Source organism: Bradyrhizobium sp. dw_411, from assembly GCF_018449695.1.
Classification (GTDB): domain Bacteria; phylum Pseudomonadota; class Alphaproteobacteria; order Rhizobiales; family Xanthobacteraceae; genus Bradyrhizobium.
Genome location: NZ_JAAVUY010000009.1, coordinates 112,632 through 227,974, shown reverse-complemented (window position 1 = coordinate 227,974; position 115,343 = coordinate 112,632). Strand labels below are relative to the sequence as shown.

Here is a 115,343-nt window from a genome sequence, read left to right as displayed (position 1 = left end):
AAGATGCGAAAAAATGCTGCGGAGTGGAGTCAGCAATACGTCAATAACGAGCCATTTCCGCACATCGGGATTGATAACTTTTTTGACGAACGCATTATTCGCGACATCGTGGCCCAATATCCCGGCGAATATGATGCGGTCTGGAACCGAACGCTCCTCGATGCTGGTTCGTATGAGGAGCAGAAGCTTTCACTTGACAGGCATGAAGACTTTCCTGCGGTCATTCAGAATTTTATCAGTGCTCTGAATTCCCGGGCATTCGTGACTTTTCTTGAGCAAATGACGGGCATCGATGGGCTGATACCTGACCCTTATCTGACGGGTGGTGGTTTGCATATGATTCCACGCGGCGGTCGTCTCGCGATGCACGTCGATTTCAACATGCACCGCAAGCTCAGGCTCGACCGACGGCTAAATTTATTGGTTTACCTCAACTTTGACTGGAAGGAGGAATGGGGAGGCGCGCTCGAATTGTGGGACAAGGAAGTCAAGGTCAAGCACAAATCTTACCTGCCACTGGCGAACAGGATCGTGGTGTTTTCAACGACCGACACGTCCTTCCATGGTCATCCCGATCCGCTGACGAGTCCGAAAGGAAAATACCGTCGATCAATTGCATTGTACTATTATACAAATGGCCGTCCGGAAGAGGAGCGATCCGCAGATCACACGACTGTCTGGAAGATGCGTCCCAACGAGGTTAGACGCCTTTCGATCAAGGACAGGATGAAGCCATTTACCCCGCCGATTGTCTGGCAGATTCCACGGTTGTTTAAAGGTCGCTGATTGCGGGCTGTTTCCATCCCCGCAAGGTGATCACCACCGTCCGCGTCGCGGACGCTCTCAGGAATGAGTTGTATCGATGAACCCGGCCCCGCGCGTTAGTGCCGTCCGTCCGGAGGGCATTTTCACTCAATATTCACAAGCGAGCGACGCCAGTTCGAGTTGGTTGGGCTATGGGAGGTCGGCGGATGGCGAAGGTTGACATCGTAGTTCCCTGCTACAATTACGGACGCTTCCTGGAAGGGTGCGTCCGTAGCGTACTCGACCAATCTCTCGGGGACGTGCGGGTGCTGATTATCGATGACGCCTCCCCGGATGGTTCAGTTTCGGTGGCGCAGAAGTTGGCGAATACAGACCGGCGAGTCAGTGTCATCGCGCATCCAAAGAACTGGGGTCATATCAGTACATACAATCAGGGGATCGAATGGGCATCGAGCGATTACTTCCTGCTTCTCTCGGCCGATGACTTGTTGGTTCCGGGTGCGCTCGAGCGCGCCGCAGGGATCATGGACGCAAATCCTGACATCGTACTCACATACGGGAAAGGTCTTTCCTGGCAGGATGATTTGCCGTTTCCGGAAATTGACCCTCGGCAGGATAACAAGTGGACACGACAGGATGTGGTCCACGAAATGTGCGCCATCGGCGCCAACGTAGTTAACACGCCGACGGCTATTGCGAGAACGCGCATCCAAAAGGCGGTCGGTGGCTATCGTCCGTCCTTGCCGCACAGCGGGGACATGGAGATGTGGCTGCGCTTCGGAGCGCACGGCGCGGCTGCCAAAATTGACGCGGTGCAGGCCATTTACAGGAAGCATTCATCCAACATGTCCAACTCGTACTGGAACGAGGATTGGTCCGACTATCCCTACAGAAGGGCGGCATTTGATAGTTTCTTCGAAGAATACGTGGATCGTCTCGATGGGGGCCGGAGCTTGCGCGCATCGGCCTATCGCACATTGGCAGAAACGGCATTTTGGCGCGCCATCGGTCGCATGCGCCGAGGCCATATCAAAAGCGGCCTTGAGCTGCTCCGCTTCTCAATTGATCTCAATCCAAGGCTGCGTTTTGGACCGCCAGCCGGTTCCATTCTTAGGCAGGCATCTATCAAGATTCTCGGCCGGACGTGACAGTACAAAGGGGCGATAGGGATGCTGAAAGCCTCGCAAGGGGGCGGTCCGATCGCGACCGTTAATCTTAGCGGGTTAAGTTTTCGCCATGCCTGATTTTTTGATAGTTTAAATGGGCTTTATAATACTAGATTAAATAAGTCTTATAATACTCGATGTGTCTTTTGGCGGACTGCATTGCCAGGAAAAAGATGCCTATCGGAAGGCAAGGCGATCGAGGATGGGCTCTGAAAGTAAGGACGATTTCGACAATGAATGTCTCCGATGAGCTTTCGACGATGACTGCGCTTCATGACAATGGGCGGAAATCACCGCTCAGCATTCTCGTGGCGTTGGCGAGTTATGGTACTTCCAATGACCGCTATCTGGAGCAGGTGATCCGTGAATACCGCTCCATGCCGTTCGACATCGACATCGTCATCGTCTCGAACATCGACAGGAAGCTCGCTCCGGGCGTTGAATGTCGGGTGGGTCTTCCGAACAAGAATCCGTGGTCCTTGCCTTTCGCGCACAAGAAGCTGTTCGCCGAGCGCGCCGATAAATACGACCTGTTCATCTATTCCGAAGACGACATCCTGATAACCGAAAGACAATTGCGAGGGTTCCTGGAAGTAACCGCTGTCTTGCGGGATGACGAAGTTGCTGGGTTTATCCGCATGGAGAAGAGCTCGAATGGCAGCGTCAGCTATCCAGACTTGCACGAAGAATATCATTGGGATCCAGCGTCTCTCAGGTCCAGGACAAAATATACTCTTGCGAATTGCACCAACGAGCATGCGGCCTGTTATGTCCTCACGCAAAGCCAGCTAGGGAAGGCTATCAAGTCAGGCGGCTTCTTGGTTGATCCGCACGAGTGGAAGCACGATCTGCTCTGTTCTGCCGCGACCGACCCATACATCCAGTGCGGTTTCACAAAGCTGATTCCGATATCGCATCTCGACGACTTTACGGTCCACCATTTGTCCAACAAATACGCGGGCAAGGTTGGAGTAGATGAGGAGGAAATGCACGCACAGGTCGGCACCATGTTGCGGCTTGCCAAGGATGCATGCGCACCCGTGCCGCTGCTCAATACGGAAACCAAGCTTTGGCGTCGCATGTATTCCAAGGACTATTATGAACCTCTCAATGAGGAAGTCCTTTCCATGATCCCTCCGGACGCGCGCACTGTGCTTTCGGTCGGATGCAGTTCGGGCGCGACAGAGTGTTGGCTGGCCGAGAGAGGCTTGCGGGTCGTTGCAGTGCCACTGGATCCGGTGGTGAGCGGTGGCGTGGCGGAAAGAGGTGTCGAGATGGTGTTCGGCGATTTCCACCTCGCCAAGGAGAAACTCCGCAACCAGCGATTCGACTGCCTCCTGTTCTCGAATGTGCTCCACCTGGCCCGGGACCCGGTCGAAGTACTTTCCTTATTTCGTGACAACATGTCGATGAACTCGGTGATGATTATCCAGGCGCCAAACATGCTGTGCGTTCAGGAAGTTTGGAGGAGAATCCGTAATCCTCATCGGTATCGTGGCCTGGGAAGCTACAACCTTTCAGGTGCCCATTTCAGCAGCATTGGGAAAGTCGGCGATTGGTGCCGCAGGTCCGGGCTGAGGGTAGATCGGACTGTAGGAATGCTTCATCGCAGCGCCGAATTCCTCCGTGGCCTCCCGGCAGGATTTGTTAAATTATTCGCGTCTCCCAGTTTCGTCAGCATAGTCAGGAGGAGAGAGGTTTCCGATGCGCGCAGCGCGAACAGTCCGCTCCCGTTAGTTGACGAGGGAAAATGATCGCGATCGTTTTTTGGAAGTGCGTCCTGCGTTTTTCAATAAGCCGCCGGTTGCGCCGTCTGTAAGGGAACAAAATGAATCAGTGCGACATCTCCAATAGCCAAGCAGTGCGGCGGATTGGTTTCGCGACGATCGGCGACGGGAGCAACGTCAGGTTCTGGTCCGGCACTCCGTTCAACATGTCGAACTCGCTTGCAAACGAAGGTCACGAGGTTGTCCATATCGGTCCCCTGAGCGCGCCGCTCTTGCCGCTGTACAAGACTTATTCAAATCTCTGCCGCACCTTTCGCAGACCGGGCCTCTCCCCATTTCAGGCGGGCCCGGTCGTTGCGCAGTACTCAGCAGACGCGGTACGCAAGATCCGCGCCGCGTCGCCTGATATTGTCTTCGCACCTGCCGGATCCATCTTCGCTTGGAGTGTGCCCGCCGGAGTTCCCCTCGTTTATGCGTCCGATGCGACCTTTCGGCTTATTGAGGACTATCACCCCAATTATCGAAACCTGTCACGCACCGCCCGCAAGGCCTCGGAACGACTGGAACGCGATACAATCGCGCGCGCGGATTTAATCCTCTATCCGTCGCAATGGGCGGCTGATTCTGCCGTCCGGGATTACGGTGCCGATCCTGCACGGGTGCATGTCGTTCCTTGGGGCGCCAACCTCAAAGAAGCGCCTGCTCGTGAATCTGTGCTTGGAGACCGGAAGCCCGGTCCGTGTCGGATGCTGCTGATCGGCGTCAATTGGAAGGAGAAAGGCGCGGACATCGCGGTCGAGATTCTTGCTGAACTCAACAACAGGGGTGTAAAGGCGGAGCTCGTGATCTGCGGATGCACTCCGCCGGAGCCTGTGAGCCAGGACGGCCTAACGATCATCCCTTACCTCGACAAGAATGATCCCGCACAGCGCAGCCGGCTTGATCAGCTCTATCGCGATGCGGATTTTTTTCTGTTGCCAACCCAGGCGGACTGCTTTCCCATCGTGTTGTGCGAAGCGGCGGCTTACGGTGTGCCGAGCGTTGCGCGCGCCACCGGAGGCGTCACCTATGCTGTCCGTGAGGAAAAGACCGGCGTGCTGGTGCCATCGAACGCGACGAAGGCGGACTACGCTGGCGTCATTGCGGAAATTTTTGCGAACCCGGCACGTTTGGCGCGCTTGAGGCAATCGAGCCGCGAGGCCTATGAGACGCAACTGAATTGGCCGGCCTGGGGCAGGCGTGTCTCGGAACTGATGCAATCTCTATGATCGTCCTGAATTATCACGAATTGGTAAGGGCTTCGCCACCGAATGCGTGGTGCCTGACGCATGGGACATTCGACGCGCATCTCGCGCTTTACCGGGACAAGCTTGTCTCGCCTCAGACTTTTCTGGAGAATTGCGACCATCCGAAAGCCGGCCGCAGCGGCTCGGTCCTGCTCACCTTCGACGATGGATTTCTTTCGGACTACACGCATGTCTACGCTCGTTACGCGACGACCGGTGCGATTCCAGGATTCATGTCCTTTATTCCGGTTGATTTTATTGGCTCGCCGGGACGCATGACCTGGGAGATGATCGAGGAAATTGGCAGGAGCGGCGTCGCGATTGGCTCACATGGTATGGCCCACGCCGATTTGACGACAGTCTCGGATGACGAACTCGATCGTGAGCTTACGGTTTCGAAGTCGATGCTGGAGGATCGCCTCGGTCGGCCGGTTACTCTTTTCGCCTTCCCATACGGGCGCTTTTCCCGACGGGTTTGGGACGCGGCTCTGAAGGCCGGCTACACGCATCTCTTTACAATCCAGCTTGGGTATCATCGGGGATTCGAACCCTTTCTCTATTCCCGTCTTTGCCTGACGAACAACATGGATGAAGGCTACATGCGCCAGCACTTACGTGACCCTGATGGCATGCGTGGCCCCGCCTGGAAAATTAGCACAAGGCTTGGACTCTATCGCCAGCTGATGCATCTGCGGTATCGATAGGACTGTGCGGCCAGTGAAAAGTATTGCACCAAGAGCCTCTTATCAGATTGGAAGGCCGTTTCCTGCCGTGCGAGCCGCGGCGGCGCAGCCGACGCGAAGCCGGAAGAGTTCCGCACTCATTCCGATCTTCATTTTCTCGTTGGCGTTGCCGTTTTTTATCTACATCGGCCCGATACGGATGTCTCCTTATCGGCTGGTGCTGGTATTAACCTTCGTTCCATGCATGATCGTGTGGTTGTCAGGGACCCTCGGTCGAATAAGACTGCCAGACATATTGATGCTGTCGGCGGCGGCATGGGGTGCGGTTGTATTGGTGGACATACACGGCGCTGAGGGTCTGCAATCCGCAGGCATATTCGTCATAGAGACATTCGGGCCATTCCTGTTCGGTAGGAGATACATTCGAGATTTCTTCGCGTTCCAGCGCATGGTGAAGTCCCTCGCGCTTGTGGTCATTCTTCTCCTGCCATTCGCCGTTTACGAGAATGTCGCTGGCTCACCGATCCTGATTGAATTATTCGGCAAGATATTCCCCGTCTATCCTATCATTGGCAGTGAACTAAGACTCGGGCTCAGACGAGCTCAGGCCACCTTCGAATATTCCATTTTGTTTGGTGTCGTTTGTTCGAGCGCGTTCGCCTTGAGCTTTTATGTAAATGATGCTCCCAGGCGCCGGAGCGGACTACTAAGCTCAGGCCTGGTAGGAATGGCTGTCGCTTCCTCCCTTTCCTCGGGTCCCCTCCTGTCGCTTGTTGTCCAGGTCTTGTTGATCATTTGGGACAAGGTGACGGCGCACGTGACGCGGCGTTGGGGGATATTGGCCGCAATTGTGATCACCGCCTATGTTGCGGTGGATTTGACCTCCAATCGCACTCCCTTCGATGTCTTTATTTCGTATCTGACGTTCAACGCCGACACTTCCTACATGCGCGTGCACATCTGGAACTACGGTGTGGCATCAGTGATGCAGCACCCGATCTTTGGAACTGGCTTGAATGAATGGGAACATCCTTCGTGGATGGGAGGCAGCATCGACAATTTTTGGTTGGACATTGCCGTTCAATACGGCATCCCCGGCGTTTTGTTTATGGCCGGCGGTTTTCTTTCGGTTTGCTTTGGTTTGGGACGGCTGAAAAATCTCTCGTTCGAGGCGGCCCAATGCCGAAAGGGTCTTATCATCACGATTTGCGGATTGGCGTTCTCCATCTGCACGGTCCACGTGTGGGATGCTCCTTACGTCTTGATCATCTTCCTGCTCGGCAGCGGCATGTGGATGTTTGAGCCCCGCAATGACGTCGCTTTTGCCCCGTCCGCCGCGCGAACACTGCATCCCGCGCGGCCGGACTAGTTACAGCTAAGGTCTGTGCGTCTAAAGGATCCTTCCCTTGCGGACCATTGGTATTGCTGGTCGTGGCGTTTCTTTCCTCTGCATGCACCAGGTGTTTGCGCCGTTATTGTAGATATGCGGGAAGTGGTCTTTGATCTGCAGGACCGAGGCCATGGCTCCGGGCTTCAGGTCGTCGTGTATCTCAATCACCAGGGTTCCAACGCGATCGACCCACGAGGCGTTCTCGAACACTTCTTTTTCCGCCCCTTCGATATCTATTTTCAGCAGATCGACGCTGTCTAGCTGGTAGGTCTGCATCACCTCATCCAGCGTCATCCCGCGCGTCTTACCGTCGGCGGATACTTCCGTTTGGAACGCCCATTCGCCTTTGCCTGGATTGAACAGGTTAAGCATTATCGACTCCTTCCACAGGGCTGCAAGCACGGGCGTGATCTGCGGATAGGGTTGCGCGTTCTTTAGAAGCAGGGCGTAGTTCGATGGCTCAGGCTCAATGGCAATGATGCGGGCCTTGGGCCAGCGGTTAGCGAAGTATACCGAGGTCAGGCCTATGTTCGCGCCGGCGTCTATAATCGTCTTGGGCTCATTGGGCGGGGCTAGCAGGTATTCGTGGCGCTGGAATATATCCCGGTACACCCGGTGGTCGGACGTGCCGATTCTCAAGGTGACCGGATACTTTATCCCCGGTGTGTCGACTTGAACCGTTTTCTGTTTTCCAGTCAGGCGCGCCGTTGTGATAGCGACCACTCCGCCAATACCGAACTCGTCATGATAGAAACGCAGACCGTCTAAAATGCTCATTGTTCATCCCCAAAAAAGGGTTGATCTGTTCTCGCCTCGAGGGCAAAGCGCAGCAAGGCAAAACGCCCCGTGCGTGTCGTATGGCGTACAGTAACGAGCAATCGCCTCACGCGACAGTATTTTCGTGCCAGATTTGATTCTTGCTCGCCACCGATCGCCAGGCAATTCAAGACCCGGTAGAGCCCAACCTGCGCGTCCAGATTGGTGCTGGCCGCCCTGTACGCCTACAAGGTGGCGGACTGCGTCTGGAGCCGCTTCGGCAGGGCCGGGCACTGCGGGGGACGCCGCTTGCATGTCGGCCGGCCAGCGGCCTCCGGAGGCTTGGATAAGGAATTTACGCCGGCCGAGATCAGACGCAGTTGCGCAGTTTTGGAATCAGCCCTAGCCATTGACCCGCGTCCCATGGCATGATTACGCGAACGCGATCGGCTTCGCGTGCGGCCAATTGCATCACTCAGTAGATACGGAATTTGGCAATCTGAGTCCGCTTTTGGCGTGGTCGTTGGAGGGTGGCACGCATGCGACGGCGTGAATTCATTGGATCCATCGGTGCGGCGTCCATGTTGCCGCCTGCCGCATGGTCACAACAAGTATCGCATGACGCTTCAGGTTCCGCCCCCGCTGATACTATTCCGCTGAACTACAACGACGCTCGGTTCAGCGGCAATGCTGCCTCGAGCGCAGTAACGATTGCGACCGGCGGAGCGCTAAGTAACAAGAGCATCACCGAGACGGGCAATATCGCATCGATTGTGCTGCGTGACGGTGGGACAATCCGGACCTGTCGGGTCAATTCCCGAGAGTGCGTCCGTATTGGCGGTAGCGGCTCATTCCTGATCGACAACTGCTACCTGGAGGCACTTGGTGTTGGGGACGACCATGCCGACGGCATCCAGGCTTATTCGCCGGGAAGCCGGGGAACGCTTAGGGTGTCCAATACTGCGATTGTCACGCACAGCGTGGCGGCAAATGTCGGTCTGTTCATTGCGGATAACTGGACCGGGACGATCGACCTGGAAAACGTCGCCTTTATCGGAGGCGGCGTCAACTATGGTCTCCGCGTTCACCCCGATACTGGTGGCGACAATATCATCAAGTTGAAGAACGTGTTCTTCGTTCCTCCATTCCAATACGGGCCATATCTTTTTGGAGATTATGGCCACCACAGGAATTCCATCCAACTCTGGGACAATGTGCGCAAGGCAACGATCGTGGATGGCGTACTGATCCCGGGCGTGGCCTTTCCCAAACCATTTTGAGGCGCAGTGACAATGGCGTCTGTTACATCTGGAAAAGACACCTTGCTTCGGCCATCTCCAACCCGGTGTTCGGTACGGCGGCCAGATCTTGCGGTCGCAGACGCTTCTGATTCCGCAAGCCAAGCATGGCGCCGTGGGCGTTCCGACGGTATAAAAACTTTTCGCGTTCAAGCACGGTGCTCGGTATGACGATATTGGTGACGGGTGGCGCAGGCTACATCGGTAGTCATATTGTGCATGAACTCTCCGACCGCGGAGAATCCGTGGTCGTGCTCGACAATCTATCATCCGGATTTCGAGAATCGGTCCCTGCAACGGCACAGCTCGTGGTCGGGGATATCGGCGACGGCGTGCTGGTCGCAAAACTCTTGTCCGAGTACCGGGTACAGGCAATTGTGCATCTCGCAGCCTCCTCAGTCGTGCCGGATTCTGTTGCCAACCCCTTGGGCTATTACACCAACAACACGGCCGGCTCTCTGGTGTTGTTGAAGGCGGCGGTTCAGGCCCGCGTCAACTATTTCGTGTTCTCCTCGACGGCTGCCGTCTACGGCAATCCGCAAGGGCCACTGGTGAGCGAGGGCATGATCCCCCAACCGATGTCGCCGTACGGTGCCTCGAAGCTCATGACGGAGAGGATGCTGCAGGATGCGGGGTCCGCAAGCAGTCTGAAATATGTCGTGCTGCGTTATTTCAACGTTGCTGGCGCCGACCCGAAACTCCGTACCGGCCAATCAACCCGTGCGGCGACCCATCTGATCAAGGTCGCAGTACAGACCGCGCTCGGCGCTCGCGATCACATGGCGATCTTCGGCACGGACTATCCGACGCCTGACGGCACGTGCATTCGCGACTACATCCACGTCAGCGATCTGGTTGGCGCTCATGTTGGGGCATTGGGTTACTTGCGGGAGGGCGGCCCGAGCACGCTGATGAATTGCGGGTACGGCCACGGTTATTCCGTTCGGGAGGTCGTCGAAGCCGTGAAGCGCGTCTCCGGCCTCGATTTCGCGGTCACAATGCAGCCGCGGCGAGCGGGCGACCCGGCCGCAATCGTTGCGGATGTGCGGACTATCCAGAGTATACTGTCATGGACACCTGCCTATGACGATCTCGAGACCATTGTTCATCATGCACTGTCGTGGGAGCAGAATCTGATGTCCCGTCAGTCGAACGTTTTAAATAAATAAGGGAACTGTTCGGCCTTTCACCATGCGCGAGCAAATGGTTTCTTTAAGAAATCGAGTTTGAGGCCTAAGGGGCATACAACAGTCGATAGAGGTTTCGCGGACGCCAATGCGCCTCCAGCGGTGGCGTGGGCCGATTTACCATTATTATTTATTGCTATTATTTATTACTATTATTTTATCGCTTTCGACCGTTGATAACGGTATATTGGCGTCGCAAAATTAAAAGCAAGCCATTGGTTTTAGGATCTATATTTAATGTACGGATCGACCTTCGCTCGCGTCGAAAATATGCAAGGTCACATTGGCAAGTTGCCGAAATTGGCGCCTGCTCTTAGCGTCGTCATTCCCGCGCATAACGAGGAGAAGGTGCTGGCGCGGTGCCTCGACACGTTGCTGGCGGACTCCGAAGCTGGCGAGCTGGAGATCATTGTCGCCGCCAACGGCTGCACTGATCGCACCGTTGAAATTGCGCGAGGCTATGGCAATCGGGTCGGCGTCATTGAAATTTCCGAGGCCTCCAAGCACGCTGCTCTCAATGCGGGCGATAAAGCTGCAACGGTGTTCCCCCGCGCGTATTTGGACGCAGACATCGCAGTAAGCACTGGAGCCATCCGATCCGTGGTGGAAGAAATGGATCGCACAGGTGCGCTGGTTGGCGCGCCGCGAGCGACGATCGATTTCGACGGATGTCCGGCTATCGTTCGATCCTTCTATCGTGTGTGGTGTGAAACGCCTTGGTTCACCGATAATCTCGTGGGTTCCGGTATCTACGTGATTTCCGCCGCCGGGCATGCGCGCATTGGTGTATTTCCCGCGATAACCAATGACGATCAGTATGTGCACGACCTGTTCGAAACTGGTGAACGCGTAACTTCGAACTCGTACCAGTTTCTCGTGCGACCGCCGCGCACGGTCCAAGGACTTGTCAGACGGCGTACGCGCACAATAGTCGGCCAGCGCGAACTCGATAAGCGATTCGGTCGGCTTCCCGGCCGCGCCCGCCGAATATCACTCATGGACCTGGTACGTCGACGGCGCGCAAGGGTTTGGGATTTGATAGTATATGCCGTCGTCACGAAAATGGCCGCGTTCGCTGCGACTCGCAAGGAGCAGCGGGGTGATCGTGGCTGGGAGCGAGACGAAACCAGCCGTACTTCTCTTTCGGCCACGCCACGGACAACGGGAGAGCAGCCGATGCCAAGCATGCTCGGCAAAATTTCCAACGGTGTCAGGTCAATGCTGGACCCGATGACGTGGCTACATTCGTTGCGCATCCTCCATTTCTATAGCTACAAGCATGTACGCGAGAAGCGTAAGATCAAGATGGGGAGCGGTCAGGTCTTTGCGCCGAATGTGTCGATAGCAAACGGAGAGAGAATCACGTTGGGAAGCCGCTGCCACGTCGGAGAGCACGTTTGCCTCTGGGCCGGCAACGAGACTGGTCGCATAACGCTGGGCGATGATGTGATGATAGGCCCCGGAACAGTTGTCACGGCGTCGGATTATGGTTTGGTGGAGGGCACGCCCCCTGCTTTCCAGCCCAAGAACGAACGCGATATCGTGATTCGCGACGGGGTCTGGATTGGCGCCAACGCGGTTGTTACCGCAGGGGTTACAATAGACGAGGGCTGCATCGTTGGTGCTGGATCGGTAGTTACGCGCGACCTGCCGGCAAACATGATCTGCGCTGGTGCACCTGCCCGACCAATAAGGCCGCGCCCGAAGCGCGCTGGATAGCCCCTTGATTACTCCGCCCGCCGACGTCGCCGTTCTCATTGTCTCGTACAATACCGAGCAGTTGCTCGACGAATGCCTGCAGTCTTTGTACGAACAGTGCGGTAGCCTCAGACAGCAAGTGATCGTGGTTGACAATGGCTCAGTTGACCGCTCGGTCGATATGATCCGCTCCGGCTTCGCCGAAGTCGAGTTGATCGAAGCGAAACAAAATCTCGGGTTCGCACGAGGCGTGAACCTGGCCGCGACCCGTGCGAACGCAGAATTCCTGCTCTTGCTAAATCCCGATACGGTCGTGCTCGATCATGCAATCGAGCGCCTGGTGCAATTTGCCCGGTTGCGTCCGGGCCACGGGCTATATGGCGGACGAGCGGTCAAGCGCGATGGTATGCTTGAGCTGTCATCTTGCTGGGCGCTCCCGACTGTCTGGAGTATGACCTGCTTCGCTCTTGGTTTAAGCACGATCTTTCGTCACTCGCGATGGTTCGATCCCGAATCTATGGCCGACTGGCGTCGCGATACTGTTCGCGAGGTCGGCATCATTACCGGTTGCCTTCTCCTGGCACCCCGCGATGCGTGGCTGGAGCTCGGCGGGTTCGACGAACGTTACTTTATGTATGGCGAAGATGCCGACCTTGCCTTCCGCGCCCGGCAGGCTGGATTTAGTCCAATCATCTGCCCGGAGGCCTGTATCGTCCACGATGTCGGCAAGGCGTCTGCGACGCGAGCGGACAAGCTGCTTCTCCTTTTCAAGGGCAAGGCCACACTGGTGCGCGACCATTTCGATGGATGGCGCAAGCAGCTCGTTCTTCTTGAACTTCTTGCTGGCGTTGGTCTGCGTGCACTGCTTGCCAGAGTCAGGCTCAGGTCGGATCGATCGGAAGCTGAGGGTTGGGGTAAGGTTTGGAGCGAGCGCCACGACTGGATCAAGGGATATCCCGACCGGCAACCTTCCGCGAGCGCAGCACCTTGAAAGTCGAGATCAGGTCATGACTTCGCCGCTGACTCATGCGGGCAACAGATAGCGTCGCTTTGGTGTCTGTCTCTGCTTTGCTGACGGTCTCGACCATGAGCTCATCGAGATTGGTGAAGTTAGCAACACTATGCTCGATTATCCCGTCGCCGTTCGGGAGCGAGTTGATCTCGGAGCCGAACGCGGCGATCCGGTCGCCGAGCCCGGTTCTGATTCAATCAGAACCGATAAGGCTCTGGTCGGTTAGTTCGCCGATGAGACTTTGAACATCAGCGTGATGCGCAACACCGGGCACAGGCGCGAGATGCCACGCGCCACATGCGGGATTGAACCGGGAAATCTCACAAGTCGGTTCGGCTTGGGGTACACTGCGCACAGCAGATCATCGCCGCTTTCGTTGAAGAACAACGTCTCGCCCGCCCAGTCTGGATGCCAATTTAGATGCGGATAATACAGCACCGTATAGTGCTCGGCCGCCAACGAGTCTTTGTGAACGCCGCCCTCGGCGCCAAACGGATAACCGTTGGCGTAACAGCGCAGCAGCCGCGACCGGCCGCGCACTTTCTGCCACATTGCTTCGACCAGTGGATACTGCTTCAGCTCCTGCTCGGCTTGCACATGGTGATCAAGTCCTGCGGTCGGCACCTCCCAGAACCCGGCGTAATGCTTGTACCAATAACGGCTGGCGTCGTCGCCCATGTGTGAACGCGCGCCGTAGCCCCAACCGGGGCCGCGCAAGAACTCATATATCCGCTCTTGCTCGACCTTGTTCAGATAGTCGTCGATCACTTCCACACCTGCGGCGCTATACTGACTGGCCGAGGGTTGGGGTTGGATGGCCATTGCTGACATTGTTATATCTGATGACATTAATCGTACCTCCAATGGGCCCATGGGCGGGGTGCAGAAGGATGCCGTCGATTTAAAGCTGCGCACGCCCACCAGAACAGGAATTCGTCCGAAGGGTGAACCCGTGTCCTAGGATTGGGGTTGTCGATGGGCCGAAGCAAGAAGAATATATGGCCAATTGCCCGGTATATTTTGGCGTTGCTGTCTGGAAACTTGGGCGGGGGCTGTCGGGGGTCGCATGCGAAGGTGCCCAGGCCTCGACCTGACGGTCGTTCGCATCTCTCTATGCCTGGCGCTTTGCGGGGTCGCGCTGCATCTGCCATTTTAGGAGCCGGACTACTGATCGCAACGCGCTACGTGCTCACAGGCTCCTGGTCGGCTGGCAGAGTCCGCTTGGTGGATTTGCGGACGGTGCAAAGGAAAAGAGAGGGGCCGCCGGATGCGGCGCGCGGGCCGCGACAGTTCGGTTGATCGTGCGCCGATCCCCATCGAGATCTAAACCTGCGTCCGAGATTTGAACTTGCCCCGGTGGCGGAGGGTTTCGCCGGCATGTCGACGTCCCCTCTAATATCGCCCAACGGCAACCAAATCGAGAAGAAGTCCGACAGGTGGTTTTTGATCCTGCGAAGTAAATTGATCGCCTCATCATGTATTATATATTAAATCCTCGCGTGTTATTTATTAAATCATCGACATCGGTTATCCTGATTTTTTCTCCGCGAATAGCGTCTGGCACTCTTGGCGAGCCGTTATACCTGTGGCGTCGGAGGGGCTGAATCGGATGGGGGAAGGTGGCCGGCCGCATATATCCTTGCGTGTATGTTGATTTTTTCTCTGTGTGGCTTTTCGGGTACACCGAGCGGAATTCTTGAGTGGATTTAAAGGTTTACTGTGCATTTAATTTTGCGCAGTGAGACTTTGGCCGAAGCGACGAAGAATTCCTTTGGTCAGCCGTCATGTCGTCCCAAAAAAGCCTCTGCCAATCGACCAAGACGAAACCATCGGCGCCGCGTCGGCTGAGTCGTGCTTAGGGTATCGTCGAGGGTATCGTTGATCGGAAGTTTACGGAGTGGTCCTAATCTCTTCGGGTTCAGGAACAGCTTCTTGAACCCTTCCGCTGTAGCCTCCATGCGTGACCTGGGGAATCATTCAGACGTCGCTTTTTAAGTTCAACCGCAACGTGGTCAGGGGACAAACTGAACCGCGGGCACCTGGAGAAAACTAGATGGCAACTATTCCTCTTAGTTGGAATGATCCGTTGTTCAGCGGTCTTACTAATTCGAATGCGGTCGAGATCAAAAATGGCGGGACGCTTTCGAATTACAGCACTACTGACGAGGGCGGCATTGCGTCCGTACTGCTCGACGGTTCGGCTACCCTTAATGACGTCCGTATTAATTCGAATGAAGGTCTGCGCATTGGGGGCAACGGAAACATCACCATCAATAATTCGTTCATTGAAACGACGGGACTGCCCGGCGATCACGCCGATGGTGTTCAGGCCTATTCCCCCGGCGGCGTCGGGAATGTGACCGTCACAAATACAACAATCATGACCAACAGTAGCAATGATAACGCCGGGTTTTTCGTTGCGGATAGTTACAGTGGAACATTCACGTTCGACAACGTTGTGTTCGATGGTGGTCTGTACGGTCTGCGCATTAACGCGGACGCAGGAGCCGGTCATACATACAACGTCGCCCTCAAAGATGTGTATTTTATACAGGGCTCATTTACGTATGACCCGTTCCTAATTTACGTTCCGGCCGGTTATGGTGGCGCCCAATTAAACATCACCGAGTGGGACAATGTCCGCTGGGCAACAATCGAGAATGGTGTACTCGTTCCGGGCGCACTTATCGCCCCCCCGCAGGCGGTGGTAGGCGGCGGCAGCACCACGACGCCGCCTCCGACCCAATCGATTCCCAATGCGCCGGCTATCACCTCGGGCGATCACGTCACCAACGACAACACCGTGACCGTGAGCGGTACCGCCGTAGCCGGCAGCACCGTCGCGGTTTTCGACGGCACCACCAAGCTCGGCACGACAACGGTCGGCAGCAACGGTGCGTGGACTTACACCACCGCGGCGCTGACGGACGGAAAGCACAGCTTGACCGCGACCGACACGGTCTCGGGGCAAACCAGCGCGGCGTCCTCCGCGGCGACGATCACTGTTGATACGCATGCTCCAGCCGCTCCGGTTCTCGTCAGCGATTCCGTGGTCAATACGAACCACGTCCTGTTGTCCGGAACAGCCGAGGCAAACAGCACGGTAACGATCTATGACGGAACCACTGTGGTCGGTACCGCGACAGCGGGCACCAACGGAGCCTGGAGCGTCACAACCAGCGCTCTGGCGAGCGGAGCTCAAGCTCTGACAGCCAAGGCCCAGGACGCTGCGGGGAATACGAGCGTCCTTTCGCAGGCACTCGATCCCGTGATCGGCTCGGCGACGCCGCCGGCCGCGCCCAAGATCGTCTCCTACTCGCAGGACAGCGGCGTCGTCGGTGACGGCATCACCAACGACAACATCCTGACGCTGACCGGCACCGCCGCGGCAAACAGTACAGTAAAAGTTTTTGACGGTTCCACCTTGGTTGGTACGACGACGGCCGATGCGAGCGGATCTTGGACCGACATTCTGGCGATCCTGAGCGACGCGAAACACACGCTGACAGCGACTGCGGTTAATTCCTCTGGCCAGAGCAGCGCCGCTTCGTCAGCACTTACCGTCACGATCGACACGCATGCTCCCGCCGCACCGGTTCTGGTCAGTGATTCCGTAGTCAACACCAACCACGTGTTGTTGTCTGGCACAGCCGAGGCAAATAGTACGATAACGGTTTACGACGGGACGACAGCCGTCGGCACCACGACAGCGGATAGCAAGGGAGCCTGGAGCGTCACCACAGCCGCCCTGGCGAGCGGAGCTCAAGCTCTGACGGCCAAGGCCCAGGACGCTGCGGGGAATACGAGCGCTCTTTCGCAGGCACTCGATCCCGTGATCGGCTCGGTGACGCCGCCGGCCGCGCCCAAGATCGCCTCGTTCTCCACCGACAGCGGAGTTGCGGGCGACCACATCACCAATGACAGCACGCTGACGCTTACCGGGACCGCTGTCGCAAGCAGCACGGTCAAGGTGTTCGACGGCCAGACGCAAGTCGGTACCGCGACCGCCAACAGCAGCGGGCAGTGGTCACTCACCACCTCCGCATTGAGCGACGGCGCTCACAGCCTGACGGCGACCGACACGGATTCGTCCGGCCACACCAGTGCTGCATCATCCGTCCTTGGCGTGACCGTCGATACCCATGCGCCGGCCGCTCCCACGATGGCTCTGTACACGCAGGGTGGCTCGGCCGTCGGCAGCACGACGACGGTTGACGACCTCTTTATCAAGGGGACAGCGGAGGCGAACAGCACGGTCAACATCTTCGACGGCGGAAAGCAGATCGGTACGGCGACCGCCAACAGCGCCGGCGCGTGGAACTTCGATACCGGCGAAATCGCCGACGGCAATCACAGCTTTACATCCAAGGCCGTCGATGTCGCCGGAAACACCAGCGCCGCCTCCGCGGCAAAGGCAGTGGCCGTCACCGCGCCGGTTTCGGAAGTCGACTTCACGAACCTGTACGAGAACTCGAACCATACGGCGACAATCAAGGGTACGGCCGATGCGTACAGCCAGATCAAGCTGTTCGACGGTACGACATCGCTGGGCTCAGTAACTGCGGCGGCCGATGGCACCTGGAGTTTCACCACGGCCTCTGCGGTGTCCAACACTGTGCATACGTTCAAGGCGCAGGAGGTCGACAGTACTGGCCACGTCGTTGCGACTTCGGGCAGCGCGATCCTGGGCTCGTCACACAGCAATACCCTGACGAGCAATGGGGGCGATAATTTCATCGTTGGCAATGGACATCCCGACACCTTCGTCTTTGCGTCGAACTTCGGGAATGACGTCATCAAGGACTTCATCGCGGGTGGACGAGGCCACGATGTGGTCCAGTTCAGCAAGAGTGTTTTCGACAGCTTCGCTGACGTTCTCGCTCATGCAACGCAGGTCGGCCAGGATGTTGTTATTTCGGCGGGCGCGAACGATTCACTTACGTTGAAAAACATCAAGCTGGGCGCTCTCAACAATCACGACTTTCACTTCGCATAATTGAGGGCTTCGCAATATTCGTATCCACGATCACATTTCCATGGGGGGCAACCCCCATGGAGAGTCTGGTTCAAGGGGGCGTGTGCCATGACTGACTTTGGAAGGCGGGGGGATATACCCCTGCCTGGAAATATTCAGAACATCGAAGTATCCCGCCTGGCAGTCTTTGTTGCTGCCGTGCGCATTCTTGCTGGCCGTGTGCGGCCATTGTCGTGGGTGATGCAACTTCCCGAACGGCCGAGACAGTTGCTCGAAACAGTCCGGCGGGTGTTGTTCGCCGATCGGACAAGGTCGCGAGCAGACTATGACGATCCGGAATCCGAGATCTCGGGGTTTCTCCGATCCTGCCGCCGAATATTTTGGGGAATGGCCGCGTTCAGCGGGCTGAGCAATATCCTGATGCTCACCGGTTCCTTCTTCATGCTGCAGGTCTATGACCGTGTCCTGCCGGGCCGTAGCGTCCCGACGCTGATCGCGCTCATGACGCTGGCAACGGTGCTCTACGTGTTTCAGGGAGCGCTCGATCTGGTCCGAAGCCGCATCAGCGCCCGCGTCGGCCGCTATCTCGATGAAAAGCTGGGGCTCAGGGTGTTCGACGCGCTGGTCCGTCTGCCGTTGAGGACGCGCGGCGATGGTGACGGGTTGCAGCCGCTGCGCGATCTCGACCAGGTCCGCAGCTTTTTGTCCAGCGGCGGCCCGGCCGCGCTTTTCGATCTTCCCTGGATGCCGATTTATCTTGGCATCTGCTTTGTCTTTCACTTCTGGATCGGCGTCACCGCTCTCATTGGGGCGTTGGTGCTGGTTGCAATCACTGTTCTGACCGAAATACGAACGCGGGGGCCGGCCAAGGCATTTTCCCGTCTCGCGGTATCGCGGGGTTCGCTGGCTTCGGAGGGACGCAGGAATGCCGAGGTGCTGCAAGCCATGGGAATGCGGAGGCAAGCCGCCCTCCGCTGGCAGGAAGCCAATCAAAAGTACCTTGCTGCCCACGAAGCCGCCAGCGACGTCGCCAGTGGTCTCGGCGGAACGTCGAAGGTATTCCGCTCAATTCTGCAATCGCTGGTGCTTGCTGTGGGGGCCTACCTCGTCATCAACCAGGAATCGACGGCGGGCATTATCATCGCGGGTTCGATCCTGACGGCGCGTGCGCTCGCTCCGGTGGAACTTGCTATCGCGAACTGGAAAGGCTTCGTAGCTGCCCGGCAATCGGGTCATCGGTTGGACCAGCTATTGAAACTGTTGCCCAGAGAAGAACAACCTTTGGCGCTTCCCCCGCCTACCGAGACGCTTGTGGTCGATCAGATATACGTCACGGCACCGGGTACGGAGAAGCAGATCCTCCATGATATATCCTTCCAGCTAAAAAGCGGGGACGGCCTTGGGATCATCGGTCCGAGCGGTTCCGGAAAATCCTCGCTGGCACGGGCGCTGGTGGGTGTCTGGCCGCAACTGCGCGGCAAGATCAAAATAGACAATGCGTCGCTTGAGCAGTGGTCTTCAGAGGAGCTCGGCCGCCACATCGGATATCTTCCACAGGACGTCGAGCTGTTCGATGGCAGCATTGCCGTCAACATCGCACGGTTTGACCTGCAGGCGACCCCGGCCAAGGTACTCGAGGCCACGCGCGCGGCCGGCGCGCACGATCTCATTCTGTCATTTCCGGACGGCTATGGGACCCGTATCGGTGAAGCCGGAATGGCGCTATCGGCCGGACAGCGTCAGCGTATCGGGCTTGCGCGTGCGTTCTATGGCAATCCATTTCTGGTGGTGCTCGATGAGCCGACGTCGAATCTCGATTCCGAGGGCGAAGACGCATTGACGGAGGCCATAATGAGCGTCCGTCGCCGCGGTGGAATTGTCGTCGTTATCGCTCATCGTCCCAAGGCACTCGATGCGCTCGATCATGTTCTGGTCGTTGGCGACGGCAGGGTTCAGTCGTTTGGCCCGAAGGATGACGTTCTCAAGAAAGTCTTGCGGACACCCGCGCCTCTCAAGGTCGTCGCTGAAAATCAGGGAAGAGTGCGATGGACCGCGAGCTGACACCGGCGCTGCATTCGATCCAGCGTTACATGATCGTCGGCATAGTCATCGTCGCATTCGTGACATTTGGCATCGGCGGTTGGGCCGCAACGACTCAGCTAACCGGCGCCGTGATTGGCCAAGGCGTGGTTGTCGTGGATTCGAGTGTCAAGAAGGTACAGCACGCCACCGGCGGCATCGTCGGAGAATTACGCGTGCGGGAGGGCGATCGGGTAAAGGCCGGGGATGTTCTCGTTCGTCTCGATGAGACACAGACCCTTGCGAATGCCAGCATCGTCACCAAAAGCTACGACGAATTGCTCGCTCGTCAGGCGCGCCTTGAGACCGAGCGTGATAATTCGGATCAGATCGTCTTCCCCAAGGTGCTGCTTGATCGAACCCGCGACAGCCCTGAAGCAGCTCGTGCGATCGCTGCCGAGCAATCGCTTTTCGATCTGCGCCGGCAGGCCCGGAGCGGACAGAAATCGCAGCTCAAGGAGCGCCGCGCGCAGTTGCAGGAGGAAATTAAAGGATTTCTCGGACAGGCCGAGGCCAAGCAAAAGGAAGTCGATTTCATCCATCAGGAACTCGAGGGTGTTCGCACGCTCTGGCAAAAGAATCTTGTGCCGATTTCCCGCTTGACCGCCCTTGAGCGCGACGGCGCTCGCATCGATGGTGAGCGAAGCCAACTCTCTGGCGCGACCGCACAAGCCAGGGGCAAGATTGCCGAGATTGAGCTTCAAATTATTCAGGTGGATCAGGATCTTCGCTCCGAGGTCGGCAAGGATCTGATCGAGGCGCGTTCGAAACTGTCTGAATTGGCCGAGCGCAAGATCGCCGCGGTGGATCAGCTCAACCGGATTGATATTCGTGCACCTCAGAACGGGCGCGTCCACCAGCTTGCGGTGCACACCATAGGTGGCGTCATATCGCCCGGCGAGCAGATCATGCTGATCGTGCCGGATGCGGACGCTTTGGCTGTCGAGGTCAAGATCGCCCCGCGCGATATCGATCAGGTCTATGTTGGCCAGACCGCTGCCATGAGGTTCGCAGCCTTCAACCAGAAAACGACGCCGGAAGTCGAGGGAGAAGTGGGCATGGTTTCGGCCGATCTCACGCAGGATCAGCGAACCGGAACGAGCTTCTATACGGTGCGCGTCTTGCTTAAGCCCGAAGAACTCGCCCGTCTGGGGGAAGCCAAGCTCGTGCCCGGCATGCCGGTCGATGTCTTTATTCAGACGCCAGGCCGAACCGCGCTCTCCTATCTGACCAAGCCGCTGCGTGATCAGGCTGAGCGAGCAATGAAGGAAAGATAGCAGGCTGCGGCTTGTCCAATGGCCGTCGTGAGTTCGGTTGCTTCAGGCTGGAAGCGGAGTAATCACCGAGCCTTCAATCACGATACAGGTCAACAGACCCGTCGCGAAGGCGCCGGTGTCGATGTTGATCCGGTTCGACCGGAAATCAGGTGCGTGGACCGGCGTGTGCCCGTGAACGACGAAGCACTCGAACGGTTGCTCGCACGAGAGAAATTCCTCACGTATCCAGAGCAGGTCTTCCTCTTTCTGCTTTTGGACGGGAATGCCCGGTCGAATACCAGCGTGGACAAAGAGGAAATCTCCGCAGGCGAACGAGAGATCGAGAGACTCGAGAAACTCGAGATGTGCCGCAGGCATGCACGCCCTCAATTGTTCGGCGAGATCCAGGCGCTCGGAGACATCCGGATTGATCGAAGGCTTCAGCCCGTAAGATAAGAGAGTTTGAAGGCCGCCGCATAGCCGCCACTCGTCGAGCACTGCGGGGTCGTTCAGAAAACGAGGAACGAACGTTTCATGATTGCCCCTAAGGAACACGGCCCCCGTGCTTCCTTTGCGCTCCAGCAGAAGATTCAACACCTCTTTTGAGGACGGTCCGCGGTCGATATAGTCGCCAAGAAATACAGTGAATGCGCGAGCGCAGGGACGCGATGTGTAGTCCGCGTTTATTCTGGAAAGCAGGATTTCCAGAAGGTCGGCGCGGCCGTGAATATCTCCTATGGCGTAGACCCTGCTACCGCCAGGTAACGCCGCGGATGCCTGATTGCGTGATGCGGGCGAATTCCACACAAATTTAAACCTGTGACTATTGAATTTTCTGGCGTGCCGGCCGAAGGAGCTGAGGATAACATCGGTGGTGTTCTCGAATAACGGGAGGTTTACACCGATCGGCCGCCCCGGATAGCATTTCCAGCTATTGTCGTGGTGTTGTCGGTTGTTTTCGTTAAATCTGGATTAATTAATTATAGGCACAGTTTAATACCGGAAATGAAGAATAACCTGGTCGGCCGGGACAGAATCTGGTGGCGATACCAACCCTCCCTCTGATGCCCGATCACGGCCCGATCGAGGCTGTGATCAAGGAAACGGCGCGGGGGCGTGCGTTTCTAACTGAATATGCCAAAAGAGTGCGCCAATCCGATACGTTGACGTTGCTCGCGTTGGTTGGACGTCTCGAGCGGGTGTGCCAGGAACTTGCGGCGAACCCTGATGGGCTCGCATTGCCCGAAGACCCCGGCAGCCAGGAGCAATCCGTGACTTCGACAGAAGCGCTGTCGAGCGATCGCAACCGTGAGGCACTCGATCGGATTGCACATCTGGTAGACGCCCTCCGTAATCTTGATCGAAAGGTCGCCGATTCCAGCCATCCCCCACCGGCCGACTCCCTTTTGGACGATCTCATCGTCACCGAAACCGAAGACGCGATTCCTGCCGATCCGTTGCCGAAAAACGAGTCAGGTCAGCGGAGTCGGCCGAATGCGCGGGGGGGAAAGCAACTCCCGGAAGAAATGATTCTGGGTGATATCGCCAAGGCTCTGGAAGAATAAGGGCAGCGTGCGATAGCGCCTGGAACGTTGCGGGGGAGCCGAGTTTGGTGTGTCCGAAAGGTTCACCGGGAGTTGGTTCTACCGCGTTTGATCGTCTTTCTTGCGATGCCCGAGAGCGTCTTCGGTGCGCGGGCGCTTTGGTGGGAAGCCATCGCCAGATTTTACCCGATGAACCGGCCGTGAAGATTTGCCGGATCAAGGCGATCGTTGATCGCGCGTAGAACTGACTGGAGCCAGGCCGGATTGCTTGCTCGGCCTGAGACATGTCCGGAAAATCTACTGTCTCTGATACATCTGCCTTCTGCGACGTCGGTGCGTGTCGGCTTCGGCTGGTCCGTTTCAACCGAAGCCGTCGCCACCTGTTCGACGTTGCCGAGCTGATCGTGTTTCCTCGCGAGCCGGTATCGCCGCCGGTTTCGGAAACCGCGGGCTGGCTGTCTCTCGAGATGTAAGGCCCAATCAGGACGTCGGTGCGCCATCGGTAGATATTCATAATTACGACGGACAAAAGCAGCGCCACCAGGGAGCCCAATATAACCAGTAGCTCGACCATAATATTTAATTTTATTTTACTTGTGTGGTTTTGGCAAATTGATTCATCTGAGATTGATAATACATATTGTTCAATATATTCAAATAGTTATAGATTCAGCCGCGATTTTAGTTTGTTCTCATGTATTTAAATTTATTTATTTCAATTTTGGTGTACGGTGTATTGATGGCTTGAATTTGGGAGGCGCGTAAAATGCGGGCAGAGTTTTCCAACCAAATCGAGTGGGATGGTCGCACCCTTTCTTTCGAGGCCGCCATCGATGCTGGTCGCGTGATCTGCAGGGTGCCGCGCGAAACCGTTCACGTGCTTCGACTCTACGGCGATGCGATTGCGCGTGAGATCTACCAGGAGAGGCACCTGATTGTTGAGAAGCTCTCTCCCTTCCTGTTGGCCAAGCTGTCGCTTGCGGAGGCCGGGCAGACGATTGAATTGCTTCCGTCGGAGGTTAGGGACTAACTTCTGAACCGATGTACGCGTGCCCGCCGCGCGCTCGGCGGCTCCACGGTTTTGGCGCAGCTTTTTGTCCGGGTGCAAGGTCGTGCCGTCGGGGACTTCAATCATTCCGGCGTCGGGCTGTGGGGGGCTGACGCACAAGCAGTGCTGCAGGCAGTTTGCGTGTTCGTCATTGAACCTGGGCGGGCGAACCGTAGGCTTTTGAATTCGCGGGAATGTCCCGGTTTACGAGCGAGTTTGCGCCGATGATGACCTTGTCGCCGATCGTCACGCCCATTTGAATGACGGCATTCGGGCCTATATAGACGCCGTCACCGATTTTTGTGGGCGCATACTCAATAGGCTCTACGCCAAGAGAGAGCGAACGCTTCACTGTGTGGTGCGTATAGATTTGTACGCCGGCGGAGATTGAGCACCAGTTGCCAATCTCGAGCCCGCGACCTGTCCCGTCCAGAATGCAGCCGGGTCCGATCCAGGTGTTGCGTCCTACCCTGACGTCGCCTAGCACCAGCACGTTGTCATACATCGTCGTGCCCTCGCCGAAACCGTATTCCGCGGCGTTGGCATCCCGATCCGTAAGCAGATCGCCAACGGATACCCTTCGATTAAACTGCTTTTTTTTTCGTGCCGACAGGACTCCCAGAAATTCACGGACGATTTTCAACCAGGCGTCGGCCTGTTCAATCGCAGGTAATTTTGGATCGAGTGGTTCGGGCACAGAAATACCTCTGGTTTGCGCTTCGGAAAATCGTTCGTGCTGTCATGAACGACCTCTACACTTTCCCCAAACGATGGTTCGCCGACAAGGTCAGCAGGAAGCGCAGCGTATTTTTTTTCGGCAAACTCCATTGCCGACCGGCGGCTTCGCGGCGCGCTTCTGCACCAGGACCATTCCGATGGTTCCTGTAGTCGAGCGCTGCCATGGGCAAAAGTGCCCAACGCAACAGCGGGAAACGCGCTTGAGCCCGCCGCCGCATATATTGCAACCGCGGGATGACCCTCGTGCGCATGCGAATGGGGACGTCACCTCCGAGCATGGCAAACATCGTGACCAACTGGCTTTCCAATGCGTTTCTCGCCAGCTTGCTCGGGGCGAACGACGCGAGCTGGTTCCAATCAATACCATCCTGCGAATTGGTCAGGTCCCGGAGGTCGAGCAGGTGCCGCAGATCGATGTTGCCGATCCAATAATCGTGATCCTGAAACTGGTCGTGAACTATCAACATCAACGCCTGATAGGTCGTTGACGGAACGTAGGCGAATCCTCGTCCAATCGGCGTCAGTTTGCAATGCTGCACTGTCGGTCCCGCCACGCGATAATAGAAATCAGGTCCAGGAGCGCACTGATGCAGATCGACCATGCCGACATCGCATGGTCGTGCCAGGTCCGCGTACCACTTTCCGGCGCCTGAGGGCGTCTGATAGTGGACATTGTAACCTATCGCATGAAGCCCATTCAAAGCGGCCCCGAGTTCATTCTCGGCAACCATAATATCCAGATCGGCCATCAGCCGCGAGCCCCAACGCGAACGCGGGGTTGTTGCAAGCACCGCGGCTCCCTTTAGGAGAATCGGCGTAACCCCCTGGGCGTTGATTGCCGACACGGTTTCACTCAGTTGGGTGGCTAGGCGATCGTTGCGCGCGCAGGTGCGCTGGTAGATCTCCCGGACGTAGAGACGGACGTCTTCGGGGATTTGTCGTTCGAAGCGGCTGACGAATTCCATCAGCATAGGTGTCGTCAGCGTCTGGTTGGCCAGGGCAAGAAGGGACATCCAGTCGACATGCTTCGGGAATCGTCCTCGAAAGCACTCGCACAGGTCGACAAGGGCGCGGCTATGATTGGTCATTGCAAAGGTCGAAAAGGATATCGCGTGCCTGGCCTGCGTCCGAATAAGTCAGTTCGAACGATCTGGCGTGAATCAGCGTTTGTTTGATCGCGTTGAATCCCTGACGAGTGAGTTTTTCACCCGCGGTATAGGAACCGTCGATCAAGCGTCTCATTGTCTCCAACTGCCCGAGGGGGGTGAGGTTCGGCGGATGTTGCGGAATCCGTTTGATGAAGACGATCCATCCGACGGGAACGTTGCCGCCACGCGCGCGAGGGGAGATATCCAAATAGCGCACGCGTTGGCCGTCCAGTCGCTTATGCACGGGAGTGCTGCTGAGATCCTCACGAAATTCCGAGATCATCGCCCAAGCGCCTGGTTTGAGTGCCGGCGGAAACGGCACTCCTTCCACCTGGCCGTCGGGTGCGATCAGGACGATATCGTCCCCGCCATATTCGAATCCTTTATGGACCAGGTGAAGCGCGAGGGTTGTTTTTCCTGCGCCGGGGCATCCGCTTACCAACAACGCTTTCCCACCTTTCAGCAGGCTGGCGGCATGTAGCGCGATGTTGGGGAAACTTTGGGCGACAATTTGCTCGGTGAGAAGAGCTTTGATTGTGGGGACCAGTTCGTCGATAGCGCACCGAAATGCGCTGTTCCCGTTGTGTTTGACGTGGACCTGTCCGCCGATTTCGAGGATTTCGAATTTATCGCTGGCTTGCTCGGTTTTGACATCCCCGTCGCTGAACAACGGGAGAAGAAGCTCCTTCAGACCTTCACTGGAGGTCCGAATATCCACCCCCAATTTGCCGAGGTTTGCTGTCAAATCGTGCCGGTCGGACGACCCCCATTTGGCCTCAAGTAGCCCTGATTCGAACCAGTTTCGAAAAGCTTGACGAACGAATTGGCGGGCTGTCGGCAAATCCAGCTCGAATTTTACCAGGTCTTGGCAGATTCCGCCTGCCGTCTTGTGATCGAGCAGGCTGCACCAGATGAATGCAGCCACTGGGTTGAGTTCATAAATTGTCTGGTTGGACTCACTGAATAGCACTGGCCGGTCGTCGATGAGCGAAAATGACGCATCGGCCGCGGGACGCAGAATGCTGGAAAGTTCCAAAGGGCTATCTTGGGTGGTCATGCTCGATTTGCCGTCAAAATGTAGTTCACTCCACCCCCGTTTACGTTTACCCGGTGCATCATCCGCTGTTTTCGCGGATTACAATTGACATTATGCTGTAACTAGAATTAAATAAAGAAATTAAATGGGGCGATGATTAAATCTAGTTAAAATGAAGGTCAGACCAAATGACACATCCAGACCAAAATGCCCCCGCCGGGCCTGAAACGCCCGTCGATGACGATCGAAGGAAGTTCCTGGCTGCTTGCAGCAAGTTTGCGGTGATCACGCCGCCGGCGCTGACTGTGATGCTTTCGACATCGCTGAGCTCAAAAGCGATTGCCAGTTCTGCCGGAGGCAGCAAACCGTATCCCGGGCGTGGCGGAAGCGATAACGACTTCCTGCTTTGGCTTGAAAAGCTGCTCGAAAAGCTATTCTGATCGCCAGAGTTACTCGCGGGTGATAGAGCCCGGCGCTCCGCAACGGCTCACTGAGGCGTTGCGTGCGCCGTCCGGCGAACGAAAACGCACGTATCTGGTGCGGTGACCCCGCCATGGTGGCGAAACAACCCTGATACGTCATAGATTTTCTTGGTGGGCCCGGCAGGACTCGAACCTGCAACCAGACCGTTATGAGCGGCCGGCTCTAACCATTGAGCTACAGGCCCCGCTGGCCTGCGGCAGAGGGGCGGCGGGCAACGGTGCAGACACCCCTTATAATGCGGCTCAGAACGCTGGGCCGCGTATCGAGGCAGGGTGGCCCGGAAGTTTCATGGTCCCGGTTTCCACCAACCCTTTCGATCCCGCTCGCAGGATGTGCAGAACTTTATCGGTGAAGTCCCCAACGTAAACGTACTTGCTGTCCCGGCTATAAGCGACACCCTCCGGAACGCCACCGAGTTTTACTTCACCCGGCAGAATCCGTGCTTTGCCATTTTCAATAGCGATGATCGCGGCACCGCCATTGGCGTGATACGGCCATTCGCTCGGTCCGGATGTCGAACCATGCAGCAGGATGACGACCGCGCTTTTCCCATCCGGCGCCATCGCGAACCCCTCCGGCCCATCGCCGATCGCCAACGTATCAATCACCCGTGGATGCGGGCCTCGCGCTTCGAAAACAGTAACGCTGCCGTTATGGCCACGAACGCCGTTATTGACGACGAAACCCAAAGAACCATCCGGGGTCAAAGCGAGATTGTATGGATTGGCGCCCGTCGGAATGTCCATGGTGCTGTCGTAGCCGACCTTGTCGTCATCCAGGCTCAGAACCGCTACCCGTCCAAGTCCATTCTTCACGACAAAGGCACGCTTGCCGTCGGGGGTGACCGCCGCAGCTACCGCCGCATCGCCCAGCGCCACCGTGGCGATCGGCTTCAGACTTTTGCCGTCGATCGACAGTACGTTGACATCCTTGCTCGTCCGGTTGGCAATCACGACCCGTTTGCCGTCCCGGCTGATGGCGACACCGTGCGGCTGATCGCCAACCTTTACGTCATCGAGTTTCTGCATAGTGGTCAGGTCGATTAAATGAAGCGTGTTGTCCGGGCCGTTCACCCATTTGCCGTCCTTCTGCACGGGCAAAACGGAGCTGGCCACTAGCCCCAATGAGCCGTCCGGCGTGATCTGCAGATTGACCGGCGGTCCATAAACCGAATTGCTCATGGGGACAGGGGCCCCCAAGGTGGGATGCGCGGGGTTTGACGTGTCCATCACCACCAGCGTGTCATTTCCCGGCGCACTGAAGGTCTGGCCGGCGTCACCGAAAGTCGACGTCTCGTCCATACCGATGAGGATATGTTGCGGACCACCCAGAGCGGGCAGCGTCGTCAGAATAATAAACAGCAGACCATGGCCGATCGCTCGCATCGCTTTCCCCCTTGTTGTTCAGGTAGTGATAACTGTTCGCAAGGAAGCTGCAAGCCGATGATCAAAATCGACCGACCATGCCTGGTCTTCGAAAATACGGACCGCTCATTGATCGCAGTAATGCAGGCCGGCTTCATAGAATTGACGAAGCCGGCGTTGAAGTCGCGATGAAACTGCACTCCAATCCTCAAAGTCATGCGCGCCCCTCCGCGCCTGACGATTGAGCTCCGAGTGGACCTCGCCGAGGTCGAGCGACATCAAGCGTCCGTCGCGAGACACTTCGCGCCCGGCGACCAGCAAATGTTTGACATGGGCGGCCGTTGCACGACGGGCGACAAGATGCGCGGGGTCTAAATCGACGATCACATCTTTCGATAGTTTGGCGTAATCGAGTACGAGAAGGTCAGCTTCGGCGCCTGCAGAAATGCCGGCACCAGCCTCGATTCCGCTCACACTGAGGCGGCCGCCATAGCTGCCCATGTGCAAAAGATCCGAGAGCGGAAGGCCTTCATCGAACCCTTTGCCACGATGCAAGAGATAATTAAGCCGAAGCTCGCGGAATGCATCGTCATCATCGTCGAACGAGAAGCCATCCAGCCCCATGGCCAACGGAACACCAAGACGCTTTAAGGCTGCGACCGGGGCAATGCCGGATCTTAGAGAGAGGTTTGAGCAAGCATTGATCGCAACTGTCACGCCACGCTCCGACAATAGCTCCATTTCATCCTCTCGTAGCCAGATGGCATGGGCGACGGAAAGCCGAGGCGACAACAAGCCTAGCGAGTCGAGAAATTGCAGCGGGCCCTCGGGATAGACATGGTCAAGGTATTCTCTTTGCGTCCTGGATTCGAGGAGATGCATGTGTACGCGTCGGCCGGTTTCCAACGACCGTTCAGAGATCGCCCGCAGCAATTCCGGTGAGCACCACTCCATTCCGTAGGGACCGAATTGGACTTTGACGAGGGGGCCTTCGATCTCTTCAGCGAGATTGTCGACAAAACGTACCTGCTCAACCGGCGAAGCGGGAGCTTTCAAGAGCTTGCTTCGGACAAGTTCTCGATCAGATGCATCCAGCCCGTCAAGGATGCGGTCATCAGGACCGTATCCGAGTGGATTGATGTCGCGCATCGCCACGGCGACGGCGATTCGGATACCTATCGTATTCGCGGCACGCGCCACGGTCGCGAGTTCTTCGCCGAGCTTCGCTGAATTTCGAGGGCGCGTGTAGTGGACCATGATCGACCCGACGCCGCTCAGGGCCTGTCTTCCAAGAGCCGCGCAGGCGACCAAATAGGGGTCGACCGGCGGAATATTCGTCATGTGAGCGAGCCATAGCTCGAGCGGTAGATCGAAGCCGCCGAGTGCGGAAGGACGCACGCCGCGTACGTGGTCGTGACCGTTCGCAAGCGGCGGCATCAGCAGCAGATCAGATCGGGCGTCGGAAACCGGCGTTGCCTGTAGAAATCCAGCCGGGGTCGATGTCACTCGAGCACAGCCGCAAGTGTGCCGACCGGGCGAGGGCATGTCCAGAAGAAGACCCTCAAAGTGCAGATGATTCATTCGTGACTTTCGATGTTCTGTCTCTGAGGTCTATCGACGCCAGCTGATGAAATGGCGTTCCGCCGCCGATGCGCCGCGGAATATGCAGAGCGCGATGAATATCGAGGTGAGCACGGCCGCCCATAGCAAAGCTGTTTCCCGCAGTTCGCCCGCATCGAGGATCAGATTACCGAGGCCGGGCAATCCCGTGATCCATTCGGAGAGCATGGCGCCGAGAATTGCGCTCGCGCCCGCCACGCGCAAGCCGGCAAACAGGTACGGCAGCGAGTAGCGAAACTGGACGTACCTTAGGCGTTGCCACCGCGTGGCCATGTACACGTCGAGCAGTTCCTCAGCATTGCGGTCTGGACTGGTCAGGCCTCTCCGCAGATTCACGAGCAACGGAAAGAAGGTAACGATCGCGACAACAACTACGCTCGTCGCCATGCCCCGCCCCAAGGCCAGCGTTATGATTGGTGCGATTGCCGTAACCGGCATGGAACGGAAGGCGATGACAATTGGTGACGCTGCATCGGCTAAATTTCTGCTGGCCGTGAACGCGATCGCAAGACCGATAGCGAGCGTCAAACTGAAGCAAATGCCAAGTGCAGCGCTTGAAAGCGTGTATCCCGTATGGAGTGCAATGACGTCCCATTTCGTCGCGAATGCCTCAAAGACCTTCACGGGCGATGGCACAAGATATGGGGGAATCTTGAGGCTAAGGATCGCCAGATGCCAGGCAAATGTCATGATACTTATGACCAGTAACGGCAACGCGATCGAGCGGAGCGCGCCGGACGGTTGGTGCGGTCTTGTTACGGCCATTTCTCTAATTCGCAATCTCGGTTTCGTCGATCGTGCGATCGGTCAGTTTTTCGACCAGTGCCCAAAAGCCGAAACCGGCGGCCGACAGCAGGCAGGTAGCGATGACGGAAAGCCAAACGGTAGCTGTGTCGTACGCGAAGAGGGCATAGAGCATCATCGCGCCGATGCCTCGCTCGGAGCCTGCCCATTCGGCCGTGACTGTACCCAGAACTGCCGAGGGGGCGGCCACCTTCAAGCCGGCGAAGATATAGGGAAGCGCACTCGGAACGAGGAGATGCCTCAGCGTCTGCGCGCGGCTGGCCGAAAGAACGATGAGAAGTTCTCTCTGCTGAGCGTCCGCCGAGCCCAGGCCTTGGATTGTGCCGACGAGGATAGGAAATTGGCAGGCCATTGCCGCCAGAGTTACTTGAAGCTGGGCGCCTGTTCCGATCCAAAGTGCAAGCAGAGGAGCGGTCGCTATGATGGGCAGACTATGAAGTGCCGCGCCCGTATTGTAGATCACGCCATAAAGGGGGCGGAAGACAGCCGCCAGAGAAGCGGCTGTGAACGTTGCGACCGCCGCGATCAAAAAGCCAAGCCCCGCTCGTCCGGCTGTCGGACCCAAATTTTCCAGCAGAATGGCTCGGCTGGAGATCGCTTTCTCCAGCACGGACGAAGGTGCCGGAATGTAGACGGGTCCGATGCCGGTTCGCTGCAAAATTTCGGTCGCCGCGAGCACGGTTATGATGACTGCTGCGGGACGCCAGACTCTTGTGAAGGTCATGGAGAGCTGCATGGCTAAAGCGTCTCGACCTGACTATCACTGTCCGGGCGAGGCATCTCGCGCATGAACAACGCGTCCCGAACCTGGTTGACGCAGTTGAAGAATTCCCGGCCGCGCATCATCTCCAGGTTGCGCGGCCGCGGAAGGTCGATTTGTATCGTGCTTATTATACGTCCGGGCCGTGGGCTCATCACCGATACGGTATCGGACATGAATACGGCTTCGGCGATCGAGTGGGTAACGAGTAGCGCCGTCGTGTGAGATTCTGCCCATATTCTCAGCATTTCGATGTTCATGCGCTGGCGCGTGATCTCGTCGAGAGCGCCGAAGGGTTCATCCAGCATCAGCACATCTGGCTTCAGCACCAACGCACGGGCGATTGCAGCACGTTGCTGCATCCCGCCCGAAAGTTCGTGCGCGAGCGCATTTTCGAAACCCTTCAGCCCGACGAGTTCGATGAGTTCGGTGCAGAAAGCTTCTTCTTGTGACCGATGGCCGCGGCCTGCGATATCCAGCGGAAACTGAATATTCTGCCTTACGTTTCGCCAAGGCAGCAACGTTGCGCTTTGAAACACGAAGCCGAGGCGCCTTTCTCGACGGATCGCATCCGGCGGCTCGCCACCAATCGTGACACTGCCTGCGAACGGAGGAATGATGCCTGCGATCAGACGCAGCAACGTCGACTTGCCACAGCCGCTCGGCCCGATGATCGAGCCGAAGCTGCCCGCCTTGACGATCAGGTCGACGCTTTCGAGCGCGATCGTACGTCCTTTGCGCCCGTCGAAAACAGCGGTCACTCGCCCAACGTTGATGTCGCTCGACATTATTGGGACTTCAACGCAGCATCCACGAATTTGGGATCGCAAAGATCATCCAGCTTCATTTTCGAGCCGATGATGCCGGCCTGGTGATAAATGTCGATAATTCGCTCATAGACACTCATATCGAGTTCGAGAATCCCGGCCTCTCCGTGCGGACCCGCTTCAATGAATGGCTTGCTGGCTTTCACCTCGGCCAACTGTGCCGTGTAGTCGAGGCCCGATGCCCCATATTTGTCGACCATAAGTTTGGCGGTGTCCTCGGGATGGTCTAGCGCAAACCTCCACGCCTGCGACGCCGCCCGAAGGAAGCGGATCACCTTGTCCGGGTTCTTGGCTAGATAGTCCTCACGCGCATAGATCGTTCCTGTCGTTTCGGGAACGCCGAGGTCCTGAACATTCAGCATGAAGAGTTCGACGCCACGGGTTTGGAGCATCACTCCTTGATTGGTCGAATAGCCGGGTAGGGCGTCGATCTGTCCGCTGGCGAGCGCTGCTGGATCGGGAGACCCCGGCAAGAATTTAACCGAAGCGGGATCCACGCCGGCGCTCTTTAGCAAGTACAAGACGACCGGTCTGGTCGACGTCGGAACGGCGATCGTCTTGCCTTCGAGATCTTTGATGCTGCGGATTGGTTTGGCAGCAAGACTCATGATGCAGAACGGGCTCTTGGCGAAGACAGTCCCGATGATCTTCACCGGAATGCCTTTATCTCGGGCAATTAGAATTGAACCGACGGGCCTGTCGCCCAGGTCATATTGGCCGCTTGCGACGTTTGCGATTGGATCAATGTTCGGGCCGCCTGAATTAAAGGTCGGTGAGATGTCATTCTGCTTGAAGATGCCATGTTCGATTCCGGAGAAATAGCCGCCATATTGTGCGCTCTTGATCCAGGATAGCTGGAATGAAACGTCAGCAGGGGCCGCGCTGGCTGAATCGATGATGGCCGGAGCGAGTATTGCAACGGAGGCTGAGCGAATGAAATTGCGGCGGTTCATCGCGAACTTTGTGCCCATGAGTAATCTCCACCATGGATGAGCTGAAGGGAAACCTTGTAGATGCCACGGCGAGCCGAACGGCCCGGATGTGGCGAACTTTCCTGGAATTAGACGGATACTTCAAACAGCAAGCGCCGAATGGCGGCACTCGTTCGGCTGATGTGATCGTTTAAGATTCGCGCGGCCTCGTCAGCGTCGCGCCGAAGGGCTGCGACGACCATCGCGTCTTCGTCATCGGAAACGAGATCCTGATGCGGCAGGTGTGCGAGGCGTCGGTATCGATCGAAGTGGTCGTAAAGACTTTCGCAGAAACGCAGAAGCCACGGCGACCCACAGCCGCTGATGAGGCAGAGATGAAGCTCACGATGACGAGCTTCCCACTCGTCGCCCAGTCCTTCATCACCGGCCTGCAATCTGCGAGAGATCAGTGAGAAGCGGTGATGCCGTTTCACCAACTCTCCTTCCCACTCTTCATCAAGACGATCAATCGAAAGTCGGATAGCCTGCACTTCTAGATCCGTACGTCGACAGGTCAGATCTGCCAGTTCTTCGCGGCTTACTGGCGCGGCCCGAAAACCCCGTTGGCTCGACAAAACGAGAAAACCTTCCGCGGAAAGGCGGAACATCGCTTCGCGCAAGGGGCTGCTGCTCGCTCCATATCGTTCGCGCAGATCTTCGATCCGAAGTGGCGCGCCAGGGAGGCATGCGCCACTGACTACGTCGCTGCGCAATTGCGCGTAGATGGAATCAGAGAGGGTCTCGATTTTCATTTGGCTGCCTCAAACTCTTCATGCGTAATCACAAGCAATTTGCATACCAATTATTATTTTGCATATTTTTATGAATTTGCATTTTTAATGCAGTCGAAAATATCGATGTAAATCAACAGCATGATGCAGGCCGGCGAGCCCAGAACTCCCATACCTGCTTGAGGGGCGTCGCTGCCCACTATTTCGGCGCTACGGTCCAGGTCGAGGGCGGAACTGGTCGGTTTGTCAGCCGGCCGCGGAATTGAATCGCCCCGCAGCGTCGGCGAAAAACGGTCCGAGCGGCGAACGGCGTGCCGACGAGCGAATTGCCGCCGACCGCTGGTCAATTGGTGCAACGGGGCGAAGTATTTCTGATGCGGTGACCAACAGGCCACGAAATGAAAAGCAGCCAAGCTATCGATGCATTGGTGGGCCCGGCAGGACTCGAACCTGCAACCAGACCGTTATGAGCGGCCGGCTCTAACCATTGAGCTACAGGCCCCGCCGGCCTGCCGCAGGGGCGTCGGGCAACGGTGCGGACACCCCTTACAATGCGGCCGGTGATCCGGCAATGCCGTGATTTCGTTGTGACATTTCAACTGGTCATTCCGGGGTGGTCCGAAGGACCAGACCCGGAATCTCGAGATTCCGGGTTCGATGCTTCGCATCGCCCCGGAATGACAGGAGTTGTCGCTGGAACCGTCAACGAGGCGCGTGCGCCCTCATTCCACCGAGACGCCCGCGAAGGCGACGACCTTGCGCCATTTCTCGGTTTCGTCGGCGATCAGCTTGCCGAACTCGGCCGGCGTCATTGGCTTGGGGATACCGCCGACATCCGTCAGTCGCTCGACCACTTTGGGGTCTTTCAGGGCCTCGGCGACCGCCTTGTTGAGAATCTCCACGACTTCCGGCGGCGTGCCCTTGGGCGCGGAGATGCCGTAGAAGCCGACCGACTCGAACCCCGGCACGGTCTCGGCGATGGCCGGCACATCGGGCAGGCCGGGCCAGCGCTGCGGCGACGTGACGCCGAGCGCGCGTACGGTGCCGGCGCGCGACTGTTCCAGTGCCGAGGGCAGATTGTCGAAGATCAGTTGCACCTTGTTCGACATAATATCGGGAAAGGCGATCGCCGATCCGCGATAGGGCACATGGACCATTTCAATTGCGGCCATCGCCCTGAACAATTCCGCCGACATGTGGACTGAAGTGCCGTAGCCCGATGACGCGTAGGAGACCTTGCCCGGATTGGCTTTGCAGTAGTCGATGAACTCCTGAACGGTTTTCACCGGCAACGCATTCGATACCACCAGCATGTTGGTGAGCTGGATGATGCTGGCGACCGGCACCGTGTCGCGGATGAAATCGTAGGACAGTTTCTTATACAGCGACGTGCTGATCGCGTTGTTGGGGGCGACGAACAACAGCGTATAGCCGTCCGGCGCCGAATTGATCGCGGCGGCGGCGGCGATGTTGCCGCCGGAGCCGCCGCGGTTTTCGACCACGAATTGCTGACCGAAATGTTCCGACAGCCACTGCGCCATGATACGCGCCACGATATCGACCGGGCCGCCGGCGGCGAAGCCGATCAGCCAGCGCACCGGACGGTTCGGATAATCCGCGGCGGATGCCGGCGCGCTGCCGATGGCAACGCTCAAAAGGCAGGCCAGGCCGATGACCAGGCCCGTAACAGATGCGCGCAGGATTTTCATGAAAGCCACTCCAAAGCCGCTCCGCACAAACGCCTATCCGTCATGCTTTCACACAAACCGGGAATTGCCTACATTGCCTTTTGCCCGATGTTCTTGCATGGGTCTACGATAGCGCCAGGAAAGCCGAGTAACATGACGTCACGCGGATACCAGGGGGGATCGCCGATGAAACTCGCTCACATGATTTGCGCGGGCGTGCTGTTGCTGGCCGGAAATGCTGCGGCGCAAGAGGCAAGCAAGACCATGCAGGACAAGACCATGCAGAAGATCACGATCAGTCTGGGAACGGCGACGCAGGGTGGCGGTTTTCCGCTCTACGGCAACGCGTTTGCCGAAGTAATGGCGCAAACCGATCCGTTGCTGTCGATCCAGACGCGCAACACCATGGGCAGCAGCGAGAATATGCCGATGCTCGAAGCCGGGCAGCTCGATCTCGGACTGGTCGCCGGTGAGTCCTTTTATCAGGCGCTGGAAGGCATCGGGCGGCCGAAAATCAATTTGAGGATTTTGACAGCAATCTATTCCAGCGCCGGCATGTTCGCGGTGCGCGGTGACAGTCCGTATCGCACCATTCAGGATCTGATCGGCAAGACGGTCGCCTTTGGCGCCAAGGGGTCCGGCATTCCGATCCTGGCGCGTTACATGCTGGACGGTATCGGCCTGAAGCAGGACGGCGATTTCAACGCCGTCTTGCTGGATCATGCCCGCGAGGCGCCGGAAATGGTGCTTGACGGACGGGCCGCCGCGCTGTGGGGCGCCGGTATCGGCTATCCCGGATTCAACGAATTGGCGAAAAGCCCCTCCGGTGCCCACTTCATCGCGCCGACGGCCGACGAGATCGTGCGCATGCAGGCCAAGCACGCCTTCCTCAAGCCGATGACCATTCCGGCCGGAAGTTACCCCGGCCAAACCGGGCCGATCAATTCGATGGGCTCATGGAGTTTCATTCTGGCCCGCGTCAATCTCGATGACGAGGTAGCCTATCGGCTGGCGAAGACGCTGCACCAATCCGAAGCGGCATTCTGCAAGAGATTGACACAGGCCTGCGAGACCACGGCCGCTAATTCGATCGCGGCCGTGCCGAGCCTCGAACTGCTGCATCCCGGCGTGCTGAAATATTATCGCGAGATCGGGCTGGTGAAGTAGTTTCGCGAGGTAGTGAAATAATTCGGGGTGGTGAGTAACTCTCGGTGTCGTCCCGGCGAACGACCCATACGCCGCGGCCCTTCGTTTAAGCACGGCAGCAGTCACCTTCCTTCATCATCAACATTTGTGGTTATGGGTCCCGGCTCAAGGCCGGGACGACGACTGAGTTTATATTCGTCGCTGGCGAGTAGACCGCAACGACGCGGATTATTTCTTCACCAGCGAACAGGCCGGATCGGGCGGACCAAACGCGTCCTCGCCCGATATCGTCGTCAGCACCTTGTAATAATCCCAGGGATATTTGGACTCTTCGGGTGACTTGACCTGCACCAAAATGAGGTCGTGCACCATCAGATTGTCCTCGCGCAGTTTGCCGTTGCGGGAAAAGAAATCCTCGACCGGCTTCTCGCGCATCTTCGCGGCTACCTTGAGCGGTTCGTCGGTGCCGGTCTCCTTGACGGCGTTGAGATAGGTCATCACGGAGGAGTAGACGCCGGCCTGCCACATCGTCGGCATCTGCTTCATCTTGGCGAAATAGCGCTTTGACCATTCGCGGGTCTTCTCGTCCATGTCCCAGTAGAACGACGTCGTCAGCAACAATCCCTGCGCTGCCGGAAGCCCGAGCGAATGGATGTCGGTGATCAGCACCAGCAGGCCGGCCATCTGCTGGCCGCCTTTCAGCACGCCGAATTCGCCGGCGGTCTTGATCTCGTTCATGTTGTTGGGCGGCCCGCCGGCGATGCCGATGATCTTGGCCTTGGAGGCCTGGGCCTGCAGAATGAACGACGACAGATCGGGCGTCGCAAAAGGCGGCTTCACCGAGCCGACCACCTTGCCGCCATTCTTGACGATCATCGCCGAAGCGTCACGTTCGAGCGCGTGACCGAAAGCATAATCGTCGGTGATGAAGAACCAGCTATCGCCGCCGCGCTTTACCACGGCCTGCGCGGTGCCTACTGCGAGCGCACGGGTGTCGAACACCCATTGCATCGCGTAGGGCGAGCAGAACTTGCCGTGAAAATCCGCCGAGCCGGTCGAATGTGCGATGAACATCTTTTTCTTTTCGTTGGCGACGTTCTGCACCGCAAGACCCACCGCCGACACCGGCACGTCCACGATCAGGTCAACCTGCTCGGTGTCATACCAGCGCCGCGCAATGCTGGCGCCAATGTCCGACTTGTCCTGATGGTCGCCGATGATGACGGTTACCGGCTTGCCCAGCACCTTGCCGCCGAAATCCTCGACCGCCATTTGCGCGGCGGTCACGGATCCCGCACCGGTGGCCGAGGACGCCGGCCCGTTCATGTCGGTGAGTACGCCGATCTTGACGGTGTCGTCCGATAATTGGGCCCATGCCGCCGGCGACGCCGCTGTCGCGGCCGCGAGCGCCATTCCAAGCATGGCTGTGCTTCTGGTGAACATCCCCACTCCTCCCGTTGCGGCACGTTGGCCCCTGTTATTGGCCGGGAGCTTAAGCTCAGCCGACCCGCCTTTTTGCAATCATTCGATGGGCGGCGTCAACGTGACCAAAGGGCCCGGAAGGGAGGCGTGGTCTAATCACCATCCAGTTCGGCCAGCCTCTCCGCGGCGGCGATGTCATCCGGCGTGTTGGCATTGAAGAAGGGATCGAACGGCTCGGCCGGCCAGGTCACGGTCGCGAGCCGGTAGCGTCCGGTCCAGCGGCCGACCCCCCTGATATCCTCCACGACCAGCGCGTGGCGAAGCTCCTCACGCAAGGCCACGCTCCATAATCCGATCACCGGATGCGACTGCTCGCCGGAGGCGGCGACCGCCAACTGCGCATCCTGTTCGACGCGGGCGCGATGCAGGCGTGCAACGAGATCGCGCGGCAGGAACGGGCAGTCACCCGCCGCGCTCAGAATCCAGCCGGCGTCAGGACGATGGGCGGCCGCCCAGTCGAGGGCTGCCAGAATGCCCGCGAGCGGTCCGGGAAAATTCTCGACCGTGTCTGGAATAACGGGCAGGCCGAAACTTGCGAAACGCGCGGGATCGCCATTGGCGTTGAGAATGAGCCCATCGCATTGTGGCGCAAGCCGCGCGATCACGCGTGCCAGGATCGGGCGGCCGCCGATCTGGCGCATCGGCTTGTCGCCGCCGCCCATCCGCCGCGCCAGCCCGCCGGCGAGCAAGACGCCGGGGATGGCGGGCACCGGAACCTCGTCGATCTTCGTCATCATCCATGGGCCCGCATGACATTCCCCGTTGGCCGATATAAAGCACCCTTTAGCAAAACATACCCGGTTCCACCGGGCGTTCGGAGAAATAGATGAGAGTGATTGGCCTTGCGGGATGGAGCGGCGCCGGCAAGACGACGCTGCTGACGCGTCTTATCCCGCATTTTCGCGAGCAGGGCCTGCGCGTCTCCGTCATCAAGCACGCCCATCACGATTTCGATATCGATGTACCAGGCAAGGATTCCTGGCGCCACCGGCAGGCGGGTGCCGAAGAGGTGCTGGTGGCGTCCGGCAATCGATGGGCCTTGATGCATGAATTGCGCGAAGCCCCCGAGCCGCGGCTGACGGAGTTGCTGTCGAAAATGTCGCAGGTCGATCTTGTCGTGGTCGAGGGCTTCAAGTCCGAACCGTATCGCAAGATCGAGGTGTATCGTGTTGCCAACGGTAAAGCGTATCTGTTTCCCGAAGATCCCGGTATTGTCGGCATCGCCGCCGATGCAGCGGTGCAAACCGCGTTGCCCGTTGCGCATCTCGATGACATCCCGGCGATCGCCGCGATGATGCAGCGCGCCGCGCTCCCGGTCGAAGAAGTGCTGGCGCGAAGCTCCGGCACAGGCATGGATAGCGCATGACCTCCACCAAACTCGATCTCACCGGGCTGAAATGTCCATTGCCGGCGTTGATGACGCGAAAGGCGTTGAAAGGGCTGCCGCCGGGCGATCGGCTGGAAGTTCACTGCAGCGATCCGCTGTCGGTGATCGACATCCCCGCTCTGATCCAGGAAACCGGCGACAAGGTCGAGATCACCGAGCGCGTGGAACAGCGCATCGTATTCCTGATCGAAAAAGCTGGCAGTGCGAGATCCGATGCGGCTGCGTCCGCGGCTCCGGAACGAGACCGGTAAACGCGTTTTCTGCACTGCAACGGACGCAAACCATCGCTACCATTTGCCTATCGACATACGCTTGCGCTTCTGTCCCAATTGATTTCTCCGCAGGGGTGCGGGGGCTAAGTTGTGTTGCTGGCGCGCCTGGTCCGGGACGGGACCGTCGAGGCCGGCACCGGCTGCGGGAATAACATCGCGCGCCAGGTGTCAGAATTCACGAATGCGCTTCTGTAATTCCAGCGCATTCTAGAATTGTGCGAAGCAGCATTTTTAGTTGGGAGCGCGTTCAAGAAACGAAATTGGCAGACATGTCCGGCACGGACGGCTGCAGGGGAGGGAGGAATTCATGACGACAATCAGCAGCAGAGCTGGGTCCATGTCCGGGGGCGGCACGGGGATTCTTGATCGCGAGCATACGATTGCCAAAGCCGGCTTCAATCGTTGGATGGTGCCGCCGGCGGCACTCTGCATTCATCTGTGCATCGGCATGGCCTACGGCTTCAGCGTGTTCTGGCTGCCGCTGTCGCGCGCGATCGGTCTGACGGCGCCGAAGGCCTGCCCGGACATATCGCTGATGCAGGAATTGTTCACGACCACCTGCGACTGGAAGGTCGCCAGCCTCGGCTGGATGTACACGCTGTTCTTTGTCGTGCTCGGCGTTTCAGCCGCGATCTGGGGCGGCTGGCTTGAACGCGCCGGTCCGCGCAAGGCCGGTGTCGTCGCCGCGCTGTGCTGGGGCGGTGGTCTGTTGCTCGGCGCGCTCGGCATTTACGTTCACCAGCTTTGGCTGATGTGGCTCGGCTGCGGCATCATCGGCGGCGTTGGCCTCGGCCTTGGTTACATCTCGCCGGTATCGACACTCGTAAAGTGGTTTCCGGACCGCCGCGGCATGGCGACCGGCATGGCCATCATGGGCTTCGGCGGCGGGGCCATGATCGGCGCGCCGCTGGCGAATTTGCTGATCAATTACTTCAAGACTTCTACCGATGTCGGTGTCTGGCAGACGTTCCTTGTCATGGGTATCGTCTATTTCGTGTTCATGATGATCGGAGCCTTCTCTTATCGCGTAACGCCCGCCAACTGGGTGCCTGAGGGATGGACCGCGCCGGTCAAGGCCAACGCCATGGTCTCGAAAAACAACGTGCATCTGGACAATGCGCACAAGACGCCGCAGTTCTGGCTGATCTGGTGGGTGCTCTGCCTGAACGTGTCGGCCGGTATCGGCGTGATCGGGATGGCCTCGCCGATGTTGCAGGAAATTTTCGCGGGCAAGCTGATCGGGATGCCGGACCTGAGCTTCAGCCAGCTCTCGGCCGATCAGAAAACCGCGATCGCGGCGATCGCCGCCGGTTTTGCCGGCTTGCTGTCGCTGTTCAACATCGGGGGACGTTTTTTCTGGGCATCGCTGTCGGATTATATCGGCCGCAAGAAGACCTATTACTGCTTCTTCCTGCTTGGTATCGCGCTGTACGCGCTGGCGCCGACCTTCGCGGCGATGGGTTCGAAGCTGCTGTTCGTTCTCGGCTTCGGCATCATCCTGTCGATGTATGGCGGCGGCTTCGCCACCGTGCCGGCCTATCTCGCCGATATGTTCGGAACGCAATTCGTCGGCGCCATTCATGGACGCTTGCTGACGGCATGGTCGACGGCGGGCATCATCGGCCCGGTTGTCGTGAACTACATACGCGAGTTTCAGCTCGCGGCCGGCGTACCGCGCGACCAGCTTTACAACACGACGATGTATATTCTGTGCGCGATGCTGATCGCGGGCTTGATCTGCAACTATATGATCAAGCCGGTCGATCCGAAGTGGCATATGAGCAACGACGAGGTCGCCAAGCTGCAGGCGGCAAGTGCTGCAAGCTCGACTGGAACGCAATCCGGATCGTTCGGTATCGGCAAAGGCGGCTTCGACGCAAAGGCGGCGCTGTTCTGGGCCTTTGTCGGCGTGCCGCTCGCATGGGGCGTCTGGAAGACGCTGGAAAGCGCGGTCAAGATCTTCTGATCAACCACTCGTTGCCGCGGGACGTGATTGTCGCCTCCCGCGGCCTTTTATTATTCAATCAAGAAACAGGATCAGGGGAATCCCAATGCTTCGCATCAGTGTTTGTCTTGCCGCCGTGCTGCTTGTCGCCGGCAGCATCGATACGGTTTCGGCCCAGACGGCGGCGCCCGCCGCAAAACCGTCCAGAATGAAATTGACCATCGAACATCTTAAAGAGATGCGCGCGAAATGGGTCCAGAACCGGCCCAAGCTGAAAGCCTGCCGCGCCGAGGTCAAGTCGAAGGGACTGACCGGCGACGACCGCTGGTTTTACATCTCGGACTGTATGGACAGGAGCTGAAGCCCGGATCGCGACCGGGAAAATTGTTTAATCGAATTTGGCGCGTTGCGGGCAACCCGTAACGCGCCACTCTTTTTTAAACAAAAGATTCGGCCAGCGCCAGATAAAGCGCGAATAGAAAACCCGCGACGGTCGGGAGCACCACGAGCGAGCCGCCTTCTTCCAGCGCGACCGGAATCATCGCGTGCGCAACCAGCGCTAGCACCGCGCCGCCTGCCAGCGCCTGGGCAAAGATCGCGGTCAAGGCTTCGCTGCTGCCGATGAAAGCCTTGCCGGCCGCGGCGGCGATCACGCCGGCGAGCAATACCGTTGACCACAGACCGAAGATTCCCGCCGGACGATAGCCGGCCTTGGTCAGCATCGATGCGCTGGCCGCCGCTTCCGGGATTCCGCCCAGAAACATCCCCAGCATCAACGTCAGCGATAGATTGCCGAACGCGGTGAACTTGGCGCCGATCACCAGGCAGCCCGGAATAGTGTCGAGAATATTGCCGAAAACGATCGCCATTCCCGCGCCATTGGCGGCCTCTACCAGCATTTTACCGGTCTCGTGCCGATTGAGATGATCGAGGCTTCCGTTCGCGACCTTGGCCCATTTGGCGGCGTCAGTTCCTCCAGCGCTGAGGTTGCTGATCGCGCGCTGGTGGCTGATGCGTTGCACGGCTTCGGCCAATTGGGGATCGGCCGCAACGAGCTGTTCGAAATCCTGCTTTGCGATTCTCAATAGATTTGTATCTTCGGCGGCGCGGATCGTCGCGGTGCGCGGCTCGCCGCTGAGCAGAGACATTTCTCCAAACGCATGGCCCACGCCGAGCACTGCGATCGCGCTGCAGGCGGCATTACTTTGAGGTCCGGCGTCGGTCAAAACCTCGATTTTTCCGCGTGCGACGATGTAAAGCGCGTCGCCGGCATCGCCGGCCCGAAATAGAATCTCACCGGCTTTGAGTTGCCGATCCTGAATACAGGGCAGGATTTGCTCGATCTGTTCGGCCGGCAGATGGCGCATCAGATCGGATTTTGCCAGGAGCTTGATCCGCTCCGCCGTGTCGGCCTGCTTGCGCGCCAGCGCATATTCGCGAAACTGCGTGCCGTAGCGTACAGCAGCTCCCTTTTTCTCCAGAGCCCGCGATGCCGTGTAATAAAGGGTGGCGCCCACCGCAAATCCCGCGCTGACAAAGAGCCACGCCGCACGGGCATCGAAACCCTGTTGATGGAGCGACAACGCGCCTTCATAGGCGAGTTCGATCGCGAGCGCTGATATCAGCGAGCCGGCGGCGAAAGCCAGCAGACAGGCGAGCAGACGCTTTGAAATCGGAAGATAGAGACCGATCGCGGCTCCCAGCATGGAAGAGGAGGTGGTCCCGAGCCCGAGCAGGGACGCCATGGCAAGCTCGTACAGGGCGCTCATCTATGGAGCAATCGCTTTGGGGTTTTGGCGGGGCTTTCTCGAATTCATGCGATCTCGCATTCAACTCATGCCGATGGGTAAGGCTGCGAAACGGAATATGTTTTTAGGCCGATGACGATGACCCGGAGATGACGGTTCGTAAGCGCGAAAATAATCCGGCGGCTGAAATTGCCCCCTCGTTGTGTTCAAACTGCTCCGAAACCCCGCTTGATGTTGGAGATAACGGCCGCTATCCGCTGCCGGGTGTGGGCTGCAAGGCGCATCAATCGGCGCAGAGGCGCGACCAGCACACTGCCCTGGTTTTCCAGATCAAGTTCGAATCTCTCGGACGGAAATATGGTCGCGCATCCCCCTTGGGCCCGGGAATGCCGCCGCGCGAACGACAGTGCAGAGCGCTCAAACAGGAAAATTCCGCCGGTCTTGCCCCTGGCCTCGCGTGCCAGCCAGAAACCGTCGCTGTTGCGGCCGATGAAAAATGCCGGGATCGCCTCGTTGATGATGCCGGGATCGAGCGGCTGAAATGGCGCGGTGGCGGTTGAGACTCCGCCGCCGGGCAGGATACCGGTGGGCCGGCTATCCTGCGCGGTCGTAGCGGGTGAGTGCCGCGACGTCTGCTCTCTCGAAATGTCGGGGCATGTCAGCGGCATGGCGATCATGGTGCTGATATCGGCGGGCTCTGCGTGGCACCAAGTTCTGCGCTGAAATTTCCCGCGCTGAAATTTCTTCCGGCGATTTTTGCGCTCATGTCGAGTTCGATTTCGCGCGATAATTCGATGATGGTTTCGGGATGATGGCCGTTCTCGAACAGCGCATATTTGACGGCTTGCGCGCGATTGACGAACAGGCCGCCATAGAGGCCGTTCTGTTCCTGTGCGACCCAGTTGCCGCGGCGGTTCTTTCCAATAAAGACGATGGTCGATGCAGAGCTACACGATGGAGGTTCGACGAGCTTCACGTTGGTCATTCCTTCTGATGATGAGCCAGACCCACCCGGATCGCGTCATCCTTCCGTTGCGTTCATCGATCGATGCGCCGCTGTCAGGATGGTTACCGTGCCGGGAGGCCGTCTTGCTCATGCCTGCAATATCCACCTCGCCGGATATGAATTCGAGGGCGGCAAGGCGGCGATCTCATAAGCGCCGTATAAGATCGGAAACCGAGTGAAATTCAGCTCTACACCGGAGGAGCGGAACCGAAGCCGCTGAACAGGCAGCACAGGGCTGCATAGGCCAGCGCCTCATCCCAATGGTTAAGGACGCTATCGAGCGGGGTTTCATGCTCCAGCGCCGCCAGGACGGAGCTCAGGATCGCAGACATCCACAATAGCGCGGTCAGGCTTCGATCGAAGCCGATGCCGCCAAACGCGGCGAACACGACCAGAATGAGCATGCGCAGGCAGAAGCGGACGATCACACGAATCGATCGCAACTCCGCCGTGAGATTCGGAAGCTGTGCCAAATCTTGATACTCTTACGCGAAATTGTCCGTGCAGACCGGCTCGTACAGTGAGTCTGCGCCGCGCGGCGTGGTGGGAACGCTTGTTCCGATCGTCCTCGCGTTGAAGCGTTGGGCTTCGACCAGTGCGATCAACATCGCGAGTGGCAGATCCGGGTGGCGGGTTTCGATCGGCTGATCGAGCCATTCGGGCAATTCACGCTGGCGCGACAGCGCGCAATGCCATTCACCCTCGTCATAGGCGATACGGCGAACTTGCCATTGCGGTAGTTCCAGTTCGATCAGCGCCAGCGCAACGTCCATCCAGGCGCCCGACTGAATCAATCGTTCGATCCGCTGGCTCTTCGTGGTCCGCATGATCGGCGGATAGCGCCGGCAGGTCTCGGCGATGATGTCCGACATCAGTTCCACGGTCACGGCATGTGCATCGCGAAGCCGGTCGTCGATCTCGCCGGGATCGCGATTTGCTGAAAGCAGCATGGTTTTGTCCCGTACAAAGCACGGTCGCCGCTTGCGACCGAACCTGTAAATTGGTCAAAACGGCATTTGAAAGCGAGGCGGGGCTGGGCCCCGAAATATAAGGATTTCATAAAGCCCGAATGCACCCAGTTAGGCGCGTCCGAAAGCCAATGCTCAAAACACCAGTCGTGCCGCGGCCTGGGACATCAGGTGTAAATTGCCGGGATTGGCAGGGTCGCAGCGCAGCCTGAAGGTCTGGCCTTGCCGGGGAGGGGCCACCTGCCAGGGCATTGAATCCTGCAGCGTCGTTACGAATGCGCCGCCGTTCGGTGGCGTTATCTCTAGCGTCACTTTGACGAGCCAGGTGTTGATCGGCGCAAACGGCAGTTCTTCGGAATAAAGAACGCGGGCGGTACACGGCCGCCGCTGGTCGCTGCCGGCCAAGGCCTGCGTCGTGCCTTGCGCCAGGAACGTCGCCGTTGCCAGCACGATCGCCGCGGCAATGGAGAATTTCATATCGTGCGTCCCTTGTCGTGATTCCCTTGCGTCGTGCTGTCGATGCCAACGATCTCGCGCGAGACTGCTCGGAGCGCGAACCAAAATCAAGATGCACAGGGATCGGTTCTGCGGGGATTATCAATCGCAGCTCTGCAAAAGAAAAAAGTATTTCAGCAAGCGGCTGACGGATGGCTTTCAGATCTGCTTGCGAGTCCGCCAGACGAAAAAAATAAAGGCCGCGACCAATCCCGCGACGATCAGCATCCAGTATTGGCCTTCAAAACCGAGAAATACAAAGCGCTTGATGAGAAACTGCACCGTTCCCGTCCCCAATTTTGGGCAGAATAAGCGGTTTGTTTGTGCAAGATAAGCGCTTTGACGACGCAAATATATTATTTTTATATTGTCGCCGGACCGATCCGGGATTCCGTTTCTGCATGTTTCGCAGAGGTGCCTTGGGCGCGTTAGGCTCCCATACGCGACAAAAGCCTGTCGAAATCGGGAGGGCCGTAACGGATACCGTCCGGGCCGGTGATGAAGACCTGCCAGCCCTCATCAACAAGAGCCCGTGCCTTGGCAATAGCGACGGCGACGCTCAGGCGAACCGTTGTTGCGGAGTCCTCGCCTCGTGAGGCGTGTACGATGAAGGTCACGGCAAACCCTTTTTGCGCGATGCATTCATCGACGTCACGCTGCGGCGTTTTTTCAAGACGTCCGCGTTCTAGCAATTTCCATTCCAGCCGGACGTGCAATCCCCGACGACATCAGGCCATCAGGAAAAGGAGCGTGAGCCGGCTTCGATTAACATTCCGTTGAGGAAATCTTCCAGCGCCTGTTTCCCCGCCAGATGCGCCGCGCGATGCGAACGGAAACCGCCCTCCCACAATTTGACGCCCATCGGTCTGCGCTTGCGGCGAATTTCCCAATACCAGCCATCTCCGTTGTTCCCGGTTCGGGAAATGGCGATGTAGAATGATCTGCGTGGCGAGGGTCGAAGCATGATCAGTCCAGACTTGTCGATCACCGGGTTTTGTTCGGCGCGCTATTCCGCTGAAATATCTTCGAGACGGGCCTGCAGGCGATAGCCGACGCCCGACTCGGTCACCAGAAGGCGCGGCTGATTGGGATCGGTCTCGATTTTCTGCCGCAATTTGCGCACGAGAATACGCAAATACTGGATATTGTCCCGCTGGTTGCCGCTCCAGATATCCTTGAGCAGTTGGTCGTGCGTTACCACCAGGCCGACATGCGTGGCGAGGATATGGAGCAGGCGATATTCTTTTCGCGTCAGCCTGACCTGGCTCTTGTTGAGAGATACGGTGCGGCCGACGAGGTCGATCGACAGAGGACCGGCCGTGACGACGGGGTTTTCAGTCGCACTCTTGAAATATCTTCGCAGCGCGGCTTCGCTGCGCGCCAGCAGTTCGGCCATGCCGAACGGCTTGACCACATAATCGTCCGCGCCCGCCTGCAGCAGCCGAACCTTCTCATCCTCGCCCGAGACGACCGAGAGGATGATCACAGGCACATTCGACCAGGACCGCAGCCGTTCGAGGACTTCCGTTCCGTGCAGGTCGGGCAAGGCGAGATCAAGAATGATGAGGTCCGGCGGGGTGAACGTGGCGGCCTTCAATCCATCCGCGGCGTTCTCGGCCTCGATGACCGAGAATCCCTGAAGCTCGAAACCGGCGCGCAGAAATCGCCTTATCTTGGGCTCGTCCTCGATCAGCAGTACGATGTTGGTTGGTTTACTCATTGGTCATGGCCGTTATTTCGGAAAGGTTCATTTCGGAAGCGGGCAGCGTGATGGAGGCCGTTGTTCCCAGTCCCTGCCCGGGGCTCGATATCGCGATGGTTCCGCCATTTGCGGTAACAAAGGTGGATGCGATCCAGAAGCCGAGCCCGGATCCGGGAATAGTGGCTTGATGGCGTTGGCTGCGGAAAGATCTGCGGCCGAGGAATTGCTGCTCGTCGGGCGTGATGCCGACGCCTTGATCTGAAATCGACAAAATGACGTGTCCTTGTTCGGTTTTTGCGTTGACCGAGATCGTCGACCCCGACGGCGAGTATTTGGCGGCGTTTTCGAGCAACTGCCCGCAGGACTCCTCGATCAGGCCGGAATCGACATTCACCAGCGGCAGGTCGTCGGTGAATTCGGTCTCGATCTTGTGCGCCATCAATCGCCGGGCCCTTTGCCGGATCGCCGCGTTGACGATGTCCCGCGGGTCGGCCCATTCGAGCTTCGGGCTGACGCCGCCTGCGGTCACGCGCGTTGCATTGAGCAGGTTTTGAATAAAGCCGTTAAGTCCGGCGACCTCGTCGGCAATCCCCTCGACCAGTGACTGGGCGCGAAGATCGTTCTGGATCTGGGGCATCGTCCCCAGCACGCTCGCCGATCCCTGAATGGCCGCTAGCGGCGAGCACAATTCATGCGACAGCGTGCCGTGAAATGCGTCTCGCAACAATTGCGCCTGCAGCCGCAGCCTCGCATCCTCCATCGCTTTTTCAATATCGATCCGCTGCAGCGTCAAGGAGACCTCTTCGAGGATGGTCTCGACGCGGCGTGTCTTGATATCGATGGCCGTGCCGGAGCCGTCGCCGATATTGATCGCGACGAGGCCGTGCACGGCAGTTTCGGATCCGACCGCCCTCAACAACCAGACGTTCCGGGTCGGCTCGTCGATGATGGTATGGGCCGGGACTTCGACGGTCGTGACCAAAGCGGCGACGCTGTCTTGCACCGCCCTGGGCACTGAATCGGGCGTTGAACCGGACACGGAACTGGATTTGGGCAGCTCAAATTGGCCATCCGTTCTGGCGACAAAGAAAACGGCCGGCTGTCCAAGGGTGCGGGAGAGATAGGTCTGAATGGCGGCGATCAGGTCCGATACCGTGAAACAGGCCGCCAGGCGACGCGAGAACTCGTAGAGATTTTGAATTTCCTTTTCGCGCTGGCGCAGCGTGTTGGTCTCGAGCCGCAGGCGTGAAGCGAGATTGCTGCTGACCAGCGCCACCACCAAAAACAGCAAGAGGTCGACGACCTCCTGCGGGTCCTCGACCTGGAAACTGAAGATCGGCGGAAAAAAGAAAAAATCCGCCGCGGCCATGCTCGCGATCGAAGCCAGGGTGGCCGGCCAGATGCCCCATCGGGTCGCCGCGATGATGACGGGTATCAGATACGCAATCGGCACCAGGTTGACCGCGACGGTATGGTCGAGCAACACCAGCGCCGCGGTGACGAGACCGACGCATGTCAGCGACAGCAGCAGAGGCAGGACTTCCGTCTGCAGGAATCGCGGCGATGCCGGCTCTTCATCCAGCGGCTCACCGGTGTTCGTGTTGTCAACCGGGGTTGCGGTCGCTTTCCCGAACTTCCGAACGATAGGCAGGTGAGAATTCAAAGGAGTGTGCTTTCGTAGTGAAAGACACCGAGAAATCTTCACCATGGCTCGCCAAGAGCCGCAGAAAGATCGTGCCCCATCAACATTCAATGTGACGTTGCAATCCCGGCTCGCAGGATTGGCGATCGGCTGACCGCCGTTGTTGCGAATAACCGTTGATGCCAGTCAAACCAAAAATTGCCTCGATGTCGCTAACTACCCAGCGCTGTCAGCATTCTCCAAATCGACGTAGAAAATCTATGCCGTTCATGGGTCAAAGAAATATAAAAGTAATAGGATTTGGCGGGCTGCGATCCTGACATCGGCCAATATGCGCCAAGTATCGCCAAGCATGCGTCAGGTGATCTCGTGGCTGACGGGCTCCACCTCGTGCGTATCCGGCCGATAATCGCCTATCCAACCGATCATATTGCATGACTATTCGCTTGGCGTTTCGCTCCGCGCGTCGGGGATCGCAGTCAAAACTGCTGCATGTTTCGCCCGGCCTTTCAGCAGCGCGACGAAGCAACTGACAATTGCATGTGCAATCGGCGCCAGGGGCGTCATCCAAACTATTTTATTCCAATGAAACGGTACAGCAAACCGCATCGAATTTCTGTGTTGCTTCAGCGCAAGATAACGTCGACGGCGCGCAAAATCGCAGGAGCGCTTTCAGCGATCCTCGCGGCGCCGGTTTGATCCTGACTTGGAGAAACTGATTTGACCCATGTCATCACCAGAAGTAAGCGGATCGGGTTTTTGGTTCTGATTGCGACCGTGCAGATCGCCTTTATCGGTGGCGACGCCGTCGCGGAGACCGCCAAAGTGCGCGATCGTAACCTCGCAGCGAATGCTCGCGCAGGCGAACCCGCGAAAAGCGCGGGACTTGCGCCGATGCGTTATTACGGCGGGCCGAAATCTTCGATGTGGCGCGGTCCGGTACAAAATTAGGTCCGCACAGCGTTGCCTTGTGAGTACGTGGGGCCGCATGAGCGCGCGGGCTTGGGCAGGCGGGGGCGGGCATCGTCATTCCCGCCCGGCGTGTGACGCTTATTTGACAGCGGCTGGATCAGGTTTCCGTGCGGCCGTCCTTTGAAGTCGAGGGGAATGATTCGGGCTGTTGTTTGTCATGACTTTTGCTGCCGAGGCCGGGGCGACCGAAGGATATCCGGGCCAATCTGCGGGTATCACCCTCGCGGATTTGGGTATTTTATTTTGTGGGGGAGAAGCCCGTAAGGTTGGTGTAAGGCTGTGGCTGTTGCGCAACAAAAGCGGCTGTGTTGCTTGCGGTGCGGCAATCGGCATGGCTTGGTCCGATGCGATACTATAGCGTGCAAAAACCGCTGATTTTGGGGGCGGTCGGGTCGAGAATCAGGGAGTTTGACACCGGCATGTCTCGTTGCGACGAGGCAAACGAGGTTGTTTAGGGCCGAGGTCTTTTAGGGTAATGGGCGCAAATTCAATATGACAGCCGCGACGAACCTGATATCGCGACGGCTGCTCGCTCTGCTCGCGATTATTGCAGTGGTGGGCCTGGGGGTGTTCGGCGTTTCGCGGATGTTGATTCCGCACGCGAAATCCACGGAAACCGCTGCGACCAAATCCGAGCTTCCGCGCTACGTGCCGAGTGCTGCGGAATGGGCAAGCCTGACCGTTGAGCCGGTGACGGAACGGGTGTTTCGCGGTGAGCACGCCACCGAGGGAAAAATAGCGGTCAACGAAGACAGCTCGACACCGATATTCTCACCTTACGCGGGGCGGGTGAGCAAGCTCTTGGTCAAACCCAGCGACAAGGTGGTGCGCGGTCAGCCACTGTTCGTCGTCGAGGCCACCGATACGGTGCAGGGACTGAACGACTTTATCGCCGCGCTGAGCGCCATGAACAGCGCACGCTCCAAGCTCAATCTGGCGCAGATCGTCGAGAAGCGGGCCAATGATCTTTACCTCGGCAAGGCGGTGCCGCTGAAGGATTGGCAGCAATCCCAGAGTGATTTGACGACAGCGCAGAATGACATGCGCACGGCCGAGACGGCGCTGGAAGCCGCCCATAACCGGCTGCGCATCCTCGGCCGCTCGGAAGAGCAGATCTCGTCCTTTCAGGAAACCAGGCAAATCAGCGCCGACACCCCGATCAATTCTCCGATCGAAGGGACGGTGGTCCAACGCAAGGTCGGCCCGGGCCAGTTCATCAGCAGCGGCGCCAGCGATCCGGTATTCGTGATCGGCGATCTCTCGACGGTCTGGCTGCTGGCCTTTGTGCGGGAGACCGAAGCGTCCGATGTGGCCGTCGGCGAGGAGGTCACATTCTCGCTGCTGGCGATGCCCGGCACCCAGTTCAAGGCGCGCATCGACTACGTCGCTGCCGCGATCGATCCGGCGACCCGCCGGCTGCTGGTTCGCGCGACCATCGATAACAAGGACGGCGTGTTCAAGCCCGAGATGTTCGCCAATGTGACGATCTATTCGGGCGGCGATCATCCTTCGGTTGGCGTGCCGAAAAAGGCGCTGATCTATGAAGGCGAGCGGGTGCGCCTGTGGGTCGCTCATGACGACAAATCGATCGAGCTTCGCAACGTCGAGACCGGCCTGATCAATGGCGATCTCGTCGAAGTCAAAACCAACCTGAAGGCCGGAGAAAAGATCGTCACCAAAGGCAGTCTGTTCATCGATCGGGCCGCTTCCGGCACCTAACCGTCTTAACGCAGCGTTCAACCAAACCCGGATCGAATGGATCGTCTCGTCGCCTTTGCTGTCAGTCGCCGGTTCCTGATGTTGGGGCTGTTAGCAGCCGTGATCGTCGGCGGCCTGATCGCGTTTCAGCAATTGAATATCGAGGCCTATCCCGATCCGACGCCTCCGATGGTCGATATCGTCACCCAGAGCCCGGGACTTTCGGCCGAGGAGATCGAGCGCTACATCACCATACCGCTGGAGACGCAGATCGCCGGCATCAAGAATCTCAAGGTTATCAGGACGATCTCGCTCTACGGCCTTTCCGACGTCAAACTGCAATTCTCGTTCGACTACACCTACGATCAGGCGCTGCAGCAGGTGTTGAACCGGCTGTCCCAGTTGGCGCCGTTGTTGAACAACGCCCAGCCGCAGATTTCCCCGCTCAGTCCGATCGGCGAAATCTATCGTTATCGCCTGGTCGGCCCGCCCAATTATTCGGTGCTCGATCTCAAGACCCTACAGGACTGGGTGTTGCAGCGCCGGTTCAAGGTGGTGCCCGGCGTGATCGACGTCACGGGCTGGGGCGGCAAGACAAAGACCTACGAGCTTCAGGTCGATTTCAACAAGCTGGTGGCCAACGGGCTGACGCTGCCGCAATTGCTGCAGGCCGTAAGCAATTCGAACATCAATGTCGGCGGCAACACCGTCAATCTGGGGGCGCAGTCTGCGGTGGTGCGTGGCGTTGGCCTGATCCGTTCCATCGACAGTCTCGCCAACACCATGGTGGCGTCGAATAACGGCACCGCGGTGCTCGTCAAGGATGTTGCCAACGTTACCGTCGGTGAACAGCCGCGGCTCGGCATCGCCGGCCAGGACCAGGCCGACGATATCGTGCAGGGCATCGTGCTGATGCGGCGCGGCGAGCAGAGCGCGCCCACCATAACCCGGGTCGAGGAACTGGTTGCGACCATCAACAATTCCACCATTCTGCCGCCCGGTGTCCACATCGAACGCATCTACGATCGAAAGGACCTGATCGACACCACGACCAGGACCGTGCTGGAGAATATGGTGCTCGGCATTGTGCTGATTGTCGTGCTGCAGTGGCTGTTCCTGGGCGATCTGCGCAGCGCCATCATTGTCGGCGCGACGATACCGTTCGCGCTGTTCTTCGCGGTCAGTATCCTGGTGCTGCGCGGCGAGTCGGCCAATCTGCTGTCGGTCGGCGCGATCGATTTCGGTCTGATCGTCGATGCCACGGTGATCATGGTCGAGGCGATCTTCCGGCGGTTGTCGCACACCACGCGTCTGTCGGAGAGCGAGCAGGCCGCGAGTTCCGCCAAGATCATCATGGGCATGAAGCAGCACGCCATCCTCACGGCGGCGGCCGACGTGTCGCGGTCGATCTTCTTTGCCGCCGCCATCATCATCGCGGCGTTTCTGCCGCTGTTCACGCTGAGCGGGGTCGAGGGAAACATTTTCAGCCCGATGGCGCGTACCTATGCCTACGCGCTGGCGGGCGGTTTGCTGGCCACCTTCACGATCACGCCAGCGCTGTGCGCCATCATCCTGCCGGCCAACGTCAAGGAGACCGAGACTTTCATTATGCGGCTCCTGCATCGCATCTATATGCCGGTGCTGGCGCGTTCGCTCGCCAATCGCCGTCTGGTGCTGTTGGGCGGCGCGGCGCTGGTGATAATGACTGTTGTCGCCGTGCGTCTGCTTGGTCTGGAGTTTTTGCCGAAGCTTGAGGAAGGCAATCTCTGGATCCGCGCGACGCTGCCGCCGACGATCTCGCTGCAGGAAGGCAATTCCTACGTCAACGAGATGCGCAAGCTGATCGCCGCCCGGCCGGAGGTTGTCTCGGTGGTGTCGCAGCACGGCCGGCCCGACGACGGCACCGACGCGGCGGGCTTCTTCAACGCGGAGTTCTTCGCACCGCTCAAGCCCGCGAAAGAATGGCCCAAGGACGAAGACAAGGATGCGTTGACCGCCAAGCTGCTCGCCGATCTGCAGGAAAAATTCCCCGGCGTCGAATTCAACTTCTCGCAATATCTGCAGGACAACGTCTCCGAAGCGGTATCCGGCGTGAAGGGTGAGAACTCCATCAAATTGTACGGCAACGACCTGCAGGCGCTGACCGACACCGCCAACAAGATCAAATCGGTATTGGCGACGGTGCAGGGCATTACCGATCTGGCGGTGTTCACCTCGCTTGGCCAGCCCACGATCCAGATCGATATCGATCGCGCGCGTGCCGCGCGTTACGGCCTGTCGCCCGGCGATATCAACACCACCATCCGCACCGCGATCGGCGGTGATAGCGCCGGTGATCTCTATGAGCCGGGCAGCGACCGCCATTTCCCGATCATCGTCCGTCTGGCGCCGGAATACCGCAGGAGCGCCGAGGCAATCCAGAATTTGCGGATCGGCGCGCAGGGACCGAACGGCATCACGCAGGTGCCGCTCAGCGAAGTCGCGACGATCAAACTGGTGTCGGGTGCGGCCTATATCTACCGCGAGCAGCAGGAACGCTATCTGCCGATCAAGTTCTCGGTGCGTGAACGCGACCTCGGCAGCGCGATCGAGGAAGCGCAGCAAAAGGTCGCAGCCCAGGTGGAACTGCCGCCGGGCTCCCGGGTCGAGTGGGTCGGCGAATTCGGCAATCTGCAGGATGCTATCAAGCGGCTGTCGATCGTGGTGCCGATCAGCCTGGCGCTGATCGCGATGCTGATCTGGTTCAATTTCGGATCTGTCGTTGACACGGTCCTGACCATGAGCGTGATTCCGATGGCGGTGTTCGGCGGCATTCTCGGTCTGCTGTTGACCGGCATTCCGTTCAGCGTCTCGGCCGCGATCGGGTTCATCGCCTTGTTCGGCATCTCCGTGATGGACGGGATCATCATCCTGTCGCAATACAACCAGCTCATCGACGAGGGCATGGAGCGCGGCAAGGCGATCCTGCGTACCGGGGAACTTCAGCTCCGGCCCGTTTTGATGACCTGCGTGGTCGCCGGCATCGGGTTGCTTCCGGCCGCATTGTCGTCCGGAATCGGATCCCAGGTGCAAAAGCCGTTGGCGATCGTGGTGGTGGCGGGCATGATGCTAGCGCCTGTCGTGATCCTGATCACGTTGCCGGCCCTGATTGCGATGTTCTCGCGGCGAACGCGGCCGGATCTGGCTTCGGAAGGCCATCTGGCCCATGCGGAATGAAAACGATTGTAACCGTTGAGGTGGGTTGTGAGTGAGGCCGTTATCAGATGCGCTGCGAGGTCCCCCGAAAGGGGGTTCCATCGCGCGTGGCTGGTGCCGTGCGTTGTCGCGATCGCCAATCTGGTGATGATCGACCTGGCGGCGGCGGAAACCCTGCCGGAAGCGCTCGTAAAAGCCTATCAGACCAATCCGCAGCTCAATGCGGAGCGGGCGCGGCAGCGCGGAACCGACGAAAATGTGCCGCAGGCCCTGGCGGGCTATCGGCCGCAGATTGTGGCGAGCCTGAGCGCAGGGCTGCAGGCGGTTCGCAACCTGCTGCCGGACAATACTGTGCAGAGCGCCACGCTGCGTCCCTGGACCATCGGGGTGACGGTGAGCCAGATCCTGTACAATGGCAACAAGACCGCCAACAGCGTTCGCGTCGCCGAATTTCAGGTCAAGTCGGGGCGGGAAGCGCTGCGCAATGTCGGTCAGGGTGTCCTGCTCGATGCCGTGACGGCCTATATGAACGTGCTCGCCAATCAGGCGCAGGTCGAAGCGCAGCGCACCAATGTGACGGTGCTGCGCGAAATCCAGGCCACCACAAAGCGCCGTCTGGATGCCGGCGACGTGACGCCGACAGACACTGCGCAGGCGGAGTCGCGGTTGAGCCGGGGATTGGCCGATCTCAACGCGGCGGAAGTGGCGTTGGCGATCAGCAAGGAGACTTACGCGCAGGTTATTGGCCAACCGCCGTCGCAACTGATCGCGGCCTCGACGGTCGATAACCTGTCGCCGAATGCGCTGGCATCGTCGATCGATACGGCGAACCACGAGAATCCTGCCGTGCTTGGCGCCACCTTCGACGTCGATGTCGCGACGACTACCATCAGCGTGGCGGAAAGCAGTCTGCTGCCGACCCTGTCGGTTCAGGGCAGCGTCAGCCGTCAGATTCAATCTGATCCGACGCTGAGCACATCCGCCACCGATCAGGCCTCGGTGATAGGCCAGCTCAACGTGCCGATTTACGACGGTGGCGCGGCGCCGTCGCAAATCCGGCAAGCTAAGGAATTGTCCTCACAGAGCCGTCTGGTGCTCGAGCAGATCAGAAACCAGACGCGAACCGCGGTCGCCAGTGCCTGGGTGAGCAATGAAGGCACCAAGGTTGCGCTCACCGCGGCCGAGTCCGAAATGCGCGCGGCTGGCATCGCGCTGCAGGGCGTTCGGCGTGAAGCCGCCGGCGGACAGCGCACCACGATCGATGTGCTCAACGCGCAGCAGGACCTGACCAACGCGCGCATGAGGCTCATTCAAAGCCAGCGTGACCGGGTGATTGCGTCCTACACGCTGCTGAGCGCCGTCGGCCGGCTCGACGTTCATGTCCTCAATCTCAATACGCCGGATTATCTGCCCGAGCTTCACTATCATCAGGTGCGCGATGCCTGGCATGGCGTGCGCACGCCGTCGGGCCAATAAGCATCGTTTGGACGATGCGTGGTCTGATCCGTTCGAAAGAACGAGAACAATCGGAAATAATTCCACGGGCCTTGCATTTGCGCATATCAGACGATCACCGCCTGATCCCGGAAGCCATGTCACATTCCCGTAACTGATAAAGCTTCCGGCCAAAGATATTTTCCGCAGCATTGATCGCGAAGATCGCTTTTCGAAGCGCGAATAGATTTGCCAGAAGTATTCGCGCTGTCGAAAATTTCCGTTTGCGAAGTGAAACCAGCGGTTAAATAAATAAAAAATAGCATTGCTGTTTTCTTCGACAAATGCACCCGGAATGAGCGGAGTACAATTTGTTTCGCTTCAAAAAATTTCGAAAAAAACCAGCGCGACAAGGCATTGATGATCGGTGTAAGGCACGTGTAAGCGTGCTGGCATAAAGTCTGCAACGTAAAATGACGCAGAAGACGAATGGTGTCGTTGTTCGCGTCGCCATCGATTGCCGGGGTAATTAACGTGAATGCTTTCGGAAGCCTGTCGAGACGCTCTCGTACGGTGGTTCTCGCCGTGATCGTGATCGTCGGCGCCGGGGTGTTCTGGGGCAGGAGCTTTATCGGGCTTGCCGATGGACAGGCGGGACCGAAAGACAAAATCGCTGCCGCGGAAAGTGAATTTTCCGGATCCGGCAAAGCCGGCGATACGCAAACCGTCGATCTGTCGGAGAAGCAGGCCTCCACGCTCAAGATCGGCCCGGTGGGCGCGCGTGATTTCGCGCTCTTGAAGACCGCGGTCGGCACGATCGACTTCAACGAAAATCTGCTGGTTCAGGTGTTCTCGCAATATGCCGGGAAAATCCTCAAGGCGAGTTTCAACATCGGTGACGACGTCAAGGCCGGCGATGTCCTGTTCACGATCGACAGCCCCGATCTGCTGCAGGCGGAATCGGCCTTGCTGGCTTCAGCCGGCGTACTCGAACTGCAGAAGCGCGCGCTGGCGCGCGCGACCAATCTGCTGAAGGCTGGCGGCAGCGCGCAAAAAGATGTCGATCAATCGACATCCGATCAGCAGACCGCGGAAGGCAATTACAAGGCCGCGCGCGATGCGGTCCGCATCTTTGGCAAGACCGATGCCGAGATCGACCAGGTCGTCGATATGCGCAAGGTCGATTCCACCTTGCGGGTCCCGAGCCCGATCGCCGGACGGGTTGTGGCGCGCAATGCCGCTCCCGGGCTTCTGACCCAGCCGGGCAGCACGCCGTCGCCCTATTCCGTCGCAGATTTATCGACGATGTGGATGCTGGCCAATGTCATCGAGACCGATGCGCCGGCTTACAAGCTCGGTCAGGCCGTCGAGGTCCGGGTGCCGGCCTATCCCGACACGGTTTTCAGGGGGCGGGTGACGACGGTGGGGTCGATGATCGACCCGAACACCCACCGGCAACTGGTCCGCTCCGAAATCGACGATCCCCAGCATCAATTGCGATCGGGCATGTTCGCCAGTTTTGTCATTAACGTCGGAGACCCCATGCGTTCGCTCGCGGTGCCTGCCGAGGGCGTTGTCAGGGAAGGCGACGGCACGATGACCGTGTGGGTCACCAGCGACAGCAGGCGTTTCATCAAACGGACCGTCAGGATCGGCTTGCAACAGAGTGGCTGGGATCAGATCCTCGACGGTCTTTCGGCTGGAGAAACCGTCGTCACCGATGGCGCGGTGTTTCTGAGCAACAAGCTATTGCTGGGCGATGCCGGTTGACCAGCCCGGCGCCGGTTAGCCCAACAACCCATCACAATCCCAAGATAATCTAGAGATACGCTGCGGGGGCACTTGATAAAGTCTCTACTCGAGTTCGGTCTGACGCGCAGTGCGATCATTGTCCTCGGTCTTGTGGTGTTTTGCGCCGCCGGGATCGTTGCGTTTTCGCGGCTCAATATCGAAGCCTATCCCAATCCCGCGCCGGTCATTCTGGAAATCACCGCACAGGCGGCCGGCCTGTCTGCCGAGGAGATGGAGAAGTATTATACCATTCCGATGGAGGTCGGCCTTTATCCGACGCCCGGCGTCATCAACATCCGCTCGACTTCCTTCTACGGCCTGTCGTTCGTCCGCGTGACCTTCAAATATGGCGTCGATTACTATTTCGCGCTCGCGCAGGCGGCGGTCAGCCTGCAGCAGAACGTCAACCTGCCGGGCAATCAGGTTCCGCAGATTCAGCAATCCAGCCTGGTCGGAGAGATCTACCGCTACGAACTTGTCGGCCCTCCGCATTTCGGTCTGACCAATTTGCGCACGGTGCAGGATTACATCGTCGCCCGCCGGTTCCTGACGATCCCCGGCGTGGTGCAGATCAATGCCTGGGGCGGCACCACCAAGCAGTTCAATGTCGATGCCGATTTGCAAAAGCTGGAAGCCTATAACGTCACGATCCCGCAACTCATCGCCGCGCTCGGCAACGCCAATATCAATGTCGGCGGCCGTGAGATCACCATCGGGCAGCAATCGGTCAATATCCGCGGCGTCGGACTGGTCGACAGCGGCGGCGCCGACGATGTTACCAAGGGCTACAAGGTCGGGGATATCGAAAACATCGTGCTGAGCCAGTCGAACGGGCTTCCGATCCAGGTGAAGAACGTCGCCAGCGTTTCCGTCGGCTATGTGCCGCGGCTCGGAATCGGGGGCAGGGATCACGACGACGATGTCTCCACCGCGATCGTGGTGATGGGACGAACCCAGCACACCAACGACATCATTCCGCGGATCCAGACTGAGGTCGACAAGCTCAATTCCGACGGCAGTCTGCCTGCCGGGGTCAAGATCGTTCCCTATTACGACCGCAGCACGCTGGTCGGGGTGACGACGCATACGGTGATTCACAATCTGATCTTCGGCTGTCTGCTGGTGTTCTTCATTCAATGGGTGTTTCTGGGCGATCTGCGCAGCGCCATTATCGTCAGCGCCAATATCCCGTTCGCATTATTCTTCGCCATCATCATCCTGGTGCTGCAGGGCGAGGACGCCAATCTGCTGTCGCTCGGCGCGGTCGATTTCGGCATCATCGTCGATTCCGCCGTGATCATGATGGAAAACATCTACCGGAACTTCCAGTCGACGCCCGCGCAACGCCAAACCCTGCTCCAGCATCTTTCCGAAGGCTATTGGGGGGACGATCCAACCACCGTGCATGGCCCAACTACTTCGAGCCAGCGCTGGACGGAGCGGCTGCGCATCATCTTCGTCAGCGCGCTGCAGGTCGACAAGGCCGTGTTCTTTACCGCGGCGATCACGGTCACGGCGTTCGTGCCGCTGTTTACGATGCAGGGGGTCGAGGGCCAGATCTTCGGGCCGATGGCGCGGACCTACGGCTATGCGCTGGCCGGAGCCTTGCTGGCCACCTTCACGGTGACGCCGGTGCTGGCTGCGCTGTTGCTGCCCAAGCACATCGAGGAAACCGAAACCACCATCGTGCGCGCGTTGCGCAAGAGCTATACGCCGGTGCTACGCTGGGCGCTCGGCAATCTCAAGATTGCGGTCATTGTCGGCCTCGTCTTCCTGGGCTTAAGCGGATTGGCGGCGTCGCGGCTCGGCAGCGAATTCCTGCCGGCGCTGGAAGAGGGGAATTTCTGGATCAGGGCCGCGATGCCCTCGACGATGTCGCTCGATGCCGGCACGGCCGTCACCGGCAAAATGCGCGAGATTCTGCTCAGGCATCCCGAAGTGATCACGGTGGTGTCGCAGCATGGACGGCCGGACAATGGCAGCGACGCCTCGCCATTCTCCAATGTGGAGCTGTTCGCGCCGCTAAAACCGTTCGACGAATGGCCCGCCAACCTCACCAAGGAAAAACTGACCGAGGAGCTGCAGAAGGAATTCGAGGAGGAAATGCCCGGGATCGGGTTCAACTTCTCGCAATATATCCAGGACAATGTCGAAGAGGCGCTATCGGGCGTAAAGGGCGCCAACTCTGTGAAGATCATCGGGCCGAACCTCGACACGCTGGAACAGCTCGCGACCCAGGTCATGGCCGAGATGACAAAGATCCAGGGCGTCGCCGATCTCGGCATATTTCACCTGCTGGGACAGCCCAATCTCAACATCAAGGTCGATCGCGAGAAGGCCGCCCGCTACGGTCTCAATACCGGCGACGTCAACACCGTCGTTCAGGCCGCGCTCGGCGGCACCACCGCGACGACCGTTCTGGAAGGTGACCGGCAGTTCAATCTGGCGGTGCGGCTCGATGCCAAATACCGCAGCAGCATCGATGCCATCAAGACCGTCAAGGTGGGCTATCAGACGCCGTCCGGCACCAATGGGTACGTCCCGCTCAGCGAGCTTGCGGATATCACGCTCGATACCGGCGCTTCCTTTATCTACCGCGAGCGCAGCCAGCGCTTCATTCCGATCAAGTTCAGCGTCCGCGGCCGCGACCTCGGCAGCACTGTCGCGGAGGCGCAGGAGCGCGTCGCCAAGGCTATCAAGCTTCCCAACGGCTACCGGATCATCTGGGCCGGCGAATTCGACAGCCTGCAGGCCGCCAAACAGAGACTGCTGATCGTCGTGCCGATCACGCTGCTCTTGATCCTGGTGCTGCTGTATGGGTTGTTCAATTCGTTGCGTGACAGCCTTCTTGCGGTGGCCGGCATACCCTTTGCGATCGGCGGCGGGTTGATTGCGCTTTATTTCGCCGGGCTTGATTTCAGCGTCTCGGCCGCGATCGGCTTCATCTCGCTGTTCGGGGTCGCGGTGATGGACGGCATTCTCAACATCACTTATTTCCGCGAACTTCGGGCGCAGGGCATGGGCATCGCCGAAGCCGTATTCCACGGCGCCGAGCAGCGGATGCGGCCGATGCTGATGACAGCGCTGTCGGCCGGCGTTGGGTTGTTTCCGGCCGCGATTTCACACGGTATCGGCAGCCAGGTGCAGCGTCCGCTGGCCACCGTTGTCGTCGGGGGCATGTTCATCGGGCCGCTGCTGCTGCTCATCGTGGCGCCGGCGCTCCGCAAGATCTTTCTCTCAAGGGACAAGGAAGACATCGCGACCGAACCTGCCGGCGACGTAGCCATCGAGGGCAATCCAGATGGTTAGCCGCGAGCCGCGTCCCAATCATCGCAAGCACCGTGTCCTGGCCAGCACGGCGGTCCTGACCGTTCTGTCGATGGCGGTTTCAGGTTGTGCGGTCGGGCCGAATTTCAAGCCGGCGCCCGTTCCCGAGGTCGACGGCTACGTGCGTGGAAACCTGGCGTCACCGGATTCCGGAAGCGGTACGCCGCGAATTGCCGGCCAGCACTTTGTCACCGGCGCTGACGTGTCGGCGCGCTGGTGGGCGGCGTTCAAGTCTCCGCTGCTTAATTCGCTGGTGCGGCAATCGGTCGAGCACAATCCTGGTCTGCAGGCCGCCGAGGCGGCCATCAAAGTCGCGCAATACAACGCGCAGGCCCAGCGCGGATTGTTCTTTCCGCAAGTCACCGGCAATACCACGGCCCAGCAATTTCTGGTGTCGAACCCCCAGCAGGTGCCGCCCGTTCCCTTGCCGGCCCAGCAGACCCAATTCTCGCTCGCGACCAACCAGCTCACGGTATCGTTCGTGCCGGATATCTGGGGCGCCAATGTCCGCGCCGTCGAGAATCTGGATGCGACGACCGAACAGCAATTGTTCCAGCTTGAGGCCGCTTATCTGACGCTGACCAGCAATGTGGTGACGGCGGCGATCCAGGAAGCGTCGCTGCGCGGACAGATTGCCGCGACCCAGCGCATCATCACGATCGAACGTAATCTGCTCGATATCCTCAAGCGTCAGCAAAATTTCGGCCAGGCCGCGCAGGCCGATGTGCTGGCCCAGGATGCGGCATTGGCCCAGGCGGAAGAGTTGCTGCCGCCGCTTGAAAAGCAGTTGGCCCAGCAGCGCGATCTCTTGACGTCGCTGGCGGGGCAGTTCGCCGCCGACGAGATTTCGCAGCGGTTCGATCTGGCACATCTGAAATTACCGACTAATTTGCCGATCAGCCTGCCGAGCAAGTTGGTCGATCAGCGGCCCGATGTGCGGGCGGCGGAGGCGAACATGCATTCAGCAAGTGCGCTGGTCGGTGTGGCGATCGCGGCCCGGCTGCCGAATATCGCGCTTTCAGCCAATGGCGGATCGGCGGCGCCCAATTATGCGCAGGCCTTCGTGCCCGGCGCCGGATTCTACACTTTGGGCGCGAGCGTCACCGCGCCGATCTTCGACGGCTTCACGCTCTATAACAAGCAGAAGGCGGCCGAAGCCGCGCTCGAGCAGGCCGAGGCGCAATATCGCGCCACCGTCATCACCGCATTCCAGAATGTGGCGGATGCGTTGCGGGCCCTGCAGGCCGATGCGCGCGCCTTGAAGGCGGCGTTGCGGGCCGAAGTGACCGCCAAGGCCAGCCTCGACATTGTCCAGCAGCAGTTGAACGCCGGCCAGGTCAATCAGCTCGCGGTGCTCAACGCACAGCAGACCTATCTGACGGCGGCGGTGGTTCGCGTGCAAACCGAAGCCAATCGGCTTTCTGATAGCGCCGCTCTGTTCATGGCGCTCGGCGGAGCCTGGCCGGCCAATTGCACCGTGCCCGACTGGCGCCAATGCGCGATGGGCGATCCGCCCGCGGCGGTCGTGTCAGCGGATGTGAAGTAGGCTGTATTGCTGACGCGCCTGATGGTTCGAGACGCGCGGCGTTGCCGCGCTCCTCACCATGAGGGTTGGGAGGATCTCATCCAGGGGATTGTGAGGACCTCATCCTGAGGAGCCGCGAAGCGGCGTCTCGAAGGATGGAAGCGAGAAATGCCTTGGAGATTTATTCTACCCCGCCGCCACATCCTCGAACCGCGACTGAAGCCGATAGCCGACGCCTGATTCGGTGACCAGCAGCCGCGGATGATCCGGATCGGCTTCAATGATCTGCCGGAGGTCGCGAACCAGAATTCGCAAGTACTGGATGTTTTTCCGAACACTGCCGCTCCAGATTTCCTCGAGCAGCTTGTCGTGCGTGACCACGAGGCCGACATGGGTCGCGAGCACGTGCAGCAGGCGGTACTGTTTGCGGGTCAATTTGATCTGGCCGTTATTCAACAGCACCGTCCGGTTGACGAGGTCGATCGACAGCGGGCCGGCCGTGACCACGGGATTTTCACTGGCGCTCTTGAAATATCGCCGCAGCGCCGCCTGACTGCGCGCGATCAGTTCGGCGATGCCGAACGGCTTGACGACATAGTCGTCGGCCCCCAGCTCCAGCAGGCGGACTTTTTGTTCCTGGTCCGATTCAACTGAAAGCACGATGATCGGGACATTGGACCATGACCGAATCAGTTCGAGAACTTCCGAACCGCGGCGGTCGGGCAGCGCCAGATCCAGAATGATCAGATCCGGTGCATTAAAGGTCGCAGCGCGTAACCCTTCGGCCGCGTTTTCAGCCTCCTGCACCGTAAAGCCGCCATGTAATTCGAAACCCGAACGCAGAAACCGCCTGATCTTGGCTTCATCGTCGATCAGAAGCACAAGGTTAGTCGATTTGCTCATGGGTGGAGAGGCGCCGGCTCATTGTCCGCGGTGTCAGCTGCGGGCAGGACGAAGGCGCCGAGGTTCATATCGCCGATGCCGGTGCGGCCAACGCGGGACCGCCCTCGAAGGTCTGCGCCCTCTCGCCGACGTAAGGCGTATTTTTCCCGCTGGCTTGACGGCTCGGAGGCGGGATCAACGTCGCGACAGCGGCCGAGCTCAGATATTTCGGCGGATACAGATAGAATTCCATCAAGGGCATCTGGGAGCTGCGGTTATTGCGCCGGAGAATGGTCTGGGCTTTCGATCCGGCCTCCGGATAGATGGCGCTCCAGCCCGCGAAACTGCTGGCCAATATCTCAAGCGACAATAGCGTGGTCGCTATCCCTGCGAAGCCTTCATTGGCTTTCTTGGCGCTTCTGGTGGTGGAAGCCTTGCGCAGGAGTTGCTGCAACTCATCATGCGTTTCGATGAAAGGTCCAAGCCGGGATTTCCAGAGGATATCAGGCAGGCAGGCGTAGCCATGCAGCGCGTGATAGCTCTCGATCAGGCTGCGGCACTGCGTGGTCAGGCTTTTCGGTAGAAATCCGAAGTCGGGACTTTCGGTCGTGTCGACGGGAATCGGATCACAGATGTCTGTTGCAACATGTGCGTCGCTCGCAATCCCTGCCACGGCGTCCATCGTCTTGCCCCGCGATAGGCGAGAAGACTCGCCCGATGCATCGCACCATAACGAGTCAGCACATATATCTTCGATGGATAGTCGCAGCCATTTTAATAGAAAAAAAATATACAGAATTGCGCAAGATTGGGTTCAACGCCGCAAAATAAATCGCGTTGGCACATTGGGTATGGCGAAAAAGACACAACGCTCAAAAAACTATTGCGGTGCTTCGCGCATATTTTCACAGATGTCACATATTTCGCCGGAAATCCGGGCAATGCGGCAGGCAACTGACACGGGTGTGTGCACACGCAGGCGAATTCGCGCTTTTGGCTATTTTATCCCTATTAATTGCCGGACTTAGTCCAATCGATCTTTGTCGCCCCGGTGTGAATGATGCACAGCGTCAACACAGCCGCGAGAGCGCTTGAAGGCGCCTTTCCTACTAACAGCTTGGGGCGAGATTATGAAAAGACTTCTTTTGGCAGGCGTCGCACTCTCCGCGATGGGCCTGTTAAATCGTGCAGAAGCGGCGGACGCCGCCTTGCCGGCGAAAGCGCCGGCCGGATGTCGCACCGTCGTCGATCCCTACAAGAATTATTCGTGCCTCGATGCCTATCTCGGCACCGACTTCATGAGCCGTCTTGTCAACTACTACCGGCTCGAATGGGGACACGAGGCTGCACCGGCCGATCCGAAGGCGCCTCCCGGCCGCCGCGATTACTGGCCCGCGACACCCCAAGCCATTCCGCCGTATCCGTTTACTGAATGGCCCTATGGCGGAACGACCAGCCTTGGCGTGACGCGGCCGAGTTCGGTCGACAGTCCGCTGATGGTTGCGCTCGGCAATACCGCCGCCGGCCAGTGGATGAACGACAACCACATCCAGGTCTACGGCTGGGTCGATCCAGGCGGCAATCTCTCCACCAACACGGTGCGCGGCGGCAATGCGCCGGCGGCCTACAGCTACAATCCCAATACCGTGCAGCTCGACCAGGCGGTGATCTATTTCGAGCGGCTGCCCGATACGGTCCAGAAAGATCACGTCGACTGGGGCTTCCGGATCGCGCCGATCTACGGCGAGAACTATCGCTACACGACCGCGTTCGGATTGTGGAGCAGCCAGCTTCTGAACCAGAACGCAAACAACGGCTTCGATTTGCCGATGGCTTACGGCGAGGTCTTCATCCCGCAGGTGATGGAAGGCTTGATGATTCGGTTCGGACGCTACATCTCGATTCCGGACATTGAGGCGCAGTTGGCGCCGAACAATTACATGTACTCGCACTCGATGACCTACACCTTCGACAACTACACCAACACCGGTGTCCAGTTCACGTTGGCGGCGAACAAGAACTGGATGTTCCAGGCGGGCGTTACCGTCGGCACCGAGTCGCTGCCATGGCATGTCGGCTCAACGATCGCCAACCCGTTCCCGAACCCGCTGTTCCCCGGCAACACCATGAAGCAGGATCCGGGCGCACAGCCCAGCGGTACGTTTGGCGTGCGCTGGACCAGTGATAGCGGGAAGGACGACATCAACATTGTCGCCAACGGCATCAACAACGGCACCTGGGGTTACAACAACCTGCAATGGTATGGCTTGACCTACTATCACAAGTTCAACGACCAGTGGCACATCTCGTTCGAAACCTACAATGAGCACCAGAGCAACGTGCCGAACCTGCTCAATGCGACCGCGGCTGCCGCGCTCGGCAACAACGGTACGCCGTTCTCGCTGGCTTACATGCCGTTCAACTCTCCTTTCGCAGCAATTTGCAAAAACTCGGCAGTGATCAGTTGTACGGCGTCGTTCCAGACGTTCCTCACCTATCTGAACTACAAGGTGTCGCCGCTGGATAACATTTCCTACCGCATCGAGTACGTTGACGACATGGAAGGTCAGCGTACCGGCGTCAAGACGGGGTATCTGGAGACGGGTATCGGCTGGCAGCACTGGTTCTCGCCCCAGATCGAGATGCGGCCCGAGATTTCCTATTACAGGTCGCTGAATGCGAATGCGTTCAACGGCAACGCCAACTTCGGCATCTTACCCAACAAGAACTTCGCCATCATCGGTGCGGCGGACATCATCATTCACTTCTGATGCGTGAAAATTGGGGCGGCCCGAGTCGCCCCGATACTTCGCCAGAACAAAATTCGACAGGGGAATAAAATGAAGCGAATTCTTCTCACCACCGTCTCGCTCGGTGTGCTGGGGCTGCTGTCACCGGCATACGGTGCGGACCTGCCCACTTATTCGAAGGCTCCGGTATACTCGGCGCCGGTCTATGACTGGAGCGGATTCTACTTCGGCGTGTTCGGCGGCGGCGGCTACGGCAACCACAATGTCAACGACGCGTTCGGCAATACCGGTGCGGCCAACTTCACGGCCAACTACTCTTCCACCGGCGGCGTGGCTGGTGGCGAGGCCGGTTACAACTGGCAGAGCGGTAATTACATGGTGGGTCTCGAAGGCGATGTGTTCTGGTCCGGCATCAAGGGCAACGATGCGTCAGGCGTGGCCGCGGGTGCCTTTCCAATCCTCGCGGTCGATCAGGACAATATGCGGTGGGGCGGCACGGTTCGCGCACGCAGCGGTTTCACCGTTGACCGCTGGCTGATGTTCTTCACCGGCGGGTATGCTTTCGGCGATATCGCTCACACCAACACCGATCCGGCGTTGGGCGTTGACCGGTTCACCGTCCACGCCAACGGCCTGACCGCCGGCGCCGGCTTCGCCTATGCGATCACCAACAACGTCAGCGGCAAGTTCGAGTACCGTTACTACAATTTCAACGGCTACAACCGGCCGGGTACTCCGCTGACGATAAATGGTCAGTTGCCCTATACCACCGAGACGACCTATTCGGTCGTGACCATCGGTCTCGACTTCAAGTTTGGCGGCCCCGTCGTCGCGAAATATTGAGGTTTCACCGGAACGGGTCGGCGGCATCCGCCGATCCGTTTTCGCGGCGCAAGAAAGATGCGTGCGAGAGAGATGCGCACGAGAGAGATAGAGGCAGTTTCCGCGTTTAGCTGGAGCTGAGCCCGTTCACCAGACCACGATGGCGCAGAGCACCGCCAGGGGCAAAACCGTAACGCCGAGATACATCCAGGTCCGGTATGCGCCTGCGTCCTTTGGCAAAATGAACAGGTTGACGATAAACCACGCACAAACGCCAAAGCCCAGCAGCACCCGGATGAGATCTCCCGGTGTTTCGTGCAGGGACGAGAAGTGCTCCATCTGAGGGCTGGCGACGCGTGCGGTGATCGCCGTCAGTACGATCAGGAAAAGAGTTCGAACCAGTACCCCGCCAAACCAGACCCGATTCGATGGTTTGGGGTCGACTTTTGTTGTTGTATTCGTTGGCAAATCCAGGTTCGCGGGCATCGCACATTCCCACATCAGGTTGCTCAAAAAGGTATCTCTCATCGCGCTGCAACGACAAGAGGTTATTTTTTATATATCTGAGCAACCTAAGCGGTATTCAATGCGAGAAGCTCTGACCCTTTGGCGGGGCAGCGCCGCCAATTTGCCGTGGATTTCGCCTGACCGAGGTCGCCGGGGGGCACGAGGGTCTGGAAAGAAGGGCTGGAAAAGTCGTGCAGGTCTCGTAAACTCCGGGTCAACAAAGGCTTTATAGGTGAGGAGAGGCCCATGGCCGGCGGCATGCAAACGACCAAGGCAGTAATCTGCGTGGCGGCGATCATGTCGTCGCTGACCTTTCCGGCTTATTCGCAAGGCCTGAAAAAGGGCAGCCATGCTGCCCCTACCGCCGAAACTCGCCAGCCGATCGATGAGAAGGCCTACAAGGCCGCGCTGGATCGGATACCGACTCCGAAACAGTCCTACGATCCCTGGGGCGTGGCGCGTCCGAGTGAACCGGCCAAATCTGGAAAGTGAAGTCTGGAAAGTGCAGCCTGGAAAGTAGTGTCCGGAGATCGATGTGGCGCCGGCAAGAACTGTCGCCGCGTGGCTGGATCCCAGATCTGTTTCGACAAACAATAGCAAAATAGTAGTACGATTTTTTACGCCGAGAAGATGGCTTGCTCATAATTCAAGCATTTGCTGTTTGATTCTTGCGCTTACCGCAAGTTGATATCATCATCCGTTGCAGGGACAACGCGACGCCAACAAGACGTCGGACAGAAATAGTCGATCGGGAAACGCCAAGCTTAGTTCTATTTGGCTCAGTTCTAGTTGGCCTGGTTCTATTTGGCGGTTCTGTTTGGCAAATTCTGTTTGAGTTGCCTCAAGTCAAATGGAGGCTGCAATGTCTAGATATTTCGCCACCATCGCCGCAACGCTCGCCATTCTTTCTGGAGCCGTGCTGGTATCCGTTAGTGCGCAAGCCGGAGCGTCGGCTAGCGCACCCTCGAAATACAGCCACGCCAGTCAGGTCGCGACCGCCCAGCAGACCAATCGGCAGGCGCATCGAAACGACTTCGGGATTACCGAGTATTCCTCGTCGTCGGCGAAAAACGCGCCGCGGCACTAACGTTGAGCGGATCGACGCGGCATCTCTTCACCTCGCCCCGCATGCGGTAGGGCTATCGCATATGAAGAAAGAGATTGGGCCTGCAGTCTTTGTGCGGCCATCCTTCGAGACGGCTGCCTGCGGTGTCCCCTCAGGATGAGGACTTTCTGTGCGGCTAAATCTTAAACCCTCATGGTGAGGAGCCTCGTCTTCGAGGCGTCTCGAACCATGAGGCCCCAGGCGATTACCGCGGCGGAAAGTCATATGCGATAGCCCTGCCGCTTGCGGGGCGAGGGAGAAGTGGTCACGCCACTTCGACCCAACCTCATCGCGCCCTAATCGCTTTCGACCGGCGCTTGCCGGTTGTCCGCATGACGCGGCAGGTTGGCATTGCCGACCCATGTGCGCGCCGTCGATATCACATCGGGAAGCCGCGCGCTGACCTCGGCTTTGGTCATCCCCGGGCGAAGCCGCGGGTCATATAGAATATTGAGAAGATACTGGTCGTAGACATCGAAGAAGCCCATCTGGACGTCGTCGTTGAACATGGTCCAGGGCACCGAACGGTCGTCATTGATGGCGCCGAGCGCCTGCAGCAGCTCTTCATAGGCGCAATCGTAGAAGGTGAAATCTCCGGCATCGACCGGCAGGATCACTTCCGCGCGGCGGATCCGAAAGCGCCGATCCCTGGCGATCCCCGACAGGCATTGCGGGTTGAGGGTGTGTTGAATGCGCCTGGCCTTGTCGTGGCCATACAGCGAGCGAATGGTCGGTTCCACATCGCGCGCCGCAACCAGCCTGACGATGAAATTTGCGGCTTGGCGGTCGTCCGTGACGGCCACATCCAGATGATTCACGCGGGCCCTGATATCGGCGATAACAGCCTCGATCTCCGGGCGCCGGTCGGGCTCGCCTTTGCCGTCCAGGAATATCCGGACCGGCTCATCGAATTTGCGCACGCGCTCGGTGGGCGTGCCGAGCTGTAGTTCGGCGTTGAACGCGATCTTGAAAAAGCCGTCCTTGATTTCGGCGTCGGTAAAATCCGTTCGCTGCGATACGCGCCGGCTGACGATATCAGGATCTTCGGCATGCGCCGCCGTGCAGGTAATTGCCGCAAGCATCGCTGCGACCGCAGCTATTCCTGTCATCCTTGTGCCAATCGGCAAAAATCGATGCGATTTTGGAAGCAGCATGGGTGCCCCGGGCGGATCATGCTGCGCAAGTCTTCCAGCAGGAGTCTTCGCAGCAATCTTCGACGCGGAACCATTCAATCCAGGACCACATAGGATTTCGAGATATCAGGGAGCCGTCAGATATAACCATTTAATAGCTGGCGCTCCGATCGGCGGCGGAGCTGCACAGATGACGGGCGGGCAAGAGGTCAGGACGCGGAGTCTTTATGAGATTCCTATAACGTCGCTATGGCCACCGCCTCGAAAACATATGCGCGGAGTGGCACTTCACCACCATCGATACGGTCAAGGTGCGGGTTGCAGTTCCGGCCTCGAGTGATCCCGCAACCTGCCTTCCGCAACGCGCGGCAGAAGCGCACCTAGCACACGAAGGAGCATTCATGTTGGACATCGTCATGCTGGCCATGGGCCTCGGCTTCTTCGTGCTGGCCGTCGGTTACACCTACGCCTGCGAGCGACTCTAAAACGCTCTGAAGGAGCAACCCATGATCTTCGATTACACACTCGCCGGTCTCGTCTCGGCTGGACTGCTGTTTTACCTGACCTATGCGCTGCTGCGGCCGGAACGGTTCTGATCGTCGAAAGCCGGCCAAGGGCCGGAGGCGATCTGCAAAACTGCTCCCGCAAACCTGAAGGCATACGACCATGACCGCCATTGGCTGGATTCAAATTCTTCTGTTCTGCGCTGTTATCGTCGCGCTGGTGAAACCGCTCGGCGGGTATATGACGCGCGTCTTCAATGGCGAGCGAACGTTCCTTTCGCCGATCTTGCGGCCGGTCGAGGCCGGGATCTACTGGATCGGCGGCGTTGACGAGAAGCGCGAGCAGCATTGGCTGACCTACACGGTCGCGATGCTGCTGTTCCATGTCGGAGGCTTTCTCATTCTCTATGCGGTGCTGCGGCTGCAGGCGGTGCTGCCGTTCAACCCGGCGGGGCAGTCCGCCGTGGCGGAGGATCTGTCCTTCAACACCGCGATCTCCTTCATCACCAACACCAACTGGCAGAACTACGGCGGCGAAAGCACGATGTCCTATCTCGTGCAGATGCTCGGCCTGACGCACCAGAACTTCCTGTCGGCGGCGACCGGCATCGCGCTGGCGATGGCGTTGATCCGCGGCTTTTCGCGTTCATCGATGCGCACCGTCGGCAATTTCTGGGTCGATGTGACGCGCTGCACCCTCTATGTCCTGCTGCCGATCTGCGTGGTCTATACGCTGTTCCTGGTCTGGCAGGGCATCCCGCAGACGCTCGGCGCCTATGTCGACGCGACCACGCTGGAAGGCGCCAAGCAGACCATTGCGGTTGGCCCGGTGGCCTCTCAGGTCGCGATCAAGATGCTCGGCACCAATGGTGGCGGCTTCTTCAACGTCAACGCCGCGCATCCGTTCGAGAATCCCACCGCCTTGTCGAATTTCGTGCAGATGCTCTCGATCTTCCTGCTCGGCGCCGCCCTGACCAATGTGTTCGGCCGCATGGTCGGCAATCAGCGCCAGGGCTGGGCGATCCTGGCTGTGATGGGCGTATTGTTCATCGCTGGCGTCGCCGTCACCTATTGGGCGGAAGCCAACGGCACCAGCGCGCTGAGCGCGCTTGGGCTGACCGGCGGCAATATGGAAGGCAAGGAAGTCCGCTTCGGCATCGTGGCATCTTCATTGTTCGCGGTCGTCACCACGGCTGCGTCCTGCGGCGCGGTCAACGCCATGCATGACAGCTTTACGGCACTTGGCGGCATGATTCCGCTGATCAACATGCAGCTTGGCGAAATCATCGTCGGCGGCGTCGGCGCGGGTCTTTACGGCATGCTGCTGTTCGTCGTGCTGGCGATCTTTGTCGCCGGGCTTATGGTCGGCCGAACCCCGGAATATGTCGGCAAGAAGATCGAGGCGCGCGAGGTCAAGATGGCGATGCTCGCCATTCTCGTACTGCCGTTGATGTATCTGGGCTGGACCGCGGTCGCGGTGGTGCTGCCCTCGGCGGTCGCCTCGATGGCCAATGCCGGCCCGCATGGCTTCACGGAGGTGCTGTACGCCTTCACTTCGGCCACCGGCAATAACGGCTCGGCGTTCGGCGGGCTGACCGGCAACACCTTCTTCTACAATCTCACGCTGGCGGCTTCGATGTTCGTCGGTCGATTCTTCATGATCGTTCCGGCGATGGCAATGGCGGGTTCGCTGGCAGGCAAGAAGTCGATCCCGCCGTCGGCCGGCACCTTGCCGACGACGGGCGGCCTGTTCGTCGGCCTGGTCGTCGGCGTGATCCTGATTATCGGCGGTTTGACCTTCTTCCCCGCGCTCGCGCTGGGGCCAATCGTCGAGCATCTCGCCGGCAACGCCAACAACCTGTTCTGATCGCTCTTTCGGAGTAACTTCCATGGATACCATGAAACTGCAAAAGCAGGTGCCGGTCTCGGCGATGCTCGACCCGAAGATCGTCTTCCCGGCGATCGGTTCGGCCTTCGCCAAACTCGATCCGCGGCTGATGGTCAAGAATCCCGTGATGTTCGTGGTCGAGGTCGTGGCTGCGCTGACCACGGTGATCTTCCTGCGCGACGTGGTGACGGGCGGCGAGGGGCTCGGCTTCACCTTCCAGATCATCCTGTGGCTGTGGTTCACGGTGCTGTTCGCCAACTTCGCCGAGGCCGTCGCGGAAGGCCGCGGCAAGGCACAGGCGGAATCGCTGCGCAAGACCCGCACCGAAAGCCAGGCCAAGCTGTTGACCGGGTCTGACAAGGCCTATCGCCTGGTCTCCGGCACCAGCCTCAAGGTCGGCGACGTCGTGCTGGTCGAGGCCGGCGATAATATTCCCTCCGATGGCGAAGTGATCGAGGGCGTCGCCTCCGTCAACGAGGCCGCGATCACAGGCGAATCCGCGCCCGTGATCCGTGAATCCGGCGGCGACCGTTCTGCGGTCACCGGCGGCACGCAGGTCTTGTCCGACTGGATTCGCGTTCGTATCACCGCGGCGCAGGGATCGACCTTCATCGATCGCATGATCCGCCTCGTCGAGGGCGCCGAGCGGCAGAAGACACCGAACGAGATCGCGCTCAACATCCTGCTTGCCGGCCTCACCATCATCTTCGTGTTCGCGACCGTAACCATTCCGAGCTACGCGGCCTATGCCGGCGGGCAAATCTCGGTCGTGATTCTGGTTGCGTTGTTCGTGACGCTGATTCCGACCACCATCGGTGCGTTGCTGTCGGCGATCGGCATCGCCGGCATGGACCGGCTGGTGCGTTTCAACGTACTGGCGATGTCGGGCCGCGCGGTCGAGGCCGCCGGCGACGTCGATACATTGTTGTTGGACAAGACCGGCACCATCACGCTCGGCAACCGCCAGGCGACGGCGTTTCGTCCGGTCCGCGGCGTCAGCGAGCAGGAACTCGCGGACGCGGCGCAGCTCGCTTCCCTGGCCGACGAGACCCCTGAAGGGCGTTCGATCGTCGTGCTGGCAAAAGAGAAGTACGGCATTCGCAGCCGCGACATGGCTGAACTCAACGCCACCTTCATTCCGTTCACGGCGCAAACCCGCATGAGCGGCGTCGATGCCGGCGCATCCTCGGTCCGCAAGGGCGCGGTCGATGCGATCTTGAACTATGTCGATGGCGGAGCGCCGCGCGTGGTTGCCTCAGGCAATGCCGCGCGTGCGATGCAGCCCGCGATGTCGGAGAGCGCCCGCGAACTGCAGGCGATTTCGGATGAAATCGCCAAGGCGGGTGGCACGCCGCTGGCGGTCGCCAAGGACGGCCGCCTGCTTGGCGTGATCCAGCTCAAGGATATCGTCAAGGGCGGCATCCGCGAGCGCTTCGCCGAGTTGCGCCGCATGGGCATTCGCACCGTGATGATCACGGGCGATAATCCGATGACCGCGGCCGCGATTGCCGCTGAAGCTGGCGTCGACGATTTCCTCGCCCAGGCGACGCCCGAAGACAAGCTTAAGCTCATTCGCGACGAGCAGGCCAACGGCAAACTGGTCGCGATGTGCGGCGACGGCACCAACGACGCACCGGCGCTTGCTCAGGCCGATGTCGGTGTCGCGATGAACACCGGCACGCAGGCGGCCCGCGAGGCCGGCAACATGGTCGACCTCGACTCCAATCCGACCAAGCTGATCGAGGTGGTGGAGATCGGAAAACAATTATTGATGACCCGTGGAGCGCTCACCACGTTCTCGATCGCCAACGACGTCGCCAAGTATTTCGCCATCATCCCGGCGATGTTCCTGGCGTTCTATCCGCAACTGTCCGTGCTCAACGTGATGCATCTGGCCAGCCCGCAAAGCGCGATCCTGTCGGCGATCATCTTCAACGCGTTGATCATCATCGGCTTGATTCCGCTGGCGCTGCGGGGCGTGTCGTATCGGGCCATCGGGGCCGGCGCGCTGTTGCGCCGTAACCTGATGATCTACGGCGCGGGCGGCATCATCATTCCCTTTATCGGCATCAAGGCGATCGACCTCATCGTCGCTGCGCTGCACCTAGCTTAGCACTACTCTCAACACCGTCATTGCGAGGAGCGAAGCAACGAAGCAATCCACCCTTCCTTTCTTGCCGCCCTATGGATTGCTTCGCTTCGCTCGCAATGACGAAAAATATCGGAGACACACCATGTTGAAAGAAATTCGCCCCGCCATTCTTATCCTGGTTCTGCTGACGCTGATCACTGGCCTGGCCTATCCGCTCGCGATGACCGCGATCGCGGGCGCGGTCTTTCCGAAGCAGGCGGAAGGCAGCCTGATCGAACGCGACAGCAAGGTGATCGGATCTGCCTTGATCGGACAGGAATTCAAGGACGACAAATATTTCCATGGCCGGCCCTCGGCCACCTCGGCGCCGGATCCGGCCGACGCCACCAAGACCGTGCCCGCGCCCTACAACGCCGCCAATTCCTCGGGCTCCAACCTCGGCCCGACCAGCAAGGCGCTCAATGACCGGGTCAAGGAAGATGTCGATAAACTGAAAGCGGAGAACGCGTCCGCGCCGGTACCGATCGATCTTGTCACCACCTCGGGCAGCGGCCTCGATCCGGATATCTCGCCGGAGGGCGCGCTGTTCCAGGTGCCGCGCGTCGCCAAGGCCCGCCATCTGCCGGAAGAACGCGTCCGCCAGCTCGTCGCGGACAATACCGCAGGCCGCCTCGGCGGATTGCTCGGTGAACCCCGGGTTAACGTGTTGGAGCTCAATCTGGCGCTGGATGCAGCGGCGAAGTGATATCGGGATGATGAGATTAGATTGATCTCTCGCGGCAAAGAAGGTGCACTCCCTCTCCCGCTTGCGGGGGAGGGCTGGGGTGGGGGTGCTTCGGCAATCATCCCGGTTGAACCGCTTAGCGGCTCATGCGGATGATAGACTTCCCCCACCCGAAGCGCTCAGGCACGCAAGTGCGCGCCTCAGCGCTTCGATCTCCCCCGCAAGCGGGAGAGGTAAGTAAACCCAACCCCATCCCGCTCTAGGCCGGGCGCGCCCTGAGGACTATATTATTCGGATGGCCCAGCAGCAGCGTCGCGATCCCGAACAACGTCCTTCGCCGGAAGCCCTGCTGGAGACGGCGCGGCGCGAGAACAGTCAGGCCGGCCGGCTGAAAATCTTCGTCGGCGCCGCGCCCGGCGTCGGCAAGACCTACGAAATGCTGCAAAGCGCGCATTCGCGGATGAAGGCCGGCGTCGATGTCGTGATCGGCGTGGTCGAGACCCATGGACGGGCCGAAACCGAAGCGCTGTTGCACGGCCTTGAAGTCATCCCGCGCAAACGCATCGAGTACAAGGATCAGACGATCGACGAGATGGATCTCGACGCGCTGATCGCGCGCCGTCCGCAGCTCGCACTGGTCGATGAACTTGCCCACACCAATGCGCCCGGCAGCCGTCATCCGAAGCGCTATCTCGACGTCGAGGAATTGCTGTCCCGTGGCATCGATGTCTATACGGCCGTCAATATCCAGCACATCGAAAGCCTCAATGACGTGGTCGCGCAGATCACGCATGTGCGGGTGCGAGAGACCGTGCCGGATTCGGTGTTCGACCGCGCCGACGGTATCGAGCTGATTGACCTCACGCCGGACGATCTGATCCAGCGGCTGCGCGAAGGCAAGGTCTACGTTCCCAAGCAGGCCGAGCGCGCGCTCGAGCATTATTTCTCGCCGGGCAATCTGACGGCGCTGCGCGAATTGGCGCTGCGGCGCACCGCCGAACGTGTCGATGAACAACTCCTGACCCACATGCAGGCCAACGCGATCGCGGGCCCTTGGGCGGCCGGCGAGCGCATCCTGGTGTGCCTGTCGGAGGATCCGCGCGCCGCCGGCCTCGTTCGCTACACCAAGCGGCTGGCCGACCGGTTGCACGCGCCCTGGACTGCGATCAGCATCGAAACGCGTCGTAGTTTGCAATTGACCGACGAACAGCGCGACCGGCTGGCCGATACGTTGCGCCTGGCCGAGGCGCTGGGAGCGGAGGCGCTCACTATCCCCGGCGTCGGGCGCCGCATCGCCGACGACGTCATCGGGTTTGCGCAAGCCAACAATGTGACCCAGATCATTATCGGCAAATCGATGCGCCCCTGGTGGTTCGAGATCACGCGCGGTTCGGTGGTGCATGATCTGGTGCGCCGCGCCGGCAACATCAGTGTCAATGTGATCGCAGGCGATGAATTGCCGGCGGGTTCGGTGCCCAAGAGCGCGGTGCAGACCGCGGCGCGACCCGAGCCGTTCGATCCCAGGCCCTATCTGATGGCGCTGGTATTCGTCGCGCTCGGTCTCGGCGCCGCCGAACTGGTCCAGCCGATGTTCGGCATCGAGAATGTCGATCTGGTGTTTTTGACCGCGGTGGTAAGTGTCGCGGTCCGCTTCGGCCTGTTGCCGTCGGTGCTGGCGAGTGTCGCCGCATCGCTGTGCTACAATTTCTTCTTTCTGCCGCCGGTCTACACCTTCACGATCACCGATCCGACCAATGTCGCGGCGTTCTTTTTCTTCATGCTGATCGCAATCCTGGTGTCCAATGTGGCGGCGCGGGTCCGCACCCAGGCGGTCGCCGCGATCGGCAGGGTGCGGACCACCGAGTTGCTTTACGCCTTCAGCCGCAAGCTCGCGAGCACCGCGACGCTGGACGACGTGCTGTGGGCCACCGCCTACCAGACCGCGTTGATGCTGAAAGTGCGCGTGGTGTTGCTGCTGCCCGAGGACGGCATGCTGACGGTGAAGGCGGGCTATCCGCCCGAGGATCAGCTCGACAAGGCCGATCTCGCCGCCGCCAACTGGGCGTGGGGCAATGACCGCCCGGCCGGGCGCGGTTCGGATACGCTGCCGGGCGCCAAGCGGCTGTTCCTGCCGATGCGCACCGGGCGCGGTATTATCGGCGTGATCGGTATCGACGACGACAAATCGGGTCCGTTGCTGACGCCGGACCAGCGCCGCCTGCTCGACGCGCTGGTCGACCAAGGCGCGCTGGCGATCGAACGGGTGCTGCTGGTCGAGGATATGGATCAGGTCAAGCGCACGGTCGAATCGGACCGGCTGCGTTCGGCGCTGCTGACCTCGATCTCACACGATCTCAAGACGCCGCTGGCGTCGGTGCTCGGCGCCGCCTCGACCATGCGCGATCTCGCCAGCGGCCTCAGCGATTCAGAGAAGCGCGATTTGCTCGCGACCGTGATCGACGAATCCGAGCGGCTCAATCGGTTCATCGCCAATCTTCTGGACATGACCAAGCTCGAATCCGGCGCCGTTGTGCCGAATACGGCGCCGCATGATATCAGCGAGATCGTCGGCAGCGCCTTGCGGCGGGCGGGCAAAATTCTGGTGCACCATAAAGTCTCGCTTGAGCTCGCCGCCGAACTGCCGATGCTGGAGCTTGATGCGGTGCTGTTCGAGCAGGTGCTGTTTAATCTGCTGGACAACGCAGCGAAATATGCGCCCGCGGACACCACGATATCGATCCGGGGCTCGCGGGACCGCGATTACGTTACCCTCCAGATTATCGACGAAGGCGACGGCATTCCGCCCGCCGAACTCGAGAGCGTGTTCGACAAGTTCTATCGCGCGCAAAAGGGCGATCACGTCCGTCCCGGCACGGGATTGGGGCTCGCGATTTCGCGCGGCTTTGTCGAGGCGATGCGCGGCACGATTTCCGCCAATAATCGCACCGACCGGAGCGGCGCGATGCTGACCATCAGATTGCCGATCCCGGCGGCCTCGAACATTCTGGATACCGCCGCATGAGTGCTGCACCCATCAAGGTCCTTGTCATCGACGATGAGCCGCCGATCCGCAAACTGCTGAGGATGGGGCTGAGCACGCAGGGCTATGAAATCATCGAGGCCTCCAACGGCAAGATCGCGCTGGACTCGCTGACGCAGGATCCTGCCTTGATCATTCTCGATCTCGGCCTGCCGGATATCCAGGGCCATGATCTCCTGCGCATGATCCGCGGCCGCAATGACAGCGTTCCGATCGTTGTGCTCTCAAGCCGCGGCGATGAAGCAGGCAAGGTGCAGGCGCTGGATCTCGGCGCCGACGACTATCTGACCAAGCCGTTCGGGATGGATGAGCTGCTCGCCCGCATGCGCGCGGCGCTGCGGCATCAATTGCAGGTCCATGGCGAGCGCCCGGTGTTCCGGTCCGGCGATCTCTCCGTCGATCTGGTCCGCCGCATCGTCAAGGTCGGCGACAAGGACGTGAAGCTGTCGCCAAAGGAATATGAATTGCTGCGCGTACTGGTGCAGCACGCCGGCAAGGTGCTGACGCACCGCTTTCTGCTCAAGGAATTATGGGACGAGTTGACCGACGCGCAATATCTGCGGGTCTATGTCCGTCAACTGCGCCAGAAGATCGAAGCCGATCCCGAACGCCCGCAATTCGTGCTGACCGAGACGGGGATCGGCTATCGCTTGAGGGCAGGGGATTAGGTCGACAATTCGTCATGGCATGGCCGGGGACAAGCCCGGCCATGCCGAAGAGCGTGGCCTGCCAAATACCTTTTCCAAAGACGGAGAATCATCTAGCGGTTGTGATGGTAATTACTTGAAATTTTTCGATGAACCGCCATGAACGCCGGATAGCCGCCCGTAAATCCCAGACGGCTCCGAACCGTGCAGGCGGAGGGACGCCCGCTGGGCTCCACGCCGCCGGCCTTGGCCATTTGCAGGCAGGACGGCATCTGGACGCGCGAGTTTGTTGTGAGCGCGCCCTTGCGCTCGATGCCGGCCATGCGGACACGCTCCAACTCATGGGTCTGCTTTCCCTCCAGGCCAAACAATACGATGCCGCTATTGAGTGGGTCGGTCGCGCCAATCAGGCGGATCCCAAGACGGATTATCTTGCGGGCCTCGGCTCCGCGTTGCAACAGCAGGGGCTCCATGAAGAGGCTCTGAAGGCCTTCGACAAAGCCGTCCAGATCAGGCCTGATGATGCCGAATTGTGGACACAACTTGCCAATGCTTTCGTTGCATTACAGCGCCCCGATCCCGCGATTCTGAGCTACGAACATGCGCTCAGGCTTAACCCGCGCTACTGGTACGCCGTATACAATTACGCGGTTCTTCTGCTCCAATCGATGCGTTTCGAAGAGGCTCTTATCAATTTAAACCTGTGCGACGAACTGCAGCCCAATCATGCAGCGACTCTGAATTACCGCGGCAAGGCGCTGCATGACCTAAGTCGTTACGAGGAAGCTCTGTCCGACAGCAAGCAAGCACAGACGCTGGATCCGACCAATGCCGATATATGTACGGTTGTTGGCAAGTGTTTGCAGAAGCTCGGCCGGCACGCGGAGGCGCTGAATTCGTTCGACCGCGCCCTGGATTTGCAACCGAACTTCGTGACGGCTCTCACCGACAAGGCCTTCACACTCGGTGAAGTCCAGAGGTTCGACGAAGCGCTCGTCTTGTACCGCCTGGTAAAGAGTATTGACCCGGAAAACGCACTTGCGGACTTCAATGTGGGGCTTATTCAGCTCCTGAACGGTGATCTTGAGGCCGGTTGGCGAGGCTACGATGCGCGGTGGAAGCTGTCGTTTCTTTCGAGCACGGCGAACTACCCAAAATTGCCTCAACCGCTGTGGCGCGGAGAAGAAAATATCGAAGGCAAGACCATCCTTGTCTACGCGGATGAAGGACAGGGAGACACAATTCAATTCGTACGCTACGCGCCGATGCTGGCTGCCCTGGGCGCGCGCGTCATTCTTCTTCCACAGGAATCGTTGTATCCGCTGCTTTCGGGCTTGCCCGGAGTTTCGCAGTGCCTGCCAAACAGGGAAGGAGGCTTGCCGGCGTTCGACGTCCATTGTCCTGTCACGAGTCTGCCGCTGGCCTTCCGGACCACGCTCGAAACCATTTCAGCGCCGGCATCGTATCTGCCAACACCTGCGCAGGATCGCCGGCAAGTATGGGAGGACCGCCTCGGCCCCCACGACAGGTTGCGGGTCGGCCTGGTATGTTCCGGCAATCCGAAACACAGGAATGACCACAATCGATCGATCCCGCTGCGCTCGTTGACGCAAATTCTCGACATCGACGCGACTTTCGTGAGCCTGCAAAAGGACCCAAGATCCGGCGACAAGGAAATGCTGATCGAGCGAACCGGCATTGTCGATCTGACCGTGCATCTCACAGATTTTATGGAGACGGCGGCCTTGATCAGTTGTCTCGATCTGGTCATCTCGGTAGATACCAGCGTGGCCCATCTCGCCGGTGCGCTGGGGTGCCCGACTTGGATACTACTTCCTCACACGCCGGACTGGCGCTGGTTGCTCGATCGTGAGGACAGTCCGTGGTATCCGACGGTAAGACTGTTTCGCCAGACTGAAACACGAGACTATGCCAGTGTACTCGATCGGGTGGAGACCGAGTTGCGGATGCTTGTTACCGCATAGCCATTCTTGCCCACCGTGATCGAGACTTGCAGGGCGGATTAGCGCCAGCGTAATCCGTCGTTATAAAGCCGAAGCGGTGGATTACGCCGGAGCCTGTCATCGGGCCGCGCCGTGCGCGGAGCCGGTGGGCCAATCCGCCCTACGTACTGGCATTTTGCTGCCCAGCCGGTATAATTCGAGCACATTTGACGGAAACGTGGATCTTCATGTTCTCAGGCCGATTGGGTTTCGTATTGGTGCTGGCGACGCTTTGTCTGGGTGGGCGGGTGGCCCATGCCCAGGTCGCGCCTGTGCCCTATTGGATTCCGGGTTGGCCGATGGGTTTCGGTGGCGATACCGCCGCCGATACAGGCTCAAACGCCTACGGCAACTTTCCTGGCTTCAGCTTTAGTGAAGCCCGGGGCTTTTCTTCTACGCGCTATAATTTTTCGAACGGCTTGTTCGTCGGTAGCCAAAGCGGCAGCATGCCGCTGGGCCTGAGTGGCATCAGCCAGGCCGGGGCGTTCGGCAATGGCGGCTCGCTTAACTACCAAGGCATGCAGTTCGGTTACAACTTCCAGGCGGGCGGGATGCCCGGCTCGGTGTTCGCCGGTTTCAGCAGCTTGAATTACAATCCCAACAGCAGCAACAGTGGGTTGTTGGCCTTCGAAAATCCGTCCAGCACGTCGCCAACGTATAGCGCGCATGTCGGCGTGGAATTCCGGCCGACGTCGAATCTCAGCCTTTCCGTCGGGGCAGGTTTTTCCCAGTCGGGACGCGTCGACAACGGTTTTGCTTCGCCGTTAGGTTTGCGCTGAGCGCAGGGTCGCTCTCAGCGAATTACCAAGCGGAACCATCGCCAGCCGCGAAGATTATTTTCCCGCAACTGGGAGAACCATCATGGCACGGAAATATTCCAAGACAGCCTCCGCTGATGTCGAGCGCGTGATGAAGAAGCGCAAGGCCGGGACGCTGAAGAGCGGCCGGTCCGGCAAGAAAGTCACCAGCCGCAAGCAGGCGATCGCGATCGGTCTTTCCGAGGCGAGGGCGGAGGGGAAGAAGGTACCTAAGAAGGCGGCGAAGAAGACCGCAAAGAAAAAGAAGGCGGCGAAGAAACGCAAGGCGAAGAAGTAACCGACGATTTGGAACTTTGCTGTTTGAAATTGAGGTCAGTGTGCCCGCAAACACACTCGTCATGCCCGGACTTGATCCGGGCATCCATCACGCTTCGCAAGAAATCCTTCGAAGAAGATGGATTGCCGGGTCAAGCCCGGCAATGACGGAAGAAAATTCACCCCGCCTTCCGCGCCCGCGCCGCCGAACGATGCACTTTCTTGGCCGGCCGGCGCGTCGTCCGGCGTGCCGGCGCATGCGCCGAACGCTTGGCGGGCGTCCGGCCTTTAAGGCTCTGTTTCAACGCATCCATCAGGCTCACGACATTGTCGGGCTTTTCCTCGCGTGGCGCGGATTTGAGCGGCTTGCCGGAAGCCTTGCGCCGGACCAGCACTTTCAGCGCGTTCTCATATTCGTCCTTGAATTTCGAGGGATCGAAATGCGCGGCCTTGGTGTCGAGGATATGACTCGCGAGTTCGACCATATCTTTTGAGATCTTCGGATTCTTGATGTCGTCGAAATATTCGGCGGCATCGCGCAGTTCGTAGGGATAGCGCAGCGTGGTGCCGAGCAACCCCTTGCCGAGCGGTTCGATTGCGATGATATGCTCGCGGTTGGTCAGCACGATGCGCGCCAGCGCAACACGATCCTGATCCTTCATGGCATCGCGGATCACCGCAAAGGCATCGATGCCCGCCTTGCCGTCGGGCGCGATGTAATAGGGATGGTTGAGATAACGCTTGTCGATCTCGTCCTTTGGCACAAAGCTGTCGATATCGATGGTATGGTTGCTTTCGATCTGGACCGCGTCGAGTTCGTCCTTTTCGATTTCGACGTATTCGCCTTTTTTCAATTCATAGCCGCGGCCCTTCTGGTCGTTCTCGACAACATCGCCGGTTTCGGCATCGACCATCTGCTGCTTCAGCCGGTTGCCGGTCTCCTTGTTGATCATATGGAAGCGGGTTTTGTCCGATGAGGTCGAGGCCGGATAGAGCAAGACCGGACATGAGACGAGGGAAAGCTTCAAGGAGCCTTTCCAATAGGCGCGGACGGCCATTACAATCTCCGGCTAGAGTTGGGGCTGGACTTGGATTTTGGCATTCGGGAACTTCAACGGTCATCGGTGGTTTTGGTTCCGGGTTTTTGCCGCCCCACTAAATAGCAGCCTCTTGATTGATGGGATCGATCGTGTCGTTGAGAAATCTCACTACCTATCGGAAGAAGCGGGATTTTGAAAAGACCGCGGAGCCCAGCGGCGACGGCAGAGTCGCGCCATCCAGGCAGCGCCGCTTCGTGATCCAGAAGCATGACGCGACCCGGCTGCATTACGATCTGCGACTCGAATTCGACGGGGTGTTCAAATCGTGGGCGGTCACGCGCGGCCCCTCGCTCGATCCGAACGACAAGCGGTTGGCTGTCGAGGTGGAAGATCACCCGCTCGATTACGGTGATTTCGAAGGCACCATTCCGGAGGGCCAGTATGGCGGCGGCACGGTGCAACTCTGGGATCGCGGCACCTGGGAATCCGACGATCCCGAGCGCGGTTTCAAGAAGGGCGATCTGAAATTCACGCTGCATGGCGAGAAGCTCCACGGCAGTTGGGTGCTGGTGCGCATGCGCTGGGATCGCAACGGTGGCAAGCGGACCAACTGGCTTCTGATCAAGCATCGCGATGAATTTGTCCGGGAAGGCAAAGACAACACGGTTCTCGATCAGGATCGATCCGTCGCCTCCGGCCGCACCATGGCTCAGATCGCGGCCGGCAAAGGCAAAGCACCGAAACCGTTCATGACGATGAAATCGCGCGCAGTGAAAGCCGATGCGGTCTGGCATTCAAACCGCGGCGATGCTGCCGAGGCGCGGGCAGCGGGCAAGAACAAGAAAGCCGCGCCATTGAAGATTGCTGCCGCGAAAGGCAAGAAGGTTACGGCGATGCCGGACTTCGTCGCGCCCGAGTTCTGCATCCCGGTCGATCGTCCTCCCAGCGGAGACGAGTGGTGCCATGAGGTCAAGTTCGACGGTTACCGCGTGCAGTTGCGGGTCGAACATGGCGAGGCCACGCTAAAGACCCGTAAAGGTCTGGACTGGACCGACAAGTTCAGCGCCATCGCGAAAGACGCCGGCGGACTTCCGGATGTGCTGATCGACGGCGAGATCGTTGCCCTCAATAAAGCGGGAACGCCGGATTTCTCGGGCCTGCAGGCCGCAATTTCCGACGGCAAGACCGACAATCTCGTTTTCTTTGCATTCGATCTGTTGTTCGCAGATGGCATGGATATCCGCGCGTTGCCGCTGTCCGAGCGCAAGGCGCAGTTGAAAAAACTGCTCGACGCGCGGACTAAAGGCAAAGCAAAGCGGATCAACTACGTCACGCATTTTGAGGAGGATGGTGACACCGTTCTGCAGTCGGCGCGCAAACTGGGTCTGGAAGGTATTGTCTCTAAAAAGCTCAGTGCCCCCTATCGCTCCGGCCGCTCCGAGAGCTGGACCAAGGCGAAAAGCCGCGATGGGCAGGAGGTCGTATTGGGCGGATGGAAGACCACCCATGGCAAGTTTCGTTCGCTGATGGCGGGCGTCTATCGCGACGGTCATCTGGCCTTTGTCGGACTGGTCGGTACCGGTTATGGGCAGGACAAGGTCCGGCGTCTGCTGCCGGCGCTGAAGGCCGCGGCCTCGGACAGGAGCCCGTTTGGCGGCAAGGATGCGCCGGCCAAAACCCGCGACGTGCATTGGCTGAAACCCGAACTGGTCGCCGAGATCGAATTCGCCGGCTGGACTGACGGCGGCAATATCCGGCAGGCCGCGTTCAAGGGCCTGCGCGAGGACAAGCCGGCGGGCGAGATAAAGGCGGAGAAGCCGGTCATGATCAAGTCAGCGAAACCTTCGGCCAAAAAATCTTCCGAAGTGATGGGCGTGGTGATCTCCAAACCCGACAAGGCACTGTGGCCGGATGGCGGAGACGGGGAGCCCGTAACCAAGCTAGATCTTGCCCGTTATTTCGAGGCCGTCGGCGGCTGGATGATCGACCATTTGAAGGGCCGGCCATGCTCGGTGGTTCGTGCGCCTGATGGCATCAAAAGCGAGACGTTCTTTCAGCGTCACGCGATGACGGGGACCTCCCACCTGCTGGAGCTCGTTAAAGTTTCCGGCGACCGTAAGCCGTATCTGCAGATCGACCGCGTCGAGGGCCTTGCCGTAGTGGCCCAGATCGGCGGCGTCGAGTTGCACCCGTGGAATTGCGCGCCGGATGCGCCTGATGTGCCGGGGCGGCTGGTGTTCGATCTCGACCCCGCGCCGGAGGTCGAATTTTCCGATGTGATCGAGGCCGCCAAGGATATGCGCCAGCATCTTGCGGCACTGGGCCTGGAAAGTTTTTGTAAGACCACCGGCGGCAAGGGACTTCATGTGGTGACGCCGCTGGCGTATGGCGCGAAAGACAGAGTGACCTGGAAGGAAGCCAAGGCCTTTGCGCAAGGCGTTTGCCAGTGGATGGCCGATGAAGACCCCGAGCGCTATTTGCTCAACATGTCGAAGAAACTGCGCAAGGGAAAAATCTTCCTCGATTATCTCCGCAATGACCGCATGGCGACAGCGGTTGCGGTGCTGTCGCCACGCGCGCGCGAAGGTGCCACTGTCTCGATGCCGCTGACCTGGGCGCAAGTGCGCGGCGATCTCGATCCGAAGCGCTACACGGTCCGCACCGTGCCGGCGCTACTGGCCAAGACCAAAGCGTGGGAAGCGTATGACGGCGCGGCGTCATCGATCAAGGCCGCGATGAAGAAGTTGGGTGCGCGGAAATGATGGGGGGCCGTGGGGTGGGCAAAGCGAAGCGTGCCCACCATGCTCTCTCCGCCCGTCACTGCATCGAAAGAAGAAAGGTGGGCACGGCGCGAGCGCGCCTTTGCCCACCCTACAGACCGAGGCTTACAGCCGTCCGAGCAGCAACAGGATCAGCAGGATCACGACCACAAGGCCGAGGCCGCCGCCGCCGTAGTAACCGGTGCCATAGAACGGTCCGCCGCCGATGCCACTGAAGCCACCAAGCAATGCGATAACGAGAATGATGAGAATAATCGTTCCAATAGACATAACTTTCCTCCAGCCCGACAGTCGGCCTCTGTTGCTCTGCCTTGGCTAAAAAACACACGGGAACCGAGAAGGTTCCACTTTCAGGGAGGCTATAATCCGCGTGTGTTGGCCAGATTTATTAGCTTTTCTCTCCCTGTTTTTCGAACTGCGCAGGATTACATTCGTTACGTCAGGGAGATTTAAAATGCCCGCGCCGCTCATCGTTTCGATTCCGCATAGCCTCGGCCGCGAAGAGGCGACGCGCCGTCTCAAGGCAGGATTGACGCGCGCGGCAACCAGCATTCCCGTATTGAAGGTTGACGAAGAAACGTGGCAGGGCGATCGCATGGTGTTTCGCGTGCGCGCGTTGGGGCAACCGGCATCCGGCCATCTCGATGTCGGGGACGATCACGTCCGGCTCGAGGTTACGCTGCCCTATCTACTGCAACGTTTTGCCGAAGTAGCACAAATCGCGATCCGCAAAGGCGGCAATTTGTTGCTGACCAAGCGGAGCTGAGTTTTAAGCGCGCGAATGCTTCCGCGCCGGCTTGGTGGCGGCGACGTATCTCGCCTTTATCACCGCGACCGGAAGATCGTGAAACAGCGCGGAGATAGGCACTGCGCTGGTGTCGCCGCCAATGCCTTTTGCGGCATAGCTGCTAAGGTCCACCGTCGCATCGAAGGTGTCTGCGGTCGGCCAGGTCCGGCCGCTCCCCGTCATCGGCGCCAACGATTTCGTGACGAGCGTGATCGCGGCGTCGCGGCCGCGGCGGCGGGCGAAGGCGATAACATGCTCGCGATGCGGCCCGCTGACCTCCAGTGGCTCGTAATCGCCGCGCGAAAATACCTCGGCGAGTTCGGTCCGCAGTTTGAGGAGATGGCGGGTCCAGGCCAGCTTGATATGGCCATCCGGCCAATGCTGCACGAGGTCTCCCCAATCCGGCTGCTCGCTTGACGCCAGCACGGCTGCGCGCGCGGCAAAATCCACCGGCCGCCGGTTGTCGGGATCGACCAGTGACAGATCCCAGAATTCCGTGCCCTGATAAAAATCCGGCACGCCCGGCAGCGTGGCTTTGAGCGTGATCTGGCTCAGCGAACTCAGCGCACCCAGCAATGCGACACGCTGCGCCAGATTTTCCATCGAGCTGATAAACTCGGACGAAACCGAACGATCCAGAATCCGCGCGATGAAAGTCTTCACGCCGGCCTCGTAGGCCTCGTCGGGGTTGAGCCAGCTGGTTTCCTGCTTGCCTTCGCGCGCAGCCTTTATCGCATAGGCCTGCATCCGCTCGCACAGCGCGTCGTCGCTTTGGCCGAGCGGCCAGGCGCCGAGCAGCGCCTGATACAGCATATATTCGAATGTCGCAGAGGGCGCGCGCATAGCGCCGTCGATGACGAGGTGCGGCGCGTTGAGGATTTTCCATCGCGCCACAGCGCTAGTCCATTCGCCTGGAATTTCGGTCAGCGCGATCAATCTCGCGCGTGCGTCCTCGCCGCGCTTGGTGTCGTGCGTTGCGGTCGCGGTCATGCCATGGGGCCAATCGCCGGCGCGAGCCTTCATGGCCGCGTGAAAAGCCTCGACGGAAAGGGCCGATGCCGAGGGTTCGCCGCCGACCTCGTTGAGCGCAAGCAGACGGTGATAGCGATAGAACGCTGTGTCTTCCAGCGACTTCGCCATCAGCGGACCGGTGAATTGCTGCACCTTCAGCGCAAAGCGGCGCACCTTCGGCTTGCTGTGCGGCGCGCGGTCCGGCTTGATCAGGTCCATCGTCAGGGTATCGCGCAGAAAATCGAAAATTCCCTCGTCTGCCGCGAACCAGTCGGCGCGGGCCTTTTCGATGGTCTGCGTGATCAGCGTGCGGTCAACATCGGAAGCGCCCGCGGAAGCAAGATAGGTTCGATAGATCGGAAAATGCAGCACATAAAGCTCAAGCGCCTGCCGCAAACTGTCGGCGGAAAAATCACGCGTCGAGTAATGACCTGCGGCGATGCGCGCGAGCAGCCGCGCCAGCACTGTGAATTCGCTGGTCAGCAAAGTCTCGAGCACCCGGCGTTTGGCCTCCATCAGGACTGGCGCCAACCTCGGCGGTATGTTGCTGATCTGGCGCCAGACCTCATCGAGCGGCTCAAGGCCCTTGCCGTCGATCAGCACTCTCGTGATGGCATTCAGCCATTCGTAACCGGTGGTGCCATGGACGCCGGTGAAACGATGCAGGTCTTCATGCTCGCCGAGAATCTTCTCGACCACGACGTAGAATTCTTTGCGGGTCTTTCCCTGCGCATCCCGGATCAAGTGACGCAAGCGGTGGAAATACTGCACGGGATCGCGCAGGCCGTCGATGTGGTCGAGCCGCAAGCCCTGAAGTTTGCCTTCCGCGATCAGTCGTTTGACGAGGCGATGTGCGGCATGGAACGTGCCGGCATCCTCGACTCTCAATCCCGCCAGCGAATTGACGTCGAAAAACCGCCGGTAGTTGATGTCGCTGGAGGCGAGCCGCCAGTGGCCGATCTTGTAGTGCTGCCGTTCGAGCAGGTGGTGCAAGGCGAGGGTCTGCGCGGGCCGATCCGGTCCGGCCCGGTAGGCGTCGAGCCCGCGCGCGATCAGGTCGGCGCCGCCGTCAATGTCCCGGATTTCTGTCTTGAAGGCGGGGGCTTCCTTGCGATTGGGGTGACGCAAGCCTTTGTAGCGCGACGCAAGCTCGAACAGGTGTTTGCCGGCGCCATTCTTCGTATCGGTTTCCCTGACGATCGTATGCAGGATTTCGCTGTAGCGCTCGGGTGCGATCGGCAAGCGATGCTCGAAATACCAGGCCGAGAAGCTGCCTTCGCCGGCGTCGTAGCGTAGTTCGATCTCGCCCTTTTCCAGCGCCTGTCCATAGGACGAGCCGATGATCGGCAGCAGCACCCCGCCGCGCGCGCGATAGGGCAACAGTTCCCAGTCGATGTCGAAGGATACCGCGTGCGGCGAAGCCTCGCCCCATTCGAGCACGTCAAGCCACCAGGGATTATCGGCGAAATGCACGCCGACATGGTTCGGGACGAAATCGAGGATGAGGCCGAGGTCGTGCTGCTGCAGCGCCTCGCTCAACCGCTCGAAGCCGGCGTCGCCGCCGAGTTCGGGATTGATCCTCGTGTGATCGACGACATCATAGCCGTGGGTGCTTCCCTTGCGCGCCTTCATGAAGGGCGATGCATAGAGATGCGTGATGCCGAGCGCCTTCAGATAGGGGACGACGGCGGCCGCCGCGTCGAAATCGAAGTCGGCGGTGAGTTGCAGACGATAGGTGGCGATCGGAATGGCCGGAGGCATCAGCGCGCGTCCAGCGACCAGAACACCGCCCATGGTTTTACGACTTCACCGGGCGCGTCGCCCCAGATCAATGAGCCGTTTGTTCTGCCCGGTTTTTGGGTTATTGCGGTTTTCGATAGATTCGCCGTCAGCCTGAGTGTCGCGCCATCGCCAAGACGCCAGTCTGCCGTCAACAAGCCGTTGTCGGCGGCCCGAGCGTCGCCAAAGCGTGCCCCCGCCAGTCGCGGAATGATTTCGCGGGCGCGTATCGCGAGTAGTTCGCGCACCAGCGCCAGCCGCTTTCGCCCCGTCGTTTTCCGCGATTCCCAATCCAACACGGCGGATTGAAAGGTCGACGCGTCAAGCGGATCGGGAACCTCGTCGCCATATTTGGCATAGGCCCAGGCGTATTCCCGGCGCCGGCCTTCACGAACGGCTTTCGCGAGATCATCCTTGAAATCGCAGAAGAAAGGAAATGGCGCCTTCGAGCCCCATTCCTCGCCCATGAACAGCATCGGGATCGCCGGCGCCAGCAAGGTAATCGCCAGCGCGGCTTCAAGCGCCTCCGGTGATACGGTGCCCTCGAGCCGGTCGCCGAGCGCGCGGTTGCCGATCTGGTCGTGATTCTGCAGAAAATTGATGAAGGCGGTCGGGGCAAGTCCGCCGCTGGGTTCGCCGCGCAATTGCCCGTTGCGGTGCGCGGATGCCTCGCCCTGATAGACGAAGCCGGAGCCCAAGGCTCGCGCGATATCGCGCAGTGGCGAGCGCTGGAAATCGCTGTAATAGCCTTGGGTTTCTCCGGTCAGCAGCACGTGCCAGGCGTGATGATAGTCGTCGTTCCACTGGGCGCGATATTTGCCGCGCGGCGGATTTTGTTCGGCATCGAGTACGCTGACGCGGTTGTCGTCGTTCTCATGCACCAGCTGAATGTGCCGGCCGGTTTCGCGTGCGAAATCACCGGCCGCCGCACTGAGATCATGCAGCATCGAGATTTCGCCGAGTTCGGCGATGGTATGCACCGCATCGAGCCGCAGGCCATCGAAGCGGTACTCCCGCAGCCAGTAAAGTGCATTCTCGATCGCGAAGGCGCGCACCTGCGGCACCCGGTAATCGATCGCGCTGCCCCATGGCGTCTGCGCATCGGTAAAGAAGCCCGGCGCGTAACGGCCGAGGTAATTTCCCTCAGGGCCGAAATGATTATAAACCACGTCGAGAAACACCATCAGCCCGCGCAGATGCGCCTCGTCGATCAGCGTCTTGAGATCGTCGGGACGACCATAGGCGCTGTCCGGCGCATACCACAGCACGCCGTCATAGCCCCAATTGCGCGCGCCCGCAAAATCCGCCAGCGGCAGCAATTCCAGCGCGGTAATCCCGGTCGCAACGAGATGATCGAGCCTGTCGATCATGGCTCTAAAGGTGCCTTGCTGCGTAAAGGTGCCGACATGCGCTTCGGTTACGACCGTTTCCTGCCAGGGGCGCCCGCGCCAGTCCGTCGCGCGCCATCGATAGCTCGCGTGATCGATCACTTCGCTCGGGCCGGAAACATCCTCAGGCTGAAACGCCGAGGCCGGATCGGGGACATCGATCTCGTCGTCGATCCGGAATTTATAGCGTGCGCCGGCCTTCACGCCTGGGACATCCAGAGAGAACCAGCCATCCTTGTTGAGCAGCATCGGATGCGGTTGATCCAGCAGCAGATCGACACGCTTTGCCGCCGGCGCCCACAACCGGAAGGAAGCGCCGTCCGCGGTCAGGCTTGCGCCGAAGTGCCGTTCATTCATGCCGTACCCGAAAAGGCCAGCACCGAGCGGGGAGGCGCCTTGGCCTCGCTTCCCGATGCGAAATCCGCAACGGTTTGTTTAACGTCGGCGGTGTTCAATAGTTGCTGCCAGCTTCGGTATTCCGGCATCTTTGGCAATTTGAACGCGATCGCTTCCGGGGCGGCGTTGAGCACGATGAAGATCGGCGGCTGGTCCTGCTCGAGCGGTCCCAGCACGTAAGCCAAAAAGCGGCCTTCGGGAAACTTCCAGTCCTGCTCCTTCATATCCTCGGCCGAAGGGGTGAGCCACAGCACGCCGTAGGACCCGTCGGCGCGGCGGCCGTCGAGCCAGCGGCGTGCGCGGATTTGCGGAAACCGCCGGCGCAACTCGGTCATGTGGCCGATGAAATCGGTGAGGTCGTCGCCTTCGCGGCCGAGGCCTTCCCAGCCCACCCAGCCGGTTTCGTTATCCTGGCAGTAGGCGTTGTTGTTGCCGTTCTGGCTATTGCCGACTTCATCACCGGCCAGGATGAGCGGCAGGCCCTGTGCCAGCAGCAGGCACGCGAGCTGGTTCTTACGCAACTGACGGCGAAGCGCGTTGATCGCCGCATCGTCGGTCGGGCCCTCATGGCCGCAATTGTTGCTGAGATTGTCGTTGGTGCCGTCGCGATTGTCTTCGCCATTGGCCTCGTTGTGCTTGGCGTTGTAGCTGAACAGATCCGCCAGCGTGAAGCCGTCATGCACCGTGATGTGATTGATGCCGGCGCGCGGCACGCGTCCGTCATGGTTGAACAGGTCGGACGAGCCAGTCATGCGGCTGGATACTTCGCCGATCAGGCTGCCTTCGCCGCTCCAGTAGCGCCGCATCGCGCTGCGATATCGGTCGTTCCATTCCGTCCATTGCGACGGAAAGCCGCCGACCTGATAGCCGCCGAGGCCGAGGTCCCATGGCTCGGCGACGAGCTTGACGGTTGCGAGCACCGGGTCCTGCCGGATTGCGGTCAGGAATGCGGAGTTGCGGTCGAAGCCGTTCGGCCCGCGCGCCAGCGTCGTCGCCAGATCGAAGCGGAAACCGTCGACGTGACAGACCTCGACCCAGTATCGCAGCGAATCCATCACCATCTGCAGCACGCGCGGATGGGTGAGATTGACCGAGCTGCCGCAGCCGGTGAAGTCGTCGTAGAATCGCGGATTGTCCGGCTTCAGCCAGTAATAAGAGGCGTTGTCGATGCCGCGGAACGACAGCGTCGGGCCCATATGGTTGCCCTCGGCGGTGTGGTTGTAGACCACGTCGAGCATCACCTCGATGCCGGCATCGTGCAGCCGTGCCACGGTCGTCCGGAAAGCGTCGAGCGGATTGTCCTGCGAATAGCGCGGCTCCGGGGCAAAGAACGAAAGCGTGTTGTAGCCCCAGTAATTCGCCAGTTTCTTTTCGACCAGCGTACGATCATCCACCAGGCCGTGGATCGGCAACAGCTCGATGGTGGTGACACCGAGCCGCTTGAGATGTTCGATCATCGCCGGCGAGCACAGGCCGCCATAGGTGCCGCGCAGGCCGGGCGGTATGTCTTCGCGTTTCTGGGTCAGGCCCTTGACGTGGGCTTCATAGATGATGGTGTCTTCCCAGGGAATATTGGGGCGCATTTCACGGCGTCCCCAATTGAAGGTCTCGTCGACGACGACGGCCTTCGGCATGCCGCGGGCATTGTCGCGCCGGTCAAACGAGAGATCCTCACGCGCACTTCCGGTGCGATAGGCGAAATGCGCGTCGCTCCACACCAGCCGCCCGGCGAGTCGCCTCGCATAGGGATCGAGCAGCAGCTTGTTGGCGTTGAAACGATGGCCATGTTCGGGTTCATAAGGCCCGTGAACGCGGTAACCGTAGAGCTGTCCGGGCGAAACGTCGTTCAGATAACCATGCCAGACATCTTCGGTGCGTTCAGGCAGTTCGATGCGTTCGAGTTCGCGGCGGCCCTGACCGTCGAACAAACAGAGCTCGACCTTTTGCGCATTGGCGGAGAATAGCGCAAAATTGGTGCCCCGGCCGTCCCAGCTTGCGCCGAGGCGTGAGGACGATCCGGCAGACAGACGCATGCTCAACCTTCCGGTACGAGAAATATGGCCGCCAAAGGCGGGACGGTCAGATTGAGCTCGGGCACCAATCCATCAGGGGTAATTTCGCCGGCGTTACCGACATTGCTGCCGCCGTAATGCGCGGAGTCCGAATTGAGGACCTCGCGCCATTTGCCTGGCAACGGCGCCTTGACGCGATAGTTGCGATAGACGTTCGGCGAGAAGTTGACCACGACGAGACAGCGCGAGCGCTGATCCCGGCCTTTGCGGATCCAGGCGAACACGTTCTTGTCGGCATCGTCGGTCACGACCCATTCGAAACCGGCTTCTTCGCAATCCAGTTCATGCAGTGCCGGCTGCGCGCGGTAGAGTTCGTTCAGATCGCGGATCAGCGCGTGGATGCCCGCATGGTTCTTCTGCTCGAGCAGATGCCAGTCAAGCGAGCGATCGTGATTCCATTCGCGTTCCTGGCCGAATTCGCAGCCCATGAACATCAGCTTCTTGCCGGGATGTCCGAACATGAAGGCGTAATAGGCGCGCAGATTGGCGAAGCGCTGCCAATCGTCGCCGGGCATCCGTCCCAGGATCGAGCGTTTACCGTGGACGACTTCGTCATGCGACAGCGGCAGGATGAAATTTTCCGAAAACGCGTAGTGCAGGCCAAACAAAATATCGCCGTGATGGAATTTGCGGTGGATCGGATCCTTGCTGATGTAATTCAGCGTGTCGTGCATCCAGCCCATATTCCATTTGTAGCCAAATCCCAGCCCACCGAATTCAACCGGGCGCGATACCTGCGGCCATGCGGTCGATTCTTCGGCGGCGGTCGTGGCCTGCGGAAAACGCGCGAACACCTCGGTGTTGAAACGGCGCAGAAAGTCGATGGCTGCGAGATTTTCCCGGCCGCCATGTTCGTTCGGGACCCAGCCGCCGGCGGGGCGGCTATAGTCGAGATAGAGCATCGAGGCGACCGCATCGACGCGCAATCCGTCGATGCCGTAACGCTCCAGCCAGAACAGCGCGTTCGACACCAGGAAATTGACGGTTTCGGTGCGGCTGTAATTATAGATCAGCGTGCCCCAGTCGAGGTGCCGGCCCTGCAGCGGATTGGCATGCTCGTAAAGCGCGGTGCCGTCGAAATTGCCGAGGCCATGCGGGTCATCGGGAAAATGCCCGGGCACCCAATCCAGCATCACGCCGAGACCTTCGCGGTGGCAGGCGTCGACCAGCGCAGAAAATTCCTGCGGCGTGCCGAACCGGCTGGTCGGCGCGTACAGGCCGGTCGGCTGATAACCCCACGAACCGTCGAAGGGATGCTCGTTAACCGGCATGAATTCGATATGGGTAAAGCCGAGATCGCGAACGTAGCGCGGCAGCTGCTCGGCGAGATCGCGGTAGGTCAGCCACTCATTGCTGCCCTTGCGCCGCCACGAACCGAGATGGACCTCGTAGATCGACATCGGTGCGCCCAGCGCATTGACGTTGGCCGGAGCGGGGCGCGGATGCGGCAGCTTGGTTTCGTCGAGAACAACAGACGCGGTGCTGGGGCGCACCTCCGCAGCAAAGGCGAACGGATCGGATTTCAGCGGCAGATGCTGGCCCTGCGATCCCACAATATCGAACTTGTAGTGATCGCCTGCCGCGGCGTGAGGAACGAACAACTCCCAATAGCCGAGGCCGCGCACCCGCATCGGATGCCGCTTGGCGTTCCAGAAATTGAAATCGCCGACCACGCTGACCCGCCGCGCGTTGGGCGCGAGCACGACGAACGCCACGCCGTCGACGCCGTCCAGCGTCATCGGATGCGCGCCGAGCTTGTCGTAAAGCCGCTGATGGGTGCCTTCGCCGAGGAGGTAGAGATCGAAGTCGCTTAAAACCGGCGGAAAACGATAGGGATCGTCGAGATCGACCACGGTCTCGCCGAAGCGGGCGCGCAGTTGATAGCGTTTGGAGCCGTTGGGAAGCGCGCCGGCGAACAGTCCGTCATCGTGAATGCGCGTCAGTGCGGCCGCTTCGCCATGCTCGTCGATGGCGTCGACCTTGGAGGCCTCCGGCAAGAATGCGCGCACCACGGTATGGTCGCCCTCGGTGTGGAGTCCGAGATAATGAAAAGGGTCGGAATGACGGCCTTCCACGATCGCATAGGCCTCCGCGGACAATTTGGTCATGAGGCCTCACGGTTGCGCGGCGACAATATACGAAGAATTCCGTTCAATGGTACACGCAGCCATTCCGGTCGCTGGGATAACTCGTATTCGACCTCGGTGAGCATTTTTTCAAGCAGAAAGAAATCCAGCATCCGGTCGGCGGCCTGTGGATCGGCCGGCCATAGACGCGTGTTTGTCATGATTTCGCGATAGGCGGCAACGAACGCGGCGGCCTCGCGGTCGCGCCATTCCGACAGCGCCGCTTCGAGCTTTCCCTGTTCATCCGGCGCCAGTTTGAGCGCGCGCTCCAGCGCCGAGGTCGCCGAATAGTCGATCGACCGGATCAGGCTGGCGATGTCGCATGCCGCGGGCGCCTTGCGCCGCCGCTCGTCGAGCGGCAGGCGCGGGTTGCCTTCGAAGCCGATAATGAAGATGTCGTCCTTGACGATCAACAATCGGCTGAGATCGAAATTGCCGTGTTGGCGGATGTTCAGGCCGTCGATGTCGGACGGCAGCAGCGCTCTCAGGCGCTCCCGCAGGGTCGCGCGCTGTGCCTGCACCTGGTCGGCGAGCGGGCGATCGGCTTCCCTGATCGCGCCGTGCTGCTGTTCCAGAGTGTCGAAGATGCGGTCGGCGCGTGCCGTCGTGTCTTCGATCCATTGCTGCACGTTGGCGGGCTGAATCGGCTCAGGGACGTAGTCCGGTAATTCACGGGCATCGGCGAAGGCGAGATGCAGTTCGGCGACGCGCCGGCCGGCTTGCGCGATGTAACGCAGATAGGGCGCCAGTTCTTCGCTGTCGCGGGGGTGTTCGCTCGCAGCCAGCAGCCGTTGCTCCTCGACAAAGCGGTCGAGATAGGCCGATGTCACTGCCCAGCCATCGCCCTGATTTTCAACGAAGGCATGGACGATGGCGATGGCGCTTTTGGTATTGCCTTCGACCAGCTCAACGCTGCCGAGCATGGCGGGCGCGTTGGCAAAGCCTGCCACCTCGGTCAGAAACCGGCCGGTCTCGATCGCCGGATTGGTCCCGGATTTCAGCTTCCGGTACAGCTTGAAGACATAGTCATTATCCACCAACGCGGTGCTGCTGCAGTGCTCGTTGTCGATGGCGCGGATGCGTTCAGGCTCCTTGACGAGCTTGTGCGAGAATTTGCTGGTGGGCCGGAATTCCAACCGGGCATCGCTTTCTTCGATGGTCAGGGATTCGCTTAAGTTGCGCAGCAACAGCGCGATGAAGATCCGGTCGGTCGCAACGTCCAGCAACGTGCCTTCGCGCGCGCCCTGGCGCACCGCGGCCAGCGCGTTCGGATTATACCGTTCGCGATCGAAGCGCATCCACTCGATCTGCATCGGAAGCACGTAGCGTGTCGTAACGTCGCGCTCCGTTGCATCAAAGAAAGCCAGCCAGGGCCGGTTGTCGCCGATGTCGCAAAATGGAATCGCCGAGGTCAGCGTCGGCTGAATAGCCTTGGCCGATCGCTGCGGATACCAGCGGGTTCGCGCCAGATGCCCGGGTAATACATCGCGTTCGAACACGCTGCGGGTACGCGCCAGCGATACCCAGGTCGCGCCGAGCGGCACCACCAGGGTTTCGAATTCGGGGACGATGGAGGGCGCGGCATGTTCCGACCTGTCGCGCTCGCGGAGCTGGAACCAGTAGAAGCCATACGGTGCCAGCATGATCATATAGGGCAATTCGCCGATCGGCGGAAAAAGCGTGCGGCCGAGCATTTCCAGGGGAATGCGGTCTTTCCAGGCGGACAGATCGAGTTCGGTGGCCTGCGCCGATCGCGACAGGTTGGCGACGCACAGAATGACCTCCTCGCCGTATTGCCGGACATAGGCCAGCACCGCGCGATTGGCCGGGCGGATGAACGTCATGGTGCCGCGGCCGAACGCCAAGGTCGACTTGCGCACCGAAATGAGCCGCTTGGTCGCGCTCAATAGCGACGACAGGCTGCGCGATTGCGCCTCGACATTGACGGATTCGTAGCCGTAGACCGGGTCCATGATGGTCGGGGCGTAAAGCCGCGCGGGGTCGGCGCGGGAAAAGCCGCCATTGCGGTCCGGCGACCATTGCATCGGCGTGCGCACGCCATTGCGGTCGCCGAGATAGATATTGTCGCCCATGCCGATTTCGTCGCCGTAATAGATGATCGGCGTGCCCGGAAACGACAGCAGCAGCGAGTTCATCAGCTCGATCTTGCGCCGGTCATTGTCCATCAGCGGTGCCAGCCGGCGGCGGATGCCGACATTGATCCGCGCACGCGGATCGTTGGCATAGGTCGACCACAGATAGTCGCGCTCGACATCGGTAACCATTTCGAGCGTCAATTCGTCATGGTTGCGCAGGAACAGCGCCCACTGGCAATTGGCGGGAATATCCGGGGTCTGGCGCAGGATGTCGGTGATCGGAAAGCGATCCTCCTGGGCAATCGCCATATAGATCCGCGGCATCAGCGGGAAATGATACGCCATATGGCATTCGTCGCTGCGGCCGAAATATTCCTGCACGTCCTCGGGCCATTGATTGGCTTCCGCCAGCAGCACCTTGCCCTTGGCATAGGCGTCGAGCTCGGCGCGCAGCTTCTTGATGATGGCATGCGTCTCCGGCAGGTTCTCGTTGTTGGTGCCGTCGCGCTCGCACAGATAGGGAATGGCGTCGAGCCGGAAGCCGTCGACGCCGGTGTCGAGCCAGCGCTTCATGACCTGGACCAGCGCGCTGACCACGCGCGGATTGTCGAAATTCAGATCCGGCTGGTGCGAGAAAAACCGGTGCCAGTAGAAGGCGCTGGCCTCGGTATCCCAGGTCCAGTTGGATTTCTCGGTATCGGTAAAGATGATCCGCGTGCCCTGGTATTTCTGGTCGGTGTCGCTCCAGACATACCAGTTGCGCGCACTCGATTTGGGATCGCTGCGGCGGGCGCGCTTGAACCAGTCGTGCTGGTCGGATGTGTGATTGATCACGAGTTCGGTGATGACCCGCAGGCCGCGGCGTTTGGCCTCGACGATGAAGCGGCGAAAATCCTTCATGGTCCCGAAATCGGGATTGATGTCACCATAATCGGCGATGTCATAGCCGTCGTCACGGCCCGGCGAGGGATAGAACGGCAACAGCCACAGCGTCGTGACGCCAAGATCCTGCAGATAGCCGAGCTTTTCGGTCAATCCCGCGAAATCGCCGATGCCGTCATTGTTGCTGTCAGCGAAGGCTTTGACATGGAGCTGATAGATAATGGCGTCCTTGTACCACAGCTCATCGCCGTCCAGCGTGTTGGCCGGCAGCTCATTGGCATCGATGGACGACATCCGATTCATATGGCTCCTCACGCCCGGCAGCGAAAGAGCGAAGCGGGGTTGCAACTAATATGCATGGTAGCGCCGGCTACGGCGCTCTCGACAGTTTGATTGGTTTTGTTCACGGTGATGCCATCGACATGGAAATAACGTCCCATTTCGTTTGCGCGAAAGGAGACGCTCTGGACATATATACAAAGCCGTTCACCGGGCATTGGTTCCCTGGGAACGCCGGGGATGCCGGAGAGTTAAACACGGCTATCCTCTTCCCGTATCAATAGAATTTCGCGACGATCCCCAATCGTTGCTTGCAAACAGCGTGCCGAATGGACCTTTACACCAAAGCTAAAGAGCTCGGAATCCAGACCGAATTCGTGGATGGTCAGGGTCACCGCCATGTGACGGATGCCGTGGCGCTGAAGATTATCCTCGCGGCCCTCCCCATCAGGGTGCCCTATCGGTTTCTGGATGAGGCGGTCGTGATCCGGTCCGGCCAGCCATCGCGGACCGAACTCAAGGCTGCCACGTTCCCGCTACACTGGAAAATCGCTTCGGGGGTTAAGGTTATCGCCGAGGGCGACACCGGTGATCGCACCATCACCTGGCCGTCGGATCTCCCTGAAGGCTCATACCGGCTGCATCTGACCGATGCGGCCTCCATGACCGAAGAGGCGCCCCTGATGGTGGTGCCGCCGAAGGCTTTCGGCGGCGATTTCCGGCGGAGCTGGCTGATCGCGGTACAGCTTTATGGGGTGCGCTCGGGGCGCAATTGGGGAATCGGGGATTTCACCGATCTTGAGGGGCTGATCCGGCTGGCGGGACAATTGGGCGCCGATGGCGTCGGCCTCAATCCGCTGCATGTTCTGTTCGATGACCGGCCGGGCGACTGCAGCCCTTATTCGCCGAACAGCCGGCTGTTTCTCAATGCGCTTTATATCGATGTCGAGAAAATCCCGGAATTCCAGCCATCTGTGCTTGCCGGAAAGGGCGACGCGATTGCCCGGCTGCGAGCTGCTGATATCGTCGATTATCCCGGCGTCGCCGAGTTGAAATGGCGGGCGCTGCGCGCGGCTTTTGAGGCGTTCAGGACGCAGGCGAGCGCTAGCCGCAAGCAGGATTTCGATGCATTTCGCGCCGAGCGCGCGCCATTACTGTCGCGCTTCGCCTGCTTCGAAGTGCTGCGGCATAAATTCGGCAAGCCCTGGTGGGAATGGCCGGAAGAATGGCAGCGGCCCGACGAGGCCAAATGCGCTGCCTTGCGTCAGGGGCCGGATGCTGCGGCGATCGAATTCGTCGAATTCGTGCAATGGACGGCCGACCGGCAATTAGGGGCCTGTAAGGCGCTGACGGCCAGTCTGGGTATGAAGGTCGGGCTTTATCTTGACGTTGCCGTCGGCGTGCAGTCCGACGGGTTCGATGCCTGGAACGAGCAAATTGCGATCTCCCGTCATCTCGCCGTCGGCGCGCCGCCGGACCCGTTGAACACGGCCGGCCAGAACTGGGGTCTCGCCGGCTTCAACGCCGCCGGCCTCGAGATGCAATCCTTCGAGCCGTACCGTGAGATGCTGCGGGCCTCGATGCGCCATGCCGGCGCGATCCGGCTCGATCACGTACTGGGCTTGAAGCGGCTCTATCTGGTGCCGCACGGCTTTGCCGCCAACAACGGGGTCTATGTGCAGATGCCGTTCGAGGCGCTATTGGCGGCGACCGCGCAGGAGAGCGCGGCACATCGATGTGTTGTGATCGGCGAGGATCTCGGCACGGTGCCGGAAGGCTTTCGCGAGAAGATGGCGGACTGGGGCATCTGGTCGTATCAGGTAATGATGTTCGAGCGCGACGATCGCGGCGCGTTCCGGGACATCAATCACTACCTGCCGAACGCGCTTGTCACCTTCAACACCCATGATCTGTCGACCTATGCCGGCTGGCGCGCGTTCGCCGATTTGAAGCTCAAACGCTCGCTCGGAATCGATCCCGGCGAAAGCGATGATGCGCGCTGGCATGCACTGACGATGCTGAGTGAGGCGCTGCGTCATCATTCCATCGATCGTGGCTATGACTTCTATGCGATCGCGGCTTTTCTGGCGCGGACGCCGTCGCGCCTGATGGCGATAGCGATGGAGGATCTGCTTGGGGTGATCGACCAGCCCAATATTCCCGGTACCGTGAACGAGCATCCGAACTGGCGGCGAAAGCTGCCGCTGGCGCTGGATAAGATCATTTCCGCGATCGATGTCGCAGCCCTCAAGGAAGCAACGGCGGAACGCGCGGCGAACTGACGCGTTGGCACTTTTCAACGGTGACCAAGCTTTGCCCTGCAATATCGAAGACTATGGACTGATCGGCGATTGCGAGACGGCGGCCTTGGTCGGCCGCGACGGCTCGATCGATTGGCTGTGCTGGCCCGCCTTCGATTCGGAGGCGTGTTTCTCCGCATTGCTCGGTACGTCCAAAAACGGCCGATGGCTGATCGCGCCCAGTGAAGATGTCACCAAAACCTCGCGCCGCTATTGGAACGATACGCTGATCCTGGAAACGCAGTTCGAGACCGCCGACGGCGTCGTGGCGGTGATTGATTTCATGCCGCCGCGCGGGTCGGCTTCCGACATCGTCCGGCTGGTGCGCGGGGTTCGCGGGCGGGTCAAGCTGCGAATGGAATTGGTCATTCGTTTCGGGTTCGGCATGGACGTCCCATGGGTCAGGCGCACCGAGGATGGCGCGCTGCTGGCGATTTGCGGGCAGGACATGACGGTGTTGCGAACGCCGATCAAGACCCGCGGCGAAGACATGAAAACCGTGGCTGAATTTGAAGTAGGCGAAGGCGAGAGCGTTCCCTTCGTGCTGACCTATGGGCCTTCTCATCTGGAGGTGCCCGCGCAAATCGATCCCGCAAAGGCTTTGCAGGCAACCAAAGATTTCTGGGCGGAATGGTCCGGTCGCTGCACCTATGATGGCGAAAACCGCGATCTGGTGATGCGATCGCTGATCACGCTGAAGGCGCTGACCTTCGCGCCGACCGGCGGCATAGTTGCAGCCCCCACGACCTCGCTGCCGGAAAAACTGGGCGGCGCGCGCAACTGGGACTACCGCTATTGCTGGCTGCGCGACGCGACCTTCACGCTGCTGGCGCTGATGAATTCGGGCTACACCGAAGAAGCCTTGGCCTGGCACAATTGGCTGTTGCGCGCGGTCGCGGGATCGCCTGCCAATATGCAGATCATGTACGGCATCATGGGCCAGCGGCGCCTGCTGGAATGGGAAGCAAGCTGGCTGCCCGGCTATGAAGGCGCGCAGCCGGTGCGGGTCGGCAATGCCGCGCACGCCCAATTGCAGCTCGATGTTTACGGCGAGTTGATCGATGCGTTTCACCAGTCGCGCGTGGCCAAGTTGAAGCTGGATGAGGGCTCGTGGGATCTCGAATGCACGGTGCTCGATCATCTCGCCGAAGTATGGGATCAGCCGGATCATGGTATCTGGGAGCGGCGCGGCGACGGCGCGCATTATGTTTCTTCGAAAGTGATGACCTGGGTCGCGTTCGATCGCGGCATCAAGAGCGCCGAGAAATTCGGCTTTAAGGCGCCGTTGGAGCGCTGGCGAAGCCTGCGCGATGAAATCCATCGTGAGGTCTGCGACAAGGGCTTCGATCCCGGACTGAATTCCTTCGTCGAATCCTATGGGTCGCAATTGCTGGACGCCAGCATTTTGCTGTTGCCGTCAGTGGGCTTTCTGCCGGCCAGGGATCCACGGGTTCTCGGCACGCTGGCGGCAATCGAGAAATACATGATGCGCGATGGTTTCGTGCTGCGGCACGACCCCCGCGAAATCTCCAACGAGATCCAACCGATCGAAGGCGCGTTCCTCGCCTGCACGCTGTGGCTCGCCGACGCTTATGTGCTGGCTGGCGAGATCGGCCAGGCGCAGATATTATTCGATCGCGTGGTCGGGGTCGCGAACGATGTAGGTCTGCTGGCGGAGGAGTTCGATTCCGGCGCCGGCCGCCAGACCGGCAATTTCCCGCAGGCATTGACGCATATCGCGCTGATCAATACCGCGCACAATCTCAGCGATGCGAAGAAGCCGGTCGGGAAGCCGGCGATGCAGCGGTCGAAGTAGGGTTAGCAAACAACCTATTATTTCGTCGTCCCGGCGAACGCAGGGACCCATAACCCCAGGACGTTGTGTTGTGCTAAAGTCGTCGAACAGAATTCTTCAACGATGGGTCGCGGCGTATGGGTCCCTGCGTTCGCAGGGACGACGGGTGGGGCGAGTTGAACGGCCGTCAACTACCCCCCGCCCCATTCCCCTTCAAAATCACTTCCATCGCGCCGGCAAAGCCATCGTTCTCGTTCGACGTCGTGACATGGGTCGCGAGTTTCTTGACGTCGTCGGTGGCGTTGCCCATGGCGAACGAAAGTCCGCTGGTGCGGAACATCGCCAGATCGTTCTGCATATCGCCAATGGTGGCGACCGCGTCGGTGGAGATGCCGAGGCGTTTGGCCATGGCCTGCACGAAGGTGCCCTTGTCCTGGCCGGGCGGGGTGATATCGAGGTAGTAGTTCTGCGAGCGAATCGCGTTGGCTTCGGCGCCGACCGCCTTTTGCATCGCGGCTTCGCAGCGTTGCAGCAAAGTGGGATCGGGGCTGGCGCCGACGATTTTGCAGGCAGCGGAAAGATAGGGTGTGAAATCATCGACGATGGTCGGATCGGACCGGATCGTATGCTGCTCGTGCGCGACATATTCGCCCTTGTCGCTGCGAATAAGCCACAGGTCATTGGTGAAGAGCCAGATATCGACGCCATACTCGTCCAGCACGTCGATACAGCGTTTGACCGCAGTTGGAGGAATTAAATGCTGTTCAACCGGACCCTTTAGCGGATCGACGATCGAACTGCCGTTGAAGGGCCCGACGGGCAGCGTGATCGCCAGCGGCTCGATCAGAAATTTCATGCCGATCGCAGGCCGGCTGGAAGTAATGGTGAAGCCGATCCCGGCTTCGTGCAGCCTTCGCACCGCCGATGCCGCGGCTGGCGTCAGCGTCTTGTCCTTGGTCAACAGCGTGCCATCGACGTCGGAGACAACGAGCGCGATGCGGGTCATGAGCGGTTCCTGGGTGGCGTTCTGCTGATATCAGGTGTTAGCCCCATTTGGCTGACGGTGTCATCGACGATTTCCTCGACGGAAGCGTCAATCGAGATGATCACGGGATTTTCATCCATGCCCGGCGGTTCCAGGGTTTTGAACTGGCTTACGAGCAGGCCCGGCGGCATGAAATGGTCTTTTCGCGCCGCGAGGCGGGCTGCGATCAGTTCCTGCGTGCCGTTGAGATAGATGATGCGGATGTCACGCCGCCCATGCACCAGCACGTCGCGATAGCTGCGCTTGAGTGCCGAGCAAGCGATCACGACATGTTCGCCCGCCTTGCAGACACGATCGATCTCGTCGGCAATCGCCTGCAGCCAGGGCCAGCGGTCTTCGTCAGTCAAGGGATGGCCGGCGCTCATCTTGGCGACATTGCTGGCGGGATGAAACTTGTCGCCGTCCTCGTAGGTCCAGCCCAGGCGCTGTGCCAGCTTTTCCGCGATGGTGCTTTTGCCGGACCCGGAGACGCCCATCACAATCAACGCACATGGCGCATCCGAGGGGGCCGCGCTCACCGAACATTTTCCGGAAGTGCGGCTTTGTCCACCAGCCAGACCGTCTCGCCGGTGGATCGCGCGAGGTTGGCGGGCAGGCTCTCTTCCCCAAACACGCGTGTGAGGATCGCGCGCTTGTCGGCGCCGGCAACCTCGAACAGCATTTCGCGGCAGGAGGCGAGCACGGGGAAAGTCAGCGTTACCCGCGGCACAAGGGGTTCGACATGCGCTTGCGGCACGCCGGTCACCCAGCGTTCGGTTTCCGCCTGCGCCGGATAGCCGGGAAAGATCGAGGCGGTATGCCCGTCGGGGCCGACGCCCATCAGTACCAGATCGAACAACGGCCGCGCAGCCTCCAGCCGGTCCGCGCCGTAGAATAATTTCAGCTCGTTGGCATAACGACTGGCGCATTCGCCGGGGTCGGTATCTGTCGGTATCGGATGAATGTTGGCGGCGGGGGCGCATTGATCGAGAAATGCTTCCCGGGCCATCTTCATGTTGTTGCGGCTATCGCTTGGTGGCACGAACCTTTCGTCGCCGATGAACCAGTGCACGCGGTCCCAGGGGATTTTGCTGCGATAGGGTTCGTTCGCGAGCAACTGGTAGAGTCTTTTTGGGCTCGATCCGCCGGTCAGGCAAATCGCGACGCGGCCATTATGCGCAGAAATCCTTGCCAGCACGCGGTCGGCGGCGGCCTGCGCCAGCGCGGCCGGATCGGCAACGGGGATGATCTTGCGCTGGTCGCTGGCGGCCATCGTCAGCTCAACTTTCGCCAGTTGCGGCCGTCGCGTTCCATCAATTCGTTGGCCTCTTCGGGGCCTTCGCTGCCCGGTTCGTAGATCTTCAGCCCCTTACCGCCGGCCTTTTTCCAGGCATCAAGAAATGGCTGCACCGCTTGCCAGCCGGCTTCGACGCTGTCGGCGCGCTGGAACAGGATATTATCGCCGATCATGCAATCGTAGATCAGGGTCTCGTAACCGGTCGAGGGTTCGGCCTGGAAGTAATCCTTGTAGCGGAACTTCATCTCGACGCCGTCGATCTCGATCGCCGGTCCCGGCACCTTGGTGTTGAACTGCAGCGCAATGCCTTCGGTCGGCTCCGTCGAGATGATCAGGAAATTCTGCGAAAGGTTGTCGACGGGCGTGTCGCGGAACATCGCAAACGGCGCCTGCTTGAACTTGATCGCAATTTCGGTTCGCTTGATGCCGAGCGCTTTACCGGTACGCAGATAGAAGGGAACGCCGGCCCAGCGCCAATTGTCGATGGTTAGCTTCAACGCCGCGTAAGTCTCCGTGGTACTGCCAGGCTTCACGTCTTTGGTTTTGCGATAGTCTTCGATCTCGTTATCGCCGACCGTGCCGGCGCGATATTGCCCGCGGATCGAATTGTGCAGCGCCTCTTCCTCGCTCTGGGTCTGGATTGCCGCCAGCACTTCGGCTTTTTCCGAGCGCACGGCACGGGCATCGAATTTCGCCGGCGGCTCCATCGCGACCAGCGACAGCAGTTGAAACAGATGGTTGGGCACCATGTCGCGCAAAGCGCCGGTTGCGTCGTAGAAACTGCCGCGATGACCGACGCCTAATTTCTCGTCAACGGTGATCTGGATGTGGTCGATGTGATTGCGATTCCAGATCGGCTCGAACATGCCGTTGGCAAAGCGCAGCACCAGGATGTTCTGGACCGTTTCCTTGCCGAGATAATGATCGATCCGGTAAATCTGCTGCTCTTCCATTAGCTTCAGCAGTTCGCTGTTGAGCTCCCTGGCCGAAGCGAGATCGGTCCCGAAAGGTTTTTCCACTACCAGCCGCCGCCACACGCCATTTTCGGCGAGCATGCCGGTGCGGCCGAGTTCCTTGCTGATCGGGAGGAAGCCGCTGGGCGGGGTCGCCAGATAGAACAGCCGGTTGCCTTCCGTTTTCCGCGCGGCCTCAAGTTCATCGAGCTGCTCCATCATCCTGTCGAACGAGGCCGGATCTTGCGGATCGGCCTCGATGCAGGTGACGCAGGCCAATAACTTTTTGGCGATCGCGTCGTCGACCTTGCGGGTGGCGTATTTATGGAGACCCTCGGTGAGGCTCTTGGTCAGCTCCTCGTTCGACATGCCCTTGCGGGCGATGCCGACGATGCAGAAATTATCAGGCAGCAGGTCGTTGGCCGCGAGATTATAGAGCGAAGGCACAACGAGGCGATGGGCGAGATCTCCGGTGACGCCGAAGATGACAAAGGAGCAGGGGTCGGGCTTTTTTTGTTTTGCTTGGGTGACGGTCATCTATCAGGCCTTTGAACCGGGCTTCTTCGGGGGCTCCTTGTGCCCGCCGAAGCCGGCACGCATCGCGGAGAGGATTTTTTCGGCGAAGGTATGCTCTTTGCGCGATCTAAATCGTGCAAACAGTGCTGCGGTCAGCACCTCGGCCGGGACGGCTTCATCGATCGCGGCATTGACAGTCCAGCGGCCTTCGCCGGAATCCTCCACGAACCCGGAATAATTCTCCAGCGTGTGATTTTCCGCGAGCGCGGACGCGGTGAGATCGAGCAGCCATGACGGGATCACGCTGCCGCGCCGCCACACTTCGGCGATATCGGCGATATCGAGATCGAAGCGGTGCTCTGATGGCAGCGCCTCGATGTTGGCGTTCTTGAGAATATCAAAGCCTTCGGCATAGGCCTGCATCAGGCCATATTCGATGCCGTTGTGAACCATCTTGACGAAATGCCCGGCGCCGACAGGGCCGGAGTGGATGTAGCCTTGTTCGATGCGTGGGTCGCGTCCCTCGCGCCCGCCGGTGCGCGGGATATCGCCGATGCCCGGCGCCAGCGTTGCGAAGATCGGATCAAGGCGATCGACCACCGCCTTGTCGCCGCCGATCATCATGCAATAGCCGCGCTCGATGCCCCAGATGCCGCCGGAAGTGCCGACATCGACATAATGGATGCCGCGCTCCTTCAGCGTCTTGCCGCGGCGCACGTCGTCCTGCCAGAAGGTGTTGCCGCCATCGATGATGACGTCGCCGCTCTCCATCAGTTTGGACAGCGCCTCGATGGTGGCTTCGGTGATCTTGCCGGCCGGCAGCATCACCCAAGCGGTTCGCGGCTTCTCAAGTTTCTTGACGAAATCTTCCAGGCTGTCGGCGCCGACTGCGCCATCGGCCGCGAGGGGGGCGACCGCCTTGGCATCCTTGTCGTACACCACACTGGTGTGGCCGTGTTTCATCAGCCGGCGGACGATGTTGCCACCCATCCGCCCCAAACCGATCATGCCGAGCTGCATGTGAAATTCCTTACTGCTGTTTGAGCGTGATCTGATCCGGACTTTTCAGGATCACGTCCTAATTCAGTGCATTCTGAATAGCCGCATCGAGCATCTTCAAACCTGTAGCGAGGTCGCCTTTTAGATGCACGCGCAAGGCCCGGCGGCCGCGATCGGTGAGCACGTCAAAATCACCGCGCGCCTGTGCGGCTTTGATGACACTAAAAGTCGCCTTCTGGCCCGGCACCGCCAAATCCTTGGCATCATCGGCCGTGATCTGCAGGAAGACGCCGCTATCGGGGCCGCCCTTGTAGGCCTGGCCGGTCGAATGCAGGAAGCGCGGGCCGAATTCCGCGCAGGTCGCGACATGACGTTTGTCGCGCACCGCGAGCCGCATGTGCTGCAGGGTATCGATATGTGCCGCGTCGCGCTCGATATAGGCCAGCAGCGCGACATAATCGTCGGCGCCGGAGCGGCCGAGATGGGCTTTCAGCCAGGAATGAAGATCGCCATTGGCGCCGGCTGCGCGCAAATCGGCAGCGTTCTTGCTGTCGGTATAGAGGTCAACGTCATCAGAAGACATTACCGGCTTTTCCGCCGGCAGCTTGCCGGATTTCTCGAACGCCGCGGTCAATTCGCGGGTCTTGATCTTGGCGGCTTCCACATCGGGCTGGTTGAACGGGTTGATGCCGAGCACGGAGCCCGCGACCGCGGTCGCGAGTTCGAACCGGAAGAATTCCTGGCCGATATGCTCGACCGATTGCATCACGACGCGAACCACGGGATGACCGGCCTTTTCCAGCGCGGAAAGCTTTTGGTCATGCGCGGCGTCGTCTTCGCCCGCCGTGCGCAGGTCGATGAAGAACCGGTCGTTGCCGTAAAGCGTGGGATCGCCGAGCGGTTCGCCGGCGATCGGGATCAGGCCTTTGCCGTCCTTGCCAGTGGACTCCGCAATGAGCTGTTCGGCCCATGCGCCGAAATCGGCGATTTTCCTGGACGCGAGAATGGTCACCTTGTCGCGGCCTTCGAGACCGGCGAGGCCCATCGCGAGGCCGAGCTGCACGCCGGGGTTTTCGTGCGGCGGCACGTCAGGTCCGCAGGAGCGCACCATCGACAACGTGTGCTCGAGGACTGTGCGAAGGTCGATACCTGCGGCAGCGGCGGGGACGAGCCCAAACGGTGACAGCACCGAATAGCGGCCGCCAATCGAGGGATCGCCGTAGAAGGTCCGGGCAAAGCCCTGTTTCTTGGCGACCTTCTCCAGCGACGAGCCGGGATCGGTCACCGCGATAAAGCGATGGCCGGCCTTGGCGGCGCCGATGGTTTCCGATACGCGCGCGAAGAAATAATCCTTCATTACGTTCGGCTCGGTGGTGCCGCCGGATTTGCTGGAGACGATGAATAGCGTGTCGGCGAGATTGACCGAGGCTTGCAGGCTGCGCACCTGGGCCGGATCGGTTGAATCTAGCACATGCAGCTTGGGGTAGCCGGGCTGCTTTGCGAAAGTCTCGGCCAGCACTTCCGGCCCGAGGCTCGATCCGCCCATGCCGAGCACTACGGCGTCGGTGAAATTCTGTCCTTTGACGCGGTGGGCAAAATCCTCGTAGTCGGCGATGTCGGCTTTGGCGGCACTGGTGAGCCAGCCCAGCCATTTGTTTTCGTCGCTTCCGGTCCAGACGGATTTGTCGTGCTGCCAGAGCCGGCGGATGGTGGCCGCCGCGCGCCAGTCTTCGGTGGCCTTCTCGACAGCCTTGGTGATGGTGGCGCCCAGCGCCAGTTTCTGACCGTCGATGCCGTGGCCCAATACTACGGCGCGCTTGTGTGCGACCGCGCCGTAGAGCTTGTCGGCGGCATCGGCGAACAGCTTGACGCCGTCCTTGACCAGTTCGGTCGTGATCGCGTCGAGCGAGATGCCGGATCTTTCGAGCTCGGCCAGCACGCGGCGAGCATCGTCGATATTTTCCTCAAGGCTATCGCGTGGGGTGCCGTGATCGCGGAAGGCGTCGAGCGTCGCCGGCGGCACGGTGTTGACCGTGTTGGGACCGATCAGCTCTTCGACATACAGCACGTCGCTGTAGTCCTTGTTCTTGGTACCGGTCGAGGCCCACAGCAGGCGCTGCGGTTTCGCGCCTTTGGCCGCAAGTTTCTCCCAGCGCGCACCTGCGAACAGGCGCTTGTAGTCCTGATAGGCCAGTTTGGCGTTGGCAATCGCGACCTTGCCCTTGAGCGCCGTGAGACGCTCCTTTTCGCTGGGATCGTTGGCACGCGCGATCTTTTCATCGAGCTGCTTGTCGACCGCGCTGTCGATGCGGCTGACAAAGAAGCTGGCGACGCTGGCGACGTGCGAGGGATCGCCGCCGCCGGCGACATATTTCTCGAGCCCGTCGAGATAGGCCTCGGCGACCTCGACATAGGTCTTTTGCGCGAACAACAGTGTGATGTTGATGCTGATGCCTTCGCCGATCAGATGTTCGATCGCGGGCAGGCCTTCCGGTGTTGCCGGCACCTTGACCATCAAATTCTTGCGATCAACGTGCTTCCACAGCCGCTCTGCCTCGGCAATCGTGCCTTTGGTATCCATCGCCAGATAGGGCGAGACTTCCAGGCTGACAAAACCATCATGGCCATGAAGTTCGTCATAGACCGGCCGCAGCACGTCGGCGGCATGCTGGATGTCCTCGATCGCCACATGTTCGAACAGATCGGCGATCGAGCGGTCACCCTTCTTCAGGGCGCTCCCGATCGGGGCGTCATACTCATCCGAACTGCCGATCGCCTTCTCGAAGATCGACGGGTTCGACGTCACGCCTTTGACGCCGTCGGTATCGATCAGCTTTTTCAGGTCGCCCTTGGCGACGAAGCCGCGGGCCAGGAAATCCAGCCAGACTGCCTGGCCGTGCTTTTCGAGTGCTTTGACGGGATTCATGATGCCTGTTTCTGTTCGAGAGCGGGTCCATTCTCGGCTGGTGGCAACCTTCTGCGGCGGGAAGCCGGATTGTCAACACGTCCGTGAGGGGATGCTGGTGATGAAAATACGCGCACGCAAGCGGGATAACGCCGGTGGTGGTATATCGATCCCTGAAGTTGGCTGTTTAGCGGCGGTCCTGGCGTTCAATTTGGCGTCAAACCGGGCTTGACCGACCGGTATGGTTCATCGCGGCGTCACAAACGTCCAAGAGTTATCCGCTACCGCAACACCAGTAATTGATGTTGCGGGCACGATTGCGTCTCTATCTCGATCTATTGATCGTTCATTCCCGCCGTGGCGACGGCGCTTCAGCTAGCGCAGGCTGGCGTTGATCTTTTCCAGCGCCGGCGTGCCCGGGCACAAATCCCCGGCATTGAGCGTATTGAGCGGCTTCTCCACCGTATCGAGGTGGGTATGCAGGTCTTCAGCCTCGTGATCGACGTAAAGCAATCCGGTCACGATCTGGCCCTTGGCGGCGTGCTTTTGCAGGAAGGTCATCGCCGCCAGCCGGTCATTCGGGTCGTAATCCGCGTCGATCTTGCGTAGCGCCAGCTTGGTGCCGTCGTGCTGCTCGACCACCTGCACCGTGCCCGGCGCGTAATCGACCGTGATCGGATCGCGGCCGGTGATGACGTCGAGCCGGTTCACCGCGTCATTATGCTCGCGCACATAATCGAAGCTCTTGGTCGAGCCGGCATGGTTGTTGAAGGCGACGCAGGGGCTGATGACATCGATGAACGACGCGCCCTTGTGCTGGATCGCAGCCGCGATCAGCGGCACCAACTGGCTCTTGTCGCCGGAGAAGCTGCGCGCCACGAAGCTGGCGCCCAATTGCAGCGCCATCGCGACGAGATCGATGGCGTTGTCATTGTTCATGACGCCCTTTTTCGACTTCGAGCCGCGGTCGGCGGTGGCCGAGAACTGGCCCTTGGTGAGGCCATACACGCCGTTGTTCTCGACGATATAGGTCATGTTGACGCCGCGCCGGATCGAATGTGCGAACTGGCCAAAGCCGATCGAGGCCGAGTCGCCGTCGCCGGAGACGCCGAGGTAAATCAGGTCGCGGTTGGCGAGGTTGGCGCCGGTCAACACCGACGGCATGCGGCCATGGACCGAATTGAAGCCGTGGGAATTGCCGAGGAAATAATCGGGGGTTTTCGAGGAGCAACCGATGCCGGAAATCTTGGCGACGCGATGCGGCTCGATCGACAGCTCGTAACAGGCCTCGATGATCGAGGCCGTGATCGAATCATGGCCGCAGCCCGCGCATAACGTCGAGACCTTGCCCTCGTAATCCCGGTGGGTGAAGCCGAGATCGTTTTTGGGCAGGCCCGGATGTTGGAATTTCGGCTTGGCGATATAGGTCATGACTTCACCTTGCGAAGCGGAGTGACTTGCAACTGATCCTGATGGTCGCCGATCGCGTTCGCGATGAATCGCGCGGTGATCGGCGTGCCGTCATAATTGAGGATCGGCACCAAGCGAACGGGATCGATCCCGTTCTCGTTGACGATCAAGGAGCGCAACTGCGCATCGCGATTCTGCTCGACCACATATACGAAATCATGGTCGGCGATGAAGCTGGCGACGCTGGAATGGAACGGGAAGGCGCGAATCCGAAGCCGGTCGAGCTGATGGCCGCGCGCTTCCAGGATTCCGATCGCCTCGTCCATGGCCGGCGAGGTCGAGCCGAAATAGATCACGCCATATTTGGTCGGCTTGGCGGCATTGGCCTGTAGCGGCCGCGGCACCATGTCTTGCGCGGTCTCGAACTTGCGCACCAGCCGCTGCATGTTGTCGGCGTAGACCGAACCTTCCTCGGAATAACGCGCGTAGCGGTCGCGCGAGGTGCCGCGGGTGAAGAACGAGCCTTTGGTGGGATGCGTGCCGGGATAGGTGCGGAACGGAATGCCGTCGCCGTCGACGTCGAGGTAACGGCCGAAATCGCGGCCGTCTTCCAGCATCTCGGCGGTCATCACCTTGCCGCGGTCATATTGGCGGGCGTCGTCCCATTTCAGCGGGCGACAGAGCCGGTGGTTCATGCCGATATCGAGGTCGAGCATCACAAAGATCGTGGTCTGCAACCGCTCGGCCAGATCGAACGCCTGGGCCGCAAACTCGAAGGCTTCGGCCGGGTCTTCCGGGAACAGCAGCACATGCTTGGTGTCGCCATGCGAAGCATAGGCGCAGGCGATGATGTCGCATTGCTGGGTGCGGGTCGGCATGCCCGTCGAGGGGCCGGCGCGCTGCACGTTCATGATCACGGCGGGAATTTCGGCAAAATACGAAAGCCCGATGAATTCCTGCATCAGCGAGATGCCGGGGCCGGAGGTCGCGGTGAAGGCGCGGGCGCCGTTCCAGGACGCGCCGATCACGATGCCGATCGAGGCCAGCTCGTCCTCGCCCTGCACGATGGCGTATTTCGCCTTGCCGGTTGCCGGATCGTGCCGCAGCTTCTTGCAATGGCTGCCGAAGGCGTCGGCGAGCGACGACGACGGCGTGATCGGATACCAGGCGCAGACGGTAGCGCCACCATAGACCGCGCCGAGCGCGGCCGCGCTGTTGCCTTCGATGAAAATGCGGTCGCCGACCTTGTCGGACTTCTTGACGCGCAGGCCGATCGGACATTTGAGGTTCTGCAGCGCCCAGTCACGGCCGAGATGCAGCGCGTGGACGTTGGACGACAAGAGCTTTTCCTTGCCCTTGTACTGTTCGCCGATCAATTGCTCGATCAGCTTCGGGTCCATGTCGAGCAGGGCGCAGAGCGCGCCGAGATAGATGATGTTCTTGAACAGCTGTCGCTGGCGCGGATCGGTATAGGTCGAATTGGTGATCGCGGTCAGCGGCACGCCGATCACGGTGATGTCCGCGCGGAATTTCGAGGCCGGCATCGGCTTGGTGGAATCGTAGAACAGGTAACCGCCGGGCTCGATCGAGGCCAGATCCTTGTCCCAGGTCTGCGGGTTCATCGACACCATCATGTCGACGCCGCCGCGCGCGCCGAGATGGCCGGCCTCGGTCACCCGCACCTCATACCAGGTCGGCAGGCCCTGGATGTTGGAGGGGAAGATGTTGCGCGGCGACACCGGGACGCCGTGGCGCAGGATCGAGCGCGCGAACAGTTCGTTGGCGCTGGCCGAACCCGAGCCGTTGACGTTGGCGAAGCGGACGACGAAGTCGTTTACGCTGCTGATCGGGCTTTGGACGGGCATGATGAACCTGCTTGAGTCATGTCGATGAGATATTTCTGCATGTCCCAGGCGCCGGTCGGACAGCGTTCGGCGCACAATCCGCAATGCAGACAGACGTCTTCGTCCTTGATCATCACCCGCCCGGTCTTGAGACCGTCAGCGACGTAAAGCGCCTGGTCGAGATGCGGCGAGGGCGCCTTCAGCCGCTCGCGCAAATCGGATTCCTCGCCATTCTGCGTGAAGGTGATGCAATCCATCGGGCAGATGTCGACACAGGCGTCGCATTCGATGCAAAGGGGTGCGGCGAACACGGTCTGGATATCGCAATTCAGGCAGCGCTGCGCCTCGCCGAGCGCGAGTTTGACGTCATAACCAAGCTCGACTTCGGCGCGGATGTCTTTCAGCGCGATCACCTTGTCGCGATGCGGCACCTTGTAGCGCTTGTCGGCGGAAACGTCGTTGTCATAGCTCCATTCGTGGATGCCCATCTTCTGCGACGATACATGCACTTCGGGCAGCGGACGCTCGGTGATGTCCTCACCGGAGAGCAGCTTGTGGATCGACAAGGCCGCGTCATGGCCATGCGCGACCGCCCAGATGATATTCTTGGGACCGAACGCGGCGTCACCGCCGAAGAACACCTTCGGATTGGTCGAGCCCATCGTTTCCTTATCGACCTTGGGCATGTCCCATTTGTCGAATTCGATGCCGCAGTCGCGC

General features: G+C 59.6%; 92 protein-coding genes and 2 tRNA genes (2 of these 94 cut by a window edge). 46 read left to right on the top strand and 48 right to left on the bottom strand.

Translation table 11 applies throughout. The features are described 5' to 3' along the window. The 6 genes from HB676_RS17640 to HB676_RS34265 form a co-directional block, all read left to right on the top strand. On the top strand, positions 1 to 786 hold the 3' portion of the coding sequence (locus tag HB676_RS17640; RefSeq protein WP_213739111.1) for a 2OG-Fe(II) oxygenase. 75 nt of this gene lie to the left of the window's left edge; the window shows 786 of its 861 coding nt (coding positions 76-861); its start codon lies beyond the left edge, outside the window; the stop codon is at positions 784 to 786. Positions 787 to 971: 185 nt separating this feature from the next. Continuing rightward, positions 972 to 1,913, top strand: coding sequence for a glycosyltransferase family 2 protein (locus tag HB676_RS17635; RefSeq protein ID WP_213739110.1), 942 nt, complete (start codon positions 972 to 974; stop codon positions 1,911 to 1,913). A gap of 251 nt (positions 1,914 to 2,164) precedes the next feature. Next, positions 2,165 to 3,685: a methionine biosynthesis protein MetW gene (locus HB676_RS17630; RefSeq protein ID WP_213739109.1), complete on the top strand. Its 1,521-nt coding sequence runs from the start codon at positions 2,165 to 2,167 to the stop codon at positions 3,683 to 3,685. Positions 3,686 to 3,759: 74 nt separating this feature from the next. Further along, positions 3,760 to 4,926: a glycosyltransferase family 4 protein gene (locus HB676_RS17625; RefSeq protein WP_213739108.1), complete on the top strand. Its 1,167-nt coding sequence runs from the start codon at positions 3,760 to 3,762 to the stop codon at positions 4,924 to 4,926. Then, complete coding sequence (locus HB676_RS17620) at positions 4,923 to 5,648, top strand: polysaccharide deacetylase family protein (RefSeq protein ID WP_213739107.1); 726 nt, start codon at positions 4,923 to 4,925, stop codon at positions 5,646 to 5,648. The genes HB676_RS17625 and HB676_RS17620 overlap by 4 nt, the downstream gene beginning before the upstream one ends. Positions 5,649 to 5,661: 13 nt before the next feature. Then, positions 5,662 to 6,996, top strand: a complete 1,335-nt coding sequence (locus tag HB676_RS34265) for an O-antigen ligase family protein (RefSeq protein ID WP_213739106.1) — start codon at positions 5,662 to 5,664, stop codon at positions 6,994 to 6,996. A gap of 21 nt (positions 6,997 to 7,017) precedes the next feature. On the opposite strand, the gene HB676_RS17610 is transcribed toward HB676_RS34265, so the two are convergent. Next, on the bottom strand, positions 7,018 to 7,794 hold the full coding sequence (locus HB676_RS17610) for an FkbM family methyltransferase (protein ID WP_213739105.1): 777 nt from the start codon (positions 7,792 to 7,794) through the stop codon (positions 7,018 to 7,020). A 518-nt stretch (positions 7,795 to 8,312) separates the two neighbouring features. Here HB676_RS17610 and HB676_RS17605 point away from each other — a divergent pair. The 4 genes from HB676_RS17605 (at position 8,313) to HB676_RS17590 (ending at position 12,947) form a co-directional block, all read left to right on the top strand. Then, positions 8,313 to 9,053 (top strand): hypothetical protein, encoded by a 741-nt coding sequence (locus HB676_RS17605; protein ID WP_213739104.1) that lies wholly within the window; start codon positions 8,313 to 8,315, stop codon positions 9,051 to 9,053. Between the two features lie 185 nt (positions 9,054 to 9,238). Further along, positions 9,239 to 10,240, top strand: a complete 1,002-nt coding sequence (gene galE / locus HB676_RS17600) for a UDP-glucose 4-epimerase GalE (protein ID WP_213739202.1) — start codon at positions 9,239 to 9,241, stop codon at positions 10,238 to 10,240. A gap of 255 nt (positions 10,241 to 10,495) precedes the next feature. Beyond that, complete coding sequence (locus tag HB676_RS17595; protein WP_213739103.1) at positions 10,496 to 11,977, top strand: glycosyltransferase; 1,482 nt, start codon at positions 10,496 to 10,498, stop codon at positions 11,975 to 11,977. A gap of 4 nt (positions 11,978 to 11,981) precedes the next feature. Beyond that, complete coding sequence (locus HB676_RS17590; protein WP_213739102.1) at positions 11,982 to 12,947, top strand: glycosyltransferase family 2 protein; 966 nt, start codon at positions 11,982 to 11,984, stop codon at positions 12,945 to 12,947. Between the two features lie 243 nt (positions 12,948 to 13,190). On the opposite strand, the gene HB676_RS17585 is transcribed toward HB676_RS17590, so the two are convergent. Beyond that, entirely contained in the window at positions 13,191 to 13,799 is a 609-nt protein-coding gene (locus tag HB676_RS17585) for a hypothetical protein (RefSeq protein WP_213739101.1), read from the bottom strand. A gap of 1,222 nt (positions 13,800 to 15,021) precedes the next feature. Between HB676_RS17585 and HB676_RS17580 the strand changes: the two genes are divergently transcribed. From HB676_RS17580 to HB676_RS17570, 3 genes are all read left to right on the top strand, one after another. After that, positions 15,022 to 17,964 (top strand): Ig-like domain-containing protein, encoded by a 2,943-nt coding sequence (locus HB676_RS17580; protein WP_213739100.1) that lies wholly within the window; start codon positions 15,022 to 15,024, stop codon positions 17,962 to 17,964. A gap of 87 nt (positions 17,965 to 18,051) precedes the next feature. Beyond that, positions 18,052 to 20,004: a type I secretion system permease/ATPase gene (locus HB676_RS17575; protein ID WP_275944947.1), complete on the top strand. Its 1,953-nt coding sequence runs from the start codon at positions 18,052 to 18,054 to the stop codon at positions 20,002 to 20,004. Continuing rightward, positions 19,989 to 21,299, top strand: coding sequence for an HlyD family type I secretion periplasmic adaptor subunit (locus tag HB676_RS17570; RefSeq protein ID WP_213739099.1), 1,311 nt, complete (start codon positions 19,989 to 19,991; stop codon positions 21,297 to 21,299). The genes HB676_RS17575 and HB676_RS17570 overlap by 16 nt, the downstream gene beginning before the upstream one ends. Positions 21,300 to 21,341: 42 nt before the next feature. On the opposite strand, the gene HB676_RS17565 is transcribed toward HB676_RS17570, so the two are convergent. Beyond that, complete coding sequence (locus tag HB676_RS17565; RefSeq protein WP_213739098.1) at positions 21,342 to 22,085, bottom strand: metallophosphoesterase; 744 nt, start codon at positions 22,083 to 22,085, stop codon at positions 21,342 to 21,344. Positions 22,086 to 22,318: 233 nt separating this feature from the next. Here HB676_RS17565 and HB676_RS17560 point away from each other — a divergent pair, with 233 nt between their 5' ends. Continuing rightward, a complete protein-coding gene (locus tag HB676_RS17560) occupies positions 22,319 to 22,843 on the top strand; it encodes a hypothetical protein (protein WP_213739097.1) in 525 nt (174 codons plus the stop codon). A gap of 745 nt (positions 22,844 to 23,588) precedes the next feature. Continuing rightward, positions 23,589 to 23,852 carry a hypothetical protein gene (locus HB676_RS17555; protein WP_213739096.1) on the top strand — a complete coding sequence of 88 codons (264 nt, stop codon included), beginning with the start codon at positions 23,589 to 23,591 and terminating at the stop codon, positions 23,850 to 23,852. Positions 23,853 to 24,018: 166 nt separating this feature from the next. Here the strand turns inward: HB676_RS17555 and HB676_RS17550 are convergent, their stop codons facing one another. From HB676_RS17550 to HB676_RS17540, 3 genes are read right to left on the bottom strand one after another with little or no spacing between them, the layout of a single operon-like run. Then, a complete protein-coding gene (locus HB676_RS17550; RefSeq protein ID WP_213739095.1) occupies positions 24,019 to 24,567 on the bottom strand; it encodes an acyltransferase in 549 nt (182 codons plus the stop codon). A gap of 55 nt (positions 24,568 to 24,622) precedes the next feature. Next, the gene (locus HB676_RS17545) at positions 24,623 to 25,696 is read right to left on the bottom strand and encodes a nucleotidyltransferase family protein (protein WP_213739094.1); all 1,074 of its coding nucleotides are present in this window, start codon (positions 25,694 to 25,696) and stop codon (positions 24,623 to 24,625) included. Further along, positions 25,683 to 26,813 (bottom strand): PqqD family peptide modification chaperone, encoded by a 1,131-nt coding sequence (locus tag HB676_RS17540; protein WP_213739093.1) that lies wholly within the window; start codon positions 26,811 to 26,813, stop codon positions 25,683 to 25,685. The genes HB676_RS17545 and HB676_RS17540 overlap by 14 nt, the downstream gene beginning before the upstream one ends. A gap of 260 nt (positions 26,814 to 27,073) precedes the next feature. Here HB676_RS17540 and HB676_RS17535 point away from each other — a divergent pair, with 260 nt between their 5' ends. Continuing rightward, positions 27,074 to 27,232 carry a hypothetical protein gene (locus tag HB676_RS17535; protein ID WP_213739092.1) on the top strand — a complete coding sequence of 53 codons (159 nt, stop codon included), beginning with the start codon at positions 27,074 to 27,076 and terminating at the stop codon, positions 27,230 to 27,232. Between the two features lie 151 nt (positions 27,233 to 27,383). Here HB676_RS17535 and HB676_RS17530 read toward each other — a convergent pair. The 11 genes from HB676_RS17530 to HB676_RS17480 all read right to left on the bottom strand — a co-directional run bounded on the left by HB676_RS17530 (position 27,384) and on the right by HB676_RS17480 (position 36,061). Further along, positions 27,384 to 27,459 (bottom strand) — tRNA-Ile (locus HB676_RS17530). A 58-nt stretch (positions 27,460 to 27,517) separates the two neighbouring features. Further along, a complete protein-coding gene (locus tag HB676_RS17525) occupies positions 27,518 to 28,660 on the bottom strand; it encodes a YncE family protein (RefSeq protein ID WP_213739091.1) in 1,143 nt (380 codons plus the stop codon). A 105-nt stretch (positions 28,661 to 28,765) separates the two neighbouring features. Further along, positions 28,766 to 30,220, bottom strand: a complete 1,455-nt coding sequence (locus tag HB676_RS17520) for an amidohydrolase family protein (RefSeq protein ID WP_213739090.1) — start codon at positions 30,218 to 30,220, stop codon at positions 28,766 to 28,768. 30 nt (positions 30,221 to 30,250) lie between these two features. Further along, on the bottom strand, positions 30,251 to 30,949 hold the full coding sequence (locus tag HB676_RS17515) for an ABC transporter permease (RefSeq protein WP_213739089.1): 699 nt from the start codon (positions 30,947 to 30,949) through the stop codon (positions 30,251 to 30,253). Between the two features lie 79 nt (positions 30,950 to 31,028). Further along, positions 31,029 to 31,799 (bottom strand): ABC transporter permease subunit, encoded by a 771-nt coding sequence (locus HB676_RS17510; protein ID WP_213739088.1) that lies wholly within the window; start codon positions 31,797 to 31,799, stop codon positions 31,029 to 31,031. A gap of 2 nt (positions 31,800 to 31,801) precedes the next feature. Further along, on the bottom strand, positions 31,802 to 32,611 hold the full coding sequence (locus HB676_RS17505; protein ID WP_213739087.1) for an ABC transporter ATP-binding protein: 810 nt from the start codon (positions 32,609 to 32,611) through the stop codon (positions 31,802 to 31,804). Next, entirely contained in the window at positions 32,611 to 33,621 is a 1,011-nt protein-coding gene (locus HB676_RS17500) for an ABC transporter substrate-binding protein (protein WP_213739086.1), read from the bottom strand. Before HB676_RS17500 ends, HB676_RS17505 begins: the two co-directional genes overlap by 1 nt. A gap of 89 nt (positions 33,622 to 33,710) precedes the next feature. After that, positions 33,711 to 34,373: an FCD domain-containing protein gene (locus tag HB676_RS17495; protein ID WP_213739085.1), complete on the bottom strand. Its 663-nt coding sequence runs from the start codon at positions 34,371 to 34,373 to the stop codon at positions 33,711 to 33,713. 68 nt (positions 34,374 to 34,441) lie between these two features. After that, positions 34,442 to 34,765, bottom strand: a complete 324-nt coding sequence (locus tag HB676_RS17490; RefSeq protein WP_213739084.1) for a hypothetical protein — start codon at positions 34,763 to 34,765, stop codon at positions 34,442 to 34,444. Positions 34,766 to 34,778: 13 nt separating this feature from the next. Further along, positions 34,779 to 34,854: transfer RNA gene (locus tag HB676_RS17485), tRNA-Ile, on the bottom strand. Positions 34,855 to 35,074: 220 nt separating this feature from the next. After that, positions 35,075 to 36,061, bottom strand: a complete 987-nt coding sequence (locus HB676_RS17480; RefSeq protein ID WP_213739083.1) for a tripartite tricarboxylate transporter substrate binding protein — start codon at positions 36,059 to 36,061, stop codon at positions 35,075 to 35,077. 165 nt (positions 36,062 to 36,226) lie between these two features. Between HB676_RS17480 and HB676_RS17475 the strand changes: the two genes are divergently transcribed. Then, positions 36,227 to 37,207, top strand: a complete 981-nt coding sequence (locus tag HB676_RS17475; protein WP_249780301.1) for a TAXI family TRAP transporter solute-binding subunit — start codon at positions 36,227 to 36,229, stop codon at positions 37,205 to 37,207. Between the two features lie 207 nt (positions 37,208 to 37,414). Here the strand turns inward: HB676_RS17475 and HB676_RS17470 are convergent, their stop codons facing one another. Both HB676_RS17470 and mobA read right to left on the bottom strand, forming a co-directional pair. Further along, entirely contained in the window at positions 37,415 to 38,608 is a 1,194-nt protein-coding gene (locus tag HB676_RS17470) for an ABC transporter substrate-binding protein (protein ID WP_249780316.1), read from the bottom strand. Between the two features lie 152 nt (positions 38,609 to 38,760). Then, positions 38,761 to 39,405 (bottom strand): molybdenum cofactor guanylyltransferase MobA, encoded by a 645-nt coding sequence (gene mobA / locus HB676_RS17465; RefSeq protein WP_213739081.1) that lies wholly within the window; start codon positions 39,403 to 39,405, stop codon positions 38,761 to 38,763. Between the two features lie 89 nt (positions 39,406 to 39,494). Between mobA and mobB the strand changes: the two genes are divergently transcribed. The 4 genes from mobB (at position 39,495) to HB676_RS17445 (ending at position 42,633) form a co-directional block, all read left to right on the top strand. Next, a complete protein-coding gene (mobB, locus tag HB676_RS17460; RefSeq protein WP_213739080.1) occupies positions 39,495 to 40,034 on the top strand; it encodes a molybdopterin-guanine dinucleotide biosynthesis protein B in 540 nt (179 codons plus the stop codon). Next, the gene (locus HB676_RS17455) at positions 40,031 to 40,306 is read left to right on the top strand and encodes a sulfurtransferase TusA family protein (protein ID WP_213739079.1); all 276 of its coding nucleotides are present in this window, start codon (positions 40,031 to 40,033) and stop codon (positions 40,304 to 40,306) included. The genes mobB and HB676_RS17455 overlap by 4 nt, the downstream gene beginning before the upstream one ends. Positions 40,307 to 40,634: 328 nt before the next feature. Then, on the top strand, positions 40,635 to 42,293 hold the full coding sequence (locus HB676_RS17450; protein ID WP_213739078.1) for an OFA family MFS transporter: 1,659 nt from the start codon (positions 40,635 to 40,637) through the stop codon (positions 42,291 to 42,293). An 85-nt stretch (positions 42,294 to 42,378) separates the two neighbouring features. Further along, positions 42,379 to 42,633, top strand: a complete 255-nt coding sequence (locus HB676_RS17445; protein WP_213739077.1) for a hypothetical protein — start codon at positions 42,379 to 42,381, stop codon at positions 42,631 to 42,633. 76 nt (positions 42,634 to 42,709) lie between these two features. On the opposite strand, the gene HB676_RS17440 is transcribed toward HB676_RS17445, so the two are convergent. The 6 genes from HB676_RS17440 to HB676_RS17415 all read right to left on the bottom strand — a co-directional run bounded on the left by HB676_RS17440 (position 42,710) and on the right by HB676_RS17415 (position 46,471). After that, a complete protein-coding gene (locus HB676_RS17440; protein WP_213739076.1) occupies positions 42,710 to 44,017 on the bottom strand; it encodes a cyclic nucleotide-binding domain-containing protein in 1,308 nt (435 codons plus the stop codon). Positions 44,018 to 44,226: 209 nt separating this feature from the next. Continuing rightward, positions 44,227 to 44,697 (bottom strand): hypothetical protein, encoded by a 471-nt coding sequence (locus HB676_RS17435; RefSeq protein WP_213739075.1) that lies wholly within the window; start codon positions 44,695 to 44,697, stop codon positions 44,227 to 44,229. Beyond that, positions 44,694 to 44,996, bottom strand: a complete 303-nt coding sequence (locus HB676_RS17430) for a hypothetical protein (protein ID WP_346347365.1) — start codon at positions 44,994 to 44,996, stop codon at positions 44,694 to 44,696. The genes HB676_RS17435 and HB676_RS17430 overlap by 4 nt, the downstream gene beginning before the upstream one ends. 218 nt (positions 44,997 to 45,214) lie before the next feature. Beyond that, positions 45,215 to 45,499: a hypothetical protein gene (locus HB676_RS17425; protein WP_213739074.1), complete on the bottom strand. Its 285-nt coding sequence runs from the start codon at positions 45,497 to 45,499 to the stop codon at positions 45,215 to 45,217. 12 nt (positions 45,500 to 45,511) lie between these two features. Then, entirely contained in the window at positions 45,512 to 45,976 is a 465-nt protein-coding gene (locus HB676_RS17420; protein WP_213739073.1) for a hypothetical protein, read from the bottom strand. A 153-nt stretch (positions 45,977 to 46,129) separates the two neighbouring features. Beyond that, the gene (locus HB676_RS17415; protein WP_213739072.1) at positions 46,130 to 46,471 is read right to left on the bottom strand and encodes a hypothetical protein; all 342 of its coding nucleotides are present in this window, start codon (positions 46,469 to 46,471) and stop codon (positions 46,130 to 46,132) included. Positions 46,472 to 46,513: 42 nt separating this feature from the next. Between HB676_RS17415 and HB676_RS17410 the strand changes: the two genes are divergently transcribed. Next, positions 46,514 to 46,801: a hypothetical protein gene (locus HB676_RS17410; protein ID WP_213739071.1), complete on the top strand. Its 288-nt coding sequence runs from the start codon at positions 46,514 to 46,516 to the stop codon at positions 46,799 to 46,801. A 116-nt stretch (positions 46,802 to 46,917) separates the two neighbouring features. Here the strand turns inward: HB676_RS17410 and HB676_RS17405 are convergent, their stop codons facing one another. From HB676_RS17405 to HB676_RS17395, 3 genes are all read right to left on the bottom strand, one after another. Next, positions 46,918 to 47,205: a hypothetical protein gene (locus HB676_RS17405; protein WP_213739070.1), complete on the bottom strand. Its 288-nt coding sequence runs from the start codon at positions 47,203 to 47,205 to the stop codon at positions 46,918 to 46,920. Between the two features lie 290 nt (positions 47,206 to 47,495). Next, positions 47,496 to 48,209, bottom strand: coding sequence for a response regulator (locus HB676_RS17400; protein WP_213739069.1), 714 nt, complete (start codon positions 48,207 to 48,209; stop codon positions 47,496 to 47,498). After that, the gene (locus tag HB676_RS17395) at positions 48,202 to 49,854 is read right to left on the bottom strand and encodes a DUF4118 domain-containing protein (protein WP_213739068.1); all 1,653 of its coding nucleotides are present in this window, start codon (positions 49,852 to 49,854) and stop codon (positions 48,202 to 48,204) included. Before HB676_RS17395 ends, HB676_RS17400 begins: the two co-directional genes overlap by 8 nt. Positions 49,855 to 50,553: 699 nt before the next feature. Between HB676_RS17395 and HB676_RS17390 the strand changes: the two genes are divergently transcribed. The 7 genes from HB676_RS17390 (at position 50,554) to HB676_RS17360 (ending at position 63,796) form a co-directional block, all read left to right on the top strand. Next, positions 50,554 to 50,784: a hypothetical protein gene (locus HB676_RS17390; protein WP_213739067.1), complete on the top strand. Its 231-nt coding sequence runs from the start codon at positions 50,554 to 50,556 to the stop codon at positions 50,782 to 50,784. 513 nt (positions 50,785 to 51,297) lie between these two features. Beyond that, positions 51,298 to 52,524: an efflux RND transporter periplasmic adaptor subunit gene (locus HB676_RS17385; RefSeq protein ID WP_213739066.1), complete on the top strand. Its 1,227-nt coding sequence runs from the start codon at positions 51,298 to 51,300 to the stop codon at positions 52,522 to 52,524. A 36-nt stretch (positions 52,525 to 52,560) separates the two neighbouring features. After that, a complete protein-coding gene (locus tag HB676_RS17380) occupies positions 52,561 to 55,719 on the top strand; it encodes a CusA/CzcA family heavy metal efflux RND transporter (RefSeq protein ID WP_213739065.1) in 3,159 nt (1,052 codons plus the stop codon). A gap of 126 nt (positions 55,720 to 55,845) precedes the next feature. Continuing rightward, positions 55,846 to 57,174: a TolC family outer membrane protein gene (locus HB676_RS17375; protein WP_213739199.1), complete on the top strand. Its 1,329-nt coding sequence runs from the start codon at positions 55,846 to 55,848 to the stop codon at positions 57,172 to 57,174. Between the two features lie 492 nt (positions 57,175 to 57,666). After that, positions 57,667 to 58,902, top strand: coding sequence for an efflux RND transporter periplasmic adaptor subunit (locus HB676_RS17370; RefSeq protein ID WP_346347364.1), 1,236 nt, complete (start codon positions 57,667 to 57,669; stop codon positions 58,900 to 58,902). A 72-nt stretch (positions 58,903 to 58,974) separates the two neighbouring features. Further along, positions 58,975 to 62,232, top strand: coding sequence for a CusA/CzcA family heavy metal efflux RND transporter (locus HB676_RS17365; RefSeq protein ID WP_213739063.1), 3,258 nt, complete (start codon positions 58,975 to 58,977; stop codon positions 62,230 to 62,232). Continuing rightward, the gene (locus tag HB676_RS17360; RefSeq protein WP_213739062.1) at positions 62,225 to 63,796 is read left to right on the top strand and encodes an efflux transporter outer membrane subunit; all 1,572 of its coding nucleotides are present in this window, start codon (positions 62,225 to 62,227) and stop codon (positions 63,794 to 63,796) included. Before HB676_RS17365 ends, HB676_RS17360 begins: the two co-directional genes overlap by 8 nt. Positions 63,797 to 63,961: 165 nt before the next feature. On the opposite strand, the gene HB676_RS17355 is transcribed toward HB676_RS17360, so the two are convergent. Both HB676_RS17355 and HB676_RS17350 read right to left on the bottom strand, forming a co-directional pair. Then, a complete protein-coding gene (locus HB676_RS17355) occupies positions 63,962 to 64,678 on the bottom strand; it encodes a response regulator (RefSeq protein ID WP_213739061.1) in 717 nt (238 codons plus the stop codon). 64 nt (positions 64,679 to 64,742) lie between these two features. Beyond that, a complete protein-coding gene (locus tag HB676_RS17350; protein WP_213739060.1) occupies positions 64,743 to 65,339 on the bottom strand; it encodes a hypothetical protein in 597 nt (198 codons plus the stop codon). A gap of 448 nt (positions 65,340 to 65,787) precedes the next feature. Here HB676_RS17350 and HB676_RS17345 point away from each other — a divergent pair, with 448 nt between their 5' ends. Both HB676_RS17345 and HB676_RS17340 read left to right on the top strand, forming a co-directional pair. Next, on the top strand, positions 65,788 to 67,428 hold the full coding sequence (locus HB676_RS17345; RefSeq protein ID WP_213739059.1) for an outer membrane beta-barrel protein: 1,641 nt from the start codon (positions 65,788 to 65,790) through the stop codon (positions 67,426 to 67,428). A 69-nt stretch (positions 67,429 to 67,497) separates the two neighbouring features. Then, a complete protein-coding gene (locus tag HB676_RS17340) occupies positions 67,498 to 68,250 on the top strand; it encodes an outer membrane beta-barrel protein (RefSeq protein WP_213739058.1) in 753 nt (250 codons plus the stop codon). Positions 68,251 to 68,376: 126 nt separating this feature from the next. On the opposite strand, the gene HB676_RS17335 is transcribed toward HB676_RS17340, so the two are convergent. Beyond that, a complete protein-coding gene (locus HB676_RS17335; protein ID WP_213739057.1) occupies positions 68,377 to 68,742 on the bottom strand; it encodes a hypothetical protein in 366 nt (121 codons plus the stop codon). A 240-nt stretch (positions 68,743 to 68,982) separates the two neighbouring features. On the opposite strand from HB676_RS17335, the gene HB676_RS17330 reads away from it, so the two are divergent. Both HB676_RS17330 and HB676_RS17325 read left to right on the top strand, forming a co-directional pair. Continuing rightward, positions 68,983 to 69,228, top strand: coding sequence for a hypothetical protein (locus tag HB676_RS17330; protein WP_249780299.1), 246 nt, complete (start codon positions 68,983 to 68,985; stop codon positions 69,226 to 69,228). 370 nt (positions 69,229 to 69,598) lie between these two features. Continuing rightward, a complete protein-coding gene (locus HB676_RS17325) occupies positions 69,599 to 69,823 on the top strand; it encodes a hypothetical protein (protein ID WP_213739056.1) in 225 nt (74 codons plus the stop codon). Between the two features lie 314 nt (positions 69,824 to 70,137). Here the strand turns inward: HB676_RS17325 and HB676_RS17320 are convergent, their stop codons facing one another. Continuing rightward, a complete protein-coding gene (locus HB676_RS17320) occupies positions 70,138 to 70,950 on the bottom strand; it encodes a DUF2927 domain-containing protein (protein ID WP_213739055.1) in 813 nt (270 codons plus the stop codon). Between the two features lie 530 nt (positions 70,951 to 71,480). Between HB676_RS17320 and HB676_RS17315 the strand changes: the two genes are divergently transcribed. From HB676_RS17315 to HB676_RS17275, 9 genes are all read left to right on the top strand, one after another. Then, on the top strand, positions 71,481 to 71,570 hold the full coding sequence (locus HB676_RS17315) for a K(+)-transporting ATPase subunit F (protein WP_213739054.1): 90 nt from the start codon (positions 71,481 to 71,483) through the stop codon (positions 71,568 to 71,570). 70 nt (positions 71,571 to 71,640) lie between these two features. Continuing rightward, on the top strand, positions 71,641 to 73,344 hold the full coding sequence (gene kdpA, locus HB676_RS17310; RefSeq protein ID WP_213739053.1) for a potassium-transporting ATPase subunit KdpA: 1,704 nt from the start codon (positions 71,641 to 71,643) through the stop codon (positions 73,342 to 73,344). Positions 73,345 to 73,366: 22 nt separating this feature from the next. Beyond that, the gene (gene kdpB, locus HB676_RS17305) at positions 73,367 to 75,478 is read left to right on the top strand and encodes a potassium-transporting ATPase subunit KdpB (RefSeq protein WP_213739052.1); all 2,112 of its coding nucleotides are present in this window, start codon (positions 73,367 to 73,369) and stop codon (positions 75,476 to 75,478) included. Positions 75,479 to 75,599: 121 nt separating this feature from the next. Next, positions 75,600 to 76,202 carry a K(+)-transporting ATPase subunit C gene (locus HB676_RS17300; RefSeq protein WP_213739051.1) on the top strand — a complete coding sequence of 201 codons (603 nt, stop codon included), beginning with the start codon at positions 75,600 to 75,602 and terminating at the stop codon, positions 76,200 to 76,202. 274 nt (positions 76,203 to 76,476) lie between these two features. After that, complete coding sequence (locus tag HB676_RS17295; RefSeq protein WP_213739050.1) at positions 76,477 to 79,203, top strand: sensor histidine kinase KdpD; 2,727 nt, start codon at positions 76,477 to 76,479, stop codon at positions 79,201 to 79,203. Continuing rightward, entirely contained in the window at positions 79,200 to 79,889 is a 690-nt protein-coding gene (locus HB676_RS17290; RefSeq protein ID WP_213739049.1) for a response regulator transcription factor, read from the top strand. Before HB676_RS17295 ends, HB676_RS17290 begins: the two co-directional genes overlap by 4 nt. A 128-nt stretch (positions 79,890 to 80,017) precedes the next feature. Further along, positions 80,018 to 81,853, top strand: a complete 1,836-nt coding sequence (locus HB676_RS17285; protein ID WP_213739048.1) for a tetratricopeptide repeat protein — start codon at positions 80,018 to 80,020, stop codon at positions 81,851 to 81,853. 206 nt (positions 81,854 to 82,059) lie between these two features. Beyond that, a complete protein-coding gene (locus tag HB676_RS17280; protein WP_213739047.1) occupies positions 82,060 to 82,650 on the top strand; it encodes a hypothetical protein in 591 nt (196 codons plus the stop codon). 82 nt (positions 82,651 to 82,732) lie between these two features. Then, entirely contained in the window at positions 82,733 to 82,966 is a 234-nt protein-coding gene (locus tag HB676_RS17275; protein WP_213739046.1) for a DUF6496 domain-containing protein, read from the top strand. 157 nt (positions 82,967 to 83,123) lie between these two features. On the opposite strand, the gene HB676_RS17270 is transcribed toward HB676_RS17275, so the two are convergent. After that, complete coding sequence (locus tag HB676_RS17270) at positions 83,124 to 84,002, bottom strand: Ku protein (RefSeq protein WP_213739045.1); 879 nt, start codon at positions 84,000 to 84,002, stop codon at positions 83,124 to 83,126. 131 nt (positions 84,003 to 84,133) lie between these two features. On the opposite strand from HB676_RS17270, the gene ligD reads away from it, so the two are divergent. Then, positions 84,134 to 86,746, top strand: coding sequence for a DNA ligase D (gene ligD / locus HB676_RS17265; protein ID WP_346347362.1), 2,613 nt, complete (start codon positions 84,134 to 84,136; stop codon positions 86,744 to 86,746). Between the two features lie 123 nt (positions 86,747 to 86,869). On the opposite strand, the gene HB676_RS17260 is transcribed toward ligD, so the two are convergent. Beyond that, a complete protein-coding gene (locus tag HB676_RS17260) occupies positions 86,870 to 87,034 on the bottom strand; it encodes a DUF3309 family protein (protein ID WP_079564563.1) in 165 nt (54 codons plus the stop codon). A 184-nt stretch (positions 87,035 to 87,218) separates the two neighbouring features. Here HB676_RS17260 and HB676_RS17255 point away from each other — a divergent pair, with 184 nt between their 5' ends. Beyond that, positions 87,219 to 87,530, top strand: coding sequence for a polyhydroxyalkanoic acid system family protein (locus HB676_RS17255; RefSeq protein ID WP_213739044.1), 312 nt, complete (start codon positions 87,219 to 87,221; stop codon positions 87,528 to 87,530). A 3-nt stretch (positions 87,531 to 87,533) separates the two neighbouring features. Here HB676_RS17255 and treY read toward each other — a convergent pair whose 3' ends face one another. Genes treY through treS form a run of 5 tightly spaced genes read right to left on the bottom strand, consistent with a single transcriptional unit; the run spans position 87,534 to position 99,604 of the window. Further along, on the bottom strand, positions 87,534 to 90,323 hold the full coding sequence (gene treY / locus HB676_RS17250; protein ID WP_213739196.1) for a malto-oligosyltrehalose synthase: 2,790 nt from the start codon (positions 90,321 to 90,323) through the stop codon (positions 87,534 to 87,536). Next, positions 90,323 to 92,086 carry a malto-oligosyltrehalose trehalohydrolase gene (gene treZ / locus HB676_RS17245; protein ID WP_213739043.1) on the bottom strand — a complete coding sequence of 588 codons (1,764 nt, stop codon included), beginning with the start codon at positions 92,084 to 92,086 and terminating at the stop codon, positions 90,323 to 90,325. The genes treY and treZ overlap by 1 nt, the downstream gene beginning before the upstream one ends. Further along, positions 92,083 to 94,158, bottom strand: coding sequence for a glycogen debranching protein GlgX (gene glgX, locus HB676_RS17240; protein ID WP_213739042.1), 2,076 nt, complete (start codon positions 94,156 to 94,158; stop codon positions 92,083 to 92,085). Before glgX ends, treZ begins: the two co-directional genes overlap by 4 nt. 2 nt (positions 94,159 to 94,160) lie before the next feature. Further along, complete coding sequence (gene glgB, locus HB676_RS17235; protein WP_213739041.1) at positions 94,161 to 96,305, bottom strand: 1,4-alpha-glucan branching protein GlgB; 2,145 nt, start codon at positions 96,303 to 96,305, stop codon at positions 94,161 to 94,163. After that, a complete protein-coding gene (gene treS / locus HB676_RS17230; protein WP_213739040.1) occupies positions 96,302 to 99,604 on the bottom strand; it encodes a maltose alpha-D-glucosyltransferase in 3,303 nt (1,100 codons plus the stop codon). Before treS ends, glgB begins: the two co-directional genes overlap by 4 nt. A 305-nt stretch (positions 99,605 to 99,909) precedes the next feature. Between treS and malQ the strand changes: the two genes are divergently transcribed. Both malQ and HB676_RS17220 read left to right on the top strand, forming a co-directional pair. Beyond that, positions 99,910 to 101,862: a 4-alpha-glucanotransferase gene (malQ, locus tag HB676_RS17225; protein ID WP_213739039.1), complete on the top strand. Its 1,953-nt coding sequence runs from the start codon at positions 99,910 to 99,912 to the stop codon at positions 101,860 to 101,862. 31 nt (positions 101,863 to 101,893) lie between these two features. Further along, the gene (locus HB676_RS17220) at positions 101,894 to 103,696 is read left to right on the top strand and encodes a glycoside hydrolase family 15 protein (RefSeq protein WP_213739038.1); all 1,803 of its coding nucleotides are present in this window, start codon (positions 101,894 to 101,896) and stop codon (positions 103,694 to 103,696) included. A 166-nt stretch (positions 103,697 to 103,862) separates the two neighbouring features. Here the strand turns inward: HB676_RS17220 and HB676_RS17215 are convergent, their stop codons facing one another. From HB676_RS17215 to HB676_RS17175, 9 genes are all read right to left on the bottom strand, one after another. Continuing rightward, positions 103,863 to 104,681, bottom strand: coding sequence for a Cof-type HAD-IIB family hydrolase (locus tag HB676_RS17215; RefSeq protein ID WP_213739037.1), 819 nt, complete (start codon positions 104,679 to 104,681; stop codon positions 103,863 to 103,865). Continuing rightward, positions 104,678 to 105,196: a gluconokinase gene (locus HB676_RS17210; RefSeq protein WP_213739195.1), complete on the bottom strand. Its 519-nt coding sequence runs from the start codon at positions 105,194 to 105,196 to the stop codon at positions 104,678 to 104,680. Before HB676_RS17210 ends, HB676_RS17215 begins: the two co-directional genes overlap by 4 nt. 38 nt (positions 105,197 to 105,234) lie before the next feature. Continuing rightward, positions 105,235 to 105,972, bottom strand: a complete 738-nt coding sequence (gene pgl, locus HB676_RS17205; RefSeq protein ID WP_213739036.1) for a 6-phosphogluconolactonase — start codon at positions 105,970 to 105,972, stop codon at positions 105,235 to 105,237. Positions 105,973 to 105,974: 2 nt separating this feature from the next. Continuing rightward, positions 105,975 to 107,486, bottom strand: coding sequence for a glucose-6-phosphate dehydrogenase (gene zwf, locus HB676_RS17200; protein ID WP_213739035.1), 1,512 nt, complete (start codon positions 107,484 to 107,486; stop codon positions 105,975 to 105,977). Positions 107,487 to 107,489: 3 nt separating this feature from the next. Then, the gene (gene gnd, locus HB676_RS17195) at positions 107,490 to 108,485 is read right to left on the bottom strand and encodes a phosphogluconate dehydrogenase (NAD(+)-dependent, decarboxylating) (RefSeq protein ID WP_213739034.1); all 996 of its coding nucleotides are present in this window, start codon (positions 108,483 to 108,485) and stop codon (positions 107,490 to 107,492) included. A gap of 58 nt (positions 108,486 to 108,543) precedes the next feature. Then, complete coding sequence (locus tag HB676_RS17190; RefSeq protein ID WP_213739033.1) at positions 108,544 to 111,390, bottom strand: bifunctional transaldolase/phosoglucose isomerase; 2,847 nt, start codon at positions 111,388 to 111,390, stop codon at positions 108,544 to 108,546. A 354-nt stretch (positions 111,391 to 111,744) separates the two neighbouring features. Next, entirely contained in the window at positions 111,745 to 112,800 is a 1,056-nt protein-coding gene (locus tag HB676_RS17185) for a 2-oxoacid:ferredoxin oxidoreductase subunit beta (RefSeq protein ID WP_213739032.1), read from the bottom strand. Continuing rightward, positions 112,797 to 114,644 (bottom strand): 2-oxoacid:acceptor oxidoreductase subunit alpha, encoded by a 1,848-nt coding sequence (locus HB676_RS17180; RefSeq protein ID WP_213739031.1) that lies wholly within the window; start codon positions 114,642 to 114,644, stop codon positions 112,797 to 112,799. The genes HB676_RS17185 and HB676_RS17180 overlap by 4 nt, the downstream gene beginning before the upstream one ends. Further along, positions 114,614 to 115,343, bottom strand: the end of a protein-coding gene (locus HB676_RS17175) for an FAD-dependent oxidoreductase (protein WP_213739030.1). It continues 1,070 nt past the right edge of the window; the window shows 730 of its 1,800 coding nt (coding positions 1,071-1,800); the start codon falls outside the window, past its right edge; it ends in the stop codon at positions 114,614 to 114,616. The genes HB676_RS17180 and HB676_RS17175 overlap by 31 nt, the downstream gene beginning before the upstream one ends.

What these genes read in the sequence shown, in the direction of transcription:
- HB676_RS17255 (WP_213739044.1), top strand. Translation starts at nt 87,219, where the DNA reads ATGCCCGCGCCGCTCATCGTTTCGATTCCGCATAGCCTCGGCCGCGAA.
- HB676_RS17555 (WP_213739096.1), top strand. Translation starts at nt 23,589, where the DNA reads ATGCGGGCAGAGTTTTCCAACCAAATCGAGTGGGATGGTCGCACCCTT.
- HB676_RS17385 (WP_213739066.1), top strand. Translation starts at nt 51,298, where the DNA reads ATGACAGCCGCGACGAACCTGATATCGCGACGGCTGCTCGCTCTGCTC.
- HB676_RS17580 (WP_213739100.1), top strand. Translation starts at nt 15,022, where the DNA reads ATGGCAACTATTCCTCTTAGTTGGAATGATCCGTTGTTCAGCGGTCTT.
- HB676_RS17545 (WP_213739094.1), bottom strand. Translation starts at nt 25,696, where the DNA reads ATGACCAATCATAGCCGCGCCCTTGTCGACCTGTGCGAGTGCTTTCGA.
- kdpA (WP_213739053.1), top strand. Translation starts at nt 71,641, where the DNA reads ATGACCGCCATTGGCTGGATTCAAATTCTTCTGTTCTGCGCTGTTATC.
- HB676_RS17625 (WP_213739108.1), top strand. Translation starts at nt 3,760, where the DNA reads ATGAATCAGTGCGACATCTCCAATAGCCAAGCAGTGCGGCGGATTGGT.
- HB676_RS17320 (WP_213739055.1), bottom strand. Translation starts at nt 70,950, where the DNA reads ATGACAGGAATAGCTGCGGTCGCAGCGATGCTTGCGGCAATTACCTGC.
- HB676_RS17505 (WP_213739087.1), bottom strand. Translation starts at nt 32,611, where the DNA reads ATGTCGAGCGACATCAACGTTGGGCGAGTGACCGCTGTTTTCGACGGG.
- HB676_RS17455 (WP_213739079.1), top strand. Translation starts at nt 40,031, where the DNA reads ATGACCTCCACCAAACTCGATCTCACCGGGCTGAAATGTCCATTGCCG.
- HB676_RS17300 (WP_213739051.1), top strand. Translation starts at nt 75,600, where the DNA reads ATGTTGAAAGAAATTCGCCCCGCCATTCTTATCCTGGTTCTGCTGACG.
- HB676_RS17280 (WP_213739047.1), top strand. Translation starts at nt 82,060, where the DNA reads ATGTTCTCAGGCCGATTGGGTTTCGTATTGGTGCTGGCGACGCTTTGT.
- treS (WP_213739040.1), bottom strand. Translation starts at nt 99,604, where the DNA reads ATGAATCGGATGTCGTCCATCGATGCCAATGAGCTGCCGGCCAACACG.
- HB676_RS17510 (WP_213739088.1), bottom strand. Translation starts at nt 31,799, where the DNA reads ATGCAGCTCTCCATGACCTTCACAAGAGTCTGGCGTCCCGCAGCAGTC.
- HB676_RS17475 (WP_249780301.1), top strand. Translation starts at nt 36,227, where the DNA reads ATGAAACTCGCTCACATGATTTGCGCGGGCGTGCTGTTGCTGGCCGGA.
- HB676_RS17595 (WP_213739103.1), top strand. Translation starts at nt 10,496, where the DNA reads ATGTACGGATCGACCTTCGCTCGCGTCGAAAATATGCAAGGTCACATT.
- HB676_RS17635 (WP_213739110.1), top strand. Translation starts at nt 972, where the DNA reads ATGGCGAAGGTTGACATCGTAGTTCCCTGCTACAATTACGGACGCTTC.
- HB676_RS17570 (WP_213739099.1), top strand. Translation starts at nt 19,989, where the DNA reads ATGGACCGCGAGCTGACACCGGCGCTGCATTCGATCCAGCGTTACATG.
- kdpB (WP_213739052.1), top strand. Translation starts at nt 73,367, where the DNA reads ATGGATACCATGAAACTGCAAAAGCAGGTGCCGGTCTCGGCGATGCTC.
- HB676_RS17315 (WP_213739054.1), top strand. Translation starts at nt 71,481, where the DNA reads ATGATCTTCGATTACACACTCGCCGGTCTCGTCTCGGCTGGACTGCTG.
- glgX (WP_213739042.1), bottom strand. Translation starts at nt 94,158, where the DNA reads ATGCGTCTGTCTGCCGGATCGTCCTCACGCCTCGGCGCAAGCTGGGAC.
- HB676_RS17180 (WP_213739031.1), bottom strand. Translation starts at nt 114,644, where the DNA reads ATGCCCGTCCAAAGCCCGATCAGCAGCGTAAACGACTTCGTCGTCCGC.
- HB676_RS17275 (WP_213739046.1), top strand. Translation starts at nt 82,733, where the DNA reads ATGGCACGGAAATATTCCAAGACAGCCTCCGCTGATGTCGAGCGCGTG.
- HB676_RS17355 (WP_213739061.1), bottom strand. Translation starts at nt 64,678, where the DNA reads ATGAGCAAATCGACTAACCTTGTGCTTCTGATCGACGATGAAGCCAAG.
- HB676_RS17290 (WP_213739049.1), top strand. Translation starts at nt 79,200, where the DNA reads ATGAGTGCTGCACCCATCAAGGTCCTTGTCATCGACGATGAGCCGCCG.
- HB676_RS17295 (WP_213739050.1), top strand. Translation starts at nt 76,477, where the DNA reads ATGGCCCAGCAGCAGCGTCGCGATCCCGAACAACGTCCTTCGCCGGAA.
- HB676_RS17500 (WP_213739086.1), bottom strand. Translation starts at nt 33,621, where the DNA reads ATGGGCACAAAGTTCGCGATGAACCGCCGCAATTTCATTCGCTCAGCC.
- HB676_RS17470 (WP_249780316.1), bottom strand. Translation starts at nt 38,608, where the DNA reads ATGCTTGGAATGGCGCTCGCGGCCGCGACAGCGGCGTCGCCGGCGGCA.
- HB676_RS17620 (WP_213739107.1), top strand. Translation starts at nt 4,923, where the DNA reads ATGATCGTCCTGAATTATCACGAATTGGTAAGGGCTTCGCCACCGAAT.
- pgl (WP_213739036.1), bottom strand. Translation starts at nt 105,972, where the DNA reads ATGGCCGCCAGCGACCAGCGCAAGATCATCCCCGTTGCCGATCCGGCC.
- HB676_RS17540 (WP_213739093.1), bottom strand. Translation starts at nt 26,813, where the DNA reads ATGACCACCCAAGATAGCCCTTTGGAACTTTCCAGCATTCTGCGTCCC.
- gnd (WP_213739034.1), bottom strand. Translation starts at nt 108,485, where the DNA reads ATGCAGCTCGGCATGATCGGTTTGGGGCGGATGGGTGGCAACATCGTC.
- HB676_RS17420 (WP_213739073.1), bottom strand. Translation starts at nt 45,976, where the DNA reads ATGCTGCTTTCAGCAAATCGCGATCCCGGCGAGATCGACGACCGGCTT.
- HB676_RS17190 (WP_213739033.1), bottom strand. Translation starts at nt 111,390, where the DNA reads ATGAATCCCGTCAAAGCACTCGAAAAGCACGGCCAGGCAGTCTGGCTG.
- HB676_RS17375 (WP_213739199.1), top strand. Translation starts at nt 55,846, where the DNA reads ATGATCGACCTGGCGGCGGCGGAAACCCTGCCGGAAGCGCTCGTAAAA.
- HB676_RS17260 (WP_079564563.1), bottom strand. Translation starts at nt 87,034, where the DNA reads ATGTCTATTGGAACGATTATTCTCATCATTCTCGTTATCGCATTGCTT.
- HB676_RS17605 (WP_213739104.1), top strand. Translation starts at nt 8,313, where the DNA reads ATGCGACGGCGTGAATTCATTGGATCCATCGGTGCGGCGTCCATGTTG.
- glgB (WP_213739041.1), bottom strand. Translation starts at nt 96,305, where the DNA reads ATGACCAAATTGTCCGCGGAGGCCTATGCGATCGTGGAAGGCCGTCAT.
- HB676_RS17285 (WP_213739048.1), top strand. Translation starts at nt 80,018, where the DNA reads ATGAACCGCCATGAACGCCGGATAGCCGCCCGTAAATCCCAGACGGCT.
- HB676_RS17630 (WP_213739109.1), top strand. Translation starts at nt 2,165, where the DNA reads ATGAATGTCTCCGATGAGCTTTCGACGATGACTGCGCTTCATGACAAT.
- HB676_RS17440 (WP_213739076.1), bottom strand. Translation starts at nt 44,017, where the DNA reads ATGGCGTCCCTGCTCGGGCTCGGGACCACCTCCTCTTCCATGCTGGGA.
- HB676_RS17415 (WP_213739072.1), bottom strand. Translation starts at nt 46,471, where the DNA reads ATGAAATTCTCCATTGCCGCGGCGATCGTGCTGGCAACGGCGACGTTC.
- mobA (WP_213739081.1), bottom strand. Translation starts at nt 39,405, where the DNA reads ATGATGACGAAGATCGACGAGGTTCCGGTGCCCGCCATCCCCGGCGTC.
- HB676_RS17515 (WP_213739089.1), bottom strand. Translation starts at nt 30,949, where the DNA reads ATGACATTTGCCTGGCATCTGGCGATCCTTAGCCTCAAGATTCCCCCA.
- treZ (WP_213739043.1), bottom strand. Translation starts at nt 92,086, where the DNA reads ATGAATGAACGGCACTTCGGCGCAAGCCTGACCGCGGACGGCGCTTCC.
- HB676_RS17610 (WP_213739105.1), bottom strand. Translation starts at nt 7,794, where the DNA reads ATGAGCATTTTAGACGGTCTGCGTTTCTATCATGACGAGTTCGGTATT.
- HB676_RS17210 (WP_213739195.1), bottom strand. Translation starts at nt 105,196, where the DNA reads ATGGGCGTCTCCGGGTCCGGCAAAAGCACCATCGCGGAAAAGCTGGCA.
- HB676_RS17520 (WP_213739090.1), bottom strand. Translation starts at nt 30,220, where the DNA reads ATGAATCATCTGCACTTTGAGGGTCTTCTTCTGGACATGCCCTCGCCC.
- HB676_RS17480 (WP_213739083.1), bottom strand. Translation starts at nt 36,061, where the DNA reads ATGAAAATCCTGCGCGCATCTGTTACGGGCCTGGTCATCGGCCTGGCC.
- HB676_RS17450 (WP_213739078.1), top strand. Translation starts at nt 40,635, where the DNA reads ATGACGACAATCAGCAGCAGAGCTGGGTCCATGTCCGGGGGCGGCACG.
- HB676_RS17360 (WP_213739062.1), top strand. Translation starts at nt 62,225, where the DNA reads ATGGTTAGCCGCGAGCCGCGTCCCAATCATCGCAAGCACCGTGTCCTG.
- treY (WP_213739196.1), bottom strand. Translation starts at nt 90,323, where the DNA reads ATGCCTCCGGCCATTCCGATCGCCACCTATCGTCTGCAACTCACCGCC.
- HB676_RS17495 (WP_213739085.1), bottom strand. Translation starts at nt 34,373, where the DNA reads ATGAAAATCGAGACCCTCTCTGATTCCATCTACGCGCAATTGCGCAGC.
- galE (WP_213739202.1), top strand. Translation starts at nt 9,239, where the DNA reads ATGACGATATTGGTGACGGGTGGCGCAGGCTACATCGGTAGTCATATT.
- HB676_RS17330 (WP_249780299.1), top strand. Translation starts at nt 68,983, where the DNA reads ATGGCCGGCGGCATGCAAACGACCAAGGCAGTAATCTGCGTGGCGGCG.
- HB676_RS17350 (WP_213739060.1), bottom strand. Translation starts at nt 65,339, where the DNA reads ATGGACGCCGTGGCAGGGATTGCGAGCGACGCACATGTTGCAACAGAC.
- HB676_RS17325 (WP_213739056.1), top strand. Translation starts at nt 69,599, where the DNA reads ATGTCTAGATATTTCGCCACCATCGCCGCAACGCTCGCCATTCTTTCT.
- mobB (WP_213739080.1), top strand. Translation starts at nt 39,495, where the DNA reads ATGAGAGTGATTGGCCTTGCGGGATGGAGCGGCGCCGGCAAGACGACG.
- HB676_RS17185 (WP_213739032.1), bottom strand. Translation starts at nt 112,800, where the DNA reads ATGACCTATATCGCCAAGCCGAAATTCCAACATCCGGGCCTGCCCAAA.
- HB676_RS17345 (WP_213739059.1), top strand. Translation starts at nt 65,788, where the DNA reads ATGAAAAGACTTCTTTTGGCAGGCGTCGCACTCTCCGCGATGGGCCTG.
- HB676_RS17270 (WP_213739045.1), bottom strand. Translation starts at nt 84,002, where the DNA reads ATGGCCGTCCGCGCCTATTGGAAAGGCTCCTTGAAGCTTTCCCTCGTC.
- HB676_RS17575 (WP_275944947.1), top strand. Translation starts at nt 18,052, where the DNA reads ATGACTGACTTTGGAAGGCGGGGGGATATACCCCTGCCTGGAAATATT.
- HB676_RS17340 (WP_213739058.1), top strand. Translation starts at nt 67,498, where the DNA reads ATGAAGCGAATTCTTCTCACCACCGTCTCGCTCGGTGTGCTGGGGCTG.
- HB676_RS17400 (WP_213739069.1), bottom strand. Translation starts at nt 48,209, where the DNA reads ATGAGTAAACCAACCAACATCGTACTGCTGATCGAGGACGAGCCCAAG.
- HB676_RS17525 (WP_213739091.1), bottom strand. Translation starts at nt 28,660, where the DNA reads ATGCGAGCGATCGGCCATGGTCTGCTGTTTATTATTCTGACGACGCTG.
- HB676_RS17380 (WP_213739065.1), top strand. Translation starts at nt 52,561, where the DNA reads ATGGATCGTCTCGTCGCCTTTGCTGTCAGTCGCCGGTTCCTGATGTTG.
- HB676_RS17215 (WP_213739037.1), bottom strand. Translation starts at nt 104,681, where the DNA reads ATGACCCGCATCGCGCTCGTTGTCTCCGACGTCGATGGCACGCTGTTG.
- HB676_RS17445 (WP_213739077.1), top strand. Translation starts at nt 42,379, where the DNA reads ATGCTTCGCATCAGTGTTTGTCTTGCCGCCGTGCTGCTTGTCGCCGGC.
- zwf (WP_213739035.1), bottom strand. Translation starts at nt 107,486, where the DNA reads ATGACCGTCACCCAAGCAAAACAAAAAAAGCCCGACCCCTGCTCCTTT.
- HB676_RS17435 (WP_213739075.1), bottom strand. Translation starts at nt 44,697, where the DNA reads ATGATCGCCATGCCGCTGACATGCCCCGACATTTCGAGAGAGCAGACG.
- HB676_RS17410 (WP_213739071.1), top strand. Translation starts at nt 46,514, where the DNA reads ATGCCAACGATCTCGCGCGAGACTGCTCGGAGCGCGAACCAAAATCAA.
- malQ (WP_213739039.1), top strand. Translation starts at nt 99,910, where the DNA reads ATGGACCTTTACACCAAAGCTAAAGAGCTCGGAATCCAGACCGAATTC.
- HB676_RS17585 (WP_213739101.1), bottom strand. Translation starts at nt 13,799, where the DNA reads ATGTCAGCAATGGCCATCCAACCCCAACCCTCGGCCAGTCAGTATAGC.